Source organism: Microbacterium sp. USTB-Y, from assembly GCF_023703415.1.
In the GTDB taxonomy this organism is placed as follows: domain Bacteria; phylum Actinomycetota; class Actinomycetes; order Actinomycetales; family Microbacteriaceae; genus Microbacterium.
Window position 1 is genome coordinate 507,428 of record NZ_JAGMTU010000003.1, and the last position, 114,757, is coordinate 622,184.

Sequence of the window (114,757 nt, forward strand, 5' to 3'; positions counted from 1 at the left end):
ACGCACCGACGCACCGCGAGCGCTGCGTCTCGCCCGCGCGGCTCTCGCGACGACCTCCCGCAGCGCGATGAAAGTGCGCGTGTTCAGCGCGAGCCCCATCGCGGCCATGATCGCAGCGGATCCGCACGAGGCCGAGCGCCTCACCGAAGACGTCCTGGGCCCCGTCCTGCACCTCGCCGAGAGCGACCGCGACGTCATCCTCGAGACCCTCGAGACGTACATCGACACCGGCGGATCCGCGACGGATGCCGCGGCGCTGCTGCACTGCCATCCCAACACGGTGCGGTACCGGCTGCGACGGATCGAGGAGCTCACCGGGCGCAGCTTCACCCGCCCGAACGACATGGCGGAGCTCGCCGCCGCGGCATACGGACTCGAGCTGACCAGGATCGCGCAGCACCACGGCGCCTGATCCGGTCCGGCATGTCCGGATCCCCGTACGTGGCGCGCGATCGGGACAGCTCCGCCCCGCTGCCGACGGTGTCGGCCGTCGGCAGCGCGCCGGATCAGATCCGGTCGAGGCCCTCCTTGCGGCGCTCGTCCTGCGATCCCTCGTCGTCGACGCCGCCGGTCTCGTCGAAGGCCTCGTCGCGGTGATGCTGCCGGCGCTCCTCCTGCTCCTGCCGGTCCTCGCGCAGCTCGTCGTTCTTGTCGTGACCCATCTCGTCCTCCTCGTCCGCGCGCGTGAGCACGCTCAGGGACAGGATCCCCCACCCGAGCCGGATCCGCACGGGTTTCTGTACAGGGCGACAATCAGGACGATCCCCCGGCAGTCCGCCCGCCCCTGGTGAGCTCGCCTCCGGATGCGCCGCGCGGCTCACCGCCCGGGCGGGCCGTCGAGCACGGTCGGCACGTACTCGAGCAGCTGCAGCCGTCCGTCGAAGGTGCGCGATGCGACGAGGTCGAGACGCACGTCGGGGTACCCGTCGAAGATGCGGTCCTGCCCGGTCGCCCCCGTGATCACGGGGAAGAGCACGACCCGGTAGCGATCGACGAGACCGGCGCTCAGCAGCGACCGGCACAGGGAGACGCTGCCGAGGGTGCGCAGCGGTCGATCCGACTCCTCCTTCAGAGCGCGCACGAACTCGACCGCGTCTTCGCGGACGAGGGTGGAGTTCGCCCACTCCAGGGGCTCCGGGAGCGTGGCCGAGAACACGTACTTGGGGATCGGGTCGAGCACCCCGACGCCCTCCTCGCCGCCCGCGGCGAAGGCGGACATGAGCCGATAGGTCGTCGCCCCCATCAGGATCGGGTAGTCCCCGTCCGGCGCCGTCGCGAGCCACTCGAAGTACTCCGGCCCGCCCATGCCCCACAGGCCCGGCCAGCCCTCGGCGGCGCCGTAGCCGTCGAGGGAGCAGATGAAGTCGATCGTCAAGGTCTGCATGTCGTCTCCTCCGCACGCCGTCCCGCGCCGGGATCCCGGCGCGATCGGCGGCTTCGCGCAGGAGTCTAAGCGCGTTCTGCCGAAGCCGCTCGACAATTTACGTGTCACGACATATAGTGTCGTGACATGAACATCATTCAGAATGTCGCGGTCGTCAGCACCGGAACCGTCGCGATCCGGCCCGAGCATGTGGCACGACCCTCGACGCCCATGCTCTGGTGGCTGGCCACCTCCCGCCGCTGGACGGCGCCGCGCCCCATCAACGTCTACGTGATCGAGCACGAGAAGGGCCTGGTGCTGTTCGACACCGGCCAGGATCGGGCCTCGGTCACGGACCCCGACTACTTCCCCGGCGGACTGAACGGCTACTTCTACCGCCGTCTCGCCCGGTTCACGATCGGCCCCGAGGACACCCTGACGACGCAGCTCGCCCGCATCGGCTACGACATCGCCGACGTCACCGCGGTCGTCGTCTCCCACCTGCACCAGGATCACATCGGGGGCCTCTCGGAGCTCACGCACGCGCGGATCCTCGTGGGCCGAGCGGAGCTGGACGCGGCGCGCCGCAGGTCCGCCGAGCTCAACGGGTATCTGGAGAAGCACATCTTCCTGCCGGGGCTGCGCTGGGAGCCGCTGGCCGGCGAGCTCGATCTCTTCGGCGACGGGGCCATCACCCTGCTCCCCACCCCCGGGCACACGCCGGGCTCGCTGTCCGCCCTCATCCGGCGCGCGGGACGCAGGCCCCTCCTGCTCGTGGGCGACCTCACCTACGACGTCACCCTGCTCGAGCAGGGCATCATCCCCGGGGTCGGCGACAGGGCAGGCCTGCTCGCGTCGACCCGGCACGTCGCCGAGCTCGCCGCGCAGCACCCCGGCCTCGTCGTGCTCGCGGCCCACGACCCGGGTGCGCAGCGTCTGCTCGCCGAGGCGGACCGCCCCTAGAGTGAAGGGATGAGGCAGGCAGAGCAGATCCGCTACCTCCTGCTCGCCGCGCAGCGCGAGGGCAACCGCCGGCTCGCGGCGGCGCTCGAGCCGATCGGGCTCTCCCCCGCGCAATCCGAGGTGCTCCGGATCCTCGGGGACCACGGCGACCAGGGCGAGCTCACCGTCTCCGGAGTCGGACGGATGCTCGTCTGCGACAGCGGCACCAACCCCTCTCGGCTGATCGAGCGTCTGGTGCAGGCGGGCTACATCGAACGCGTCGAAGCCGGCGAGGACCGTCGCCGCGTGCACCTGCGCCTGACCCCGACGGGCAGGGCGAAGGAGCAGGAGACCCGCGCGATCGAGGACGCGATGTACGCCGAGCTCGACGCGCTGCCCGGTGCCACGGATCTCATCGCCCCCCTGGAGCTGCTCGTGACGGGCGCTCCTGCCGGTGAGGCGCTGAGAAGGCGCATCGACGCGTCCCGCGGGGCCTGAGCGACGCCTGACCCGCGCGCATCCTCGGCCGTGTCGCCGCCCCGGATAGTGCCCGATCCCGAGAAGCGCAAGCCCGTAGGTCTCCGCGACGCGAGCGTATAGCCTGCACGGGCCAGCGCAGGCGGATCCTCCGTCCTGCGGATCCCCGTCGAAGAAGGAGTCCCATGAACGCCCCGGCGACGACTGCCCCCAAGAACCGCCGCAAGCCCGCGAAGGGCGCGGCACGCACGGCCGAGGAGAACGCGGAGAAGGGCTTCGCCGCGTCCCAGGAGCTGAGCGACAGCATGCAACGGGTCCTGGTCGATCTGATCGAGCTCTCCCTTCAGGGCAAGCAGGTCCATTGGAACGTGGTGGGCCCGAACTTCCGCGACACCCACCTCCAGCTGGACGAGATCATCGACGCCAGCCGCCTGTTCGCCGATACCGTCGCGGAGCGGATGCGCGCCCTGCACGCGCTCCCCGACGGTCGCAGCGACGTGGTCGCCGAGACGACGACGCTGCCCGAGTGCCCGCACGGCGAGATCGCGACGCGGGACGCGATCGATCTGATGACCGAGCGGCTCGACGGCGTTGCCGCGACCTGCCGCGACGTGCACGACCAGGTGGACGAGGAGGATCCGACCAGCGCCGACATCCTGCACGCGGTCCTCGAGCGGATCGAGCAGCTGTCCTGGATGGTCAGCGCCGAGAACCGCACCCCGAAGGGATGAGGGCGGCGGCGCACGGCCATCGCGACGTCCTCGACTCCGCAATGGCCGCGCGGGGCATCGTCCGCGACGTCCACGCCGAGGTGACGGAGACGCGCGACCGGTGACCGAACAAGGGGAGCCGGACGGAGGCGAAACCGTCCGGCTCCCCGGCGTTCCACGGCTTGGCGAGCGACCGGAAGCCTGGGGGACCCCGCATGCGCCGTGGAACCTTCCCACGCTTCACGCTATTGCCCGGCGCCCGCGGCGGGCAGGGGCTTGACGACGGATACGGGAGCGGCTAGTCCGGCCTTCCTCCCACCGACCTCAGTGGAAGTCGCCGTGTAGGTTCCAGGTCGGGATGGCGGCGGACGGCAAGGGTTCCGCGGTAGTTGGCGACGGTTACGGGGCCAGAATTCCACGAGACGTGGCGTAATCCTACGATGCTCGGTCGATAGCCGCAGCCGGGCGTTTACCGACTCTGGATCCTGGTCCAGGCCTCAAGGTCCTCGCGGAGGATCTCACCGAGTGTCTCGAGCGCAGCGTTTGCTTCAGCACGCTCGGTCGCCCGCCTGTACCAAGGACGTGCTTTTCGCGCGGCGAACCCCCTCCGAAGGTCGTTGATCTGTGCAAGCACAGCAGAGCGCTGGATCCATAGCTCTCGGTGGTGGAAGTGATCGTTCCAAGCAAGCAGGACTGCAACGGTGGCGGATGTCAGCGTAGTCGCGACCGCAACTCCTCCACTCCACCAATCGGTGGCGAGCACAGCGCTGATCGAGCCAAGGACGGCAACTACCCCAGTCAGCAGCGAGGCGGTAATCGTCACGCCGGAAGCCCGGCGTTTCACGGTGCGACGCGCACGCTTGAAGTGTTGCTCGTAGCCGTCGAGGTAGTGCTCCACGATCTGAGACGGACTTAGCCCAGGTGATGGGGGTGGCACGGAGTCGATACCGCTTGGAGCCGAGTCCTTCGCCATTGCGTACCTAATTTCTTCCTCTCGCTCTGTCGCTGTTATCGACGCGACTGCGTTCGCATCGCCTCGACCGCCGCGACGAGTGCGTCTTCCTCGACTGGTGCGCTGTTCCATTCAGTCCAGAAGTTCCTAGTGGCGCTAGTGGGCTTAATCCTTGGCGCATCGAGTCGGATGCGCGTCGGAAGGATGATCGCGTCACCGAGCAAGAGCGCCTCACCAACGTCCAGAAGCGGCAACGCTGCGGTGAGCCCATCCATGCTGTCAGGCATGAGTCGTTTCACGACAGCTTGGTCCTGATCGTTGGTGAGACGGAGAGCGATGAAGTTGTTGCATTGGGAGAGCACGGTGCGGCTCACATCCGACGGACGCTGGCTAACGACGAGCAACGAAATCCCGTACTTCCGGCCTTCCTTGGCGATTCGCTCGAAGGAGTCGAGGGCTCGGAGGTCGGCGGCCCCTGCGTTTCCGGCTGGCAAGTATAGGTGAGCCTCGTCACAGACGAGGGTTACCGGCGTCCGCTTGTCTTCGGTGGTCCAGAAGTGGATTTCGTAAAGTACACGCGCCATCACCCCAACGACGATCGGTAAGACATCGCTCGGCACCTCACTGAAGTCGATCACCTTTATCCCGGGAGCCGTACCGAGAATGCGCTTGGCAAAGTCGTGAAGCCAGTCATAGCCGAGATGGTCAGCCGGTGGGTTGAACATGAAGCCGTACCGACGGTCGCTGATCCTTGCGTCCATCCGGCTCACGAGTCGAGTCAGTCGTCCAAAGAATGGCCCTTGTTTCTCGCGTCCGCCAGCGCCCGGCACCATCTCAGTGTCGTCTCCCGATAGGCGTCCAACGAGTCCAGCGAGGTCGTACGGCACCGGGCTGTCGACGGTGAATCTCTCGGCGAGCTCGCTCTTCCCATCCGCCACAAGCCGATCGTGCTTGAGCGTCCGTACATGATGGGTCAACCGAGCAGCCTGGTTGGGCGCGTTCTCCTCAGAGCGATCAAGCAGAAGGGCCTGCATTTCTTCTTGGTTGAGTAGCCACCACGGCAAGTACAGGGCGCAATCATCGTCGGAGGGTTGCCCCGGACCCGCGATGTGAAAAGCCCGCGCAATGGGGGCGTCGCCTTCGGTCAGGGGCGTGTACTCGCCGTGCATGTCGAACACGACAAGGTTGGGGTGGGCGAGCGCCTTGGCTCTCTCGAGGATAAGCGCGACCGCCCAGCTCTTGCCCGAGCCGGTACTTCCCAACAGAGCTGCGTGCCGCTGGAAGAGGCGATCACCATCGGCCACGGCCTCTGCTGTGGGATCGGCGACAAACGCGCCCAGGCGGAGCCGCTTCTCCGGTTCGAGCTGACTTGCCAGCAACCCCATGAGCCGTTGAAGATTGATGCCATCTATCACCCAGCACAGCGACTCGACGAGTGGATAACTGTCAGCACCACGCTTGAATGTGTTCTTCCTGATGCCATCGACCGCGCGATACGTGCCGAGCAGGACGACGCGCAGGAGGTCCCGCTGACGGATCTCCACGGGGACGTCGCCATCGGGACCGATCTCATCTAACAGGGCTTCTTCCTGAAGATCTCGGGTAACTCGATCGAGCATGCCGACGAGGAACTCGGACGGGTTGGATCCCTGGAAGGCAATGAGGCTACCGACACCGATACGGGTCAATCGCTCGTGGTCAAGCGCCTCTGCCCAAACGCTCGCCGTGTCCACTCTGAAAACACGTCCGAGGGCTGCTTCGCGAGGGAAGTCGAGAGAGGGGTCGGTCATATGCTTAGCACTTCCTTTACCAGGTGTTCCAGATCCCATAGAGGCAGGTCAAGTTCTAGATCATCGCCACCTTGAAGAACCCGGCATCCTGCCCCATCCTCGGTTGCTTCTATGCCCAGCGCGCTCGAGTTCGAACTGAGGTAACTGAGAGCATTCGAGGTAAGGGACCGGCTGACAACGACGGCGGGCAACTGAGCAAACCTCGAACGCAAATGGGTCTGGAGATGCGAGTCGTTGAACCCATAACCCACAGTGAGCAGGGAGGCCGCTCCATCGATAGCCAGGTTTGCGCGATTGCGCTGCTGATCGAAGGGGACCTCATAGCCGAGTCTGTATTTGTTACCACCCGGCGCAATGATCTGCCGTGAACCCGGGATGGCCAGATCGCTCCGATAGTACTGTCCGTCGTGAGCAAACCAGTCGAGGCTACCGTGCGGCTTGGCCAATCGAATATGCGGACGCGGGCGCACGGTGACGCTGCGTGCCCCCCGCCCAGCGGGAGCGGCGCGAGCCTCGTAGAGCTCTTCGCGACTGAGCGCCGCATCCATCCGGCCTATGGTGTGCCCGTAGTACATGGAGTCCACCCGCACGCCAGCGCGAGCGGCATGTACCTCAATCAGGCGATCATAGTTGGTAGTGATCACGTCGGCATGCGTCGCCGAGCGCAGGATGTGTTCAAACAGGCGTCCGAATGCAGAGACCTGGTCAGCTTGAAGGATCTCCGCGATCGCCGCTCCTTCAGAGTGCCGAACTTGATCTGTGATGGCCATCGTGAGCACGTCGGCAAGCGACTCCGGCAAGGGCTGCTCACCGAGCGCCGACTCAAGCCCTTCACCGGCAGCTAAGCTCGTTGCGATTCGTTCCCACTCCCGCAGCGCAGAGACGTCGTCTTCAGAGATGCGTTCGGGCACAGCAATGTTCAGGTGCTCAGCTAACGCGCCCATACTGGGAAGTCCGTATGCACAAGAGGCGCCAGAGCCGACGATGATCACCACGCCTCGTTGGAACAGTCCCTGTATATACGTGTAGACGCTGTCTTGCGTTATCCCCACGTTCCCCCTCGCGGTACCGAACTTCTGCCACTCATCATGGCATCATCTCCCGGTTGGCTGTCGACCGGTCAAGTATGTCCGGGGAGCGTTTCCGATCGACGTTGGGCCGCCCGGCCCCTCATCCTCGGCATATAGGACAGAAGCGCCTGTACCCCTTGGAGGGGCAGGCAAACTCTGCAGCGCCACCTCGCACCCACTGCGCGGGGAAGCCACTCTCATCTGGGCCAGTGCCACCACCGTCGACGGCGATGAATAGTGATGGCCGCCTGATCGGGAAGATCAAGCAGCTCCTCAACACGGATCCCCCCGAGATCGCCATAGATGACATGCACGAACCGAGCCCGTCGGAACTGCTGACGCCAGGTCGCGGCCGAGTCGAACTCTCTGAGGTCGGTCGTCAACCACGGAGTCTCGTCCGCATCCATCAGACACAGCTCATCGCCGATGAGCGTGACGGTCCAACCGGCCGGGATCTCCAACGCGTCGCGGGTCGGGTCATGCTCCGGGAACCCGGCCAGGCGCATAACCCTCGGTTGGGGGTCCTCCCATCCATGTCCGCGGTTCACTGTCGCGCTGATGTTGAAGAACGCCACTCCTGGCAGGCCAGTAGGAGACGCGAACAGCCACACCATGACGTCCTGGCCGCCGTCGTGCATGCGCGTCAGTCCATACCGTGGCGCTATCTTCATCACGCTGAGAAGGTGACCCGTCGGAACGAAGCGACTGAACTGGAGTGGAGCCGCTACTCCCAGCGCTTCGCGACCACACTTCGCTCCGTCCGTGAGCGCGCCGGCCTCCGCCAGGAAGAGGTCGCCTACCGCTCCGGGCTGACGCGCTACACCTACCAGAAGTACGAGAAGGGTGAGTCAAGGCCCGGCAATCCGGCGAACCCCACGCTTCGTACATTGATCGCGATGGCTCAAGTACTTGCCGTCTCCGTGGATGACTTGATCCTCGGTGAACCGCCAGACCTTCGGGCACGCTAGAAGAGCGCAGAGTGGTGAGCATCGGTGCCGCTAGTCTCACCGCGGCGAGCACAACATGGCCCCTGAAAGTGACTCCGTCCCGAATCGCAACCAGCACCAGATCCTTGAAGCGCTACCCGAACCTCTCGACACGAGGGGCGATGATGTACGGTTCGATCGTGGTACCGCTCATTGACGACGACATTGCCGGTTCTGGCAGACCCGTCCGCAAGGCACGCAGATGACGAGTACGCCGAAGACGCCGTTGAGTCGCGACTGGGGCACGCGAGAGAAGTACCGTCAACCTCGCCGGAAATCAGCCAAGCCTCGCGCGGATAGTGACATCACTGTATCCGACGACATCGAAGCGGCATACGACCTTGTCCCGTCGCTGGGAGAAGGAAGGCGTTGGTACGACCCGCCGTACAGGACGCTTATGTGGCTCTCGTCAGGGTGGCGGCGCAGGATTCAGCCGGCCAGGCTGCTGAGCGCGTGGAACAGGGGGATCAACTACCTAATCCCTTTCAATGAGCACGATCGGAACTTCACCTGGCCACTCGATAACTGGATGCACAGCGTGCGCGTTCCGAACAACGATCACGTGAACGTGGCTGGAATCTGGGCCGTCGAACTTTTCCCGCCGGCCGACCTGCCCGCCCTTCGGCGATCAATTGCGCGAAACGGCTGGGACAGGCAACGACCGCTGGGAGGTGCAGATGCGGGCAACCGAGAAACACTCGCACGCGCCCGATCGGGCACTGGCACGACTTGGTGGCGAATGGCTTCTCTAGTCCGAAAGGGATCCACATGGTTTGCTCTCGACGGCATTCGGACCGATCTCCCGTCCGCGTTTGAGACCGTACAGCTTCGGGCAATCCAGGTGGGCGATGGTCTGACGGCGGTGATCGCTGAGTTCCATCTCAGCGACACCGCTTCCAATTCAGTAGATGTGGCATGGCACACCAAGCACGAACCATTCATGCGATTTCCGCGCGGGCGCAGGCCGATATCTTACGATCGCCACTGGGGAACGTTTTGGAAGGTGCAGTCTGCGAGAGTAGCTCTGCACGAGGAAGCTCGTACATGGTTGATGGACCGCCTCCCAGGATTCTTCCGGCGCCACAGAGAACCTCACCCGCTGCTCGACCTGCTCTTGTTGGACAAGTTCGATCCGACGAGAGCGGAACCCGCGAACATCTCTCGAGACACGTCCCTTCGTCGCAGAGACGCAATGCGAGCCCTCGGACTCGATCTCTTCTATCCGGATCAGTTGTTGGCTGATGATCTCCCAAAGCTCATACTCGGCTTACCGCCACGCGCCGGTTCCTACCCGGCGATGGGCGAGGCATCGACATGGAGCCTCTGGGGCAAGCGAGACGCTGTAATGAAAGCACTCGGCGATGACGCCCTTGCCGGGTACGGTGGCGACCCAAATCGTGCGATCGCCCATCGACTCGTGGATAGGATGTACAACCTGTTTGTGATGTTGGCAGTCTCCGATCTCCTCTCGGTCAGCGCTCGTGAGCAAGCCCGTATTCGAGACGAGGCGGCGAATAAGCATGGCAAGTTCAAGCCCAAAGCGCTCCGCAGCCTTCGGCGAAGTCTGCTTACTTTGAGTCTCGACCTCACGACTTTGCGGCGTGATGTCAGGGCTTTCTGGGAGCGAGATTGGTCTTGGGACGGCGACCCCAAGTTCTTCTTCACTCCAGTCGGCGGATCTCGACGAAGGAACCGAAAGGCCGGCAGCGACGAAGAGACGCGAACAGAGTTCAATGCTTCGGTCCGTGCACGTCAGGAAAGGGACTTTGCGAGACTGGTTGACTCCGACCGGGATCTTCGAGACATCCTGTCCACCGTTGCTTCTCTGGGAGCTTCCGTTGACAGCTTCAGACTCGGTCGCAGTGCCTTGTGGGTCGCCGTCGCATCACTTGCCGTCGCCATTGGCACCATGCTCGTCGCTGAGGTTGGACCAACCAGCCTCCTCGGGTGGCTTTTGCCTTGACGTCGGAAGTTACGACGTCGCATCAGATATACGGGTCAAGTACGAAGCTCCCCCGTAACGCGACGACTGCCGGCGTACTGACGACGCGACTACGAGGAGTCCAGACGGGGCTTCATTCGTTTTCATAGTTGTCAGTACTGCCAAGTGACTGCCAACTAGCGGTGGATTTTGCCAAGTTTAGTTGGAACCTACATCGCGGCTGACCTCACGAGGGCGATGCCCGAATCACGGCCGCCTCGGCAGGTGCACTGCCCCTGCCGGGGTGGCCGTCCGGTCGATCAGAGGTGGGTCCGGCGAAGCCCGGATCTAGTGGAAGTCGCCGCCGCCCTGGAAGTCGCTGGCCATGTCGGCGAAGCGCGAGAAGTGGCCCTGGAAGGCGACCTGGATGGTCGCGGTGGGGCCGTTTCGGTGCTTGGCGACGATGAGGTCGGCCTCGCCCGGGCGCACGTCCTTGTCGTAGACGGAGTCGCGGTGCAGCAGGATCACCATGTCGGCGTCCTGCTCGATGGATCCCGACTCGCGCAGGTCGCTGATCGCGGGCTTCTTGTCCTGCCGCTGCTCGGAGCCACGGTTCAGCTGCGAGAGCGCGATCACCGGCACCTGCAGCTCCTTCGCGAGCAGCTTCAGGGCACGCGAGAACTCGGAGACCTCCTGCTGACGCGACTCGACTTTCTTGCCGCTCGTCATCAGCTGCAGGTAGTCGATGACGACCATCCGCAGGCCGACGCGCTGCTTGAGCCGGCGGCACTTCGCGCGGATCTCGACGAGCGTCATATTCGGGCTGTCGTCGATGTAGAGCGGGGCGTCGTTGATGCGTCCGCGGGTCGAGGCGACGGTCGTCCAGTCGCGCTGGTCGAGCGTGCCCTTGCGGAGGTTCTGCAGGGGCACGGCCCCCTCCGCGCTGAGCAGGCGCATGGCGATCTCCGCCTTGCCCATCTCGAGCGAGAAGAAGATGGAGGGCTGGTTGTGCCCGATCGAGGCCGCACGGGCGAAGTCGAGCGCGAGGGTCGAGTTGTGGGTCGGGATCATCGACTCACCCGCGAGGTAGAGGTGATCGTCGTTGTCGACCTGAACGCAGCGCACCGGGACGCTCTCGATTCGACGCACTGCCTTCACGTAGCGGCGACCGATGCGCAGCGTGCTCGACGGGCGCTCTTGAGCATGTGCGATCCGCTTGCGCTCGACCCGGAACACGTCGTCGACCGTGGAGAAGTTCAGGATGTACGCCGTCGACGACTCCTCTGTGCGCCCAGGCACACGCTTCGTCGTGCGCCCGCAGCGGTAACCGAGGCTGACGACGAGCTCATAGACGGAGTCGGCCAGACGCTTGCTCGTCACGGTGAACTGACAGGATCCGACGCCCTTGACGATGGTCCCGTCGGTATCCATCAGTCCCGCGAGCAATGCGCGGCGCTGGGCTTCCGAAGCACGCAGATACCGGGTCGGCACGTGCTTGTCGCCGAGCACACCGACCTTCCGCAGCAGTGCGGCAAAGCTGCCGTGGTCACGGTGACATGTATCGCAGCGCTGTGCCTCGCCCGAGTACCGCTCGCCGCAGTCCGGGCACGTCAGACGCTCCGGATGCGCACCCTTGTTCTTCGGGCCGCACGTGCGGCCGCACGTGTTCACGTTCGGATGCCGGGCGACGAACTCGGTTCCGCAGACATCGCAGTGCTTGACGAGCGCCACCCGCTCGGCGAGCTTGAGCGAATACAGCATGCCTCCGCGGGGCTCCGCGCGCACGCCCGCGTCCTCGACGAGCAGCGGGATCTCATCGGTCTCGCTGGTGATCCGCGCCGAGGCGCTGTGCCCGTCTCCGAGCCACGCTCCCAGTGCGTACGGGGGGATCGGCAGTTCGGCATCCACGGCGCGCAAGGGCGCCGCATTTGCGATGGAATGGTTCGCCCGCCGGTCGGCGCCCACGGTGAGCGTCTCGAGGATCTGCTCGGTGGTCACCGTCGCAGCAGCGCCCGCCGATGAGCGGCGCGAGGACCGCGTCTCGGTCAACCACTGGTGCTGCGCGTCGGCGATGATCGTGGACCCGTCGGAGAACTCGACCTCGTAGCAAGGGCGATCGAGCATCACGTCGGTCGCAGCGACGACGCTGGTGGGGTGCCCATCGGCGCCGTACAGGTAGTCGCCGACCTGCACTTCGCCCATTGTCGTCCACCCCGTCGGAGTGGCGAGCGGCGTATCCAGCGCGAGCGCCTTTCCCATGGCGGGGCGGGCCGCGACGACGATCATCTGACCGCCGTGCAGGCCGTTGGTGAGCTCGTCGAGCTCGCGGAATCCCGTCGGCACGCCCGTCATGGATCCGTCGCGGCCGCTCGCGGCCTCCATCTCCTCGACCGCCGCGTCGACGGCCACGGTGAGCGGCACGTAGTCCTCGGCCTGCTCCGTGCCGGTGACCGAATAGATCTCGGCCTGCGCGCTGTTGACGAGGTCGGTGGCGTCGCCCTGCCCGTCGTAGCCCATCTGCACGATGCGGGTGCCGGCGTCGACGAGCTTGCGCAGGATCGCGCGCTCCGAGACGATCCCGGCGTAGAAGCCCGCATTCGCTGCGGTCGGCACGATCGACGTCAGCGAGTGCAGATAGTCGGCGCCGCCCGCGCGGGACAGGTTGCCCGTCTTGATGAGCTCGTCGGTGACGGCGATGACGTCGGTCGGCTCGCCGTGCGAGTACAGCGAGAGGATCGCGTCGAAGATCAGCTCGTGCTTGGGGATGTAGAAGTCGGCGCCGCGCAGGGACTCGATGACGTCGGCGACCGCGTCCTTGGAGAGCAGCATGCCGCCGAGCGTGGACTGCTCGGCCATCAGGTCGTGCGGAGGGGTCCGTTCAGGCCTCCGCTCGCCACCGAGCCGCTCTTCGGCGATGTCCGCGATCGACACGCGCGCCCCCTTCTCCTACCCCACCGGCTGTGCGCAAGGCCCGGTCGGGATCCGGCCTCGCGGGGTTGATCTCCCCGTGGGCACATCGCATCACAGACCACCGACATCGGGTTGCTGGACCACGCTACCCGCCCGCGCGGAGAGCCTGTGGATAACTCTGTGGAGGAATTGCGCGTAAGTCGGGAGAGTCTGTGCAGAACACCTGGGGATAACTGTGGGGAGTCTTTCGGCTCTGAACTTTTTTATGCTAGTTGATCTGGGATTATCCGTTTCCCCACCCTGTGGATGAGAATCTGTTTAAAGTCCCTCTTTAAGGTTCGTCGAGCGCTGTGCGGATGTGTACAACCTGGGGAGGAAACTCATGCTCGGGGCGCTTTGTCAAGTCGGCCGTTCGGCGGGAGTGGCGACGCTCGAAGGAGCAGTCCGGACAGCCGAGAGCGCGCCGACGCGCACGGGTTCACCGCGTGTCCCGAGGCGATCCCGGCTCGGCGCGGGCCCGCCCGGCGGCTAGGGCTTGGAGGACACGATCTGCACGCCGTCGGGGAGCGGAGCGCCCATGAGGGCGGCGTACTGCTCGGCCTTCGTCCGGTCGAACCCGCCGGAGATCTGCACCGATGTGGAGAGCGACTGCCCGCACTCGAGCTGCACGGAGGGTGCGGTGAGCAGCTTCCCGTCCAGCAGGATGGCCATGCGCTTGAGGGCCGGATCCTCCTCGCACGCGGCCTTGCCGGAGAGGGCAGCGAAGGCATCCGCGCCGCTCTCGGTGAAGTCGACCTGCACGCCCCACTGATTCTGCACATCCACCGCCTTCACCGTGTCGAGATCCTTGTCACCGACGCCCACCGGGCCCAGCCGCAGCACCTCCTGCTCCTCGGTCATGGCAGTGCATCGCTCCGCGGCTTGCGTGCAGTCTCCCGATCCCGCGGCATCCTCGCCGACGGCCGTCACCGGGCGGATCGCGAACTCCCCCGGCGCCTGGAAGAGGTCCTCCCTGACCTCGACCTCGGCGCCGCCCGTCTTCGGCGGGGTGTAGCGCACGGCCACCCTGTCGCCATCGGTGCCGATACTGCGCTCGGTGATGCCGGCGACGTCCAGCCGATGCCCGAGCTGTCTCGCAACCGTGTCGGCTTTGCCAGCGGGCACCCTCAGCACCACCTCGTGTGTGAGCGCGGGAGCGCTGAAGGGCAGCCCCGTGCAGCCCGCCAGCACCAGGACTCCGGCGGCGAGGACGAAGGCGAGGATGCCGGAACGGATCGAGCGGCTCATGCCCCGGAGCCTAACCCTGCGGACCGCGCACCGCACCCGTGCCCCGGCACGCGAAAGGGGCCGCCTCCCGGAGGAGACGGCCCCTGACAGGGAGTCGGCACTTACTTGGCGGCGACGACCTGCAGCGTGATCACAGCGGTCACGTCGTCGTGCAGACGGACGGTGGCCTCGTGGTCGCCGACCGACTTGATCGGCGAGGTGATGTGCACCTTGCGCTTGTCGATCGCACCGATGCCCGCGGCCTCGACGGCGGCGGCGACATCGGCGGTCTTGACCGAGCCGAACAGACGGCCCTCAGCGCCCGCCTTGACGGCGAGACGGACCTTGGCGGCCTCGATGGCGTTCTTCAGCGCCACCGCGTCGTCCAGGTCGTGGATCGCACGCGCCCGACGGGCGGCCTGGATCTGCTCGACCTGCTTCTCGCCACCGCGCGTCCACGCGACGGCGAAACCCTGCGGCACGAGGTAGTTGCGGGCGTACCCGTTCTTGACCTCGACCACGTCACCGGCGCTACCGAGCCCGGCGACCTCATTCGTGAGAATCAGCTTTGCCATGTCGGTACCCCTTAGCGGCCAGCGCCGGCGTAGGGCAGGAGAGCCATCTCGCGAGCGTTCTTGATCGCCTTGGCGATCAGACGCTGCTCCTGCACCGAGACACCGGTGATACGACGGGCGCGGATCTTTCCACGCTCCGAGATGAACTTGCGGAGGGTCGCGACGTCCTTGTAGTCGATGACACCCACGCGGATGGACTTCGCGGGAGCGGTGGGCTTGCCACCCTTCCGCGGCTTGCGGCGGTCGCCGCTCGACTTTCCAGCCATGAGTCTTCCTTACGAGAAATGGTTTTCGGATCCCTCGGGATCCGCAATCTTGGTGTTGCTTCGGGTCAGAACGGGGTGTCGTCGCCGAAGCTGCCGGGAGTGCTCCACGCGTCGGCGCTCGAGGAACCGGGCGTCGACCACGGCTCGTCCGAGCCCTTGGGCTGCGGACGACCGCCGCCGCTGCCGCCCTGACCGCCCTGGAAGTTCCCGCCGCCGTTCGAGGCGGCACGGGTGACCTGTGCGGTCGCGTAGCGGAGCGAGGGGCCGATCTCGTCGACCTCCAGCTCGATCGCCGTGCGGTTCTGGCCCTCGCGGTCCTGGTAGGAGCGCTGACGCAGGCGGCCGGTCGCGATGACCCGCATGCCCTTCGTCAGGGATCCCGCCACGTGCTCGGCGAACTCGCGCCACACGGACGCACGGAGGAACAGCGCGTCGCCGTCCTTCCACTCGTTCGCCTGGCGGTCGAAGGTGCGCGGCGTCGAGGCGATGGTGAAGTTCGCCACCGGCAGCCCGTTCTGCGTGTAGCGCAGCTCGGGGTCGGCGGTGAGGTTCCCCACCACGGTGATGACGGTCTCGCCGGCCATGATCCTTAGACCTTCGCGGCCTTGGGCTTGCGGGCGGCCTTCTCCTCGGCGCGCTTGGCCTCGGCTGCGACCATCGCCTGCGCCTCTTCGGCACGCAGAACCTTGGTGCGGAACACGAGCTCCGACAGGTTCAGCTGGCGGTCCAGCTCGTTGGTGGCCTCGCTGGTCGCGGTGAAGTTCACGACGGCGTAGATGCCCTCGGTCTTCTTGTTGATCTCGTAGGCGAAACGGCGCTTGCCCCAGATGTCGACCTTGTCAATCGAGCCACCATCGTTGGTGATGACCTTCAGGAACTTGTCGAGGTTGGGGGCAACCTGGCGCTCGTCCAGCTCGGGGGTCAGAATGACCATGAGCTCGTACTGGTGCGTCACTTACCCACCTCCTTCGGACTAGAACGGCTTCCGGGACTTTCCCGGAAGCAGGAGGGTGTTGTGCACGTGTCCGGGCACAGATGTACCCAGACAACCTGAACAGCTTAGCGGATCCACCGGAATCCGCCGAATCCGGAAGGTTGCCCGGTCGCTGGCCGACTGGGCAGCGTGACCGGCAGGCCGTCAGCCGACCACCCGTGTTCCCCCGGAGGAATCCCGCGTCTCGCAATAGCGTGAGAGGGTGAGCACTCCATCGCCCGCCGCCCCGCCCGCGTTCGACGCCCGCGCACTGACCGAACCGGTCGACCGCGTGCGGCTCGCCGCCTGGTCGCGCGAGGCCAGGGCGAGCGGCGTCGGCCCCCGCACCGGGCAGATCGTGCTCGTCCTCGTGATCGCGCTGTTCATCGCCTTCGTCGGGTTCGGCGTGGTCGGGATCTTCCTGAGCGTCGCGCTGGGCTCGTCCGGCGGCGTCGTGATGCCGCTGCTGATGCTCGTCGTCATCGGGCTCGCCGTGTGGGGCGGGATCGCCTGGTGGAACCGGCAGCTCGTGCGGGGCTACCGCCTCGCCGGGTTCGCGGCGGCGAACGGCATGGGCTACCTGCCCCGACTCGCTGATCCGCAGCTCCCGGGGATGATCTTCTCGCTCGGTCACGGTCGCGAGGCCACCGACCTCGTGCGCGGAACCGTGCCGCGCTTCGCCGAGTTCGCCAACTTCCGGTACACGACCGGATCGGGCAAGAACAGCCAGGCGCACGACTGGGGCTACATCGCGATCAAGCTCGACGTGCCGCTGCCGAACATCGTGCTGGACGCGCAGGCCAACAACGGGTTCTTCGGGACGAACCTGCCCGCGGCCTACCAGGGGCACCAGAGGCTGTCGCTCGAGGGCGACTTCGACCGGTACTTCGCGCTCTACTGCCCCGAGGGCTACGAGCAGGACGCGCTGTACCTGTTCACACCGGACATCATGGCCCGGTTCATGGACAGCGCCTCCGCCTTCGACGTCGAGATCGTCGACGACTGGCTGTTCCTCTACGCGCAGAACCGGCCGGTCAGCACCCTGGATCCGGCCGTCTGGGCGCAGATGTTCGGCGCGGTCGGGGCCGTGATCACCAAGCTGCAGCAGTGGGCGCGCTGGCGCGACGAGCGCCTGCGCGCGGCGGGCGCCGCATCGGGTCCGGGGATCCCCGGCCCGGCTGCGGCGGGACAGACCGCGGCGGCTCGCTTCGCCGGCCCGGTCACACCGACGCCCGGCGAGCCCGGGCGGCCGTGGGCGCCCCCGCCCGGCGTCGCACCCGAAGGACGCCGCCTGAAGCGCGCGTTCCCCTGGGCGACGGTGGTGGTGTTCGCCGTCGCCATCGGAGGCTGGATCGTGTTCCGCCTGGTGCTCGGGCACTGACGCGTCGCCTGCTCCGGGGCGTCGAGCGAGACGAAGGCGAGACGAAACGCGGCGCCCTCGAGAGAGCACCGCGTTTCGTCTCCGTCGCGCCGGCGCGGGGTCGACGCTCGACGACCCCGACCGGCGGCGGGTCAGGCGCCTCGGCGCACCGCCTGCCAGAGCGCTCGGCGCTCGGCCTGCTCCACGGGATCCGGCACGGGAAGGGCCGCGAGCAGCTCCTTGGTGTAGGAGCTCGACGGATCGTTGAGCACCTGCGCGGTCGTGCCCTGCTCCTGGATCCGTCCCTGCCGCAGCACGATGATCCGGTCCGAGACGGCGTCGATCACGGCCAGGTCGTGACTGATGAACAGCGACGCGAAGCCGAGCTCGGCCTGCAGCTGCACGAACAGGTCCAGCACCTTCGCCTGCACCGAGACGTCCAGCGCGCTGGTGGGCTCGTCCGCGATGAGGAGCTTCGGATCCAGGGCCAGGGCGCGCGCGAGCGATGCGCGCTGACGCTGACCGCCGGACAGCTCGTGCGGGTAGCGGTCGCCGAAGCTCGTCGGCAGCCGCACCGCGTCCAGCAGCTCGTCCACACGCGCACGGGCGGCGGCGCCGCTCGTCGCCCGGCCGTGCACGACGAGGGGCTCCGCGATGCACTCCGCGATCGAGAGCAGCGGGTTGAAGCTCGTCGCCGGATCCTGGAACACGAACCCGATCTCGGGCCGGAGCGGCGCCAGCTGTCGCTGCTTGACGCCGTTCATCTCCTGGCCGAGCACGCGCAGCGATCCGCCGACCACGGTCGTGAGACCGACGACGGCGCGGCCGATCGTGGTCTTGCCCGATCCGGACTCGCCGACGAGGCCCACGACCTCGCCGGGACCGACGTGGAAGTCGATGCCCTTGACCGCGACGACCCCGCCCCGGCCGAACCGTCCGGGGTAGCCGATCTCGCAGGCCTGCGCCACGATGAGGCTGCCCTCCGGCGGCGCACCGGCGGCGCCCTCCGCGGTCGAGTCCGCCAGAGCCGACTTGCCCTGCCCGACGTGCGGCACGGCGGCGAGCAGCTCGCGGGTGTACTCCTGCCGCGGGTTCGCGAAGAGCTCGCCCACGGGCGCCTGCTCGACGATGTCGCCCCGCAGCATCACCACGACCCGGTCGGCGAGGTCGGCCACGACGCCCATGTTGTGCGTGATGAGCACGATCGTCGCGCCGAACTCGTCGCGGCAGGCGCGCAGCAGCTCGAGGATCTCGGCCTGCACCGTGACGTCGAGGGCGGTGGTCGGCTCGTCCGCGATGATGAGGCCCGCGTTCAGCACGAGGGCCATCGCGATCACGATGCGCTGCTTCTGCCCGCCCGAGAACTGGTGCGGGAAGTCGTCGACGCGCTTGTCGGGATCCGGGATGCCCACCTTGCGGAGGATCTCGACGGCCTTCGCCTTCGCCTCCTTCTTGGAGAGCCTGCCCTCGTGGTGGGCCCGCAGGCCCTCCGCGATCTGCCAGCCCACGGTGTACACGGGGTTCAGGGCCGTCGAGGGCTCCTGGAACACCATCGCGGCGTCGCGCCCGCGCATCGCGCGCAGCTTCGCCGGCGTGGCATGCACCACGTCGGTCTCGCCGCCGCGGCCGCGCACGATGACCGCACCCGACATGGTGGCGGTCTCGGGGAGCAGTCCGAGCAGGGCGTTGGCGGTGACCGTCTTGCCGGATCCGGACTCGCCGACGATCGCGAGCACCTCGCCCGCATGCGCCTGGATGTCGATGCCCTTGACCGCGTCGACGGGCTCGCCGTCGGTCGCGAAGCGCACCTTGAGCCCGCGGATCTCCGCCACATCGGGAAGGCCGGTGTTCGTCATCGTGCCGGTCATGCCGCACCTCCCGCGCGACGGCGGGTGCGCAGTCGCGGATCGCTCAGGTCGTTCAGGCTCTCGCCGACGAGGGTGATGCCGAGCACCACCAGCACGATCGCGAGGCCGGGGAAGATGGACGTCCACCAGATGCCGCTGGTGACGTCCGCGACGGCGCGGTTGAGGTCGTAGCCCCACTCCGCGGCCGAGGTCGCCTCGATCCCGAAGCCGAGGAAGCCGAGTCCGGCGAGGGTCAGCAGCGCCTCGGAGGCGTTGAGCGTGATCACCACCGGCAGCGAGCGCGTGGAGTTGCGCAGCACGTGACGGATCAGGATCCTGCGGGTCGGCACGCCGATGACCTTCGCCGACTCGACGAACGGCTCGGCGCGCACCCGCACCACCTCGGCGCGGATGACGCGGAAGTACTGCGGCACGAACACCACGGTGATCGACAGCGCCGTGGCCATGATGCCGGACCACAGGCTCGACTGGCCGTGGCTGATCACGATCGACATGACGATGGCGAGCAGCAGGGACGGGAAGGCGTAGATCGCATCCGCGATCACCACGAGCGTCCGGTCGAGCCAGCCGCCGAAGTAGCCGGACAGCAGACCCAGGGCGATCCCGACGAAGATCGAGCAGGCGATCGCGGCCAGGATCACGAGCAGTGCCGTCTGGGATCCCCAGATCACGCGCGAGAGCACATCGAAGCCGCTGACCGTGGTGCCCAGGAGGTTGGTGGCGCTCGGCGGCTGCTGCGTGCCGAACTTCACGCCGTTCACGGACTGCTGCGCCCACGAGTACGGGGCGAGGACGGGCGCCAGGATGGCGACCAGCACGAAGAGGCCGGTGATGACGAGGCCGGTGATGAGCATGCCGCGCTGCAGCCCGACGCTCTGACGCAGCTGCGAGATCACGGGGATCCGCTCGCTCCAGCGGCGCTTGCGCGGCGCCTGGGCCGCGAGCGCCTCGGTCTTCGGGGTGGGCAGATCGCGGTCGATCACGGGTTCGGGGGTGTTGTCGACGGTCATCTCAGTACCTCACCCGCGGGTCGATCATGGCGGCGACGATGTCGACGATGAAGTTGGTCACCGCGACGATGACCGCGATCATGACGACGATGCCCTGCACGGCGACGAAGTCGCGCGCCTTCAGGTACTCGCTGAGCATGAAGCCGATGCCCTTCCACTCGAAGGTCGTCTCGGTCAGCACGGCTCCTGCGAGCAGCATCGCGATCTGCAGCCCCATCACCGTGATGATCGGGATCAGCGCCGGGCGGAACGCGTGCTTGGTGACCAGGCGGTACTCGCTCACGCCGCGCGAGCGGCCCGAGGTCACGTACTGCTGGCCGAGGGTGCCGATCACGTTCGTGCGGATCAGCCGCAGGAACACGCCCGCGGTGAGCAGCCCGAGCGCGAGCGCGGGCAGGACCGCGTGCCACAGCACGTCGAGGATGGCGGGCCCGTTGCCCAGGCGGATCGCGTCGAGCAGGTAGATCCCCGTCGGGGTGCTCACGCCGCTCATCAGCAGCTCGGTCTGGGTGCTCGCGCGCCCCGAGACCGGCATCCAGCCGAGCCAGACCGAGAAGACCAGCTTCAGCAGCAGGCCGACGAAGAAGATCGGCGTCGCGTACGCGAGGATCGCCATGATCCGCAGCGACGCGTCCTGCCACTTGTCGCGGCGGTGCGCGGCGATGAGGCCGAGGGGGATCGAGACCGCGAAGGCGACGATGAGCGCATAGATCGCGAGTTCGAGGGTGGCGGATCCGTAGGTCAGCAGCACCGTGGTGACCTTCTGGCCATCCGTGATGGTGGTGCCGAAGTCTCCGCGGAGGATGTTGCCGAGGTATTCGAAGTACTGGATGAGCACGGGCCGGTCGTAGCCGGCCTCGTGCACGCGCTGCGCCAGCTGCGCTGCGGGCAGGCGTCCGCCGAGGGCGGCGGTGATGGGATCGCCGGTGATCCGCATCAGGAAGAAGACCAGGGTGACCAGGATGAGGACGGTGGGGATGATCAGCACGAGGCGGATCAGGATGTAGCGCCACAGTCCTCCTCCGGAGGACTTCGGGCGCGTCGCCGCGGGATCTGCGGCGAGGACATCAACGGCCATGGAGAACCTTTGTGAGGAGATCGGGAGCGATGGTCCCCGAGCCCGTGGAAGGGCCCGGAGACGAAGACGGGGCACCGTCGCGTGTGCGGCGGTGCCCCGTCTGAAGGTGCGCTACTTCGTCAGCGGCGCGTAGCGGAACTTGAACGAGGCGTCGAGGGTCGCACCCGAGACGCCGGAGCCCACGACCGCGATCTGCTTGCCCTGGAGGATCGGCAGGGTCGACAGGTCCTTCGCGACCATGTCCTGGATCTGAGCCAGGTCGGCCATGCGCTTGTCCTTGTCGGTCTCGGTCTGAGACTTCACGATGAGGTCGTTGACCGCCGGGTTGTCGTAGTGGTTGCCGAGGAAGTTCTCCTTGAGGAAGAACGGCGACAGGTAGTTGTCGGCGTCGGAGTAGTCCGGGAACCAGCCGAGCTGGTACTCGGGGTACACGTCCGCCGTGCGGTCCTTGGAGTACTGGGTCCACTCGGTGCTCTGCAGGTTGACGGTGAACAGGCCGCCCTCCTCCAGCTGTGCCTTGTAGGCCGCGTACTCGTCACCCGAGGACGGGCCGTAGTGGTCGCCGTTGTACTGCAGGTTCAGGGTGACCGGGGTGGTCACGCCGGCGTCCGCGAGGACCTTCTTCGCCTTGTCGAGCGACGGACCGCCGTTGCCGTCTCCGTACATCGACTTCAGCGGCGTGGTGGCGCCGGACATGCCGTCCGCGACGAACGAGTACAGCGGGCTGTAGGTGTCCTTGTAGACGTCCTTCGCCACGGCCGCGCGGTCGATGAGGTCGGCCGCGGCCTGGCGCACGGCCTGCGCCTTGGCCGGGTCGGCCTCGGGCGTGGTCGCGCCGAACGGCATGGTGTTGAAGTTGAAGACGATGTAGCGGATCTCGCCACCCGGGCCCTCGACGAGCTTGACCTTCTTGTTCTTGCTGAGGTCCTCGGTGTCGGTGGCCGACAGGCTGCGGTACGCCACGTCGATGTCGCCGTTGCCGATCGCGAGCTTCAGGTTCGAGGCGTCGGCGAAGTACTTGACGTTGACCTGGCTGTTGGCGGCCTTGCCCAGCTCGCCCTCGTAGCCGGCGTACGGCTTGTAGGAGATGAGCTGGTTCTTCTTGTAGTCGGTGATCTCGTACTGACCGGCGAAGGCCTTGCCCTTGACGATGGTGTCGTCGTCGGTGACCTTGTCGGCGGAGAAGACCTTCTCATCGACGATGGGCGCCGCCGGGCTGGAGAGGATCAGCGGCCAGATCTGGTCGTTGCCGTTCTTCAGCGTGAAGACGACCGTGGTCGGGTCCGGCGCAGCGGTGCTGTCCAGGTTGCCGAGCAGCGCCGCCGGGCCGTTGGGGTCGTTGATCTTGACCATGCGGTCGAAGGAGAACTTCACCGACGCGGAGGTCAGCGGGTCGCCGTTGGCGAACTTCAGACCCTTCTTGAGCTTCACCGTGTACTCGGTCGGGGAGGTGAACTCCGCCGACTCGGCGATGTCGGGGGTGACCTCCGCCGTGCCGTACTTGCTGTTCATCAGGAAGGGGTAGATCTGGTTCATCACGGCGAAGGAGCCGTTGTCGTACGAACCAGCCGGGTCGAGGAACGTGATCTTGTCGGTCGTGCCGACCGTGATCGTGCTGCCGGAGGATCCTCCGGTCGACCCCCCGCCGCCCGTGCTGCTCGTCGCGCAGCCCGCGAGCACGAGGGCTGTGGCGCCGAGCGCGCCGATGGCGAGACCGAGACGGCCTCGAGTGCTGTGGAATGACATATACACCTCTGTATCGGTTCCGTGGCCGCGCTTCAGTGCGACCGCAACATCCATGGCCGTCAGGGTTCACGGCGCACGGGACACCCGATTGTATGCACGCCTGCGCATTTCTCGGGAGATCCGAGTCCGAGACGTGACCTCCGCCGGAGATCTTCCTGCCGCGGATCCGCTCACGCCTCCGAGCCGTGCGGGAACTGGCGCGCGTAGTCCTCCTTGAGCACGGCGAGGTGCAGCCAGGCCTCGGTGTGGGACACCCCGGGCAGGGAGCGCAGCTGTTCGAGGCCCGCGTGCAGCGCCCCCGGCGTCGGCTCCACGAACGTGATCACAGCGTCGAAACGGCCGATCGTGCGGGCGGCGAAGTCCACGCCGGGCCAGGTGCGCACCACCGAGAGCACGGCGTCGTCGTCGCCCAGCAGGCTGAGCCCCACGCCCATCGACTGCCTCCGGTGCGCGGGACCACGCGCCTCCACGGCTCCGATCTGGATGACGTGCGCCGCGCGGAGCCGCTGGACCCGGGTCGCGACCGCGGACGGCGACAGCCGCACGACCTCGCCGAGGGCGCGGAAGCTGATCCGTCCGTCCTCCTGCAGCAGCTCGATGAGCGCGGTGTCGGTCTCGTCCAGCACGACGTCGCCGCGATAGCTCGAGACGAACGGGCCCTTCACGACCGAGGTGTAGACGAGGGTGTTCACATCGAGCACCTGCGGGATCGCCCTGATGTCCTCGATCACCGCGTGCAGCTCCGGCATCGTGCCGAGACGCACCTCCGCCACCAGGTCGTAGACGCCGCCGATCGCCGACACGAACACGGTCTCCTCCCGCGCCTGGAGCGCCGCGGCGACTCCGGCGCTCGCGCCGGCCGTGCGGATCGAGACGTGCGCGATCACGTGCTGTCCGAGGAAGAACGGATCCACCGCGCCGATGATGCGGATCGTCCGATCGTCCAGCAGCAGGCGCAGGCGCGACGCCACCGCGGTCCTCGTCTGACCCAGTGCCGCCGCGAGCGAGCGGATGCTCGCCCGCCCGTCCTCACGGAGCGCGCGGATGAGTTCTGCGTCGAAATCGGACATGATTCAGGCGATCCCCGACTTTCCCGGTTTGGATTCCGAAGCTGTCACAATCGCAGTCATGACCCGGTTCACGTCGCGGAACGGAGTCAGGATGCGCACAACTGCGAACAATACTCCAGCCCACAGGCTCGCGGACGCAACTTTTGACGTTGCACGGGCTCGAATCCGCCCCTAGCATCCTTCGCATCCCTGACACCGCAAAGGAGCGGGCATGACCTCCACCCACACCAAGGCCCGGCGCGCCGGGCTCGCGGCCTTCGTAGGCACCACGATCGAGTGGTACGACTTCTACGTCTACGCCACGGCGGCGGCGCTCGTCTTCGGCCCGCTGTTCTTCCCCAGCAAGGACCCGCTCGCCGAGACCTCTGCGGCCTTCGCCACCTTCGCGGTGGCCTTCCTCGTCCGCCCGATCGGCGGGATCCTGTTCGGCCACATCGGCGACAAGCTCGGCCGCCGGGTGTCGCTCGTCATCACCCTGCTGCTCATGGGCGCCTCGACCGTGCTCGTCGGATGCCTGCCCACCTATGAGAACGTGGGCATCCTGGCCCCGATCCTGCTGATCCTGCTGCGCGCGCTCCAGGGCCTCGCCGTCGGCGGCGAATGGGGCGGCGCCGTGCTCATGAGCGTCGAGCACGCCCCGGAGAAGTCGAAGACCTTCTACGGCGGGTTCACCCAGCTCGGAAACCCGGCCGGCGCCCTGCTCGCCTCGGGCATCTTCGCCATCATGTCGCGAGGCGGAGAGGACTTCATCCGGAACGGTGGCTGGCGCATCCCGTTCCTGCTCTCGATCGTGCTCATCGCGGTCGGCTTCTGGGTGCGGTACCGCGTCGAGGAGTCCCCGGTCTTCGAGGAGAAGATCGAGGGTCGCAAGCAGTCGATGCCGCTGGCCTTCGCGCTGCGCGCGAACTGGCGGCCGATCCTGCTGGGCATCGGGATCCTGCCGATCTCGACCGGCGGTTACTACCTCGCGACCACGTTCGCCACCGCCTACGCGACCGGCGCCCCGATCTCGATCAGCGAGCAGGTGATCCTCGACGCGATGACGATCGCCTCGTTCGTGGAGTTCGTGGTCACGCTCCCCGTCGCCTGGCTGGGCGACAAGTGGGGCCGCAAGAACGTGATGTACATCGGCCTGATCACGTCCGTGCTGACGTTCGCGCCGTTCCTGCTGCTCATGCCGGGCAGGGTCGAGCCGCTCATCTTCCTCTTCGCCTCGCTCGTGCGCATCGCCATGAGCGCGACGTACGCGCCGATCGCCGCGATCCTCGCGCAGATGTTCCGGCCGCAGGCCCGCTACACCTCGATCGCACTCTCCTACGGCGTCGGCGCCGCGGTGTGGGCCGGCTTCTCGCCCTGGTTCGCGACGCAGCTCGTCGCCTGGACCGGCAGCGTCTGGTCGGTCATCGCGATGTTCGTCGGAATGGCCGTGCTCGCCGGGATCTGCACCCGGCTGGCGCCGCAGCACTCCGACGCCGCCCCGGTCACCGACTCCTTCACCCCCCGTACCGACACCACCGCGAACAGGCTGCCATGAGAAAGCTCGTCCCCTTCGACCAGTCGCCGCAGACGACCCCCCGGCTCGTCCTCGCCCGCGCGATCCACCTGCTCGACGCGTCCGCCACCACCGCGACGGCGATGCTCGTCGATCGCGGACGGATCATCGCCACCGGTTCCCCGGCCGAGTGCCGAGCGGTGGCGGAGGCTGCCGGCCTGACGCCGGAGCAGGTCGACCTCGGCGATGCGACGATCGTGCCCGGCTTCATCGACGCCCACGCGCACCCGCTCATGTACGGCCAGATGATGACGTGGGTGGACTGCGGTCCTGAGAAGGCCGCAAGCATCCCCGAGATCGTGGCCCTGCTGCAGGAGGCGGCCGCCGCGCTCCCCGCAGGGCGCCCGGTGCGCGGCTACGGTTATGAGCACCGCAATCTCGCCGAGCAGCGCCACCCCACCCGGTTCGAGCTCGACGAGGTCGCGACCGACCGCGAGGTCTACCTCATGAACGCCTCCGGGCACGGCGGCGTCGTGAACTCCTACACGCTCGAGCGCAGCGGGATCGACCGTGAGACGCCGAACCCCGCCGGCGGCGAGTTCTTCCGCGACGCCGACGGCGAGCTCACCGGCGAGCTGTCGGACGCGGCCTGCAACATCCTCACCGGCGTGCACGGCGTGAAGGTCGGACACCACGGCCCGAACTTCCACCTCGCGGACGAGCCGGAAGAGCATCTGCGCCAGCTCGACGTCGCGACCTCGCGCTTCCTCGCGGGCGGCGTCACGGCGATCGGCGACGCCCAGGTGAGTCGCCGCGAGTTCGACATGTACCTGCGGCTCGCGCAGGCCGGCCGGCTGCCGCTGCGCATCTCGATGTACCTGCTCTCGCATCTGCTCGACGAGGCGCTGGAGATGGGACTCGTCGGCCAGTTCGGCAACGCCCGCCTCAGCTTCGCGGGCATCAAGTTCTACGCCGACGGCACCCTCGGCGGCTGGACCGCCTACTTCCCCGACGGCTACGTGGGCGACCCCTGCCGCACCGGGCAGCTGTACCACGAGCCCGCCGAGTACGCCGCCCTCATCCGGCGCGCACACGCGGCAGGCCTGCAGACCGCCACGCACGCACAGTCGCCCACGGCGATCGAGATGGTCGTCTCGGCGATCGAGGCCGCGCTCGGGGAGCACCCCGACGACGACGCCCGCCACCGCATCGAGCACTGCGGGCTGCCGACCCCCGAGCAGATCGCACGCATGGCGGCGGCCGGGATCCGCCCGGTCAACCAGCCCCAGCACTACTACAACTGGGGCGAGGGCGTCGAAGAGGCGATCGGGACACCCGGCGAGCGCTTCAATCCCCTGGGCGAGTTCGAGCGCGCCGGGGTTCCCGTCACGATCTCGTCCGATGCGCCCGTCGCCGACCCGATCCCGCTCGAGGCGATCCAGGCGGCCGTGACCAGGGTCACCCGCCGCGGCCACCGCCTCGGCCCGGACGACCTGCGCATCTCCGCCCTGTCCGCCCTGCGCGCCCACACGATCGAGGGAGCCGTCTCCCTCGGCCGCGAGGACGACCTGGGCAGCCTCGAGGTCGGCAAGCTCGCCGACTTCGTCGTGCTGGACGAGGATGTGCTCGAGGCGGATCCCGAGCGGATCGGCCGGATCAGGGTGCTCGAGACCTGGGTCGACGGCGAGCCGCGGCACCGCGCGGCCTGAGGGGACGAAGAGATGACGATCGAGACCGACCCGCACGCCGACACCGCCGGCCGCGCCGTCCTGGAGACGATCCGCAACTACGGGGTGGACGCCGTGTTCGGCATCCCTGGCACGCACAACCTGGAGTTCTACCGCCCGCTCGCCGACCTGGGCTTCCGGGTCGTGACGAACCGGCACGAGCAGGGATCCGGGTACGGCGCCGACGGCTGGGCACAGCAGACCGGACTCCCCGGCGTCGTGATCACCACCTCCGGTCCCGGGCTGCAGAACGCGATGAGCGCCGTCGGCACCGCCTTCTGCGAGTCGCGTCCGCTGATCGTGCTCTCCCCCGGGGTCGCCCTCGGCGCGGAGTTCGCCGACGTCGGCACCCTGCACGAGACGAAGGATGCCTCGGCGATGGTCGGCGCCATCGCCGAGTGGTCGCGTCGCGTCGGCTCCGCCGCGGAGGCGGTCGCCGCCGTCCACGACGCGTTCACCCTGTTCCGCACCGGACGCCCGCGGCCCGTGCACATCGAGGTTCCGCTGGACGTGCTCGAGGCCCCGGCCGGGGTTCCCGCAGCCGACCGTCTCCCCCGCCCCCTTCCCGCCGCCGAGGGCGGGGACGCGGCGGCGATCGCCGAAGCCGCCGCCCTGCTCGGCGCGGCGCAGCGACCCGTCATCGTCGCCGGCGGCGGTGCGACCCGTGCCGCCGCGGCGCTGACCGCTCTCGCCGAGCGCCTCGGCGCCCCGGTGCTCACGACGCTCAACGGCAAGGGCGCGCTCGACGAGCGCCACCCGCTCTCCCTCGGCGCCAATCTGCGCCTCGCGGCGGCCCGTGCGGTCGCCGAGGACGCCGATGTGCTCCTGGTCGTGGGATCCAAGCTCGGCGAGGCCGAGCTGTGGGCGCCGCGGCTGGAGGTGCGCGGCGCGGTGGTGCGCGTCGACATCGCCGCGGGGCAGCTCGCGAAGAACCTCGACCCCGCGATCGGGATCCGCGGCGACGCCCGCGCGGTGCTGGAGCGGGTCCTGGACGCCCTGCCTCCTGCCCCGCCGCGCACGCCCGCGCTCGACGACGTCCGCGCCGGGATCCTCCGGGAGATCCGGGAGGCCGCCCCGGCGACCGTCGCACTGGCCGAGGAGATCGCCACGGCACTGCCCGACGACGCGATCGTGGCCGGCGACTCGTCGCAGATCGTCTACCTCGCCCTCGCGAACGTGCTCCGCCGCTCCGGCCCGCACGCGCTGCTGTACACGCCCACGTACGCGACGCTCGGGTACGGACTCCCCGCCGCGATCGGCGCGCGGGTCGCTCAGCCGGACCGGCCCGTCGTGGCGGTCGTCGGCGACGGTGCGCTCATGTTCGCGGTCAACGAGATCGCCACGGCGGTCGAGCAGCGCCTCGACCTCACGATCGTGTGCGTCGACAACGGCGGCTATGCGGAGATCCGACAGAACGAGGTGGATCGCGGAATGACCCCGGTCGGCGTCGACCTCGTGCAGCCGGACTGGCCCGCCCTCGCCCGCGCCTTCGGCGCCGAAGGCGAACGCGTCGAGGCCGGCGAAGATCTCGCCTCCGCGATCCGCACGGCGATCGCCGGCGGCGGTGTCCGCCTCGTGCACGTCGTGCAGCCGAACGCCCATCCCTCCCCGGAAGAACAGAAGGACCGCGCATGACCACTCCGATCGGCCCCGTCGATGCCTCCCTCACTCCCCGCTATGCGGGCTTCGCCACCTTCGCGCGCCTGCCGCGGCTCGAGGAGGTCGACCACGCCGACATCGCCGTGGTCGGCGCGCCGTTCGACTCGGGCGTGAGCTACCGTCCCGGGACGCGGTTCGGGCCCTCGCACGTGCGCGAGTCGTCGCGCCTGCTCCGCCCGTACAACCCGGCCCAGGACTTCTCGCCCTTCGCGCGGACCCAGGTCGTCGACGCCGGCGACCTCGCGCTGAATCCGTTCGACATCACCGAGGCCGTCGAGGAGACCGACCGCGCCGTGACGGCGCTCCGCGAGCGGGTGTCCCGCGTCGTCACGATCGGCGGCGACCACACCCTGGCCCTGCCCCTGCTGCGGTCGGTGGCGCGCGAGCACGGTCCGGTCGCGGTGCTGCACTTCGACGCGCACCTCGACACCTGGGACACGTACTTCGGAGCCCCGATCACGCACGGCACCCCGTTCCGCCGGGCGAGCGAGGAGGGTCTCATCGACATGACCGCCAGCTGCCACGTCGGCACCCGCGGCCCGCTCTACGACAAGAGCGACCTCGAGGACGACGCGCGTCTCGGATTCTCGATCGTCACGAGCGAGGCGATCGAGGAGCACGGGGTCGAGGCCGCGATCGAGCGGATCCTGACCCGGATCGGCGACGCACCTCTGTACGTGTCGATCGACATCGACGTGCTCGACCCCGCGCACGCCCCCGGCACCGGCACCCCCGAGGCCGGCGGACTCACCAGCCGGGAGCTCCTGCGGATCCTGCGGAGCCTGCGCGACACGAACATCGTGGGCGCCGACGTCGTCGAGGTCTCCCCCGCCTACGACCACGCCCAGCTGACCGGCATCGCCGCGAGCCACGTCGTCTACGAGCTCATCACCCTGCTGGCGATGCAGATCGACCGCACCCGCTGACACCCGGGATCCAGGGGCCGTCCGTCGCATCGACGGCCGGCCCCTTCCGGTTCAGGCCAGCGAGAAGTGCTCGAGCTCGGCCTGATCGAGCATCCGCGATCGCGTCAGGAACCTCCTGCCGGTCGGCGCCTCGACGCTGAACCCGGATCCGCGTCCGTCGACGACGTCGATCGTGAGGTGCGTGTACTTCCAATATTCGAACTGCGATTCGGACATGTAGACCGGCACCGCGTCGTGCAGGCCGACGTCGAGGGCGCCGAGGAGCACGTCGCCGGGCCCTGTGAGGAACATCCCCACCGGATAGCACATGGGTGCGGAGCCGTCGCAGCAGCCGCCGGACTGGTGGAACATCAGCGGGCCGTGCTGCGCGGTCAGCTGCCGCAGCAGCGCCGCCGCCTCGGCCGTGACGTCGACGCGATCGAACTCGGGCATCGTCCCCTCCTCTCGTGATGCGGGGCGGGCACCCTCGAGAGGTGCCCGCCCGCTCCTGGGGATCCGGATCAGAAGAAGCCCATCGGCCCCTCTGCGTACGAGACGAGGAGGTTCTTCGTCTGCTGGTAGTGGTCGAGCATCATCTTGTGGTTCTCCCGGCCGACGCCGGACTGCTTGTAGCCGCCGAACGCCGCGTGCGCGGGGTACTGGTGGTAGGTGTTCGTCCAGACGCGGCCGGCCTCGATCGCCCGGCCGGCTCGGTAGGCCGTGTCGCCGCTGCGGCTCCACACGCCGGCGCCGAGGCCGTAGAGCGTGTCGTTCGCGATCGAGATCGCGTCGTCGAAGTCGGAGAAGCTCGTCACCGACAGCACCGGCCCGAAGATCTCCTCCTGGAAGATCCGCATGTCGTTCGTGCCCTCGAACACGGTCGGCGCGACGTAGTAGCCCTCGCTGAGGTCGCCGCCGAGGTCGACCCGCTCCCCTCCGGTGAGGAGCCGCGCGCCGCCCTGCGTGCCGATGTCGATGTAGCTGAGGATCTTCTCCAGCTGGTCGTTGGACGCCTGCGCACCGATCATCGTGGTGAGATCCAGGGGGTTGCCCTGCACGACCTTCTTCACGCGCTCCAGGCCGTCGGCGAGGAAGCCGTCGTAGATCGAGCGCTGGATGAGGGCGCGGGACGGGCAGGTGCAGACCTCGCCCTGGTTGAGCGCGAACATCGTGAAGCCCTCGAGCGCCTTCTCGTAGTACGGGTCGGATGTGGAGCTCGCCACGTCCTCGAAGAAGACGTTCGGGCTCTTGCCGCCGAGCTCGAGCGTCACCGGGATGAGGTTCTGCGACGCGTACTGCATGATCAGGCGGCCCGTGGTGGTCTCACCGGTGAAGGCGACCTTGCGGATCCGCTTGTGCTGCGCGAGCGGGGCGCCGGCCTCGATGCCGAAGCCGTTGACGATGTTCACGACGCCGGCCGGCAGCAGATCGCCGATGATGTCGAAGAGGAAGAGGATCGACGCCGGGGTCTGCTCCGCCGGCTTGATCACGACGCAGTTGCCCGCGGCGAGCGCCGGGGCGAGCTTCCAGGTGGCCATGAGCAGCGGAAAGTTCCACGGGATGATCTGCCCGACCACGCCGAGCGGCTCGTGGAAGTGGTACGCCACGGTGTTCTCGTCGAGCTGGCTGATGCCGCCCTCCTGGGCGCGCAGCACGCCGGCGAAGTAGCGGAAGTGGTCGACGGCGAGGGGGATGTCGGCGGCGAGGGTCTCCCGGATCGGCTTGCCGTTCTCCCAGGTCTCGGCGATCGCGATGATCTCGAGGTTCTGCTCGATGCGGTCCGCGATCCGGTTCAGGACGTTGGCGCGCTCGGCGGGGCTGGTCTTGCCCCAGCTCGCGAACGCCTTCCATGCGACGTCGACGGCGCGGTCGATGTCCTCGCTGGTGCCGCGGCCGACCTCCGTGAACGGCTTGCCGTTGACGGGGCTGACGTTCTCGAAGTACTGGCCCTTGACGGGCTCGACGAACTCGCCGCCGATGTAGTGCCCGTAGCGCGGGCGGAAGTTCGCGAGCGCGCCCGGCTGCCCCGGGGCCGCGTAGGCGGTCGACACGCTCTCCTCGATGATGGTCATCGCGTCTCCTTCGACGTACCGCGGCTCCGATGCCGCGCGGGTGGATGTGCCTCGAAGCTAGGCGCGGGGACGTTGCGACCCCGTGCGTCACGTTGCATCCGGTTGCGCCCCCGGGTCGTGGAGCGAGCACGCGGAGGGACAGGAGACAACGCAGCGCCGCCGGGGGCGCGCCTCAGGCCTGTTCGAGCCGTTCGATGCGGCTGACGAGGCCCGCCCGCTTCGGCGAGCGCGCGGGGAGCAGCTCCAGGCACAGCCGCAGGATCTCGGCGTCGTCGGCGCCCTCGGGGATCTCGGCGTAGCTCAGCAGCACGTCGACGCTCGCCTCGGTCCGCATCGTCTCGCGCAGGGTGGAGCGCACCGACTCGCGGTACTCCTCCACGCCGGGCGACGTCGAGTCCGGCAGCACCGGTCCGCGGTAGGCGCTCAGGGCCACGCGGTGCGCGCCGCGGTCGAGCAGCGACAGCACGACCTGTGCATCCGTCTCGAGAGGCACCGTCAGCCGGTAGGGCCGCGACTCGGGCACGAGGGCCGGCCAGATCCGCTCCAGCGCCTTGCGCAGGCGCACCATCTCGGGGCGCAGGGTGTCGGCCGAGGATCCCTCGCCGTACACCAGTTCGGCGAGCCGCTCGGCGCTGAGTCCCTGCCGGTGCACGGCGAGCAGCAGCAGGATCTCGGCGTGCCGGGCGCTGAGCTCGACCGATCGCTCGCCGTCGTCCCCCGCCACCTCCAGGCGGGCCCGGTCCCGGCCGAGGACCCGCAACGTGGCGCGGTCGGGGGTCTGCCTCCGCAGCGGTGCTGCGGCGGGGACCGCGGGCTCGGCGCGGGCACGGAGCCGCGCCACGAGCAGCTCGGCCTCGACGGCCCGCGCGGTGGCGTCGACGAGCATGCGGGCCTGCGGGCTCGCCGCCTCGCGCCCTCCGGTGACGTCGATCACCCCGAGGATGCGCCGGTCCTCCGGGTCGAACACGGGCGCGGCCGTGCACGACCACGGCTGCACGAGCCGGTTGTAGTGCTCCGCGCCGTGGATCTGCACCGAGGCGCCGAGTTCGAGCGCCGTGCCGGGAGCCGAGGTCCCGACCGCCCGCTCCGACCAGTTCGCCCCTTCGACGAAGCCCATCTCGCCGGACAGGATCCGCTGGTTCAGGTCGCCCTCGACCCACAGCAGGCGCCCGGCGTGGTCGCCGACGGCGACGATGACGCCGGAATCGTCCGCCGAGCCCGGCAGCAGCAGAGCCCGGATGGTGTCCATCGCCCCGGCGAGGGGATGCGCGAGCCGGTACGCGTCGAGGGCATCCGGGGTGAAGTCGAGCGGCGGCAGTCCTTCGGCGCCGACGCGCTGCCGCCACGACCGCTCCCACGACTCGCGCACGAGCGACCGGACGCTCTGCAGGCGCTCGTCATCGACGTTGCCGGCCACGAGCTCCTCATGCGCGCGCTCGATGAGCAGACGCGATGCGGCGGGTGCAGGATCGCGGGAGGGCTGCCAGGGCGAGGACACGGAGTCTCCGATCGTCGGCGACGGAGTGGATCCAGTGTACGGCGGCGCGGCCCGGCCGCGGCGGTCCCGTCGTGTCAGGCCGGAGCCTCGTGCTCGTCGACGGTGCGCGCATCGGTGAGGGTGAGGGCGCCGATGCCGGCGATGAGGCCCACCGCCACGGCGAGCACCGCGAACACCACCTGCTCGCCGTGGAAGAAGGACGCGACGAGCGCCGGCTCCCACGCCCCGGCGGGGAGCGTCACCGTGACGAGCGCGGCGATGAGCGTGCCCACGACCGCCGTGCCGACGCTGGTGCCCAGTTCCTGGGCGGTGTCGTTCAGGGCGGCGCCCATCGAGGTGCGGTTCTCGGGCATCGCGCCGACCAGCGCCACGGCGCAGATCGTCATGACCGTGCGCAGTCCCACCGTCATGACGATCATCGCGAGCGCGATCGCGAAGTAGTTCTGCTGGACGGCCCAGGCCATGAGGCCGAGACCCGCCGCGAGCATTCCCGCGCCGATGAGGCACGCGACCCGGTGCCCGAACCTGCGGACGAGCCACTCGGTGACGGGGGTGGCGAGGATCATCGTCGCGATGAGCGGCAGGTTCGCCAGTCCCGCCTGCAGCGGCGACCAGCCCCACGCGTACTGGAAGTGCAGGATCAGGGCGAACATCACGCCCGCCATCGCGACGGAGGTGCCGATCTGGGCGATGGCCGCTCCGCGCACGGTGCCCTGCCGGAAGAGGGACAGGTCGAGCATCGGCGCGGCCGCCCGGCGTTCGCGGAGGATGAAGAGTGCGAGCGCCACCACGGCGCCGATCCCGACCGCGAGGGTGATCGGCGAGATCCAGCCGTTCTCGATGCCGCTCGTGAGCAGATAGCAGGCGAGGCCGATGGTGAGGATGCTCAGGGCCGCGCCCGGCAGGTCGAGGCGGTCCCTGGTGAGCCCGTCCGCGGTGTCGGCCGGTACGCCGAAATGGACACCGGCGGCGGCGATCAGCGCGATGGGCGCGTTCACGAGCAGCAGCCACTGCCAGGGAAGGTGCGCGAGCATCGTGCCGCCGAGGAGCGGGCCGAGCACGAAGCCGGACATGCCGACGACCATCATGAGCGTGATGGCGCGCATCCGCAGCTTCTCGTCGTCGAACAGCCGGAAGACTAGGGAGTTGGTGATCGGCGCCATCGCGGCGGCGGCGATGCCGAGCAGGGCGCGCAGCGCGATGAGCTCGCCGGTCGTGGCGACCAGCAGCACGGCGAGACTGATCAGCCCGAAAAGGGCGAGACCGATCTGCAGCACGCGGCGGCGTCCGAACCGGTCCGCGATCGAGCCGGCCGTCAGCAGCAGACCGCCGAAGGTGAGCGAGTAGGCGCCGGTGATCCACTGCAGCGCTGTCGTGTCCCCGCCGAGCTCGCGTCCGATCGTTGGCAGCGCGATCGAGAGGAGGGTGTTGTCGACCATCTCCACGAAGAAGGCGAGGCAGAGGGCGGCGAGCGGGATCCACGCCGCCCGCAGAGACGGGTAGGTGCGAGTGGGGGTGAGAACGGGTGCGTCGGTCATGGCATTCCTCCGATCGGACGATGTATCGAACAGCGTTCGATGCTCGAACACTGTTCGATAGAATAGAACGATGTTCGATGATGTGCAAGCGCCTCCCGCGTCGAGGCGATCCGCATGGTGGGATGGACCCATGGCAACCACACCGCAGCAGAGCGGCGGCCCCTCCCGGCGGCGCGGCCCCCGCACGCGCTCCCGCGCCTCCCACTCGCTCGAGTCGGTCCTGGCGGGTGCGGTGGAGATCCTCGATGAGTCCGGGGCGCAGGGCCTGACCATCCGCGCCTTGGCCGCACGGCTGGGCGGCGGCGTCGCGAGCGTGTACTGGTACGTGTCGGGACGCGACGAACTGCTCGACCTCGCGGCCGACTCGGTCATCGGCGGCGTGCTGGACGCGACCGCCGACGTCGGCGGGGAGGATCCCATCGAGGATCTGCGGACGATCGCCGTCACGATGTTCGACGCGATCGTCGACCGCCCGTGGTTGGGCGCGTACGTGCTGCGCAACACCGCAGTGCAGATCCACTCCCTGCGGCTCTACGAGCGGATCGGGGAGCAGGTCCTGCGCCTCGACCTGACCGCGCGGCAGTCGTTCCACGCGACCTCGGCCGTGGTCGGCTACGTGATCGGCAGCGCGGCCGACCTCGGACAGGAACCGCCCGAGGCCGTCATCTCCGGCGAGATGAGCAAAGAGGAGTACATGGCGGGCGCCACTGCGCAGTGGCGTGCACTGGATGCGCGAGAGTTCCCCTACATCCACCACATCATCGACGAGTTCGACGGTCACGACGATCGCGACCAGTTCCTCGGCGGCCTGCACCTGCTCCTGGCCGGACTCCGCCTGCAGGCGAACCGCTAGAGACCGCACCGATCCGCCGGCCGGGGCGCACCCCGCGACCGTTGCGCCCCGCGAGACCGCCGCGCCCGCAGAACCCCGCGCGCGGCCGGACCCTGTGCGCGCGACCCTTGTGCGCCGCACTCGGTACTACTGTGCGTTGCGTGGTAGTGTGCGGAGCAACGCAGTGGCCAACTCTGCAGAGGAGGGTGAATGGACACCACGCAGCTGCTCAAGGGAGTGCTGGATCTGGCGGTGCTCGCGGTCGTTCGCGACGAGGACGGATACGGGTACGACATCGTGCGCCGCCTGCGCGAGGCCGGGATCGGCGACGTCGGCGACGCCTCGGTGTACGGCACGCTGCGCCGGCTCTACTCCGCAGGCGCGCTCTCGAGCTACGTCGTCCCCTCCGACGGCGGACCGCACCGCAAGTACTACGCGATCACGACGCAGGGCAAGCACATGCTCGACGAGCAGATCGGGACCTGGTCGCAGTTCGCCGTGGCGATGTCAGGTCTGCTCGCCCCCCATGTCCCGACCTCGGCTAAGGGTGCCCCCGGCGCGCCGACGCCGCATCCTCTGTTCCATCCCCCCGTCAACCCCACCGGCATCCTCACAGAAGGAGCTCAGCGATGAACGACACGACCCTCACCGCCGCCGAGCGGATCCACGGCTTCGCCGAGGCCGTGCGCGCACAGCTCGCCGACCTTCCCGCGGACGAGGTCGACGACCTGGTCGAGGGACTCGTGGGCGACCTCTCAGATCAGGCCGCGGACCACGGCGGCCAGATCGAACTGAGGGATCCCGCCGCCTATGCGCAGGAGCTGCGCGACGCCGCAGGTCTCCCCGAGCGCGGCCCGATCACGACGGCGAGGACGCCGTGGCACGAGCGGCTGGCCGCAGCTGCAGGGCGGATCGTCGGACGGATCCGCTCATCGGCCTTCGGAAGCTGGCTGCTGGATCTGCTGATCGCGCTGCGCCCGGTGTGGTGGGTGCTGCGCGGGCTTGTGCTCGCAGCTCTCGTCGTGATCCCCGCGGGTCTGGGGCCGAGGACGATGGCGGGATACGGGGGTCTGCCTGCGCAGGTGTTCACCTGGGCCCTGATCATCGCGGTCATCCTCGTGAGCGTGCAGTGGGGCCGAGGCCGTTGGCTGCCTCGGAATCCGCTGCGTCACATCCGCACGGTTGCGAGCATCATCGCTGTGCTCGCGTTCCCGATGGTCTTCTCCCCCGTGCTCTTCGGATTCGCAAGCGCGACGATGTATCCGCAGGCGAGCTACGTTCCACCGCCGCCTGGTCTTCGGCTCGACGGCGAGCAGATCGACAACCTCTTCGTCTACGACAAGGACGGGAATCTCATCAACGGCGCCCAGATCTACACGAACCGGGGTACCCCTGTCGACCTTTTCGGGACTGCGAGCGAGGACCTCGACAGCGGGTCCGGATACGTCGATTCCAGCGGTGAGAGCACCGTAGTTCCGTTCCGGGATGCGCAGGCGCGTCCGGTATGGAACGTGTACCCCCTGCAACTCGGGCGCTACACCGATCTCAATGCCGGAACGCTCACTTCCACGACCGATCCGGTTCCGCCCTTCCTGCGCGCACCTGATCGGGCGCTCACGCCTGCAGCCGCTCCCACTCCGGGATCGTCGACGCCGCCCTCTCCGACGGCCTCGCCGACCCCGACTCCGACGCCCGTCCCGTCGCCGACGAGCACCCCGGCGGGCTGAGCCGTGCCCGAACCCCGTATCGTCTCGATCGATCTCACGCACCTCGTCGAGGCGGCGCTCCGCGGCGATCATCACGGGCAGTCCGCCGACCGCCCGGTTCCGAACTCCGTCGCTACCGCGCTTCGACCGGCCGATCGGCTCCGGGGAGACCGAATCGACTGAGTTCCGCACCACCCGGGCGGGCGACGCAGATCGGTGAGCCTCAGCCCCGCGCGGCCCACCAGTCGCGCAGGCGCTGCTCGGCGGCCTCGGGGCCGATGAGGCCTTCGTCGAGACGGAGCTCGAGCAGGAAGCGGTACGCCTCGCCGACCTCGCGTCCCGGTGCGATGCCGAGGATCCGCTGCACGTCGTTGCCGTCGAGCTCGGGGCGGATCGCGTCGATCTCCTCCTGCTCGCGGAGGTCGGCGATGCGCTGCTCGATGTCGTCGTACGCCGAGGCGAGACGTGCCGCCTTGCGCCGGTTGCGGGTCGTGACGTCCGCACGGGTGAGGATGTGCAGCCGCTCGAGCTGGTCGCCCGCGTCGCGCACATAGCGGCGCACCGCCGAGTCGGTCCACGCCCCCTCCGCGTAGCCGAAGAAGCGCAGGTGCAGCTCGATGAGCTTCGCGACCGCATCGGTCGACTCCTTGTCGAACCGCAGCGCCTGCAGACGCTTGCGGGCGAGGCGGGATCCGACGACGTCGTGGTGGTGGAAGCTCACCGCGCCGCCCGGCTCGAGCCGGCGGGTGCGCGGCTTGCCGATGTCGTGCAGCAGCACTGCCAGACGCAGGATCGCGTCGGCGGGCTCGTCGGGGTGGCGTTCCCGCTCGAGCGCGATGGCCTGCTCCAGGGCGGTCAGCGAGTGCTCGTATACGTCCTTGTGGTGATGGTGCTCGTCGATCTCGAGGCGCAGCGCGCTCACCTCGGGCAGGAACTCGTCGATGAGGCCGGTGTCGACGAGCACGCGGATCCCCCGCACGGGGTCCGACGACTGCAGCAGCCGTACGAGTTCCGCCTGGATGCGCTCCGGACTCACGATCGTGAGCGTCTGCCGCAGCTCGGCGATCGCCGCGAGCGTCCCCTCCTCGATCCCGAAGCCGAGCTGGGCGCTGAACCGGGCGGCACGGAGCATGCGCAGCGGGTCGTCGCCGAAGCTCACCTCGGGTGCCGTCGGGGTGCGCAGGAGACCGGCGATGAGGTCCTCCACTCCCCCGGTCGGATCCACGAGGCGCTGCTGGGGAACCAGGAACGCCATCGCGTTCACCGTGAAGTCGCGACGCACGAGGTCGCCGTCGATGTCGTCGCCGAACTGCACGACGGGCTTGCGGGTGACGCCGTCGTAGGCATCCGCGCGGTAGGTCGTGATCTCGACCTGCTCGCCGTGCACACGCGCGCCGATCGTGCCGAACTCGCGCCCGATGTCCCAGTGCGCAGTCGCGAGGGGCTTGACGAGGCGGAGGATGTCGTCGGGACGCGCGTTCGTGGTGAAGTCGAGATCGTGGGTGACCCTGCCGAGCAGGGCGTCACGCACCGGGCCGCCCACCACCGCGAGGTCGAACCCGGCGTCGGCGAACGCACCGGCCAGGATCCGCACGACCGGATTCTCGGCGAGGGCGCCCAGGCGCGCGAGGGATTCGGCCATGTTGAGCATGGTTTCCAGGGTACCGGGGCGCACGTGGGAGGTGCGGTGCCGGCGTCTCGCCGACCGCGTCCGAGGCGGCGCGACGACCGTCGCTCAGACGTCGTGGATCAGCAGGGGATCAGAACGTCGGGCCGCTGGACGACGGAAACGGCGTACCGCCAACCTCGCGGATGGCCCGCTGCTCAGCCCTGATCTGACCGAGGATCAGAGCGCTCAGCGCCATCCCGCTGATCACCGCCACACCCACGACGAGCCACATGCCGAACTGCGGATCCACGAGCTTGAGCACGTAGACGACCACGATCGCGCCCACCAGCACCGGAGCCTCGACGCACGCGAAGGCGACGAGCATGCGGGTACGACGGCGCCGGAAGTCCTCGGCGATGCGACGCACCTGCGCGGGGGTCGAGTAGTCCGTCGCGTCCGTCATTCCTCCGACCCTATCCGGGTGCCGCCGCCGGCGCCCCGGGGCGGACTGCACCGGGGGGATCCGCGGCCGCCCGGACGCGAGCGGTTGAGGACTCAGTCCGCTGACGCCGCGGCGCGCTCCGCCAGGCGGTCGGCGAGGAAGACGGCCGCGCGGTCGAGCGCGCGATCGGCCGCGGCGAGCGCACCCACGGCCGTCTGATAGTTGTGCGGTGCCCGTGCCGCGGACTCCAGTGTCACGTCGACGTCGGCGTGGGCCGCGTTCACCGCGAGACGGAGCGCGTCGTCGTGCAGCAGCTCTCTGCTGCCCACCTGGATCAGCAACGGAGGAAGGCCGCTCAGATCCGCGAAGACGGGGCTCGCCAGCGGCGAGCGCGCCGCCTGTTCTGCGTCGTGCTCGGGAAGGTAGCGGCGTACGTATGCGGCGATGTCGTCCGGGCGGAACAGCGGATCGTCCCCGTCGCGTCCGGTGAAGGAGGCGCCGCTCAGGGTGAGGTCGGTCTGCGGGGAGAACACGGCGGCGGCGGCCGGCATGCCGAGCCCGGCTTCCCGTGCCGCGAGGAGCGTGGCCACCGCGAGTCCGCCTCCCGCCGAGTCGCCGGCGATGACGAGCCGGCCGGCTCCGTGCCGATCGGCGAGTTCGGCGTACGCAGCGAGGGCGTCGTCCACGGCCGCGGGGAACCGGTGCTCCGGCGCCAGCCGGTAGTCGAGCGAGTACGCCGTCGCGCCCGTCCGCACGGCGAGGCCCGCGGCCACGCCGACACCGGTCTCCGCAGATCCGAGCACGAAGCCTCCGCCGTGCAGGTACAGGAGGATCCCCTCTCCGGCACCGTCGGGGCGCAGCTCGATCGCGGGCCGGCCTCCCAGCCGCCGGAGTGCCGAACCGACCCCGGCCGGCGGCGGGACGGCGCCGCGCGAGAACGCGCGCCTCATGTCCTCGACGGTCGCGTCCGCAGGGAAGCGGTTCTTCGCGTAGTTCCCGGACAGCTGGTCGAACTCGGCTCGCGTCTGCATGGCTCCCGAATGTAGAGGAGGCCTCAGACCTTTCCGCGGGGGTTCAGACGGCGACGCCCTGCACGGGTCCCTCGGTGTTCGGCTTCCAGCCCAGAGCCGGGGCGACGTGTTCGGCGAACGCCTGCAGCACGTGCAGGTTGTACTCCGGCCCCAGCTGGTTCGGGATCGTCAGCATGAGGGTGTCGGCCGCCATGACGGCCTCGTCCTGCTTCAGCTGGGAGATCAGCACGTCGGGCTCGGCCGCGTACGTCTTGCCGAAGGTGGAGCGGAAGCCGTCGATCACGCCGATCTGGTCGTGGTTCTCCTCCGAGCGCAGCCCGAAATAGGCGCGGTCCTGGTCGGACACCAGCGGGAACACGCTCCGGCTCACCGAGACCCGAGGGGCGCCGGTGTGGCCGGCGTCCTTGTACGCGGTACGGAACAGCTCGATCTGCTCCCGCTGCAGCTCGTGGAACGGCTGTCCCGTGGCCTCGGTGACGAGCGTCGAGCTCATCATGTTGAGGCCCATCCGCCCGGTGCTCTCGGCCGTCGCGCGGGACCCGGATCCCCACCAGATGTGATCGCGCAGGGTAGGCGACTGCGGCTCGATCGCGAGGTAGTGCCCGGCGCCGACCATGCGCGGGTCGCCGGGGGCGATGCGCTCGCCCTCGATCGCGCGCAGGAACAGCTCGAACTTCTCGCGCGCCATCACGCTGCCGCGCTCGGAGTCCTCGCCGTCCTCGTAGCCGAACGTGCGGTAGCCCTGCAGGGCCGTCTCGGGTGAGCCGCGGCTCACACCGAGCGCGATCCGGCCGTCGGCGATGAGGTCGAGCGCCGCCGCCTCCTCGGCGAACTGGAAGGGGTTCTCGTAGCGCATGTCGATGACGCCGGTTCCCACCTCGATGCGGCGGGTGCGGGCAGCCATCGCCGTCAGCAGCGGCATCGGCGACGCGGCCTGCCGCGCCCAGTGGTGCACGCGCACGTAGGCGCCGTTCACGCCGATCTCGTCGGCGCCCTCGGCCAGTTCGATCGTCTGACGCAGCATGTCGCCGGCGGTGCGCGTGACCGATCCGGGCACGTCGCCGTAGTGCCCGAAGGAGAGGAATCCGAAAGCCTTCATGATCTATTCGAACGCATGGATCCGGGATCTATTCCGCGATGTCCGGATCCACTCGGACGAGGAAGCCGTCGGTCACGAGCGTGCGCAGCCTCGGTTCCAGATCGGCCCAGAGCGCGGCCGGCGGCACCTCGAACAGCTCGGCGAGCGCGCTCGTGATCTGTCCGACCGTCAGTTCGCCGTCGCAGACCCCGACGAAGCCGGCGAGAGCCGGATCCACCGACACGGTGCGGCCGAACCCGCCGCCCTGGCGCAGCTCGATCACGGAGGGCGCGTCCTGACCCGGGATGTGGTGGCGCGCCTCGGTGACATCGGGAGCGACGAGCAGCCGGTCGGGCACTCCGTCGGCGAGCGCGTCATGCCCGGCGAGGCCGTCCCGGAAGGCCCGCCCCGCGCTCGTGACCGCCTGGGCGATGGTCTCGAAGCGGCGCAGCGGCGGCACCGGAGTGCCGGATTCCCGCACTGCAGGGCGGCGGATCAGCACATACCCGAAGCCGATCTCGGTCACGCCTCGGGCATCGAAGTCGTCCAGCCACGCATCGAGCAGCGAATCGAACGCCGGGTCCCGCGGCGTCGTGCCGCCGTCGCGGATCCACAGCTCCGCATAGCCGAGCGGCGACAGCGTCTCGCGCTGCACGACCCAGGCATCCAGCGCCGGATCGATCCACGACTCCAGCCGGCGCACGCCCAGCGCCCCGGTCTCCGAGCCCGTCGCCCCCGCCCCGGGACCCGTCGAAGGGTCGATGGACTCCCAGTTGCCGAGCAATTGCGCCGACCCTCCTGGGACGAGGTGCTGCGGCGCGGTGCGCACGAACGCCTCGACCAGCGCGTCGCCGACGAGCCCCCCGTCGCGGTACTCGTACTCGGGCACGTCGGCGCCGCGCGGGGTGATGACGAACGGCGGGTTGGAGACGATCAGACCGAAGCTCTCCCCGGCCACCGGTTCGAAGAGACTCCCGAGCCGGAACTCGATGTTGTGCACGCCGGCGAGCATGGCGTTCAGCTCCGCATAGGCGAGCGCGCGTTCGGAGATGTCCGTCGCGACCACGGATCCGGCGTGCCGCGAGACCAGCAGCGCCTGGATTCCGCATCCGGTGCCGAGATCCAGGGCTCGTTCGACCTCGATCGGCATCACCAAGGACGCCAGAGTCCGGGAGGCGCCGCCGACGCCCAGCACGTGATCGGGAGGCAGCACGCCGTCCTCGTCGAGGTGCTGCAGGGCCAGCTCGTCGAGGTCGCTCGCGATCCACCACTCCCCCACGCCGTCCGCGTCGACGAAGGACTGCGGGCGGATGAGCGCCGCGGGCACGACCAGATCGTCGGAACGGTACGCCAGCCCCAGTCGTTCGACGCCGTCCACGCCGGTGCGGGGCAGGGCCGCCGCGACGTCGGAGAGCGGCTGCGGCATGCCGAGCACGAAGAGGCGTCCGAGCGTCGCGAGCGGATCGGTGCGTGCGGCGAGCGCCCGCAGGAGCGGCGAACGGATCCCTCGGGCGAGCGCGTCGTCGGCCTCGGCGCCCCAGGCGTCGCGCAACGGCTCGGAGCGCAGATCGGCCGCGTCAAGGTCGGCGGCGAGCGCCGCGCAGAGCAGCGAATCAGGGCGGGGCGTCAGGTGTCGGACCACGGCGTCAGCCTACGCGGCGCAGCGAGACCGGCATCTCCCCCGATGCTCGTCCTGCCCACCTCCAGGGATCCGCACACCGCGCCGCCTAGACTCTCAAGGCCAGCACTCGCCGCGCCCCGCGCGCCCGACGGATCCTCGATGACTGCGACAACGACTGTGAGATCTCCCCTGCGCCAGCGCCTCCGCCGCGCGGCCGGGGCGCTCGTCGTCGCCCTCGGCCTCGTGCTGCCGCTCGCCGCACCGACGCCGGTCGCTGCAGCGAGCACTCCGGCGCCGAGCCCCACGCAGACGCCCTCGCACGCGGGCCTGCTGCTCTCCCTGCTCCCCGACGCCAACGGCGCCTATGTCTCCGGCAGCCCGCTGACGGCGACTCTGACGCTGCGCAATGACGCCACCACCGGGCTCGGTGCGGGCACTGTCCACCTCGAGCTCGGCCGCACGGCCCTCGCCGACCGCCGTGCAGTGGGCGCCTGGCTGGACGGATCCGCCGACGCGCCCGCACTCAGCCCCATCGGCGATGTGCGGACCACGGTGCTGGATGCCGAGGGCGTCTCCCGCACGCAGGTCGTCGTACCGGGCGCCGATGTCGGGGCGCTGAACCCCGGCGTCTATCCCCTGCGCGCGCGTTTCGAGGCGGCAGCGACGGGGAGCCCGACCTCCTCGGCCGAGTCGCGCACCGCCCTCGTCGTCGCGCAGGGTGCGCCCGCGACGGTCGTCACGGTCGTCCCCATCACGGCGGCGCCCGAGGGCGTCCTGCTCAGCGCGACCGAGCTCACGGCGCTCACCGCCCCGGAGGGAGCCCTCACCGCGCAGCTCGACGGCGTCGCGGGCACACCGGCCGTGCTCGCGGTCGACCCCTCGATCGTCGCGGCGATCCGGGTGCTGGGCACCGCCGCCCCCGCGACGGCTGTGGCATGGCTCTCCCGGCTCGAGGCGCTCCCCAACGAGCGCTTCTCCCTGCAGTTCGCCGACGCCGACACCACCGCACAGGCGGCGGCCGGGCTGACTGCGCCACTCGCGGTGGATGACTTCACCCCCTTCCTCGGTCCCGCGGGCACTCCCACGACCCCGACGCCGACCCCCACCGCGACGACGGCCACGACGGCCGGTGCCGTGCCCTCCACGGCCGATGCGATCGCCGGCGCACGCACCGACATCCTGTGGCCGCGCGGCGAGGTGACCGCCGATCAGGTGGCGACGATGTCGCACTACGGCCCGGCAGGGGGCGACACGGTGTCGATCCTGCCCTCGACGAGTTTCACGGCGGGCGCGCAAGGTGCGGCGGTCGCCGCACGGGGCTCGGTCGGTGGCTCCTCCGTGCTCGTCGCCGACGCCGCCGTGTCCGCCGCGCTGAGCGCCGCAGCGGCGCAGTCCGATGCCTCGGCCCGCGGCGGGGCACTGATCACCGCCAATGCGATGCTCTGGTTCGACGCCCCCGGTTCGACCGTTCTCGCCGGGCTCGCACGCGCCGACACCCGCTCCGAAGAGGGGCTCTCCAGCGCGGTGACGGCCTTCAGCGGAGGCCTCGATGGCCGCCTCGACCGCGTGCTGTCGAACCCTCCCACCGAGCTGACGGTCTCCACCGAGTCGGCCGAGGACAGGGGCGCCGCCGTCGTCACGCTGAATCAGGATGCCGACAAGCTCACACAGTTCGCGACCATCCTGGAGCGCCCCGCCGACCTGACGGTACGCGAGCGCATCTCGATGATGCGCCTGCTCGGCGTCGGGCTGCACACCACGCCCGATGACTTCGCCTCGGCGCTGCGGACGCACCGACAGGCGACGCAGAAGACCCTGAACGCCGTCGGGATCCAGCCGTCCAATCCGATCCTGATCAGCCCCAAGGTCACCGTGCCCGTATGGGTGCGCAACGAGCTCCCCTACCCGGTGCGCGTGCGGCTGAACGTCGTCCCCAGCGATTCGCGGATCGACGTGCCGAAGGCGACCGACGTCGAGGCCCAGCCGTCCAGCACCACGCCGGTGCGCCTGCCGCTGGAGTCGCACGTCGCCACCGCCGAGATCACGCTCACGATGTCGCTCACGAGCCCGACCGGCGTCGCGATCGGGCCGCAGCAGACCGCGCGACTCACGATCCGTGCCGAGTGGGAGACCATCGGCCTCGTCGTGTTCGGCGCCCTCGGCCTGCTGCTCATCGCCGGAGGAATCTTCCGCACCATCCGCCGGCGCAGGGCCGCCGCGGAGAAGCATTCCGCAGACGGCATGGATCCATCGGAGGATGATGTCGCAACGGACGGTGATGTCGCCACGGGTGAGGAGAAGCATGAGTAGCCTCGGCCGCGCGAGCGCCCTGCTCGCGGCAGGCACCATGGTGTCGCGGATCACCGGCCTGCTGCGCACGATCGTGCTGGTGGGCGTGATCGGGGCCGTGGGCAAGGCCCCGGATGCCTTCGCGCTCGCCAATCAGCTGCCGAACGATGTGTTCTCGATCATCTCGGTGGGGCTGCTCACCGCGGTTCTCGTGCCCCAGATCGTCAAGGCGGTCGCCGGGGAGGACGGCGGCAGCGCGTTCATCTCGAAGATCTTCACTGCCGGCACCGTCCTGCTGCTCGCAGCCACCGCCGTGGCGATGCTCGCCGCGCCCTGGATCGTCACCGTCATCATGAAGGCGGGTACGACCGTCGAGCAGCAGCAGCTCGCCATCGCCTTCGCGTACTGGTGCCTGCCGCAGATCTTCTTCTACGGTCTCTACGCCCTCATCGGGGAGACGCTGAACGCGCGCAAGATCTTCGGGCCGTTCACCTGGGCGCCGGTCGTGAACAACGTGGTCTCGATCGCCGGTTTCCTCATCATCGGCTCCCTCTTCGGAACGCCGCTGACCGATGTCTCCGACTGGCCCGCCGACCGCATCGCCTGGCTCGGAGCCACGGCCACCCTGGGCATCGCCGTGCAGGCGGGCGTCCTGCTCGCGTTCTGGCCGCGCACCAGGCTCGCGCTACGCGTCGACTTCCGCTGGCGCGGGGTGGGTCTCAGCAACGTCGGCAAGCTCGCCGGCTGGACCATGCTCATGGCGCTGTCGAGCCTCATCGCCGGGTTCTACCAGCACAGCGTCGCGCTCGAGGCATCGGGCGATGACGTCTCCCTCACCGTGATGAACAACGCCTGGCTGATCTTCATGCTCCCCTACTCGGTGATCGTGCTGTCGATCGGCACCCCCTATTTCACTCAGCTCAGCGAGCACGCCCATGCCGGACGCATCGATGACCTGCGCGGCGACATCGGCCGCAGCATCCGCACCCTCGGCTTCTTCCTGACGGGCGCTCTCGCCGCCGTGGTCGCCGCGACGATCCCCGCCTCGCGCATCTTCACCGACAACCCCGACGAGGCCCAGGCCGCGGCCCTCGTGCTCGTCGGCTACCTGGTCGCCCTGCTGCCCCTTGCGGTCCTCTTCATCGTGCAGCGCACGTTCTACGCTCTCGGCGACACCCGCACGCCCTTCTTCTTCACGATCTTCCAGTGCGTGCTCATCGCCGCCACCGCTTTCGGGACGAAGCTGCTCCACGAGGCCGGCATCGTCCCGCTGTCGGCGCTGGCGGCGACGCTGGCGCTCGGTCAGTCCCTGGCCAGCATCCTGCAGACGATCGTCGCGACGGCGCTCCTGCACCGCCGTCTCAACGGCATCGGCACAGGCCGGTGGATCCTCGCGCTGGGCCGATTCGTCCTCGCGGCGATCCCCGCCACGGCGGCGGGCTGGGGAGTCTTCCTCCTCCTCGGCGGCGCGCACGGGTGGACGACAGCGGACCGGATCCCGGCGGCGATCGGCTGCCTCATCATCGCTGGGGCGGTCCTCGTGGTCTATCTCGGCCTGCTCGCTCTGCTGCGCGCTCCGGAACTCGACGCGCTGAAGGGCCTCGTGCGCCGCTTCGCGCCGTCCCGATGAACACCGGCATCCACCCGCCGTCATGACACGCACCTACCCCGACACGATCGCCGCCGCCGTCACGCGCGAGCTCATCGTGAAGAAGTCGCGCTTCATCGCGCATCTGGTCCCGGTCCGGTCCGTGGCTGAGGCTGACGAGGTGATCGCGTCCGTCCGCCGGCAGTACTGGGATGCCCGTCACAACTGCACCGCGATGGTGACCGGCGTCACCGGGGATCAGGCACGATCCTCGGACGATGGAGAGCCCTCCGGCACAGCCGGGATCCCCATGCTGGAGGTGCTGCGCCGGCGCGGCCTCACCGACGTGGTCGCGGTGGTCACCCGCTACTTCGGCGGCGTCAAGCTCGGCGCCGGCGGCCTGATCCGGGCGTACTCCACGGCGGTCTCCGATGCGCTGGACGAGGCCGTGCTGCTCCATCGTCGCGAGTTGCTCGAGGCGCGCGTCGATGTGCCGCATGCCGACGCCGGGCGCATCGACAACGGTCTGCGCGACTGGGCCGCAGCCCATGGATCCTCCTTCGGCGAGGTCGTGTACGGCGCCGTGGCGTCGTTCACCCTCTGGATCCCGCCGTCCGACAGGGCGCTCTTCGTCGACGACCTCGCCTCATTGTCGGGCGGGTCCCTCTCCCCCGTCTTCGGCAGGACCCGCATCGTCGACGTCGCCTGAGCCCCTTGCCGCCCCGGGCGTGCGATCGCCCCGCGAGGTCGCCCAGCCGCGCGGAATGCCGCGCCGGTACCATGTGTTGAAGCGTGCGAGAGCAAGGAGAAGCAATGCGACAGGTCATCATCATCGGTTCGGGACCCGCGGGGTTCACGGCGGCGATCTACGCGGCCCGCGCGAACCTCAACCCCGTGCTCGTCGCGAGCTCGGTCGAGGTCGGCGGTGAACTGATGAAGACCACCGAGGTGGAGAACTTCCCCGGCTTCCCCGAGGGGATCCAGGGCCCCGACCTCATGGCCAAGATGCAGGAGCAGGCCGAGAAGTTCGGCACCGAGGTGCTGTACGACGACGTCACCGAGCTCGAGCTCGACGGCGACATCAAGAAGGTCACGCTCGGCAGCGGGACGGTGCTCGAAGCCGCTTCCGTGATCTACGCGACCGGATCCGCCTACCGCACGCTCAGCATCCCCGGTGAGGATCGCCTGTCCGGCCACGGTGTCTCCTGGTGCGCGACCTGCGACGGCTTCTTCTTCCGGGAGCGCACGATCGCGGTCGTCGGCGGCGGCGACTCCGCAATGGAGGAGGCCACCTTCCTCACGAAGTTCGCCTCGAAGGTCTACATCATCCACCGCAAGGACACGCTGCGGGCGTCGAAGATCATGCAGGAGCGGGCCTTCGCGAACGACAAGATCGAGTTCATCTGGAACAGTGCCGTCGAAGAGGTGCTGGGTGACGACGCGACCTCCGGAGTGCGCCTGCGCAACACGGTCGACGGCACCACCACAGATCTTCCGATCGATGGACTCTTCATCGCGATCGGCAACGACCCGCGCACCCACCTGGTGCACGGCAAGCTGGACCTCACCCCCGAGGGCACGATCTGGGTCGACGGGCGCACGTCGCGGACGTCCGTTTCGGGCGTCTTCGCCGCGGGTGATGTGATCGACCCGACCTACCGTCAGGCGATCACGGCCGCGGGATCGGGCACCGTGGCGGCGCTGGACGTCGAGCACTTCCTGGCGGCGCTTTCGGACGGAACCCCTGCGGAGTCGGTCCTCGCCTGAACGGCGGGAACAGTTCCGCCCCCATTGCTGTTGACTTCACCGAGCGTGACACGCTCACACGAACAAGGAGAATCATGACTGCCAAGGCAACCAGCCAGGCGACCTGGGAGCAGGACGTGCTTCAGGCCGAAGGCCCCGTTCTGGTCGATTTCTGGGCTGCGTGGTGCGGACCGTGTCGCATGGTCGCACCGGTGCTGGACGAGATCCAGTCGGAGAACCCCGACAAGATCACCATCCTCAAGCTCAATGTCGATGAGAACCCCGATCTCGCCATGAAGTACCAGATCACGTCGATCCCGGCGATGAAGGTTTTCCAGGGCGGAGAGGTCAAGACGACGATCATCGGCGCCAAGCCGAAGTTCGCGCTCGAGCAGGATCTGGCATCCTTCCTGGGCTGACCCCCTGACGACGAAGCCCGCCCTCCTCCGAGGGCGGGCTTTTTCGTGCCTGCGCAAAGCCGGCCCGCCTGCCCGATGTGGCTTGCTCGCACAGGGCTGCTGTGCGGGTCGGCCTCCCCGCCGCCTTGGCGCTCCGCGCAGCGCGTTTCACGTGAAACAACCTCTCCGGGTGGACTCCCCTCCCGCTGCCCATGCGCGGTGCAGGTCACGTGTTCTTCACAGCCATCAGGAATGCTGGCGCAGGGGCTACGTATCCGGCCGGCCGGACTGTGATGCAGTGCCCCGGACTTGAGGTTTCACGTGAAACGCCTAGCTCGGGGAGCATGCCCGGAGCGTCCGCATCGCGACAGCGCGGACACGGACGCGGAATGTTATCGCCAGTTCATGTGCAGGACCGGTGCCACGACAAGGACCAGACTCCCGACTTGTCCTGTGACGCTCCCACGTTTCACGTGAAACACGTGGGTCGCTAGGAGCGAGCGTCGTCGGCCAGCAGGTCCCAGCGTCGATACTTGGGCCCGACCCCGAGTAGGCCCCACACGATCGAGGTCAACTCCGGATAGTCGAGCGCGATACGACGGAGGACCTCGAAGTTGCGTGCCTCGTCAGGACGGACGCCCCCACTCTCGACGATCTCGTCGGCTCGCAGCAGAAAGACCACGAGCTCATCGACGCTGGGCAGCTCTTCCATGAACGCCCACGGGTCTTCTCCCCCGAGCAGCCTCTCCTGCACGAGAACGGCCAGCTCGTCCGCCGCCTCAGCGCGCAACACCTCCAGGCTGGCACGACGCGTCGGGGACTCACTCACCCGTCAAGCCTACGCGGCGCCGCCGACACGAAGGCCCGGAACGCATCCGCTGTCAGCGAAGACGTTCCGGGCCGAGTGATTACCAGGGGTGTCTCAGAGGCTCAGGAGCCGAAACCCTCCTGGCCGATCTCCTCGAGGATCCGGTTCAGATCCTGAATGGAGGCGAACTCGATCTTGACCTGGCCTTTCCTGGCGCCCAGCGCGATCTGGACCCGGGTGTTGAGGCGGTCTCCCAGCTTGCCGGCGACGTCGTCGAGGTAGGCGCGGCGCGCGCCCGCCTGTGGCTTGACCGACTTCGTCACGGTGCCGGAGGCCGCAATGACCTTGGCCGCCTCCTCGGTCGCGCGCACCGAGAGATCCTCGTTGACGACCTTGTCTGCCAGCCGCTGCATGAGGTCGGCATCGTCGAGGGAAAGGATCGCACGCGCATGGCCCGCGGTCAGCACGCCGGCAGCTACACGCTGCTGCACGGGAACCGGTAGACGCAGGAGGCGGATCGTGTTGCTCACCTGCGGTCGGGAGCGTCCGATCCGCGTGGCGAGCGCCTCCTGAGTGATGCCGAAGTCCTCGAGCAGCTGCTGGTAGGCGGAGGCCTCCTCGAGGGGATTCAGCTGCGAGCGGTGCAGGTTCTCGAGAAGAGCGTCGCGCAGGAGATCTTCGTCGGCGGTCTCCCGAAGGATCGCCGGGATCGAGTCCAGGCCGGCCTCGCGCGCGGCGCGGGTGCGCCGCTCGCCCATGATCAGCTCATACTGGCCGTCGGAGTTCTGCCGCACCACGACCGGCTGAAGCACTCCGAACTCGCGCACGCTGTGCACAAGCTCAGCCAGATCGTCCTCGTTGAAGTGCGTGCGCGGCTGGCGCGGGTTCGGAACGATGTCGTGCGGGTCGACCCGGATCAGGCGGGCACCCGGAACCGCGACGAGATCCGCCTCGGGCTCCGCACTGACCGTCGGCGTGGTCTCCTTCGCGGTCTCCGTGGTCCGCGCCCCGGGGAAGAACACGTCGACCGGTCGCTCTGCAGCATCCGAAGTGGGGATGAGTGCGCCGATCCCCCGGCCGAGTCCCGTGCGTTTGGCCATCAGTGCCCCTTCTCGTTCTCTTTCGTCGCCCGTCGAGCGATCTCCACTGCTGCTTCACGGTAGGCGACGGCGCCCACCGACTGTCCGTCGTACGCGATGACCGTCTGACCGAAGCTCGGCGCCTCGGAAACACGGACGGAGCGCGGAATCACGGTGTTCAGAACCTCGTGCGGGAAATGTCCACGGACCTCCTCGGCGACCTGCTGCGCAAGACGGGTACGTCCGTCGAACATGGTCAGAAGAATGGTCGACATCGTGAGGTCAGGGTTCAGATGCTTCTGGATCATCCGGATGTTGCCCAGCAGCTGGCTCAGCCCCTCGAGTGCGTAGTACTCGCACTGGATCGGGATCATCACTTCCGTCGCCGCCGTGAACGCATTGATCGTCAGCAGCCCCAAGGAGGGCGGGCAGTCGATGATCACGATGTTCATGGGGTGCGCCGCCAGGTAGTCATTGAGTGCCGTGCGCAGTCGGTGCTCGCGCGCGACCTGGGAGACCAGTTCGATCTCGGCGCCCGCGAGATGGATCGTGCTCGGCGCACAGAGGAGATTCGGCGACTCCGGACTCACCTGCACGACGTCCGCGAGAGGCACGTCACTGATGAGAACGTCGTAGATGCTCTGCAGATCTGCGGTGTGGGGCACTCCCAGCGCTGTCGACGCGTTTCCCTGCGGGTCGAGGTCGATCACCAGCACTTTCGCGCCGAGCTCCGCCATCGCTGAGGCGACATTGACCGCGGTGGTGGTCTTACCGACGCCGCCCTTCTGATTCGAGATCGTGAAGATCCGCGTGGGTCCGTCGAAGTGCACGGAGACGGCTTCCAGAGCCTTGCGACGCGCAGTGAGATCTGCGAGCTCCCGCGCCAGGGGGGTGTCCACGCCGTATTCAGCAGTCGAGGTGTTCGAGGACTGTTTCACGTGAAACATCCACTCCTTTCGACGATCTCCGACGGGGAAACGACGGAATCTCCACTCTAACTTGAACCACCGACCATCCCACCGTCGAGGACGGGATCTTTGCGATGTTTCACGTGAAACCTGATTGTGTGGACCGATCCCTCAGTCGTGCAGCGCTTCCGCCATGCGATCACACCTGGGATCCCGGCACCTAGCCCCGTGACGGAGACCCAAGGGTGCAGGGGCGGACTGCAGCAGAAGGAGGTGAAAAGGAAGTGAAGAGGTACAGGGGGTACGGGAGGTACAGGGAGGCGCAGGGGTACGAGAGGCACCGAGAGTGAAGAGGTGCGGGGAAGTACAGGGACGTGAAGGGGTACTGAGACGTACAGAGAAGTGAAGGGGTCCAGGAACGTACGAGGTAATGGCGCGTGCAGGGGTAAAGGCGGTAGCGGTCCGCAGCGCACCACCCGGGGGCGCAGGGACGTACAGAGGTAACGGGACCTATAGGGGTAGCGGGACCCAAGGGGGAATGGAGACGTAGAGGGGTACAGGGAGGTATCGGCCCACAGCCAGGTACCCGGGGACACAGGAAGGTGCCGCGGCACAGAGAAGTACAGGGCCGAGGAGACGGGGTGGGGTTGCAGCAACGTACAGGAGTAGAGGGACGTACAGGAGTAACGGGACGTACAGGGGCACAGGGACGTACAGGGAGACAGAGAGGTGCAGGGAGACAGGGTCCCGAAGTCCCGCGTCCCAGGCGTCATGACATTCAGGGGCCCTTTCCATGCTGAGGAGCGGTCGTGCGTGATCCTCACGACGGGCCGCAGCCCCCACTCCCCTGCGAACCCAGGGAGCGATCGTCATCGCGGGAAAGATCACTGCCTGAGAACGAGCACTCAGCATCCAGTTGCTGGGAGCCGAAGAGTCCGAGGAATCGCCCACTCCCCGCGTCGCGGGTTCGATTCGGGGCAATTGCCTCGCGTGGCCCGTGCGGCGTCAGGCGCGGACGGTAGCGCGGAGAACGCGTGTGGTCTCCGCGAGCACGCCTTCGCCGAGGGTCTCTACTCGAACGTCGCTCAGCAGGAACTTCCGGATCTGCTTCTGAGCCGCAGTGATCTCGTTCTCCGCATTCGCGCCCTTCAGCAGGGCAAGCTCGCCGCCGTTGCGCACGAGAGGTGCCGTCCACGGAAGCAGCGTGCGCAGTGCACTGACCGCACGCGCGGTCACCATGTCAAAGCGTGCACTGAGACCCACGTCCTCCGCCCGGCCACGTACGACGGTCACGTTGGAAAGCCCCAGCGCCGACACCTGTTCGTCGAGCCACGCGACGCGGCGCTCCATCGGCTCGATCAGTGTCCACTCGACGTCGGGTCGAGCGATACCGAGCACGATGCCGGGCAGTCCTGCACCGGATCCCACGTCCGCCACTGAGCCGTGAAAGAGCGGCGCCGCGATCGCACTGTTGAGGATGTGGCGGGTCCAGAGTCGGGGAACCTCAAGGGGCCCGATCAGCCCGCGCCCCTCCCCCTGTGCCGCCAGCGCCGAGGTGAAGCTCCGGGCGAGGTCGATCCGATCGCCGAAGAGCGTAGCGGCGACAGCCGGCTCCCGCTCCAGGGATCCCGAGTCCGAGTCAGACATGTTTCACGTGAAACGTTAGTGGCGGCGGATGACCGTGTGTCGCGTCGGACCGTCGCCGTACGACTCGGAGACCAGTCCGCGCTCCGCCACGATGTCGTGCACCAGCTTGCGCTCGTAGCTCGACATCGAGGGCAGCGATGCCTGGGAGGCGCCCTCGTCGAGCTTTGCCACGGCCGAGTCGACCAGGCGCTCCAGCTGGGTGCGGCGCGCGTCGCGGGATCCTGCGACATCCAGGATCACCCGTGAGAACGATCCGGTGCTGCTCTGAACCGCCAGGCGGGTCAGCTCCTGCAATGCCTGAACGGTGTCCGGCGCGGAAAGCAGCCGCAGTCCGTCTCCCTCGGCCTCGACCGAGACGTAGGCACGACCCTGCTTGACGTCGAGCGTCAGATCACCGTCGATGTCGGCGATGTCCAGCAGTCCCTCGATGAAGTCCGCTGCGACATCACCCTCGTGCTCCAGGTCGGAGACCGTCGGCTCCGCCACATCCTGCTCGGTCACGACTTCTCCCCGCTCTGGTCCCTCTTCGCGCGCTTGGCGCTCTTCGGCTGCTGACGCTTGGGCTGCTGCGCACGAAGACGCTCGGCGTCTTCCAGCATCTTCTGCTGCTCCGCCTCGAAGACCGCGACCGGCACGACCTTGCCCTCGGAGTTGATGGCCTTGCCCTTGCGAGCGAGACGCTCCTCGCGCGCCTTGGCGGCATCGGATCCGGGTGTCGGCATCTCCCGAAGCACGAGGAACTGCTGGCCCATGGTCCACAGGTTGCTGATGAACCAGTAGATGACCACGCCGAGGGGGAAGAACAGACCCGAGAAGATGAAGCCCAGCGGAAGGATGTACAGCATGATCTTCTGCATCTGGTACGCCTGGCCGGTCTTGGCCTCGGGCGACAGGTTCTTCGAGATGATCTGGAGCTGGGTGAAGAACTGGGATCCGATCATGAGAATGACCAGGACGACGAGGATCGCGACCGTGGTCTCCCAGCCGGTCGGCTTGTGCTGGACGGCGTCGACGAGGCTCGTATGCAGCGGCGCGACGCCGAACAGAGTCGCGTCGTAGAACTGCTTGGTCAGCTGCTTCGTCAGCAGCCACACGCCGCCCTCGCCGGCCACGGCGTGCTTCTTCACATCGCTCAGCGTGTAGAACATTCCGAGCAGGAAGGGCATCTGCACCAACAGCGGAAGACAGCTCGACATCGGCGTCGTGCCGTGCTTCTTATAGAGCGCCATGGTCTCCCGACTCATGGCCTCGCGGCTCAGCTGATCACGCTTGCCCTTGTACTTCTCCTGAACTTTCTTCAGTTCAGGAGCGATTTCCATCATCTTGCGCTGGCTCTTGATCTGCCGCACGAAGAGCGGGAACACCGCCGCGCGGATGACCAGCACCAGGCCGACGATCGACAGCACCCAGGTCAGGCCGGCGGCCCCGGGCATCCCGATCGCGGTGAAGAGCCAGTGCCAGGCGACGAGGATCGCCTCGACCAGGGCCTTGAAGGGCCACATGACGGTGCCGAGCAGGTCGAAGCCGCCGCTCGAGGCAGCGGGCGTCGTAGACGCGGCAAACAGGAGGTCGGAACCCACTGGTCAGTCCTTTCGGGAGGGTACGACGAATCCTCGAGGCGTGAGGGCGTGTCGGAAGTTCTTGTGCGGCGGCACATCGTCCACGCCGCCGTGGCTCCAGGGATTGCAGCGCAGGATCCGCCACGCCGAAAGGCCTGCGCCCTTCACCGCACCGTGCTGCTGCACCGCACCTACAGCGTAGGCGGAACAGCTGGGGTAGTACGCACAGACATCGCCGTACAGCGGGGAGACCACCGCGCGGTAGGCGGTGAGGAACCCCAGCAACAGATTGCGAGGCGCCAGGGGAACCGCCCGCAAAGCGTCCGCGGCATGCAGATGCGCCGTCCCACGGGAGTACGCCGGAAGCGCGCTCATCGCGCCCCCCGGGCGACGGCGCCGTCCACGTCTGCGAGCAACTCGGCGAAGGTCGCGTGTGCGGCGGTCGGCAGTGCACGGATCACGACGTCGATCCCGTCGCGCAACGGAAGCTGACGGGCACAGGCATCCTTCAGACGACGCCGAACGGTGTTGCGGGTCACCGCGTTTCCCACCTGCTTGCTCACGATGAAACCGAAGCGCACGGGGCGCTCTTCACCGGTGTCGAGCACCGAGACGATCAGCCGGGGCCCGCCGTATCGCCGCCCGCGCCGAACCACCGTGCGGTAGTCGGACCCGCGGACGAGGCGATGCGGGCGGGCGAGCACGGATTACGCCGAGAGCTCGACACGGCCCTTCGAGCGGCGTGCCGACAGGATGGCGCGGCCGGCGCGGGTGCGCATGCGGGCGCGGAAGCCGTGCTTCTTGGCGCGGCGGCGGTTGTTGGGCTGGAAAGTGCGCTTGCTCATGATTTCTCCGGGAAGGGAAGCTGTCACCGGGATCGACGCGGCCGGAGACGGGTGGACAAAGACTGCCGAAATGGCATAAGTCAACCGATTAAGGCTACGACGTCGCCGCACACATCGCAAACCGAGCAGGCGAAAGGAACATTATCCACACCTGTGGACGGATCCGCTCACAAGGACACGCCGTCCGGGGATCCCAGTCACAGGTTGCCCTCGCGGCCCAGGCTGACTACCGTGGCACGAGCAGTTATCCACAGGAGCGAGATCGAATCCGCGGCTGTGCCGAGCCACCCCGGGGGAACCATGTCCGCATCCGCAGCGTCCGACGTCCCGATCTGGGACGAGCTGCTCGCCGAGCTCGTCGGCGATGAGCGCGTGACCGCCCCCCTGCAGGGCTTCCTCAATCTCGCCGTCCCCGCCGGGGTCATGACGGCGACGCTCTACCTCGAGGTTCCGAACGACCTCACCGCCGGCCAGATCAACAAGCGCCTCCGGCTGCCGATCATGGAGGCGCTCGCCCGCATCGGCGACGAGGTCACGTCCTTCCGCGTCACGGTGAACCACGACATGGTGGAGCAGCAGACCGCTCCGATCCCCGTGGCCGACTTCGGCGCGACCCGTCAGGAACCCGCCCGCGTCGAGTCCCCGATCGAGCAGCAGCCGACGCCGATCCGGCACGAATCGCGACTGAACCCGAAGTACGTCTTCGACAACTTCGTCATCGGCCAGTCCAACCGCTTCGCCCACGCCGCCGCCGTGGCCGTGGCCGAGGCGCCGGCGAAGGCCTACAACCCGCTGTTCATCTACGGCGGGCCCGGGCTCGGCAAGACCCACCTGCTGCACGCCATCGGCGACTACGCCCAGTCCCTGTACGCCGGGGTCAAGGTGCGCTACGTGTCGAGCGAGGAGTTCACGAACGACTTCATCAACTCGATCGCGAACAACCGCGGATCCGCGTTCCAGGCGCGGTACCGCGAGGTCGACATCCTGATGATCGACGACATCCAGTTCCTGCAGGGCCGCGCGGAGACCCAGGAGGCGTTCTTCCACACCTTCAACCAGCTGCACGACCACAACAAGCAGGTCGTCATCACGAGCGATCTCCCGCCGAAGCACCTCACCGGCTTCGAGGAGCGGATGCGCAGCCGGTTCGAGTGGGGCCTCATCACGGACGTGCAGGCGCCCGACCTCGAGACCCGCATCGCCATCCTCCGCAAGAAGGCGCAGAGCGAGCAGCTGCACGTTCCGGATGATGTGCTCGAGTACATCGCGACCAAGGTGTCGTCGAACATCCGCGAGCTCGAGGGCGCGCTCATCCGCGCCACGGCGTTCGCGAACCTGAACCGCTCCGCGCTCGACATCGCCACCGCGCAGACCGCTCTGCGCGACATCGTCGACCAGGACGAGGACAGCATCATCTCGCCGACCGACATCATCACGACGACGGCGAACTACTTCAAGCTCACCGAGGACGACCTGTACGGCTCGAGCAGATCGCAGCAGATCGCGACGGCCCGCCAGATCGCCATGTACCTGTGCCGCGAGCGCACCAACCTCTCCCTGCCGAAGATCGGCCAGCTCTTCGGCAACCGCGACCACACCACGGTGATGTACGCGTACAAGAAGATCAGCGAGCTCATGAAGGAGCGTCGGGCCATCTTCAACCAGGTGACCGAGATCACCGCACAGCTCAGCCGGCGCTGATCCGGGTCCTCGCCCCCCGCGGCTCGGTGCCCGCCCTCCGCTCCCGCGCGGACCGCTGCGGGCCTTTCGGCGACTCCTCGGCGAAATCCGGCATCCGCCCCGCCCGAGAGTCCACATGTGGATAACTTGGGGATATCTCGTCCGACAGACGGCGTGGATTCCCCACACAGCACCCTGATCTGTGGATAACTCGGACGACACGTTCTTCCAGGCAGGGCCTCGGACCCCACTGTTTCCGCAGGGTCTCCACAAGTCACAGTCGTGTAGTTCCCTACGGCCGCAAAGCATCCCCAGAGTTATCCACAGTATCCACAGGCGTTAACACCGTTAAGAACTCTCTTCGAATCTCGGTCCATCGATCACCTCCCGAGGCCGACCTGGGGATGGATCCGGATCCGAGGGTCTGCGACCTGGACGGGAAGCCTGCTGGCATTAGCATGGGATCCCCTGGTGTCTGCCGGGGTCGGAGGGAACGACGGTCATGTCCCTGCGGGTCGAATCGACGAAGGAGCACCGGTGAGGTTCCAGGTCAATCGCGATGTCTTCAGCGAAGCAGTGTCCTTCGTCGTCAAGCTCCTGCCTCAGCGCAACCCCCAGCCGATCCTCGCGGGCGTGCTGATCGAGGCCGGCGACGACGGCCTCACGCTCTCGGCGTTCGACTACGAGGCCTCCGCGCGCACGACCATCGAGGCGACGGTCGAGGAACCGGGCACGATCCTGGTGCACGGCCGCCTGCTGTCCGACATCGCCAGCCGCCTGCCCAATGCGCCCATCGAGATCTCGGTCGAGGAGGACGGAGGGATCGCGGTGCGCTGCGGATCCGCCCGGTTCACCCTCGCGGCCATGCCGGTCGAGGAATATCCCTCGATCCCCGAGGTCTCCGGCACCAGCGGTCTGGTCCCGGCCGAGGAGTTCGGCACCGCCATCGCCCAGGTCGCCTTCGCGGCGTCGCGCGACGACGTCACCCCCGTCCTCACCGGCGTCCAGCTCGAAGTGGGCGACAACACGCTGAGCCTCGTCGCCACCGACCGCTACCGGGTCTCGCTCCGCGACGTCCCCTGGGACGGCGCGGCCGGGGAGCAGACCGCGCTGGTTCCGGCGCGCACGCTGCAGGAGGTCGGGAAGACCTTCGGCCACGCGGGCACCATCCAGATCTCGTTCTCCGGAGCCGGGGACCGCGAGATCATCGCGTTCACCGCCGGCAACAAAACCGTCACGTCGCTGCTGATCAAGGGCAACTTCCCGCCGGTGCGCCGGCTCTTCCCCGAGCAGACCGATCACCACGCGGTGGTCAACACGGCCGACCTCACCGAGGCCGTCCGACGTGTGGCGCTGGTGCTCGACCGCTCCGCACCGCTGCGGTTCACGTTCGACACCTCCTCGGTCACGATGGACGCATCGGGCGGTGAGCAGGCCAGGGCCTCCGAGTCGGTCGACGCGCACCTGAACGGCGAGGAGGTCACGCTGGGACTCAACCCGCAGTACCTGCTCGAGGCGCTCGGCGCGGTCAAGAGCGAGTTCGTGCGCGTCACGTTCACCTCGTCGGACAATGCGAACAAGCTCAGCCCGGTGCTCGTCACCAGCCAGACCTCGGTCGACCAGGCCGGACTGGACTCGTTCAAGTACCTGCTGCAGCCGAACCTGCTGCTGCGCTGACGCGCGGCCCGTCGCCGGATCCGCTGCTGGGCTTACGCGCCCGTCGCGAGATCCGCGAGACCGAAACTCCTTTACGAGACCGACGTTCTCATCGTCGGTTTCGTGACGCGGGTTCGGTCTCGCGGCTGTTTCGCGCAGCACGGCGGGGCAACGGAGCCGGCCGGGTCGAGCGCTCCCGCCGGTCCGGCTGTCGGGGGCCGCGGGTAAGGTTGCTCGGGTGATTGTGGAGCACCTCAGCCTCGTGGATTTCCGCAATTACGCGACCGCCGAACTCACCCTGCACCGCGGGCCGAACGTCCTCGTGGGGCGCAACGGCCAGGGCAAGACCAATCTCGCCGAGGCGATCGTCTTCCTCGCCACCCTCGGCTCGCACCGGGTCTCGTCCGACGCGCCGATGGTGCGCGACGGATACGACGCGGCGATCGTCCGCACCCGCCTCGCCCACGGACCGAGAAAAGTCCTGATCGAGGTGCAGATCAATCGACAGGGATCGAACAAGGCGCGCATCAACGGAGCGCCAGGCCGCACGGCAGACCTCCCGCGCTACGCCCACGTCGTGCTGTTCGCCCCGGAGGACCTGCAGATCGTACGGGGCGACCCCTCGGCGCGGCGGCGGTTCGCCGATCAGCTGCTCATCCAGCGCACGCCGCGCATGTCCGCGGTGCTCGGCGACTACGACCGCGTGCTCCGGCAGCGCACCGCGCTGCTCAAGTCGGCGCGCGCCCGGGGCATGAAGGCGGAGGGCCTGACGACCCTCGACGTCTGGGACGACAAGCTCATCGCGCTCGGATCCGAGATCATCGACGCGCGATCCCGGCTGGCGGCGGATCTGCAGCCGGGCGTGGCCGCGGCCTATGCGGCGATCGCCGGGGCCGACCACGATCCGCGCCTGCACTGGGCGCAGTCGATCCGCGGCGGGGATCCGGAGGAGGCCTCCCTGAGATCGGTCGCCGAGACTGCCGAAGCGCAGGGACCGGATCCCGCGGAGTCCGTCGGGTCCACAGCCGAGCTCTTCCGCGCCGCCCTCGTCGCCAAGCGCTCGGCGGAGCTCGAGCGCGGGCTCACCCTGGTCGGACCGCACCGCGACGACTTGCTGCTGCGGGTTCGCGACCTGCCGGTGAAGGGATACGCCTCGCACGGCGAGTCCTGGTCGATCGCGCTGGCGCTGCGCCTCGCCTCCGCGGAGCTGCTGCGCGCGGAGTCCCCCGCCGGCGACCCGGTGCTCATCCTCGACGACGTGTTCGCCGAGCTCGACGCCGAGCGCCGGCGCCGGCTGGCCGACCTCACCGCCGACTACGAGCAGGTGCTGGTCACCGCCGCGGTCGAGGAGGACATCCCGGAGGTGCTGCATCGGCATGTGGTGCGGATCTCCGCCGGCACGATCACGGATGAGCGCGAGAACCCTGCGGACGGGGAGGCGGACCATGACTGAACCCGTCGAGCCCGACGTGCCGGAGACCGTCGCGACCTACCTGCGCCTGCGCGGACTCAAGCCGAGCTCGAAGAACTGGAAGCGAAAGAAGCGCCTCGTCGACGACGAGAACGCGCCGTTCACCGCGGGCCGGGATCCGGGCACGCTCGGCGACGTGCTGGCGAAGCTCACCAGGGATGCGGGCTGGGAGGCGGCGCTGAGCCGTGAGGACCTGGTGCTCCAGTGGGCCGAGCTCGCCGGGCCGGACACGGCGAAGCACTCGGAACCGGTGTCGCTCGAGGGCGGGATGCTCACGGTGAAATGCGACTCGACGGCTTGGGCGAAGAACCTGCAGTACATGCGCGCCGTGATCATCACGGAGATCGGCCGACGCTACCCCGAGGCGGGCGTGGAGAACATCCGCTTCGTCGGGCCGGACGTCCCTTCCTGGAAATGGGGCCCCAGAGTCGCTCCAGGGCGCGGTCCGCGCGATACCTACGGTTAGGACATGATCCATCCCGTCGAGGGGGGCTTCAGGCGCGCAGAAGCGCGTACAACGAGACAGGAAGGGGTCTTTCCGATAGACTGACGACCTAGATCTTCGATGTGGAGCCTCCCCTCAGATGACGCCTGAAACCCCCTCTGACGCGAACGAATCGACCCAGACGGGGGCTGAAGCACCCGGATCCGCGACGAACCAGAGCACCGCCGGCACGCCGGCCGAGCCTGCCGAGTACGGCGCCGACTCGATCCAGATCCTCGAAGGCCTCGAGGCGGTGCGCAAGCGCCCCGGCATGTACATCGGCTCGACCGGCCCGCGGGGTCTGCATCACCTGGTGTACGAGATCGTCGACAACTCGGTCGACGAGGCCCTCGCCGGTTACGCCGACACGATCCTCGTCACGCTGCGCGCCGACGGCGGCGTGCGCGTCGTCGACAACGGCCGCGGCATCCCGGTGGATCCCCACTCGTCGGATCCGACGAAGTCGACCGTCGAGGTCGTGCTCACGATCCTGCACGCCGGCGGCAAGTTCGGCGGCGGCGCCTACGCGGTCTCCGGTGGTCTGCACGGCGTCGGCTCATCGGTCGTGAACGCCCTCTCCACCCGCTTCGAGGTCGAGGTCAAGCAGAAGGGCTTCGTCTGGCGGCACAGCTTCGCCGACGGCGGGGCGCCGCAGCAGCAGCTCGAGAAGGGCGAGGCCACCACCGAGACCGGGACCGCGATCACGTTCTGGCCGGACGGCAGCATCTTCCAGGAGACCGTCGAGTTCGACTACGACACCCTCCGTACCCGGTTCCAGCAGATGGCGTTCCTGAACAAGGGCCTGCGGATCGAGCTCGTCGACGAGCGCGAGGGCGCGACGGTCGACGAGGAGGTCGACGGCACCGTCGTCACCCACCAGCGCGCGGACGTGTTCTTCTACGAGCGCGGCCTCGTCGACTACGTCGAGTACCTCAACCACGTTCGCAAGGCCGACGTGGTCAACGACGAGATCATCGCCTTCGAGTCGGAGGACACCGAGCGCAAGATCTCGCTCGAGGTCGCCATGCAGTGGACCACCGGTTACACCGAGAACGTGTTCACCTACGCGAACACGATCAACACGCATGAGGGCGGCACCCACGAGGAGGGCTTCCGCGCGGCGCTGACGACGCTCGTCAACCGCTACGCGCGCGCGAACAACATCCTCAAGGAGAAGGACGACAACCTCACCGGCGACGACGTGCGCGAGGGCCTCACCGCGGTCATCTCGATCAAGCTCGGCGAACCGCAGTTCGAGGGCCAGACGAAGACCAAGCTCGGAAACACCGAGGCGAAGGCGTTCACGCAGAAGGTGGTCGGCGATCAGCTCGGCGACTGGTTCGACCGCAACCCGAAGCAGGCGAAGAACGTGGTGACCAAGGCCGTCGAGGCCGCCACCGCCCGCATGGCCGCCCGCAAGGCGCGGGAGACCGCCCGCCGCAAGAGCGTCTTCGAGTCGGCCGCGATGCCCGACAAGCTCAAGGACTGCACGAGCAAGGATCCGTCGATCTCGGAGATCTTCCTCGTGGAGGGCGACTCGGCCGGCGGTTCGGCCGTGCAGGGTCGTGACCCGCACACCCAGGCGATCCTGGCGCTGCGCGGCAAGATCCTCAACGTCGAGCGCGCGCGACTGGACAAGGCCCTGGCCAACAAGGAGGTCCAGGCGATGATCCAGGCCTTCGGCACGGGCATCGGCGAGGACTTCGACCTCGAGAAGGCGCGCTACCACAAGATCGTGCTGATGGCCGATGCCGACGTCGACGGCCAGCACATCACGACCCTGCTGCTGACGCTCCTCTTCCGCTACATGCGCGGGCTCATCGAGGCCGGCTTCGTGTTCCTCGCGATGCCGCCGCTGTACCGCCTCAAGTGGACGAACGCCCCGCACGAGTACGTGTACTCCGACGCGGAGCGCGACGCCCTGCTGAACGAGGGGCTCGCGAACGGCAAGCGGATCCCCAAGGAGGCTGGCATCCAACGCTACAAGGGTCTCGGCGAGATGAACGCCAAGGAGCTGTGGGAGACCACGATGGATCACACCACGCGCACGCTCCGCCAGATCACGATCGACGACGCCGCCGCGGCGGACGAGATCTTCAGCGTGCTGATGGGCGAGGACGTCGAGTCCCGCCGCAGCTTCATCCAGCGCAACGCCAAGGACGTGCGGTTCCTCGACATCTGATCCCGTGACGGGATCCGCGCGCCGCAGCGCGCACAAAACTTCTGGACCACTCAGGAAGAGCAGACATGGCTGACGACGAAGAGATCATCACGAACGAGGGCGCGCAGGACATCCGGGACGGCCACAACCACGGCAAGATCGACCAGGTCGACCTGCAGTCGGAGATGCAGCGGTCGTACCTCGACTACGCGATGGCGGTCATCGTCGGCCGCGCGCTGCCCGACGTGCGCGACGGACTCAAGCCCGTGCACCGCCGTGTGATCTACGGCATGTACGACGGCGGCTTCCGCCCCGACAAGTCGTTCTCCAAGTGCGCCCGCGTGGTCGGCGAGGTCATGGGTCAGTACCACCCGCACGGCGACACCGCGATCTACGACACCCTCGTGCGCCTGGTGCAGCCGTGGTCGCTGCGCTATCCGCTCGCGCTCGGTCAGGGGAACTTCGGCTCCCCGGGCAACATGGGCGCCGCGGCCCCCCGGTACACCGAGACGAAGATGGCTCCCCTCGCGCTCGAGATGGTGCGCGACATCGAGGAGAACACGGTCGACTTCTCGCCGAACTACGACGGCCAGACCGAGGAGCCCGACGTCCTGCCGGCGCGCTTCCCGAACCTGCTCGTCAACGGCTCGATCGGCATCGCGGTCGGCATGGCGACGAACATCCCGCCGCACAACCTGCGCGAGGTCTCCGACGCCGCGCTGTGGGCGCTCGAGAACCCCTCGCTGCCCCGTGAGGAGCTGCTCGAGGGCCTGATCCAGCGGGTCCCCGGCCCCGACTTCCCGACCGGCGCGCAGATCCTCGGCACGAAGGGGATCCAGGAGGCGTACCGCACCGGACGCGGATCCATCACGATGCGCGCGGTGGTCGGCGTCGAGGAGATCCAGGGCCGCACCTGCCTCGTGATCACCGAGCTGCCCTACCAGGTGAACCCCGACAACCTCGCGGTGAAGATCGGCGACCTCGCCCGTGAGGGCAAGATCACCGGCATCGCGGACATCCGCGACGAGTCGAGCGACCGCACGGGCCAGCGCCTGGTCATCGTGCTCAAGCGCGACGCGGTCGCCAAGGTCGTGCTGAACAACCTGTACAAGCACACCCAGCTGCAGGACAACTTCGGCGCGAACATGCTCGCGATCGTGGACGGGGTGCCCCGCACCCTGGCGCTGGACGGCTTCATCACGCACTGGCTCGACCACCAGATCGACGTCATCGTGCGCCGCACGAAGTTCCGCCTGGCCAAGGCCGAGGCGCGCATGCACATCCTGCAGGGCTACCTCAAGGCGCTCGACGCGCTGGACGAGGTCATCGCCCTGATCCGCCGCTCGCCCTCCGCGCAGGAGGCGAACGAGGGTCTGCAGAAGCTCCTCGACATCGACGAGGAGCAGGCCCAGGCGATCCTCGACATGCAGCTGCGCCGCCTCGCGGCGATGGAGCGCCAGAAGATCATCGACGAGGCCGCCGAGCTCGAGGTGCGGATCGCCGACTACAAGGAGATCATCGCCGACGAGGGCCGTCAGCGTTCGATCATCCGCGACGAGCTGACCGCGATCGTCGAGCGCTTCGGCGACGAACGCCGCACGCACATCCTGCACGGCTTCGACGGCGACGTCTCGATGGAAGACCTCATCGCCGAGGAGGAGATGGTCGTCACGGTCACCCGTGAGGGCTACATCAAGCGCACCCGGAGCGACAACTACCGTTCGCAGCACCGTGGCGGCAAGGGCGTCAAGGGGGCGCAGCTGCGCGCCGACGACCTCGTCGAGCACTTCTTCGTCACGACCACGCACCACTGGCTGCTGTTCTTCACGGACAAGGGTCGCGTCTACCGCACCAAGGCGTACGAGATCCCCGAGGCCGGTCGTGACGCGAAGGGCCAGCACGTCGCCAACCTGCTCGCCCTGCAGCCGGAGGAGAAGATCGCCCAGATCCTCGACATCCGCGACTACGAGGCGGCCCAGTATCTCGTCCTCGCCACCCGTGGCGGCCTGGTCAAGAAGAGCCGGCTCGGCGACTACGACACCAACCGTCAGGGCGGCGTCATCGCGATTCGCCTGCGCGAGGAGGACGAGCTGGTCAGCGCGTTCCTCGTCGACGCGACGGACGACGTGCTGCTCATCAGCCGCCACGGGATGTCGGTGCGCTTCCACGCGACCGATGAGGCGCTGCGCCCGATGGGACGCGCGACCGAGGGCGTCAAGGGGATGCGGTTCGCCCCCGAGGACAGCCTGCTCTCGGCCTCCCTCGTCACCGATTCCGGCTTCGTGTTCGTCGTCACCGACGGCGGCTACGCCAAGCGCACCTCCGTGGACGAGTACCGTGTGCAGGGCCGTGGCGGTCAGGGCATCAAGGTCGCGAAACTGAACGATGACCGGGGGATTCTCGCCGGTGGCCTGATCGTCCAGGAAGACGATGAGGTCCTTGTGGTTCTTGCCAGCGGCAAGGTGGTACGCTCTGCCGTGGCCGAGGTGCCGGCAAAGGGTCGCAACACCATGGGCGTGGTTTTCGCCCGGACCGACGAGGACGATCGGATCCTTGCGATCGCCCGGAACACCGAGCGCGGCCTGGCCGACAGCGAGGAGTCCGAGGACTCCGGTGCGGCCCCCGAGACCGAGTCCCCCGAAGCCCCCGAAGGAACTGACGCATGAGCACGGTAGCCGACAAGCTCGCGAAGAAGTCATCCCGGAAGACCTCCAGCAAGCAGGTGCGTCTGCGCCTGGTCTACATCGACTTCTGGTCGGCGGTGAAGCTGTCCTTCCTGGGGGCGATCGCGATCGCGATCGTCACGCTGGTCTCGTTCCTGCTGATCTACCTGGTGGTGGACGCCACCGGCCTGATGGGGAAGGCCGATGAGTTCGTCAGCGGCATCGCCGACGGGTTCAAGCTCAGCAAGGTGATCGGCCTCCCCCAGGTGCTGGCCTTCGGATCGGTCTGCGCGATCCTGAACCTCATCGTGTTCACGGTGCTGGGCGCGGTCGTCGCCGGGATCTACAACTTCGCGGTCAAGGTGACCGGCGGACTGCTGGTCGGCTTCACCTCGAACTGACGCAGCGGACTCGCGAAAGGCCCGGATCCCTCGGATCCGGGCCTTTCGTCGTCGGGGTGCGGCCGAGTCGGCGTCAGACCACTCCGGTCGTGCCCAGCAGCGTGCCGATGAGCCAGGTCGCGACGAGGGCGAGCGCGCCGCCGATCACGAGACGGAGCGATGCGCGCACCGCGTTCGAGCCGCCGATCCGTGCCGAGAGGGCGCCCGTGGCCGCGAGGGCGACGAGCACGGCGACGAAGGTGACAGGGACGCGCCAGGCCGGCGGCGGCAGCAGGATCGCCAGGAGCGGCAGGATCGCCCCCGCGGTGAAGGCGATCGCCGAGGAGAGGGCGGCGTGCCACGGGTTGACGAGGTCGTCCTGATCGATGCCGAGCTCGACCTCGAGATGCGCGGCGAGGGCGTCGTGGGCGGTGAGCTCGACCGCGACCTGATGCGCGGTCTGTTCGCTCAGGCCGCGCTGCTTGTACAGCTCGGTCAGCTCGGCGAGCTCCGCTTCCGGCATGGTGCGCAGTTCCTCGCGCTCCTTGGCGATGAGGGCGCGCTCGCTGTCGCGCTGACTGCTCACCGAGACGTACTCGCCGAGCGCCATCGAGATCGCGCCGCCGATGAGGCCGGCGAGGCCGGCGATGAGGAGCGCGGCGTTGTCGGTGGTCGCCCCGGCCACGCCGACGACGAGGGAGGCGACCGAGACGATGCCGTCGTTGGCGCCGAGGACTCCGGCGCGCAGCCAGTTCAGGCGCTGACCGAGTCCGGAGCCGTGCGGTTCCTGCGGATGGAGTGCGCTCACCTGGTGCTGTCCCGTTCTCTCGCTGCGTGCATGAGATCACGTAAGCATGAGCGGGCGCGCGCGTCCATCGAGGATAGGCATGCATAAGCCGCGCCGATCCGGATCCCGAGACGGCTTATGGAAATCCCGAACGGCTTCCTCCGGCTGCCTCCGTTCCCCGTCCGCGAGCACCCCCGTAGCGTGGAGCCATGTCTACCGCTCCGTCCTACAGCCCGCCCCCCTCGGGGGCGGCCGCCGGCCCGCTTCCCGCGGCCGCCGCACGCACGCCGCTGCGCCTGTTCCTCACGATCCTCGAGCTCGCCGCCCTCGGCGTCATCGGATCCGGGCTCGTCGGCTTCCTGACGGCGTGGCTGTTCGGCGGGGTCGGCCTCCTCTTCGTCGGCGTCGGGATCGTGATGCTCGTGGGGCTGGTCTACGCGCTGTTCGGGCTCGGCTGGTTCGAGATCGCACGACTGAACGGCCTCTACGGCTTCGACCTTCCGGCTCTACGCTGGCGTCCTCGCGAGCGGCCGGGCTTCGGCGGCTGGCTGCTGTCGCTCTGGCGCCAGGCCTACAACGGGCGGATGTGGCGGGCGATCGCGAACTTCGCGATCGCGTGCGCGCTGGGCTCGCTGGTGCTGCGCCTCATGACCTGGTTCGGCTGGTCCGCCGTGACGGCGTTCGCGCCGCTGTTCACCGGCGGCGATGTCGACACCGGCTGGGGCACGAGCTATCCCCGCGCGTGGGCCCCCGTCCTCGGCGGCGCGGGCGCGGCGGCGGCCGTCGTCGGCATCATCAGCCTGGCGCTGCTGCACCGGGTGATCTCGCGCGGCATCGTGGCGACGCCCGACCGCAACCTCGATCTCAGCGAGCAGGTGCGCACCACCACCGCGCAGCGTGCGGGCGCGGTGCGGGCGGCCGATGTCGAGCGCACCCGGATCGAGCGGGATCTGCACGACGGCGTGCAGCCGCGCCTCGTGTCCGTCGGGATGACCCTCGGGATGGCGCAGCAGAAGATCGACACGGATCCCGAGGCGGCGAAGGCGCTCATCGCCGAGGCGCACACGTCCACCAAGGCGGCGATCACCGAGCTGCGCCAGCTGGCGCGCGGCATCCACGCCTCGGTGCTCGACGACCGCGGGCTCGACGCGGCGCTCTCCGCGCTGGCCGGACGCTCGCCGGTGCCCGTGGCGCTCGACGTGCGACTGGACGGCCGCTGCTCCCGTGACGCCGAGGCGGCGGTCTACTTCGCCATCGCGGAGTCGCTCACCAACGCCGCCAAGCACTCCCGGGCGAGCGAGTGCCGTGTCGTGGTGCGCAAGCGCGACGGCGGCACGCTCTGGGCCCGTGTCGAGGACAACGGCATCGGCGGTGCGACCGTCATCGCCGGCGGGGGCCTCGACGGGATCGGCAACCGGGTGCTCGCCGCCGGCGGCACCATCCGGCTGGACAGTCCGGTCGGCGGTCCCACGAGCCTGGAGGTGAGCGTCCCGTGCGCATCCTGATCTGCGAGGACTCCGTCCTCCTGCGCGAAGGCCTCGTACGTCTCCTCGAGGACGCCGGGCACACTGTGGTCGCGGCCCTCCCCGACGCCACCGAGCTCGACGAGACCGTCGACGCCCGCGATCCCGAGCTCTGCATCCTCGACGTGCGCCTGCCGCCGACGTTCGTGGACGAGGGGATCCGCGCAGCTCTGTCGCTGCGCAAGCGCCTCCCCCAGCTGCCGCTGCTCGTGCTCTCGCAGTATGTGGAGGAGCGGTACGCGTCCGACCTCATCGCGGCTCAGGGATCCGCGGGTCCGCTGGGCTACCTGCTGAAGGACCGCGTCGCGGACGTCGCCGAGTTCATCGAGTCGGTGCAGCGCATCGCCGCGGGTTCGACCGTGCTGGATCCGGAGGTCGTGGCGCAGCTGCTCACTCGGCGGAGCCAGGACGACCGGATGCGGAGTCTCACCGATCGCGAGCGCACGGTGCTCGCGATGATCGCCGAGGGCCGGTCGAACCAGGCGATCGCGGGCACGCTGTTCCTCTCCGAGGCGAGCGTCGAGAAGCACATCACCGCCATCTTCCAGAAGCTCGGGCTCGAACCCGACGAGTCCGGCAACCGCCGGGTGCTCGCCGCGATCGCCCACATCTCCAGCACCGGCCGGGGTGGATCCCCGGCCGGCCCTTCACAGACGGGAACGAACCGATGACCGATGTCACCCCTCCCGCCCCCGGCACGGACCCGTTCGGCGGGGCGCCGGCGACGCCCGCGGCCCCGGCGACCCCGGGCGCCGAGCACTCCCCGGGTTCCCCTGCGCCACGGCCGCCGCGCGGTGCGCTCACCGCGATCACGATCGCCGCGGCGATCATCGGCGGCGGCGCGCTCGTCACGGTCGGCGGCACGTCGGCGTTCGCCGCGATGCATCAGGTCGCGACCGGGAACGGATCCGCGCGGAGCAGCAGCACGGTGCACGCCGACGGGATCACCACGCTGAAGGTCGACGTCGGCCGCGGCGATGCGACGATCCGGTTCGGCGACACGACCGACGCGACGATGATCGTCGACGGCCAGGACGCGGGCGACTGGACCATGCGCCGTGAGGGCGACGTGCTGCGGATCGAACGTCCGGGCGGAGCCTTCGGATGGTGGATCGGCGCCTGGTTCGGACAGGATCCGCAGATGACGCTCACCCTTCCCCGCGAGCTGGAGGGCGAGCTGAACGCGGACCTCCAGCTGGATGCGGGATCGCTCACGGCGGAGGGGCGGTTCGACACGCTGTCCACCACCGTGAACGCCGGGCAGCTGACCGTCGACGGAGGAGCGAAAGCCTTCACCACGCGGATCAGCGCCGGATCCGCCACGGTGCGCCTGCAGGACGTGACCACCGCCGACCTGTCGATGTCGGCCGGAGACATCAGCGCCGCGATCAGCGGCTCCCAGCCCGACCTGATCCGCCTCGACGTGAGCGCCGGATCCATGGACGTCACGGTTCCGTCCGGCCGCTACGACCTGTCGAAGGACACCTCGGCGGGGAGCCTGGACGCGCAGATCCAGACCGATCCGTCGTCCTCTCATCGCATCCAGTCGACCCTGTCCGCAGGGAGCATCACCCTGACCGAAGGGCGCTGACCGCGCCGATTTCGTGTTCGCGCCGCCGTCAGGTAAAGTCTTGGAGGTTGATACGGGGCTATAGCTCAGGCGGTTAGAGCGCTTCACTGATAATGAAGAGGTCCCAGGTTCAAGTCCTGGTAGCCCCACCGACATGTGAGCGGATCCGAGAAATCGGATCCGCTCATTCGGTCGAAACCCGTCATCGACACGGGGCCTTAGCTCAGTTGGTAGAGCGCCTGCTTTGCAAGCAGGATGTCAGGAGTTCGAATCTCCTAGGCTCCACAGTTTCCTGATCATCGACTCGTCGCCTCTCTCACAGAGGGTGCACAGCGCGCGTGCGCGCCGTCGCACTTAGGCTGACGAAGATGTCGACCGCGCAGGAGACGGAGCCTGAAGAGCTGCTTCTCGACCCGATGACCCGGCGGGCGCGGCGCCGACGAGCGGCCATGATCGCCGGGGCCTTCCTCGCCGTCTCCCTGATCATCGTCGCATCCCTGTTGCTGGTCTCGACCAGCTCCGGCGGCCGGACCTCCGTGCTGATCGGGACGTGGGGTACGGATCGCCTCCTGGGCCTCGCAGGAGTCGTGAGTCTCGGTGCGCTCGCGGTCGGCCTCTGTGCGATCCCGGTCGCCCGCCTCTGGCTTCTGCTGCTCGTCCCCGTCCGGATCGTTGCGATCATCACCGCCGGCCTGGCGGGTTTCGCGTGGGTGATCACCTCGTCGGCGACGGTCGTCCCCCTCCTCAGTGACGGCTGCGAGACCGGGTACATCGTCGAGGAGCGGTCATTCCTGTTCGCCGCCTCGGGCACCGTCTTCCGCAGCGACGGGATCTTCGTGACCGCTGTCGAGTCCACCCGCGCGGACGACGGGTATCATCCCTTCGCCGACGGCGCCTATGTCGTGGAGCAGTCGGGGGACGCGCTGCGGGTGCGGTACGCCGCGTCGCGCAAGGCTGCGGCGAGTCCCGTCTCGACGGCAGGCGCGTCCGCCTTCTTCCTTCCGAAGCTCGCCGGCCACACCCGGGCCTGTGGTCTCAGCACCGGCGCTCGACCCCCCGTGGAGGAATCACCGCCGCCGCCGAGCTACACCAGGGCGGAGCTCCGCGCCGGCGTGGAGGACCTGTCTCTCGCATCGCTCGAGGCCGCCGTCGGACTCGTCCGCGACAGGACCGGAGCTCGGCTCGATCCTGAATCCGTCGCCGTGGAGCAGGAAGGATGCGACGAGGAGGGGGCGCAGTTCGTCGCGGCACTCGAGTTCGAGACGGATGACAACGCCGCCTCGGTGATGGGGATCCTCCAGCGGTGGGATGCCGCGGGCTACTCTCGAGACCGCGCGATGCACGAGGACCTCCGCTACAGCGAGACCCTTCCGGTCGCGACGATGAGCCTCCGGGACACGAGCACGATCGATGGCCTCATCCACATGCGGCTCACCTCGCAGTGCAGCATCGACCCGTGAGCACGCCGCGCGCGACGTCGATGGCAGGGCGTCCGGTGAAGTGCTGAGAGGATGGCCCCGAGGGGGATTGGCATGTCGACGAGATCGCAGGCTCCGAAGGCGAGACGCCGATTCAGCGGCTGGATCGTGCTCGGAATCGTCGTCGCCGCGATCGTCGGTCCTCCGGTGACGATCACCCTGGTGAACGACGCCTCGGCGCGAAGCGTCGAGTCGTCGTTGCGGGCGCTTCCTTTGCCGGAGAGGACTGAGCTGGTCGACTCGACGTCCCGCGCGGCGAAGATCGTGGGCAACGGGAACGGCATGCAGTACCTGGGTGCCCTCCTCATCCGCAGCGACGAGAGCGCGGTCGAGTTGCAGGCCTTCTACGACGCGCAGAGCATCCCCGGCGATCTGACCGTCGCCGTCGCCCCGTCCGGGCGGCTGAATGACTTCCACGGTGCGGGCGGTTTCCTCGATGAACCCGGTGAGGCCGGGACGTTCGTCGTCTACGCGTGGGGCGAGGGTCCGGGCGAGGTGTTCGAGGAGTTCGACCTGCGCGGGCACTGACCTGCCGTTCCGTCGCCGGTCCCGGCGGGCGAGGCACGGGGCCCGCGTGCTACACGACCGCCTCGGCGAGGGCGGCGATCGGAGACAGGCGCGGAGCGCCCGCGGTGACGCGCCCCCACGATGCCGCGAGGATCTCGACGGCCCGCTCCAGTTCGCGCGGCTCGGCCGTGAACGGGATCCGCAGTCGTCGTTCCTGGCCGCCCTCCACCGCGAAGCGGCCGCCGGCGCTCAGATGCAGACCGTGCGATGCGGCGTCGATCACCAGCGCCGAGCTGAGCGGTTGTGCGAATCCGGTCCAGAGCGCGACCCCGCCGTGCACCCGGGGCACAGACCACTCCGGCAGCGCGCGGGCGAGCGCGCCGCTCAGGGCATCCCTTCCGGCGCGCAGCAGTGCCGAGCGCTGCGGCAGGATCTCATCCAGCCGCTGCACCACCCGCGTCGCGACGGCCTGCTCGAGGTCGGGAGTGCCCAGGTCGTGGGTGGGGCGGGCGGCCCGCAGGCGCCGGATCACGTCGTCGGCCGCGCGGATCCAGCCGATCCGCAGGCCTCCCCAGACCGACTTGCCGAGGGATCCGACCCGGATGGTCGAGGTGTGCCCGACGCCGAGCGGGTGCAGGCGCGGGAGCCCGTCGATGTCGAGATCGGCGGTGGTCTCGTCGATGAGGAGGAAGGATCCGGCGTCGTGCGCCGAGCGTTCGAACACCGCCCGCTCGGCGACGCTCATCGTGCGGCCCGTCGGATTCTGGAACTCGGGCATCAGGTAGGCGAGCACCGGTCTCGTCCGGGCGAACGCCTGGGCGGCCCGATCCACGTCCCAGCCGAGGTCGCAGTCCACCGGCACGCCGACGAGCCGGGCGCCCACGCGGCGGAACGTCTCCATGGCGTGCGGATAGCTCGGCGTCTCCAGCAGTACGCGGTCGGCACGTCGCAGCAGCGTGGAGGCGATGAGGTTCAGTGCCTGCTGCGCACCCGTCGTGACCATGATCTGCGACGGCGTCGTCGGGATCCCCTGTTGCGCATAGCGATCGGCGATCGCCCCCCGCAGCTCGGCGTGACCGAGGATGTCGTATCCGGCCCGGGAGACGAGCGCGGTCGCCGAAGCCGCGGCCTCGGCGATCACTCCGGGAAGCCCGGGCCAGGCGGGGGGACTCGCCTGCTGCAGATCGATGCCCTCCCGATCGAACCAGCGTGCCGCGGCCGTGCGTCCGAGCGGGCGGGTCACGCTGCCGGATCCCTGCCGGCTCACGATGTGGCCCGTGCTGCGCAGGCTGCGGTAGGCGGCCGCGACCGTGGTGCGGCTCACCCCGAGTGCTGCGGCGAGCTCGCGTTCCGCCGGGAGGGCGGTCTCGGCGGCGATCCGGTTGTCCAAGCACAGCAGGCGGATGGCGTCGGCGAGGGCGTCGAAGGCGGGTTCGCTGGTGCGCCACAGTCCGAGCAGCTCGACCAGGGCGCGAGCGGAGAGCCGGGAGTCCATGAGGCCAGCCTAGGCCGATTGGACTGGTGTCAACAGTCCATTTCTGCTCGATCATGGAGGCATGACACGAAGGGTGCTGCAGCTGCTGATCGGTCTCGTGCTCTACGGCGTCGGAGACGGACTCATGATCACCGCCGGTCTGGGCGTGGATCCGTGGACCGTTTTCGCCCAGGGCCTGGCTCGTCACACCGGCATCGGCGTGGGCTGGATCACGAACATCGTCGGGCTGCTCGTGCTGCTGCTGTGGATCCCGCTGCGTCAGAAGCCCGGCATCGGCACCCTGCTCAACGTGCTGCTCGTGGGCACCGCGATCCAGGCGACCGTCACGGTCGTCCCGCCGGTGCACGGCCTGCTCGCGCAGGTGCTCGTGCTGGTCGCGGGTGTGCTCGTCGTCGCTCTGGCGAGCGGGCTCTACATCGGCGCACGGTTCGGCCCCGGCCCCCGCGACGGTCTCATGACCGGCATGAACGCGCGTCTCGGCTGGCCGATCTGGGTCTCCCGTCTGACGGTCGAGGTCACGGTGCTCGTGATCGGCTGGCTGCTCGGCGGCACCGTGGGCATCGGCACCGTCGTCTTCGCGCTCGGGATCGGTCCGCTCGTGCACATCGCGCTGCCCCTGCTGGATACGGCGCGCGCGAGCGGCAGCGACCGTGAGGCGCCTGCACAGGTCGAGCCTGCATGATGGAGTCATGGCGGCGAGACGTGGGGTGGCACCGTTCGCGCTTGCCGCCGTGCTGCTGGCCGTCGCATTCGTAGCGACCTACCTGTTCTTCGTCCGCACCTACGTCGGGCAGATCGTCGACGAGCGCGCCTTCGTCGGCGCGTCGGGTCAGCACGACGCCGTCTACCGGGTGGCGGGCTTGGTTCTGGGCAACGTTCCGACCGTCGCCGTCGGCGGCGGGATCCTGGTCACGCTCATCATCGGCATCGTGACCCGCCGGTTCCGGCATCTGACGGTGGCGCTGGGCGTCGGCGCCGTGGCGGTGGCCGCCGCAGAGCTCGCCAAGCACGTCTTCCTGGAGCGGGCCGCGACCGGCGCGACCGACCTCCTCGACAATTCATTCCCATCCGGGCATGCGACGGTGGCGGCGGCTGCGGCCTTCGCCGTCTTCGTGGTCAGCCCTCCGCGCTGGCGTCCGCTCGCGGCGGCGCTCGGCGGGGCGTTCGCTGTGCTGACGGGCATCGGACTCGTGATCCAGCAGTGGCACCGCCCCAGCGACGTGGTCGCGGCTTTCATGCTCGTCGCGGCATGCGGATGCCTCGGCGGCATCGCCCTCCTGCTGTGGCGGGTGCCGGAGGCCGTTCCCCCGGCGCGGTCGCTGCGAGCGCTCTGGTGGGTCTCCGGAGCGAGCGCGGTCGCCTCGGCGATCGCGTTCGTGGTCATCTTCGTCACCGTGGAGAACCACGGCAGCCATCTGCAGATCGCCTACGCCGGCGGCAGTACGGCCATCCTCGCCGTCGGCAGCGCATTCGCGGCCGCCGGGAATTCCCTCTTCCGCCGGATCTCCTGACGGGTCCGACAGGTTCTCCCGAGCTTCCGCACAGGCTCCGGAAAGGAAGGGATCCGTTTCGGTCGCGCGCCGGATCCTTTCCTGCGAGGAATCGGAAAACAGCCGGTGAACAGCCGGTATCCAGCCGAGCGATCCGGCCGGACAATGTCGTGCGGGATCATTTCCGCATTCCCCGAGTAATCCACATGTGGATGAACCTGTTAATAGATTCCGCAGGACCGGGAAGTCGTCATCAGCGAGGCCGGACCGACCACGTCTGCACGATCCGTCGAGACCCGCTCGCGCCCGATCGGGGGCGCGCCGGGATTGCGCCGATCGCCCGAGCGGGGTCCATACTCGTCGTCATGCCTTCCACGCTCTCCCTCGACGGGCTGCGCTTCGCCATGGTCTCCTCGACCGCCAGCGCCGTCGACTCCGCTGCTCCGACGACCTTCGACTATCACCAGGACGGCCGGTTGATCTGGGGCGAGTACACCGGGGACACGGTGACGGAGGGGCGCTTCGTCGGCGAGGTGGCGGGTGCCGAGGTGCGGGTCTCGTTCGCGCATGCGCTCGTGGCGGATGGCACCGTCGTGCGGGGAGACGCGGTCAGCCGCGCCGAGCAGGCCGAGGACGGCCGGATCCGCCTCGTCGAGGACTTCGCGGTCGACGGGGTCGACCACGTGAGCGTCTGCCTGCAGGTCTGAGGCGCCCGGCCCGTTCAGCGCCGCCGACCCGGGGTCCCTCCGCTAGGCCGGTGCTCGCTCCACGACCCCGGATCTGAACCCTCAGATCCGGGTGCCCCTGCTCCCGTCAGTGCGGGTGAACCGCATCAGACCGCTGTCGACCCCGATCGCCGCGCGCTGCGGGATCTCGTCCGGCAGCACGAACGGGCGGCGGAACACCTCGCCCATCACGATCGCCGTCTCGACCTTGGTGACCTCGGGACGGTCGGCGATCGTGCCGATCACGAGCGACTGCATGCGCTCCATGTCGATGCTGCGCACGATCAGCATCACGTCGTGCTCACCGGTCATCACCATCGCCGACTCGACATCGGGCATCTCGCCGATCGCCTGGAGGAACGACGTCCAGGACTGCGGCTGGATCGTGCAGAACACGAGGGCGCTCACGCCGAGGCCGAGTCGTGTGGTGTCGACCTCCGCGGTGTACCCGGTGATGATGCCCGCCCGCGTCAGCGACTCGACGCGGGAGTAGGCGCTGGCACGCGAGATCCCGACCTCCTGGGCCAGGGCGGCGATCGAGATCCGTCCGTTGCGACGCAGCGCGCGGAGGATGTCGTACGCGATTTCGTCGATCGCGGGCACGGATCGTCCAGATACGTGAGGCTGATCTTCGCTCATGCTGGACATATTGCCGTAGTGATGGAAGCGTGACAATGGATTGCTCGAAATTGAGCCGATCTGTCGGATATAGTGCCGGGAAACCCGATCTGGTCGTCTGACCTGTCCATTCTTTCAATGAGGAGGAAGCCGTGGCCCGTTCTTATCGCCACGTCGCCGCAGCGGTCATCGCCGCGGCCGCCATCGCGCTCGCCGGCTGCTCCGGCGGCAACTCCGCGAGCAACAACTCCAGCGGATCCTCCTCCTCGGGCGGCACGCTCGTGGTCGACACCGCGTTCTCGCTCGAGACGGGCGACCCCGGTCGCAACTACGTCCCGACCGGCAACATGGTGCTGCACGCGGTGTACGACACCCTGCTGACGTTCCAGGGCGCCGACTCGACCACCCCGAAGCCCGACATCGCGACCATGAAGCAGAACTCGGACGCCACCGAGTTCACCTTCACGATCCAGGACGGCCGCACGTTCTCGGACGGCACTCCGATCACCGCCGATGACGTGGTCTTCTCCCTCGACCGCGTCGCCGGCATCACCGACTCCAAGGCCAACTTCCTGATGACGGGGATCACGGTCACGAAGGTCGACGACAAGACGGTGAAGCTGTCGACCAAGACGCCCTCGCTGCAGCTGCCCGCGATCGTCACCAACCCGTCGCTCGCGATCCTGAACTCCAAGGTCGTGAAGAAGAACGGCGGCACCACGGACGACAAGGACGGCGCGAAGAGCTGGCTCGACGCGAACTCCGCCGGATCCGGCCCGTACAAGCTGCAGTCGCTCGACCTCACCACCCAGGTGGTGCTGGTGAAGAACGACAAGTACGACGGCGAGGACAAGCCCGCCTACGACAAGATCGTGGTGCGCAACATCTCGCAGTCGTCCACGCAGCTCACCAACCTCAAGGGCGGCGACTCGAACGTGGCCGTCGACCTCTCCGGCGACCAGGTCAAGAACCTCGGTGACGGCTTCACCGTCGACTCCGCTCCGTCGGCCGAGACCCTCTTCCTCCTCATCAACCAGGACAAGAACGTCGGCGGTGTGACCGCGAACCCGAAGTTCGCCGAGGCCGTGCGCTACGCGCTCGACTACGACAAGCTGCTCGAGCTCGCCGGATCCGGATCCGAGCAGGCCACCGGCGTCGTCCCGCCGATGTTCCCCGGCGCGAACAAGACCGGCGTGAAGCAGGATCTGGACAAGGCCAAGGCCGCGCTCGTCGCCTCCGGTTACACCGGCCAGGAGGTCAAGCTGCAGTTCCCGAACGACAACCCGGTCGGCGGCGTGGAGTTCACGCCGGTCGCCGAGCGCGTGCAGGAGCAGCTGAAGGCGGTCGGCATCAACGCGACCCTCGCCCCCGCCCCGTTCGCGACCGAGGTGCAGCCCTACGTCAAGGCGCAGGAGGCGTTCTCGCTCTGGTACTGGGGCCCCGACTACGCCGACACCTCGTCGTTCCTGCCGTTCGGCCCGGGCCAGAAGGTCGGCCTGCGCGCCGGCTGGACCGCCGAGGCCGACCCGGCGATCGCCGACCTCGTGACCAAGGCGCAGAACGCGACGACCGTGGACGCGCGCAACACGGCGTTCAGCGACTACGCGAAGGCGATGCAGGAGTCCGGGCCGTTCGTGCCGCTGATCGTCCCCGGCATCAACCTCGCCAGCTCCACCAAGGTCGCCGGTCTCGAGTACAACGTGACCTGGACCCTGGACCTGCGGACGCTGCACCCCGCCAAGTAAGCCCTGCGGGGGCCGGATCCACGGGGATCCGGTCCCCGCAGCACCACGCCGTCACCGCCCCGCAGACCCGGAAGCGCCGACTTTGTCCGAGACCCAAGCCATCGCCACCCGCAGGACGCGGCAGTCGCAGCACACCCTGCTGCGGTTCCTCGCCCGCAGGGCCGTGACGAGCGTCATCCTGCTGTTCGGGATCGTGCTGGTCACCTTCTCCCTCACCGTGATCGTGCCCGGCGACCCGGTGCGCGCCGCCCTCGGCGAGGGCGCATCGTCGAACCCCGCCACCGTCGCCGCGTTCCGGGAGAAGTACGGGCTCGATCAGCCCGTCTGGATCCGGTTCTTCCGCTACGTGGGCAACCTGCTGCAGGGCGACCTCGGCACGTCGATGACCACGGGCCGACCGGTCTCGGCCGACCTCGCCAAGGCCGTGCCGGCAACAGGGGAGATCGCCTTCTACGCGATCATCGTGAGCCTGGCCGTCGCCGTCGTGCTCGGCACGCTCGCCGCCTACCGCCGGGGCAAGGCCACGGATCAGGTGGTGCGGGTGGTGACCCTGATCGGGCTCAGCATCCCCACGTTCTGGATGGCCATCCTCTGCTACCAGCTGTTCTTCATGAACCTGCACTGGGTGTCGGGATCCGGGCGGATCTCCCCCACCATCACCCCGCCGCCGCGGATCACCGGCTTCTACACGATCGACTACCTCCTCAACGGGGACTCGGTCGGGTTCTTCGACGCGACCAGCCACCTGGCCCTCCCGGTGCTGGTGCTCAGCCTGTTCACGATCGCGACCCTCACCCGGTTCGTGCGCACCTCGGTGCTCGAGGTGCTGGACATGGACTACGCCCGCGCCGCCCGGGCGAAGGGCCTGAGCGGCCGCCGGGTCGTCGTCGGCTACGTGCTGCGCGGGGCGGCCCTGCCGATCCTGACCCTCGTCGGCATCGCGTTCGGCAGCCTGCTGTCGGGCACCGTGCTCGTCGAGGCGGTGTTCGCCTGGCCGGGCCTCGGAACCTACGCCTACAACGCGTCGAAGAACCTCGACCTGCTGGCCGTCACCGGCGTCGGCCTCGTGGTCGGCGTCATCTACCTCGTCATCAACCTCGTCGTCGACGTGCTCTACGGCGTCCTGGATCCGCGAGTGAGGCTTTCGTGAACCTCGTCATCCCCGAGAAGCTCGCGCCGAAGCGCCGCAAGCCCTGGCTGCCGCGCGCCTGGCGCACCCCGCTCGCCCTGGTCGGCACCGTGATCGCGCTGGTCTGGATCCTCGTCGCGATCCTGGCCCCCTGGGTCGCCCCGCACGACCCGCTCGCGCAGGACCTCCCGCGTCTCGCGGCCCCGAGCGGCGAGGCGATCATGGGCACCGACGTCAACGGTCGCGACGTGTTCTCGCGCCTGCTGCTCGGCGCGCAGACCACGATCCCCCTCGCGCTCATGCTCGTCGTCTGCGCCATGGTCGTGGGCACGATCGTCGGCGCCGTCGCGGGCTACCTCGGCGGCTGGTTCGACGAGGTGCTCATGCGCATCACCGACATGGTCATGGCGTTCCCGACCGTGATCCTCGCGATGGTCATCGCCGCCTCCCTCGGCCCGTCGATCATGAACGCGGTCATCGCCGGCATCATCGTGGCCTGGCCCCCCTACGCCCGCATCACCCGCTCGCTCGTGCTCGGTCTGCGCACGCAGAACTACGTGATCGCGGGAAGGCTCCTCGGATCCTCGCCGCTGCGCTCGCTCCTGCGCGACGTGCTGCCGAACATCGCCGGACCCGTGCTCGTGCTCGCCTCGCTCGACATCGGCACCGCGATCCTGCTGCTCTCGGGTCTCTCGTTCCTCGGTCTCGGCGCCCAGCCGCCGACGCCCGAGTGGGGCACGATGATCGCCGCGGCCATGCAGAACACCTCCGCCTGGTGGCTGGGGCTGTTCCCCGGCCTCGCGATCCTCAGCATCGTGATGGCGTTCAACTTCATCGGCGACTCGCTGCGCGACGCCCTCGACCCGCTCGCCGCCCGCGAGCGCGAGGCCGAGGCGCCCACCGCCGTGTCGGCCGCCGCTGCGACCGGGGAGGCGGTATGAGCGTGCTTGCACTGAGCGACCGGAGGGAGTCGAAGTGAGCGCCGCACTCGCGATCCGCGATCTGCACGTCGAGCTCGGGCAGAGCAGGAGCCGTCGTACCGAGGTCGTCAAGGGCATCTCGCTCGACCTGGTCCCCGGGCGCATCCAGGGGCTCGCGGGCGAGTCCGGTTCGGGCAAGAGCATGACCGCGATGGCGGTGCTCGGCCTGCTTCCCGCCGGCGGCACCGCATCGGGATCGATCCTCCTCGGCGGCGACACCGAGCTCGTCGGGATGGCCGGCCGCGCGTACCGGAAGGTGCGCGGCAAGCGCGTCGGGATGGTGTTCCAGGATCCCTCGGCGAGCCTGCACCCGCAGATCACCGTCGGCTCCCAGCTCGCCGACGGCATGCGCGCACACCTCGGCCTCTCGCGCGCAGAGGCCCGCACGCGCGCTGCCGAACTGCTCGCCCTGGTGCGCGTGCCGGAGCCGGAGGAGGCGCTGCGGAAGTACCCGCACCAGTTCTCCGGCGGCCAGCGTCAGCGCATCGCGATCGCGATCGCCCTCGCCTGCGAGCCCGAGGTGCTGCTCGCCGACGAGCCCACCACGGCCCTCGACGTGACCGTTCAGGCGGGCATCCTGCACCTGCTGCGCGATCTCGCCACCGAGCGCGATCTCGCTGTGCTCCTCGTCACCCACGATCTCGGCGTGATGAGCGCGATCGCCGACGAGGTCGCGGTGATGCGGGGCGGGCTGATCGTCGAATCCGGAACCCGGCAGCAGATCTTCCAGGATCCGCAGCACCCCTACACGCGCGAGCTGCTCGACGCGATGCCCGATGCGCAGGACTCGCTCGTGGACGGTCCCGCCGCAGGCTCCACGACCGCCGAGCCGGAGGAGAACCGATGAGCGATCAGAAGCCGGTGCTGCACGTCGACTCGCTCGTCGTCGAGTATGGCGGACGCGCGGCGTTCCGCGCGGTCGACGGCGTGAGCTTCGACATCGCGAGCGGTGAGGTGCTCGCCCTGGTCGGCGAGAGCGGCTGCGGCAAGTCCTCCACCGCGCGCGCGGTGATCGGGATGGAGAAGCCCGCCGGCGGGACGGTGCTCTACCGCGACCGTCCCGTGCAGCCTCTCGGGATGCGCACACGTCCGGCCGAGCTCACGGCGATCCAGATGGTGTTCCAGGATCCGAACTCCTCGCTCAACCCGCGGATCAGGGTCGCGCAGCAGATCGCCGAGGGATCCAGGGCGGCCCGGGCCCGGGGCCTCGACACCGAGGCGCCGTCGCACTGGCTGAACGCCGTCGGCCTCTCCCCCGCACTGGAGAACCGCTACCCGTACCAGCTCTCGGGCGGGCAGCGTCAGCGCGTCGCGATCGCCCGTGCGCTCGCCGCGAAGCCCGATCTCATCGTGGCGGACGAGCCGATCTCGGCGCTGGACGCGTCGGCTCAGGCCTCGGTGGCCGCGATGATGCGCGAGCTCTGCGTCGCCTCGGGCGCCGCGATGCTGTTCATCTCGCACGACCTCTCCGTGGTGCGGCTGATGGCCGACCGCGTCGCCGTGATGTACCGCGGGCGGATCGTCGAGTCCGGTGCCACCCCGGTCGTGTGGGCGAACCCCGTGCACCCCTACACGGAGGCGCTGCTGGACGCGATCCCGCACCCCGACGGCGAGGGCGTGCTGCCCGCCGCGCCGGCATCGGAGGCGCCGTCGTCGTGGCGCGTGGACATCCCCGAGGCGCTCGACCGCGTGCGCTGAGGCGCCCCTTGCGGGGTCGTTGAGCGAGGACGCGCGCAGCGGGGCCGGGTCGAGGTGCGGTGATCTGCGAGAGCGCCGCGTTTCGTCTCGCTCCGGCTGCGCCGGGGCTCGCTCAACGACCCCGCAGGGCGGGCGTCAGTTCGTGCGGCGTGGTGTTGAGGTTCGTGCACCCGTCGGCGGTGACGACCACGATGTCCTCGATGCGGGAGCCCCACTGCCCGGGGAAGTAGATCCCAGGCTCGATGCTGAACGCCATGCCCTCACGCAGGGGCAGGGCGTTGCCGGGGGCGATGTACGGCTCCTCGTGCGTCGTGACGCCGATGCCGTGGCCGGTGCGGTGCAGGAACGCCTCCGCCAGCCCCTCGGCGGCGAGCACGTCGCGGGCGGCGGCGTCGACCTGCTCGGCGGTGACGCCGGGGCGCACCGCGTCGACGGCGGCCTGCTGGGCCCGCACGAGCACCGCGATCCTGCGCGCGGTCTCGGGATCCGGGGTGCCGACCGTGTAGGTGCGGGTGCTGTCGGAGTTGTAGCCGCTGGGAACCGCGCCGCCGATGTCGACCACCACGATGTCGCCGTCCTGGATCACGCGATCCGACACCTCGTGGTGCGGATCGGCGCCGTTCGGGCCCGAGGCGACGATCACGAACTCGACCGTGCGGTGCCCCTCCTCGACGAGCGCTGCGGCGATGTCGGCCGCGACCTCGCGCTCGGTGCGTCCGGCGCGCAGGAGGCCGGGCACGCGGCGGTGCACGGCGTCGATGGCGTCGCCGGCGCGGCGCAGCTCGGCGATCTCGGCCGCGTCCTTGATCATGCGGCTCTCGCGCAGCACGGGCGTCGCGAGTTCGGGGCGGGCATCCAGACGCGTCGTCAGCGGAACCACGTGCAGTGCCGGGAGGGCATCGGCGACGCCGAACCGCGAGACGGATCCGCCCATCGCCGCGGTCACGAGAGCATACGGATCCTCGCCGTCCACCCAGTCCGCCACGGCGAGTCCCAGCGCGCCGACCGCGGTGTCGCGCACCTTCGCGAGCTCCATGCGCGGCACGACGATCGTCGGTTCCCCCGTCGCGGGGATCACGAGCGCCGTGAGCCGCTCGATCGTGTCGCCCTCCACGCCGGCGAGATAGGTCAGATCCGGACCCGGCCCCACGACGATGGCGTCGAGGCCGGCCTCGGCGGTCAGAGCGCGGGCGCGGTCGAGGCGGGCGGCGTACACGGAGGCGGGGAACGGGGTGCTCACCCCTCCACGCTAGGCGGCGTGCGCCCGCGTGCGCCAGGATCCCGAGGCCGGTCTTCCGAACTCAGGATGAACTGCGGAAAACAGCCGATTTCGAGGCGGAATCGTCTGTTCCTGCGCTTGTGGCCTGAGTTAGGACGGACACTTTCGCGCTCGGCGGCGCGGCTCGACACGCCGATGCCGATGGCGGGCGGTGCAGCCCACCGGACGACACGCCGCACGAGGCGCGGTCACGCGAGCGCGATGCCCGACTCCTCGAGGCGGACGCGGACGCGCTCCACGTCGTCGTCGCCGGGGAGCTCGCCCAGCACCCTCATCATGAGCACCTGCGCGTCGACGAGGGAGACATCGGGATCCGCCCCGGTCTGCGCCGCCACCGCCTCGCAGACCTCCTGCACCTCGTCGTCGGTGAGCCGACGGCGCAACAGGGCCAGGATCGGCACCCGATCCTGCGCGGGGATGCCGTCGGGGTACCCGGCTCCCAGCCAGCGCAGCGCCTGCGCGATCGGATTCGGGGCGGTTGCATCGACGGAACCGGCCGTGGCGCCGGCACCGGCACCGGGCGCGCCGGCAGCAGCGTCTGCGAGGTTCTCGCGAGCGGCGACGATCCGCTGCGCCCTCGTGCTCAGCGGCACCCCGCGGGCAGCCAGGTGCGCGGCGACGCGACGGACCTCGTCCTCGCCCGGGTTCGCCGCGGTGATCTCGGCGATCGCCGCGCGGATCTGCGAGACGCGCACCGGATCGGTCTCCTGCCGGGCGAGCGCGGCGACGACGTCGGCGAGCTCCTCCGCGGTGAGAGTGCGGTGCAGGAGGGCGAGCAGCGGGCTGTAGTCCTTGGGCGGCACGCCTTCGGGGTAGCCCGCGCGCAGCCAGTCGAGGACGCGGCTGAGGACGCTGCCGCTCATTTCCCCACCCCGAACAGGGAGATCCCGAAGTAGTGGTAGATGCTCAAACGGGTGATGAAGAGCACTCCGGCCAGGACGACCGCGATGACGATCGCGAACAGGATCCAGCCCGCAACGGTGAGCACAGGGCGCCGGGTTCCCGGAGCCTCCCCGTCGACCTCGCCGGTGCCGGCAGACTGCAGCCGCATGCCGAGTGCGAACAGGGCGGGCAGTCCCGCTCCGAACAGTAGGCCGACCAGCAGGACGCGGCCGGCGGAGAGCGCCATCTGCGCGATGTCGAAGTTCATCTCATGCGTCCTTCGGTTCAGGCCGTCGCGCCCTGCGCGGCGGCGTTCGGCGCGAGGGATCCGTCCCACTCGGCGTTGACGTTGTTGTGATCGACCTTCTGGCGGCGGCTGCGCAGGTACATCAGCGCGGCGGCCGCGAGCAGCAGCACGAACACGGTGATGGCGCCGGCGAGACCGCCGATGCCGTGGGCGAGGAAGAAGCACAGCGCCCCCACCACGCCCGCTGCCGGCATCGTGATCAGCCACGCGGTGACCATGCGGCCGGCGATGCCCCAGCGCACCTGGGCGCCGGGGCGTCCCACGCCGGATCCGAGGATCGACCCGGTCGCGACGTGCGTGGTGGACAGCGCCATCCCCATCGAGCTCGAGGTGAGGATGATCGCGGCCGACGACGCCTCGGCGGCGAGGCCCTGCGGCGACTCGATCTCGACCAGGCCCTTGCCCAGGGTGCGGATGATCCGCCAGCCGCCGAGGTAGGTGCCCAGCGCGATGGCCGCGCCGCAGCTGACGATGATCCAGATCGGCAGCCCCTCGGCGAGGATCTGGTCCCCGGTCAGGGTGCCGTGCGCGATGAGCGCGAGGGCGATCACGCCCATCGTCTTCTGCGCATCGCCGGTGCCGTGGGCGAGGGAGACCAGCGACGCGGTGCCGATCTGGCCCCAGCGGAATCCGGCCTCGCGGTGCTTCGCGTGCACGGTGCGGGTGAGCCGGTAGACGAGCCAGGTGCCGACTGCGGCGACGACGCCGGCGATGACCGGCGAGAGCACCGCGGGAACGATGATCTTGCCGACGATCCCGGCCCAGTTGACGGTGGCGGCACCCGCGATCCCCGCCCCGATGAGTCCGCCGAACAGCGCGTGCGACGAGCTCGAGGGCAGCCCGAGCAGCCAGGTGAGCAGGTTCCACAGGATGCCGCCGACGAGCCCCGCGAAGATGATGATCATCGCCGCCTCCGGGGAGAGCCCCGGGACCAGGTCGCCGTTCGGCCCCTGGATCGTGAGCACGTCCTTGGTGATGGTCGCCGCGACCTCGACCGAGAGGAAGGCGCCGACGAGATTCAGCACCGCGGAAAGCGCCACCGCGACCTTGGGCTTCAGCGCGCCGGTGGCGATGGACGTCGCCATCGCGTTGCCCGTGTCGTGGAAACCGTTGGTGAAGTCGAATCCGAGGGCGGTCACGACCACCAGGACGAGGATCAGCACTTCGGCGCTCATGGTCGTCAGCTTCGCGCGGCCCAGCCCCGCCGACGGCCGGTTTCCCGCATTCGACCGCCAGAGTTCACTCGGCGTTAAGACGGCGATCGGATCGGATCCCATCGCGCGCATAGGCGTCGGGCGTAGCGTCGTCGCGGCCCGCCGCGGGTGGTGCCGCATCCGCACCGGACGACGAGGGGAGAGCGCGTGCCTCCCATCCCCGTCTTCCTCGGCACCTGGAGCGTGGATCCCGCCGCGCTCGTCGTGCTCGTCATCGCCGCCGGGCTCTATCTCGGCGGTGTCGCGGTGCTGCGGCGGCGCGGGCACCGCTGGCCGCTGCGGCTGACGCTGATGTACCTCCTGCTGGGCCTCGGCTCCTATGCGGTCGTGTCCTTCGGCTTCCTCGGCACGTGGAGCCCCGAGCTGCGCTGGGCGTTCTCGACCCGGATCGCACTCCTGCTGTTCGTCGTGCCGGTCCTGATCACCCTGGGCCGACCGGTGTCCCTGGCCCGCGCCGTGCTCTCGGCGGGTCCTCGCGCCCGGGTGAACGGGTTCCTGCGCTCCTGGCTCGCGAGGTTCTTCGGCAACGCGATCATGGCGCCGGTGTTCACCTGCCTCGTCTTCTCGGTGTTCTTCACGCCGCTGTCCGCGGTGCTGCGATTCTCTCCGGTCGCCGAGGGCGCGATCTCGGCCCTCGTCCCGGTGCTCGGCCTGCTCATGGTGCTGCCGATGGCGGCGCACACGGTCGCGCGCACGAGCCTGTTCATCGTGGCCGAGTTCCTGTTCGCGTTCGTGGAGCTCGTGCTCGACGCCATCCCGGGCGTGCTGCTGCGGCTGGGCACGGTCGTGTTCGACCAGGCCGGATCCTGGCCCGGGACGCTGCCGCTCTGGTTCCCGAATCCGCTGCGGGATCAGCAGCTCTCCGGCGACTTCCTCTGGTTCATCGCCGAGATCGTCGACGTGCCGATCCTGGTGATCCTGATGATGCGGTGGATCCGGTCCGACCGGCGCGAGTCCCGCAGCATGGACGAGCTCAGCGACGAGGAGATGGCCGAGCTCACCGCCGCGCACCTGCGCGGGGAATGACGGCTCCCGGTCCCGGCTCAGGCGGCGGGGGCGGCGGTGCGGATGCGCTCGCCGAGGAAGGCGAGGTCCGCCGGCGTGAGCGCGGTCACCGCGTAGGAGACGGGCCACACGGTCCCGTCGTCGAGCTGCGCCGGCCACTCGAACTCGAACGTGGAGTAGCGCACCTTGAACTTCGCCTTGGGCTTGAAGAAGCAGACGACCTTGCCCGCGGCGTTCGCCCAGGCCGGCATGCCGTAGTAGGTCTTGGGCACGAGGTGCGGCGCGTTCTCGGAGACCAGCCGGTGCAGGGCGGTGGCGAGCGATCCGTCCTCCTCGTCCATCTCCGCGATCTTGGCCAGCACGTCGGCCTCCCCGGCGGCGCGCAGCTCCTCCGGCGAGGCCTTCTTGCGCGCGACGCGCGTGCGGCTCTCCTTCGCGGCCTCCTTGACGGCGGCCCGTTCGAAATCGGTCAGCACGGGTGCGGTGTTCTCGGTCATGGCATCCTCCGTTCGTCCGACCCGGGATTCGGGTCGCCCCTCAGCCTAGGAAGGCGTCGGCGGGCGTGCTTCTTCAGAACTGATCGATCCGCCGGCCCTCTCCTCGCGGACGGGAAACCTGCCACGATGGGCGCATGACGACGCTGTTCACGGGCCGGATCCGGCCGCTCTCCGCTGCCGCTCCCGCTCTCGTCGAGGCGATGCTCGTCGACGACGACGACGACGGACGCGTCGTCGCGGTCGGCGCCGCGGCGGACCTCGCCGCGCAGGATCCCGCGGCCGAGCGCGTGGCGCTGGACGGCTGGGCCATGCCGGGGCTCATCGAGCCGCACGGGCACCCCGGCACCGCCGCGGTGCTGCTCTCGGACCGCGTGCTCGATCTGCGGCCCGTCGTCGTGCCGGACGCCGACGGGGTGATGGCCGCGCTGCGGGCGGCACTCGCCGCCGCAGACGGCGCACCCGTGTATGCGAACGGGTGGGACGCCCTGCTGCAGCGCGGCCTGCCGGATCCCGGCCTGCGCCTGCTCGACGAGCTCGCCGGATCCACCCCGCTCGTCATCGTGCACAACTCGGGGCACTCGGCGTACTTCAACACCGCGGCCGCCCGCCTCGCCGGACTGGACCGCTCCACGCCCGACCCGGTCGGCGCATCGTTCGGCCGCACCGCGGACGGCGAGCTGAACGGGGTCGCCCTCGAGGCCGGCGCGGTCGAACGCGTCGCCGCCCCGTTGCTGCAGGCCGCGCAGGCCGACATCGTCGAGCTGCTCGGCGCGCACTTCGCCGACGTCTCCCGCCGGGGGATCACCACGGTGGCCGATCTCAGCTGGAACCCCGCGCTCTCCCCCGCCGTCGATGCGCTCCGCGCCGCCGGCCGCATGCCGCTGCGGCTGCGCTGGTACGAGATGTCCCGTCCCGGTGGGACGCCGGCCCCGCACCCGGGACGGCGGGGAGGGAACGAAGAGTCCCGCCTCGAGGACGCCGTGATGCGCCAGGTCGGGGTCAAGACCTGGACCGACGGATCCCCGTGGATCGGCAACATCGCCACGAGCTTCCCCTATCTCGACACCGCGGCCACCCGCGACCTCGGTCTGGCGCCGGGGCACCGCGGCGCTTCCAATTACACCGCAGAGCAGCTGCACGCGATCGCGGAGCCCTCTGCGGCGGCCGGCTGGCAGCTCGCCTGCCACGCGCACGGCGATCTGGCGGTCGACGAGACGCTCGACGTCTACGAGCGCCTGATCCGCGATCACGGCCTGGTCGACCATCGCTTCCGGCTCGAGCACGTCGGGGCGATGACGCCCGCGCAGTTCGCGCGCGCGGCCGCCCTCGGGGTCACGGTCAGCCTCTTCGTCGACCACATCACCTACTGGGGGGAGGTGCTCGTGGACGATCTGTTCGGCCCGGAGCACGGCGGCGCCTGGGCCGACGCCGGTGCGGCGTTCGCCGCGGGCCACCGGGCGACCTTCCACAACGACGGCTGGGTCACCCCGGCCGAGCCCCTGCGCAACATGGCGGTCGCCGAGACCCGGCGCACGAGGTCCGGCCGGGTCATGCCGGGCGGCACGCCCGTCACGCGCCCCCAGGCGCTCGCCGCGCACACCGGCAACGCCGCATGGCAGCTGTTCAGCGAGCACGAGATCGGATCCCTGGATCCCGGGCTGTTCGCCGACATGGTCGTGCTCGACCGGGATCCGCTGACCGTTTCGGCGGAGGAACTCGCCTCCGCCGAAGTCCGAGAGGTGCGTCTCGGGGGACGTCGCGTGACCTGACGACGCCATACCGGCTCACAGCGCCTAGGGTGTGTCTCATGGACATGCGGGTCGCGGCATACGCGGTCATCGTCGACGATGACGACCGGGTACTGCTGGCGCGCTGGACCGAAGGCCGCCGAGTGTCGTGGACCATGCCGGGCGGCGGCCTCGAAGACGGCGAGGATCCCCAGGTCGCCGCACGCCGCGAGGTGCTGGAGGAGACCGGCTACAAGGTCGTCATCGATGATCTGCTCGGGATCCACTCCCGGGTGATCCCTCCGCGCCGCCGCGTCACGCCCGGCGCGACCGCGCCGCTGCACACGCTGCGCATCGTCTATCGCGCGCGCATCACCGGCGGCCGGCTGCGGTTCGAGAAGAACGGATCCACCGACATGGCGGCCTGGTACCGGCTGGGTGAGATCGGCGGCCTGCAGCGGGTGCGGCTCGTCGACATCGCGCTGGGGATGGCCGGTCTGACGGCCTGAGTCAGCGCAGCACCTCGACGAGAGCGATCCACGAGATCACGATCGCGACCACGATCGCCAGCAGCGCGCCGGCGGCGATGAGCCCGAGTCCGAGGGGCGGCGCCAACAGCAGCTGCGCACTGCCCGCGACGTACGCGGCCAAGGGGAGGAAGCCCAGGGCCGCCCGGAGCAGAGGGCTGCCGTTCCCGCGATCACGCCGGAGCGAAAGCGCGGCGTGCACCTGAAAACCGGTCGCGCCGGCGGCGACGAGCAGCACGAGTGCACCGAAGAGATCCAGCGCGATGTGCGGGATGAGCGCGATGCCAGAGGTGAGGATGGCCAGTACGAGTGTCGCGATCGCCGCGGCGAGACGTGCGGTGAGGGTCTCCGCGGCGATGATCTTCGCGATGTTGACGCTTGCGGCGACGATGAGGAGGCCGGCGAGGGCCGCGGTGGCACCCAGCATCGCCACATGGAACTCCGACCACGCCTGGAGTGCATCCGTCATCCCCGGATGCTACTCCCGCGAGGGTTCAGCGTGCGGGAGCGGGTCCGACCCGGATCACTCGGGTTCGGAGATGTCCGCCACGGTGGCGTCGTAGGCGGCGATGAGGGCGTCGCCGTCGACGAACAGGCTGTACCCGTGCGCGCCCGCGCCCATCGCGATGCGGCGGCCCCGGATCGTCTCGTCGGCGAACACCGGCCACGCCGTGGTGCTGCCGATCGGCACGATCGTGCCGCGCTCGTAGCCGGTCGCGGCGAGGGCCACGTCAGGATCCGGGAGCTTGAGCCGGTTCACGCCGACGACGGCGCGCAGCTTGGGCCAGGAGATCTTGCGACCGCCCGGGATCAGCGCGAACAGGAACGTGTCGTCGGATCTCTTGACCACGAGGGTCTTCACGATGCCGGAAGGATCCAGCCCGAGCAGGGCCGCGGCCTCGTGCAGGCTGTTCGCGGCGGGGCGCTGCCGGATCTCGATGTCGAGACCGCGCTCGGCCGCGGCATCGCGCACGCGCGCGTGCGGATCCGACCCGTCGACCGGGTCGGAGGACGAGGGCGTGCTCACACCTCGGGGGCGTTCAGCGGGTCGTCCGCGACCCAGAGCTCGTCGTCGGCGCGCAGGGCCTGCCAGGCGGCGACGAGGACGCCGACCGCGGCCGCGGCACCGAGGATGATCGCGATGACCGCGCCGATGCCGGGGCCGCTCTTGCGCTCGGCGGGCACGGTGACGAGCGCACGCGGGGCGTGCGTCGTGCCGGTGCGCTTGGCGTTGGCGATGTCCCATGCGGTGAGCGCGGATCCGACCACGCCCCCGATCGCGGGAACGACCTTGTGGTCGACGATGTCGCGGGAGAACTTGACGCCCTTGTCGACGGCGGGCACCACGCGGTGCTCGTAGACGTCCTGCACGGTCGGCACGACCTGCTCGCGGCGGAAGTTGTCGAGCTGGCGACCCGCCTCTCGGGCGACGTTCGCGGCTTCGCCGACGACGACCTGCTGGGCGGCCCACAGCTTGGCGGCCTCGCTCTGCAGCTGGCGGAGTTCCTTCTGACGCTTGCGGCTCAGGCTCACGATGCCCTCCCAATCGAAACGGGGTTCGGACTCCCCATCTTGCCAGACATGCTCCTGTGCAACGCGTGTGCGTTCGAGAAGTTCACCGATGAATCGGAGGCTCGGCGGGATCCGATGCGAGAGAATGGATCCATGCCTCACGCCACTCACGTCGCCACGCTGCACACCAACCACGGAGACATCGTCGTCAACCTCTTCGGCGACCACGCTCCCCGCACGGTGAAGAACTTCGTCGAACTCTCCGACGGCACCGGATCCTGGACGCACCCGGCCACCGGGAAGCCCGGCGAGGGCGCGCTGTACAAGGACGTCATCTTCCACCGGATCATCCCGAACTTCATGATCCAGGGCGGCGACCCGCTCGGACAGGGCGTCGGCGGTCCCGGCTACACCTTCAACGACGAGATCCACGGCGAGCTGAACTTCAACGAGCCGTACATCCTCGCGATGGCGAACGCCGGTCTGCGTCGCAACGCCATCACCGGCCAGGCCGAGGGCACCAACGGCTCGCAGTTCTTCATCACGACCGATCCGACCCCGTGGCTGCAGGGCAAGCACACGATCTTCGGCGAGGTCGCGGACGACGCGTCCAAGGCCGTCGTCGACGAGATCGCCGCCGTGCGCACCGGCGCCGGCGACCGCCCGGTCGAGGACGTCGTGCTGCAGTCCGTCGACATCGTCGCGAACTGATCATCCTTCCGCGAGTGGACTCCGGAGCGCACGGATGACGACTTCGGAGTTCCACGCGAATCCCGACAACTTCTGCTACCGCCACCCGGGCCGGCAGAGCTTCGTGCTCTGTCAGCGCTGCATGCGCACGATCTGCCCGGAGTGCCAGACGCAGGCCCCGGTCGGCGTGATCTGCCCCGAATGCATGCAGGAGCAGCGTCGCAACCAGACGCCCGCCCAGCGCCGCGCCAACCGGCGCTGGGGCGCGCGGTCGATGACCGCGGTGGGCGGGCGTCCGATCGTGACGTACTGGATCCTCGCGGTCACCTCTGCGGTGAGTCTGCTGCAGATGATCCCGGGCCTCCAGGGACCGATCACCGGGGCGCTGCAGTTCGCGGGCGCCTATCTGTATCCGTCGCTGTCCGGACTCCCGTTCGAACCCTGGCGCCTGCTGACCGCGCTGCTCGTGCACCAGGGACTGATCCACCTGGGCCTCAACATGCTGGCGCTGTGGATGGTCGGTCAGCAGCTCGAGCCGCTGCTGGGCAGGGCGAGATTCCTCACGCTGTACCTGGTGAGCGGTCTCGGCGGTTCTGTCGCGATGGCGCTGATCGATCCGGGCCAGCCCACGATCGGAGCGTCCGGGGCGATTTTCGGCCTGTTCGTCGCCCTGATCGTGATCGGGCGTCATCTCGGCGGCAACATCGTCGGAGCGCTCGTCGTGCTCGCGATCAACTTCGCGTACGGCTTCATCGTGCCGGGGATCGCCTGGGAGGCGCATGTCGGCGGTGCCGTGGTCGGAGCACTGGTGGCGCTCGTCTACGTCCGTACGAACGGGCGCCGCAACGCGAAGTTCTGGTGGATCGGCCTCGTCGCGGCGATCGTGCTCGTGCTGCTCGTCGTGGTCGCCGTCGTTCCGCCCTTGATCATCACCGCCGGTCACTGACCGCGCACCACGAAGGCCTCCGCTGCGGCGGAGGCCTTCGTCGTCTCCGTCGCGGGTGTGAATGACACCCGTGTAATTCTCCCCACATGGGGATAGATCTGTGGATAACTCCGGGGAGGGGGTGTGCATATCCATCCCCAGATTGTGGATAACCGGCCGGATCCGTGGACAACCCTGCGGGATCCGGTCTCCGGAGCCCATCGAACGCCGGAAAGCAGAAACGCCCCCGCATGAGCAGGGGCGTTCCGAGGAGGAGGGGCGGCGTCAGCGCCAGCGGGTCGTCATCAGGAAGCCGATGAGCGCGATCCCGAGTCCGATCAGCAGGTTCCAGGACTGCAGGCCGGGGATCGGGTACTGCATGCCGGTGATGTAGAACACCAGGATCCAGGCCAGGCCCAGCAGCATGAAGCCGACCATGACCGGCTTGAACCACACGGCGTTGGGAGCGGCTTCGCCGTCGACCTTCGGGGTGGCGGCTTCTTCGGGCTTGCGGGATCGTGCCATGCGCCCAGTCTACCCAAAGGCCCGTGCCGACCAGAGGGCGGAATCGGGCGCAAAGGAGGGCTGGGTAGGATCGCGGCATGACCGACGCTCCGCGAGCCTCCGCCCGTCGCGTCGGCCGCCGTCCGCGGCGGCGCGCCACGTTCGTCAGCGTGCTGGGCGAGCTGCTGCTGACCGCGGGTGTGCTGGTGCTGCTGTTCGTCGCCTGGCAGATGTGGATCGGCGACGCGATCATGAGCGCCGAGGCCAACGACAAGGGCCGGCAGGTCTCCCAGAAGTGGGCGGACGCGAAGCCTCCGCTGCCGCCGGTCGCCGACGACGGACACGGCACCGACGGAGCGCATCCGCAGTACGTCCCGCCGGTCATGAGTCCCCCCGAGGACGGAGTCCCCTGGGGTGCTCAGATGCACGTGCCCCGCTGGGGCTCCGATTACAACGTCGAGATCGCCGGGGGAGTGACCCGGCCCGCCACCCTCGACCACGGCTGGATCGGCGTGTACCCGAACTCGGGGATGCCGGGACAGGTCGGCAACTTCTCCATGGCCGCGCACCGCACGACCTGGGGCAAGCCGTTCAATCAGCTCGACCGGCTGCGGCTGAACGACGCGATCGTGATCGAGACGGAGCAGGGCTGGTACACCTATCGGTTCCGCACGCTCGAGTACGTCACTCCCGACAGCGTCGACGTGCTGGATCCCGTGCCCCAGGCGCCGGAGGCGGCCCCCGGCGGACGGTACATCACGCTCACGGCGTGCTCGCCGCTGTACTCCCTCGCGGAGCGCATCGTGGCCTACGGGGTGTTCGAGAGCTTCCAGCCGAGGGCGCTGGGCGCCCCGGCCTCGTTGAAGGCGGTGAGCTGATGTACGGCGCCCTGTGGCGGATCCTCCCCGGCCCGTGGTGGGTGCGGCTGATCGTCGTGCTCGTGCTGCTCGCGGCCGTGCTGTACGCCCTGATGTTCTGGGTCTTCCCCTGGGTGAGTCCTCTGGTGTCGCCGGGCGATGTGAGCATCGGGTCGTCGCCGGCACCCGGTCCCTGAGCCGGCCACCTCGCGAGGGGACGGCGTTTCGTCTCGGTCGCCTGCGGCGTCCTCGCTCAACGACCCCGAAGGAAGGGCTACTTGCCGGTGCAGTAGGAGAGATCGACCGTCGACTGCACGGGCACGTCGCCCGGCGGCACCGACATCGAGGACACCGTCTTCGGATCGGTCGCCTTGCATCCGGGATTCTCCACCGGGTTCGCGGTGAGTCCCTGCTGCTCCAGCCATTGGGTCGCCGAATCGAGCGACCAGCCGGTGAGATCGTTCACCGTCACGACCCCGCTCGCCACGAGCAGGTCGACGACGGTGCCCGGCGGGACTTTGGCTCCCGCCTGCTCGCTCGCGGACAGGACGATGTCGTGCTGCGTGCGGGGATCGTTCTTCTGGGTGACCGAGCCCAGCTGCAGACCGGCCTTGGCCAGTGCGTCCTTGGCGGCGGAGGCGCTGAGCCCCTCCAGCGTCGGGACCACGATCTGCGCGGCACCGGTCGAGACGTAGACGGTGACTGACTGGCCCTTGTCCATGCCGCTGCCGGCCGTCGGATCGGTGCTGATGACCTTGCCCTTGTCGACGGTGGCATCCGCCTGGTCGATGCGGATCGCGCGCAGGTCGTTCTTGTCGAGCAGCTCGACGGCGGTCTCGTAGGTCTGACCGACCACGTTCGGCACCGTGCGACCGGCGCTCGGCACCCCGGTGGTCGGCTTGATCGCCAGCACCCAGATGAGCACCGATGCGAGCAGCACCACGAGCAGGGCGACGCCGGCCCAGACCCACGCGACGGGCGGACCCGACTGCGTGCGCGTCATCGTCGTGTCGGAGGAGAGCTGGCGGAGCGTCCGCGCGGTCTCCTGCGCGTGCCGGGGGCTGGCGCCGTACAGCTCGCTGGTGAGCGAGGAGAGCTGCTTCTTAGTGGGCGCCGCGCCCGTCACGGCCTCATCGAGCGCGGTCCGGAACGAGGCCGCGTCGGGGAACCGCTGGAACGGGTCCTTCGCCATCGCGCGCAGCACGATCGGCTCCAGGGCCCTGATGCGCTGGAGCTCCGCGGACGAGTGGTCCTCCTCGTGGACCTCGCTGGGCGGCAGCGGCGTCTCGCTGACGTGCTGGTACGCGACCGCGACCGGCGACTCCCCGCGGAACGGCTGGCGCCCCGCGAGCATCTCGTACAGCACGACCCCGGTCGAGTACAGGTCGGTGCGCGCGTCGACCTGCTCGCCCTTGGCCTGCTCGGGCGAGAAATAGGCGGCGGTGCCGATGATCTGGGTGGTCTCGGCGACCGTCGACGACGAGTCGGACACCGCTCGGGCGATGCCGAAGTCCATCACCTTCACGGTGCCGGCGGGCGTGATCTTGACGTTGCCCGGCTTGATGTCGCGGTGCACGACACCGGCGCGGTGCGAGTACTCCAGAGCCTCGAGGATCCCGTCGGCGTAGCGCACGGCGTCGGCGGTGGGCACCGGGCCGCGCGCGATGACGTCCTTGAGCAGCTCGCCGGGCACCAGCTCCATCACGATGAAGGGCACGGGCTCGGCGGGGGTGCCGCCGGCCTCGGGGGTGGAGTCCTCCCCCGCGTCGAAGACGCGCACGATCGACGGATGCGACATGCGCGATGCGGCCTGCGCCTCCATCCGGAAGCGCGTGCGGAAGCCGGCGTCGCGGGCGAGCTCGCGGTCCAGGATCTTGATCGCGACCTCGCGGCCGAGGGTCAGGTCGTACCCCCGGTGCACATGGGCCATGCCGCCCCGGCCGATGAGGTCATCGACGCGGTAGCGACCGGCCATGACGCGCGTGGTCGTCGTCACGGAGGACCCCCCTCGTTCTCGTGATTCTGCTGCGGTGCCGCGGTTCAGGGCGTGGGCGGTACCGTCACCGGAGGCGTCGGCCCGGACTGGATCTGCGCGGTGCGCGCGTCGGAGTCGGGACTCTGCTGGTCGCCGCACTTGACGGAGAACTTCGCGGTGAAGTCGCCGCTCTGCGCCAGCCGGACCTCGGTGCTCGTCGTCTCCGCCGGGAAACCGGGGCCGCCGGACATGAAGGAGCCGCCGTCGATCGTGACGATGTAGCCGGTGATCGACGTGCCGTTGGGGCAGACGTAACCGGATCCCCAGGAGACGGTGATCGTGCCTCCGGCGACCATGTCGCCGGAGAAGGTCGGCGCGGACGCCGGCTTCGGGGGCTGCGTGCGGTCGGCATACCGGGTGAGGGCGATCGAGGATCCGCTCGGCACCTTGCCGGTCGGATTCACGTTGTAGACCTTGCCGACCTGGTCGGCCGCCGGAGCCGGGTCGCCGTCCGCACAGGTGGCCTGCAGGCCGGCGTCGCGCGCCTTCGCCGTGGCGTCGTCGCACGTGAGGCCGACGAGCCCGAGGGCGTCGACGTCGACCCTGGTCTGCGTGGGCGTGGGTGTCGGCGTCTTGGACGGCGGGGTCTGCGACGCCGACGAGCTGGGCGGCGGCGTGGGCGCCTTCTGGTTCGACAGCAGGGCCCACACGGTGCCGCCGAGCACGATGATCAGCAGCGCGATGAGAGCGATCAGCGGCCAGGTCCAGGGGCTGCGCTTCTTCTTCTCCGGAGCCTGGTCGGCCTCGGTCGGGATCTGCGCCGTGGTCGGCATGATCGTGGTCGCGCCCTGGGTGGCCCCGAGCAGCTGGGTCATGGCGTCGTCGCCCCCGGGCGCGGCGGCGCCGACGCCCACCACTCCGGCGATGACCGCGGGAACGGCGATCGCGGCGGAGTTCAGGTCGCCGCGGCGCAGCGCCTGCGCGGCCCGTGCGACGGTCGCCGCGGAGCTCGGCCGGTCGGCCGGCTTCTTCGCGATCATCGCCATGACGAGGTTCTGCACCGGCTGCGGCACCGTGGGGGGCAGCGGCGGCGGGGTGTCGTTGATCTGCGCCATGGCGATCGCGACCTGCGACTCGCCCGTGAACGGGCGCTTGCCCGCCAGGCACTCGTACGCGACGATGCCGAGCGAGTAGATGTCGGTCGCGGGCGACGCGGCGTGTCCCGAGGCCTGCTCGGGCGAGAGGTACTGCACGGTGCCCATGACCTGGCCGGTCGCGGTGAGCGGCACCTGGTCGGCGATGCGGGCGATGCCGAAGTCGGTGATCTTGACGCGGCCGTCGGGCGTGATCAGCAGGTTGCCCGGCTTGATGTCGCGGTGCACGAGGCCGGCGGCGTGCGCGGCCTGCAGCGCCGAGGCGGTCTGCGCGACGATGTCGAGCGTCTTGTCGGCGCTGAGGGATCCCTCGCGCTCGATGATCGTCGACAGCGCCTCGCCCGGCACGAGCTCCATGACGAGGTACGCGGAGCCGTTCTCCTCGCCGTAGTCGAACACGCTGGCGATGCCCTCGTGGTTCACGAGGGCCGCGTGGCGGGCCTCGGCGCGGAAGCGCTCGAGGAAGCCCGGATCCCCCATGTACTCGTCCTTGAGGATCTTGATGGCGACGGTCCGTCCGATGACGTGGTCGGTCGCCTCCCACACCTCGCCCATGCCGCCGATGGCGATCCGAGACTGCAGCTCGTAGCGACCGCCGAAATGCACACCCTGCGTCGGCCTCATCTGTTCAGCACCGCCTCCATGACCTTCTTCGCAATCGGTGACGCGATCGTGTCACCGGATCCGGACTGTCCCTGCCCACCGCCGTCTTCGACGACGACCGCAACGGCGATCTCCGGGTTCGAAGCGGGCGCGAAGCCGGTGAACCACAGCGTGTAAGGGTCTGTGTCGCCGTTCTCCGCCGTGCCCGTCTTCCCGGCCACGTCGACTCCGTCTATTCTTGCACCCTGCGCCGCGCCGCTTGAGACCGACGCCTGCATGGCGGCCGTGATCGCCGCGGCCTCGTCGCCGGTCATCGCCTGCCGGAACTGGCTGTTCTCGTACTGCTTCTGCACCGAGAGGTCGTCTCCGACGACCTGGTCGACCATGCGCGGGTTCATCACCAGGCCGCCGTTCGCGATGCCGGCGGAGACCATGGCCATCTGCAGCGGGGTCGCGCGCACGTCGCCCTGGCCGAAGCCGGTGAGACCCGTCTTGTCCGGGGAGAGGTTCTTCGGGTAGGTCGACGCGGACGACTGCAGCGGCAGCGAGAACTCCTGGCCGAAGCCGAACTTCTCGGCGGCGGCGCGGATCGCGTCATCGCCGAGCTGGACGGCGAGCTCGGCCATCGGGATGTTGCAGCTGTAGCGGATCGCATCGGCGAGGGACACGTTCTGCCCGTCGCCGCCGGGGCAGGTGCCGCCCCAGGCGTTGTGCACGGCGGTGCTGGTGCCGGGGAGGGTGAAGGCGGCCGGGTTCGGGAACGTCGACTGCATCGTGAACTTGCCCGAGTCGAGCGCGGCCGCGGCCACGACCAGCTTGAACGTGGACCCGGGCGGGTTCATGTTGCCGCCGATGGCGCGGTTCGACAGCGGCTTGTTCGGGTCGGCGACCAGGGCGTCGTAGGTGGTGTTCACGGCCTGGGAGTCGTGCGCCGCGAGGCTGTTCGTGTCGAAGCCGGGGGTGGAGACCAGCGCGAGGATCCGGCCCGTCTTCGGCTCGATCGCGACCACGGCGCCCTGGTAGCCCTGCAGCGCGTCGTAGGCGGCCTTCTGCGCGACCGGGTCGAGCGTGAGCACCACGTTCGCGCCCTTCTGCGGCTGGCCGGAGATGATCCGCTCGATCGAGGACAGGAACTGGGAGCCGCCCGTGCCGCTGAGCTCGCTGTTCATGGCCTTCTCGATGCCGGTCGCGCTTCCGAGGGCCGGGTTGTAGTAGCCGGTCACGGCGGACCACATCTGCGGATCCGTGTAGACGCGCTGGAACGAGTACATGTCGTTCGACGGCACGGAGGTCGCGATCGGGGCGCCGCCCGCGATGATCGATCCGCGCTGGATCTCGTAGCTGTCCAAGCGGGTGCGCCGGTTCGCGTCGTTCTGCGCGAGGGCGTCGGCCTGCACGACCTGGATCCAGCTGATCGAGCCGAACAGGGCGAGGAACATGACCAGCACGAGGATGCTGATGCGACGGAGCTCTTTGGTCATCCGATCACCACCCGGGGTTGGCGGCGCACGCCGTCGGAGATCCGCAGCAGCAGTCCGACGATGAGCCAGTTGGCGATGAGGGACGATCCGCCGGCGGCGAGGAACGGAGTGGTGAGACCCGTCAGCGGGATCACGCGGGTGACGCCGCCCACCATGATGAAGACCTGCAGGCCGATCGTGAACGAGACGCCGACGGCGAGCAGCTTGCCGAAGTCGTCCTGTCCGGCGACGCCGATGCGCAGGCCGCGGCTCACGAACACCATGTACAGGCAGAGCAGGGCGAACAGGCCGATCAGGCCGAGCTCCTCGCCGAGGCTGGTGATGATGAAGTCGCTCTCGGCGACCGGGGTGATCTGCGGGCGGCCCTGGCCGAGACCCGTTCCGATCAGGCCGCCGTGCGCGAGCCCGAAGATGCCCTGGGTGAGCTGATAGCTCTGGTCCTGCATGAGGTCGGGGTCGAACGCGTTGATCCACGTGTTGAAGCGGTTCTGCACGTAGGTGAGGAACTGCGAGACGACCGCGACGCCGACGACCACGCCCGCGACGCCGATGAGCACCCAGCTCGTCTTGCCGGTCGCGACGTAGAGCATCACGATGAACATGCCGAAGATGAGCACGCCGGTACCGAGGTCGTGCTGGGCGACGATGATGCCGAGCGAGATGAGCCAGACCACGATCACGGGGCCGAGCTCGCGCATGCGCGGCCAGGTGATCCCCGCGAACCGCTTGCCCACGGACGACAGGCTCTCCCTGGTGCGCACCAGATAGCCCGCGAAGAAGATCGCGAGGAAGATCTTCGACAGCTCTCCCGGCTGGAAGCCGAGCCCGCCGATCGAGATCCACACATCGGCGTTCGCGTCGGCCTTCAGACCCGGGATGAAGGGGAGCACCAGGAGCACGAGACCCGTCAGCCCCGAGACGTAGGTGTACTTGTAGAGCACCCGGTAGTTGCGCAGGAAGATCACGATCGCGATCGCGCCGACCACGGAGATCGCCATCCACATGAGCTGCTTGTTGGACGACGCGTTCCAGCCCGTGTCGTGGTTCGCGATGTCGATGCGGTAGATCTCCGCGATGCCGACGCCGGTGAGGAGCGTCGCGATCGGCAGCACGAACGGATCCGCGTCGCTCGCGACGAAGCGCAGCACGATGTGCAGCGCGAACACCAGCACCGCCAGTCCGCCGCCGATGAGCAGGATCATCGGGTCGATGCGCCCGAGCGCGCCGAGCTGCACGAGGGTGAGCGCCGCGCCGGCGACGACCACCGCGAACAGCAGCAGCCAGAACTCGCGGTTGCGCTGCGTCTGCGGACCGCGGATGCGGCGCAGCGCGCGCAGCACGGCGGTGTCGGCCGTGACGTCGGGGGCGGTGGCGGTCATGGCGTCTTCCCCGTCCCTGCGGCGGCGCGGAGGCTGTCGACCGTCGTCTGCGCCGCCGCGAGCGTGCTGGCGCTCGTGGTCTCCTTGACGGCCGACTGGTAGAACGCCGGCAGGTCGGAGACCTTGATGCCGGTGTCCTCGTAGACGTGCGAGAGCGAGATCGGCCCGAGATCCTGCTGGATCCCCTGGAAGATCACGACAGTGCCCGTCTCCTCGCCGACCCCCACGAAGTAGCGGGTCTGCGTCCACGCGTAGGCGCCGAAGAGCGCGGCCGCCATCAGCGCGATCACGACGATGAACCCGGTGATCCAGCCGATGCGCCGTCGCACGGCGCGCCGGTGGTCCTCCTCGATGAGCTCCTCGAGGTAGCCGGCGGCGGGCTCGAAGTGCGTGGGCTCGTTCGCCGCCTGGCGCACCGGATGCAGCCAGCTCGGCCGGGCCGGGCGCGCGGCGGGGACGATGACGCCCTGGGGGTTCGCGGCCGCGCCGACGATCGTGGCGGATCCGGAGAGCACCGGATGCTGGCCGCCCACGTCGACGATCACGATCGTGACGTTGTCGGGCGCGCCGCCGTCGAGCGCGAACTTGAGCAGGCCGTCGGCGGTGCGGCCCGGCGCCATCCCCAGGCGCAGCGCCTTGAGCATGTGCGTCTCGTCGACCACGCCGCTGAGGCCGTCCGAGCAGAGCAGCCAGCGGTCGCCCGGCTGGGTCGGCATGACGAACATGTCGAGCTCGGGATCCGCGTCCATGTCGCTGAGCACGCGCATCAGCACCGAGCGGCGCGGGTGGTAGCGCGCCTCCTCCGGGGTGATGCGCCCGGAGTCGACCAGCCGCTGCACGAACGTGTGATCCGTGGTGATCTGGGTCAGCGCCTCGTCGCGGTAGAGGTAGATCCGTGAATCGCCGATGTGGCCGATGACGGCGTAGTCGTCGACCATGATGATCGCGTCGAGGGTGGTGCCGAGGCCGGCGAGCTCGGGACGGTCCTTCACGGCGCGGATCATGTCGCCCGCCGCGGTGGTGGCCGCGGCCTGCAGCGACGCCTGCGCGTCCATCGTCGAGGGGTAGGCGTGGTCGAGGTTCTGCAGCCGGTGGATCGCGATGCTGCTGGCGACGTCGCCGCCCGCGTGGCCGCCCATGCCGTCGGCGACGACGAACAGGTTCGCCCCGGCATAGCCGGAGTCCTGGTTGTTGGAGCGGACCTTCCCGGTGTGGGAGATCGCGGCGCTCGAGCCCTCGAAGACCATGGCCGCCGGTTACGCCCGCAGCTCGAAGGTCGTGGCGCCCACCTTGATGGGGGCGCCGACCGCCACCGAGACGGGGGCGCCGACGCGCTCGCCGTTCAGGAAGGTGCCGTTCGTGGAGTCGAGATCCTGCAGCATCCACTGCTCGCCCCACAGCAGCAGCCGCGCGTGGTGGCTGGACGTGTAGTCGTCGCGGATCACGAGCCCGGACTCGCTGGAGCGGCCGATCGACATCGGCTCGGAGCCGAGCGGCACCTCGAGGCCCGCCTTCGGGCCGGAGGTGATCACGAGCTTCGTGACGCTGGACGTCGTGGCGGGGCCGCCCGGCTTGCTGCGCGGGGCCGCCTTCGGCTTCGCGGGCGCCGCGGCCGGCTTCGCGGGCGCGCTCGCCGCGGCCGCCTCGCCCTGCGGCATCTTGCGCACGCGCACGCCGAAGAGATCGGCGCGCAGCGAGTAGACCACGGCGAACACGAAGAACCACATCAGCACGAGGAAGCCGATGCGCAGCAGGAGCAGGGTCAGTTCACTCATGCCGAAGGCTCCTGGTCGCGTCGTCGCCGCGGCCGCCGCGCGCGGGAGCGGACACGGGAACCACCTGGAACGTGAGGTCGGTGCGGCCGATCGTGATCACCATGCCGCTCTCGAGCTGGGCCTCGCGCACGCGCTGGCCGTTGAGCTTGGTGCCGTTGGTGGATCCGAGGTCGCGGAGCATGGCGTGATCGCCGTCCCACAGCACCTCGGCGTGCTTGCGGCTGGACCCCGCGTCGCCGATCGTGATGTCGGCGTCGCTGCCGCGGCCGATGACCGTGCGCGCCCGGGTGAGCGGGTATCGGGAGCCTCCGGTCGCGATCTCCGCCTGCCAGGTGACGCGGGCGCCGGCGGAGGACGTCGAGGTGGACTCGACCCGCACGGTGCCGGTCGTGAGCCGGTCGTCGGCTTCGATGGCGATGTTCACGGGGCCGGAGAAGCTGTAGCCCTGGGCCTTGGCGTGGTCATTGACGAGCACGTGCAGCTCGTCGAGGAGGGCGGATCCGAGTCCGTGCATCGCGGTGGCGTCGTCGCCGCTGAGGTGCACGAGGAAGGTGCTGGGAACGATGATCCGGTCGCGGCTGACGACCGCGGCCTTGGTGTCCATCTCGCGCCGCAGAGCCGAGGCGATCTCCACGGGCTGGATGCCGCTGCGGAAGGTCTTCGCGAAGGCGCTGTTCACAGCGCGTTCGAGACCCTTCTCAAAGCTGTCTAGTAGTCCCACTGGGCTCCCATGGCTCACCGATCGGTAGGGCCATGTTAGCGACACGGCCTGAATGATCCCCCGGGCCGGGCGGGAGACACGGGAAACCCCGAAGGAGCCCGCGGTTCGGCGGAGGTCCGTGCGCTGCTGCGGCTCTGGTTCGAGCACGGTGCCGGAGCGTGATATTCTCGGGAGGTTGGTTCGCGAGGGCCGACATGCGCGAGTGGCGGAATAGGTAGACGCGCTGGCTTCAGGTGCCAGTGCCTGCAAGGGCGTGGGGGTTCAAGTCCCCCCTCGCGCACAGTATGAGAGGCTCGGATCCATCGGATCCGGGCCTCTTCTGGTTCCTGGCGGTCGATGGGGGCGGCGATGACTTCGGTGAACGGGCGGTTGTCGGCGGGTCTCCTGATGCCGGTGCTCCCCTCGATCGCGCCGGCCGACGCTCCGGAGGCCGTCCTGGGCGAGGCCGTGCTCGCGGCGGCCTCGCTGTTCGCCGTGACCGGCCCCTCGGGTGCGGGCAAGACCGTGTGGGTGCAGCAGCTCGCGGCGGTGGCCGCACGCCCGGGAGCCGTGCGCTGGCGCGTGGTGTCGGTCGTCGCCGACCGTGGCCGGCGCAGCACCCTCTATGCGGTCGCCGAGCAGCTCATCCACGCCGCGAGCCCGGCGGGCCGGGTGGACGCCGCCCGCGTCCGCCCGGCGTCCGCCCGGTCGAGATCCGGCGCGGAAGCGGATCCCGGATCCGCGTCCGCGCCCGGTGCCGCGCCGACGCTCCTGGCGCTGGCCGAGCGGCTATCATCGGCCCTGCAGCGAGGGCTCTCCTCCCGACGGCGCCTGCTGCTCGTGGTCGACGATGCGCAGTGGGCCGATGAGGGGTCCGTGCGCGTGCTGCGCCTCGTGCTGCGCCAGCTCGCCGGCTGGGGCGTCTGCGCGGTGCTCGCGGGACGGGATCCGGACACCGGCGCCCTGCGGGAGACGGTGCTCGCCGCGGATCCGGATCGCTGGCCGGTGAGCCGGCGCATCCGCATCGACGCGCTCGATGCGGCGGGCGTGCGCCGGTACGTCTCGGCGATCCACGGCATCGAGGTCTCGCTCGAGCTCGCCGAGCGGATCCGCCGGGTCTCCGGCGGCGGACCGCTGCTCGTGGACCAGGTGGTGAGCGGGATGGCGCCCGTGTGGGCGGAGCGGGCGCGGGTCACCTCGGAGCGGCGGGCGAGGTTCGACGAGGACGTCACGGATGCGGACATCGCCCGGGGCTTCGTGCCGGGCAACCCGTTCGGGGAGCTCGGCGCCGGCCTGCCGGGGGCGGCACGGACCGCCGTCGAGATGGCCGCGGTCCTGGCCACGCCGCTGCGCGCCGACGAGCTCGCCGGTGTCGCGGCGCTCTGCGGCGAGCCGATCGACCTCGTCGCGGCCTCCGCGCACGGACTGCTGATCTCCCGCGCAGCAGAGCACGGCGGTGCCGAGGGGGAACGGGAGTGGACGGTGTTCCACGATCTGTACGGCACCGACGTCGCGGCGCACCTCGACGACGAGCGGCGCGCCCGCATCCTCGTCGCCGGTGCGGAGGCCATCCCCGGGGAGGCGGAGGGCACCCGCCACCGAGCGCTGATCTGGCTCCTGGACGCGGCGCTGCTGCGGGGGTCGACACTGAGCCCCGCGCTGCGCGACCTCCTCGTCGCGGGCGTGGCAGAGAGCGTGCGCGCGCGGCGCACCGAGCACGTGTTCGCCGTCGCCCGACGGGCCATGGAGCTCGCGGACCGCACCGGGGACGACCTCGCCGACGAGCTCGTCGTGGGGCTGTACCGCGCGGCGAGTGCGCTGTCGGCGCTCCCGCGGATGATCGAGTACATCCCACGGCTGGAGCGCGCCGCGCCCGGTCCGCTCCGCGACCTCGCCCTGCTGCACGTGCGCGAGTTCCGCGGCGATTACGACTGGGTGCGCAGCTTCGCCGAGGATCTCCTGGCACGGCTGCCGCGCTTCCCGGATCCGCTTCCGCAGACGCCGGAGGACGTCGCGGCGGTCGGCGGCCTGCTCGCGCCGGATCCGCTCGGCGGCCTGATCGTGCGCCTCCAGGTGCTGATCGTGCTGGGCATCATGGCGCCCCAGGCGGATCCCCGCGACTTCGGCATGGAGCGGTTCTCCGAGGCGCGTGCCGGGGCGGAGTGGCTGATCGCGGTGCAGGAGGCGGATCCCGAGACGTGGCGCGCCGCGTGGGCCGCGCTGGGCGGAGCGTACGAGGGGCTGCCGAGCCCGCACGACGTCCGGATGCGCGCGACAGGGATGCAGGTGTTCGGCATCAGCGTGCTCGGCCCGGCAGAGCGGCTGCCCGTGGAGTTCGCGGCGCTGGGCCGGGCGATCGCCGCGGCACCGGCCGAGTCCGCGACCCTGTTCGACGCACGGGTGATCCATGCCGGGATGCTGTCGGGGGCGGGGTTCGTGCGCGAAGCGGCGGCCGACCTCGACGCCTGCATGCGGATGCTGCGCGCCGGCACCGCGGGATGGGGCACGGGCACCGCGCGCGGCCTGCACATCTACGGCCGCTACCTGCTCGGCGACACGGCCGAGGTCGAGGATGCCCTCGCCGAGGCCGCGGTGACGATCTTCGACGACATGGATGCGGTGGGCCGGCCGGTGTTCTACGCGCTGCGCGCCGTGCGGGCCGCCGACGCCGGCGACGAGGAGGCGTGGCGCGCGGACATGGACGCCGCGGCGCGCCTGGCGCAGCGGGGGTACGACACCGTCGGGGTCGAGTACGAGATGCTGGCGCACATCGCGCGGGCGAGGGCGCGCCACGATCCGGCGGCGCAGCTCGCGGTCTTCGACCCGGAAGGCCCCCTCGCGGGACGCCTGCTGCGCAGCCAGAACCTCTATGCCTACAAGGTCGACGCGCTGGCGTCCCTCGGCCGTGCCGAGGAGGCGGATCGCGAGCTCGCGCGTCTCGCCGCGCTCCCGGCGCCGGGGTTCCAGCCGGTCTACGCCTCGATGGCCTGGCTGGAGGGACGGGTGCACGAGGCGTACGGCCTCGTCGAACGGGCGCTGCGGGCCTACCGGGCCGCCGCCCAGGAGGACGCGCCGGGAGCGCCGCTGCCTGCGGCGCTCGCCCAGGCCGCCCTCGACGCCGGCCGGCTGACTCTGGCCACCGGGGGCTCCCCGCGCACGGCCCGCCGCTGCCTGAACGCTGCGGAGCGGGGCTTCCTGCGCCTGGGCAGGCCGGTGGCGGCGGCGGAGGCGGCCGCACTGCTCGACGGTGCGCGACGCTCCGGGTCCGCGGTCGGGATCCGCTCGGCTCCCGCGGCTTCGGCCGCGACGGGACCCGACGCGGCGGGCGGCGTCCGGGCCGCGTGGACGCACGCGGCGCTGACCCCGCGAGAGCACGAGGTGGCGGCGCTCGCCGCCGAGGGGCGGACCAACGCGGAGATCGCCCACGCCCTCGGCATCGGCGTCAAGGCGGTGGCCTTCCACATGGGCAACGTGCTGCGGAAGCTCGGGCTGGGCTCGCGCAGGCAGCTGCGTCCCGGGGAGCCACCGACGTCGGAGACCGCGCCGTCCGCGGTGCGCGACGACGCGCGCTGGGCGGCCCTGAGCCGCCGCGAACGGGAGATCGGCGAGCTCGCGAGCAGAGACCTCACCGACGCGGAGATCGCGGACGAACTCGGCCTGAGCGTCCGCACGGTGAGCGGCCACATGAGACGGGTGCTGGCCAAACTCGGCGCGCGTTCGCGACGGGAGCTCGGCCGCTGACGGGACCGCCGAGCGCGTAGTTGATACCAGGGTTCCGCCGCCGGCGGGGATGAGGCGGATGGCCGCTCTATCGTGGATCGTCGCCTCCCGTTGCCTGAGCGGGGGCGCAGCGACGCGCAGGCACGTCGCGCTGGGGACGCACGGTTGCGCCCGTCGGTTGGGGCCGGCGGGCGCACCGCTTCTCCTGGCGATCCCCGCGCACCGATATGTCGGCGTCCCGCCGGCGCAGCGCCTGCTCGGAATCAGGCCCTCGCGCCCGGCCCGGACGCCGCTAGTCTGACCTCAGCCGCAGACCCGCGGCGCGAGCCGAGGGAGACGTCGTGGATCCGGAAGACAGCGCCGCCGCCGGATCCGGCGATCCCCGCCCTGCCGGCCGAGGCGCTCCGGCCGTGACCCGGCTGAGCACGCCGCTGCGGATCGTGCTGGGCCTCGCTCTCGTCGGGGTCGGCGCGGTGTTCCTCCTCGTGTCGATGACCGTGCAGACCATCGCGCTCGTCGCCGGCATCGGGATCCTGCTCGCGGGTGTCGCGGTGCTGGTCATCCCCGGTGACGGAGCCGACGCGCCCGCGCCGGGATCCGGATCCCGATCGCTGCCCCTGATCCTCAGCCGGGGCCTCGGCGCGCTGCTCGTGCTGCTCGGTGCCGGGATGGCGCTGTGGCCGGCGGCGGGTGCGCCGATCCTCTCCCTCCTTCTGACGATCGCGCTCGTCGCCTTCGCCGTCGCGACCGCGATGCGGGCCTTCCGGCCGGGTGCGGATCAGCGTGCGACCGCGCTCATCGCCGCTCTGGCCACGCTCGCCGTCGCCGCGATCACCGTGTTCTGGCCGGTGCTGACCCTGGTGGTGTTCCGGCTCGGCGTCGGCGCGTGGTTCGTCTTCCTCGGCGTGCAGCTCATCGTGCGCGCCGTGTGGCGGCGCTCCCCCGCACGCCCGGCCCCCGCTCGACGCCGCGGTGCGCGGTGGCTGCGCACGATCGGCGCGAGCGCGGCACTCGTGCTGGCGGTCGCGCTCGCCGCGGGCAGCGGCGCCCTGCTCGGCGGCACCCCGCTGCCGACGCCGGACGCCTTCTACGCGCCGCCCGCCGAGGTGCCCTCGAAGCCGGGCACGCTGATCCGCTCCGAGCCGCTGACCGTGGGCGTCCCCGCGGGGGCCAGGGCATGGCGGATCCTGTACACGACGACGAACCCCGACGGATCGCCGGCGGTGAGCAGCGGCACCGTGCTCGCCCCCGCCGACCCGGGGCCGGATCCGCTGCCCCTGCTCACCGTCGCCCACGGCACGGTCGGGGTCGTTCCGGGCTGCGCGCCGTCGCTGAGCGCCGCGCCGTTCGCCGACGGGGCGGGCACCGCCATGGCCGACATGGTCACCGAGCACGGCTGGGTCGCCGTGACCAGCGACTACATCGGCCTGGGCACGAAGGGGCCGCACCCCTATCTCGTGGGCGACGCGGAGGCGCGCAACGTCTGGGACGCCTCGAAGGCGGTGCTCGGCTTCAGCGAGCTGAAGGTCTCCACCGACACCGTGATCTGGGGCCACTCGCAGGGTGGACAGGGCTCTCTGTGGACCGGGCAGATCGCGTCCTCATACGCCCCGGAGTTCACGGTCAAGGGCGTCGCGGCGTTCGCCCCGGCCTCGAACCTGTACGCGCTCGCCGAGGCGATCAAGTCGGAGACGGCGGGCAAGACGGTCTCGGCCTACATCGCGGCGACCTGGGACAAGGTCTTCCCCGAGCTGAACGTCGAGAAGAGCCTCACCCCCGGTTCTGCAGGGCCGGTCGAGCGCATCGGCGGGCTCTGCTTCAACGGGCACGACGGCCTCGCCGCGATCCTGCGCGGCAGTCAGGTGCCGAACCAGATCTTCCCCGACGCCCTCCTCGACGGGCCGTTCGGCGACAAGCTCAAGGCGCAGGAGCCCGTCGGGCCGTTCCCCGCCCCGGTGCTCGTCGCGCAGGGACTCGCGGATCCGCTCGTGAAGCCCGCGATCCAGGACGCGTGGGTCACGGCCCGCTGTGCCGCCGGGATCCCGATCGACTACCGCACCTATCCCGGTCTCGGGCACGTCGAGCTCGTCGGCCCCGACTCCCCGCTCACTCCGCAGCTCGAGCAGTGGACCCTCGACCGCTGGGACGGGAAGGCGCCGACCCCCGACTGCGACCACCTGCCGGCGGGCTGAGCGCGCTCGCGGGCTGAGCGCGCCCGCGAACTGAGCGCGCTCGCGGGTCGCGCGGCCCGCGCGGCGCGGACGAGGGTCGCGCAGCTGGCGCGGCGCGGACGCGTGCGGCAGAAGGCGCCCGCGGACCGCGGGCCTCACCGTCGGAGATGTGCACCACCCTCGGAGGGATTCGGCGATTCCCTCCGAACGTGGCGCACATCTCCGACGGTGGTGCACGCTCCGAACGACCGAGAGGCACCCTCTCGGCGGAGGCGTCGGGGTCGAGGCCCGGAACCGGATCCAGATCCGTGCGTGCAGGAAAGCTTGCAAGGGTGTAACATTGCATGGTTGCAAGTTTTGCGCCGGCGTCGGCGCCCGCGTCGATCGATGAAGTCCGCGGGCGGGATCCGCACCGCACCATCCCCCGCTCTCCTGGAAGGACCTCCATGGCAACCGCCACCGACACCGTCACGACGGTCGAGGCGCCCGCTCCGCTCGCCGCGAAGCCGATCATGACGCACAAGCAGATCATGCTGGTGATCTACGGACTGATGAGCGGCATGTTCCTGTCGTCGCTCGCGCAGACCGTCTTCGGCACCGCGATCCGCACCATCGGCGACGACCTGCACGGCCTCGACCAGCAGGCCTGGGTCACCACCGCGTTCCTCATCACCTCGACCATCGCCGTGCCGATCTACGGCAAGCTCAGCGACATCTTCGGCCGCCGCCCGCTGTTCATCCTCGGCATCGTGATCTTCATCCTGGGATCCACGCTCTCCGCGTTCTCGACGTCGATGATGATGCTCGCCGCGTTCCGCGCCTTCCAGGGCATCGGGGCCGGTGCGCTCATGGCGCTTCCGCTCGCGATCATGGGCGACATCCTCGCCCCGCGCGAGCGCGCCAAGTACCAGGGCTACTTCTTCGCGGTGTTCGGCATCGCGACCGTGATCGGCCCGCTCGTGGGCGGCCTGTTCGCCGGAGCGAAGGAGATCCTCTGGATCGACGGCTGGCGCTGGACATTCCTCATCAACATCCCGCTCGGGCTCTTCGCCCTGTTCATGGTGATCACCTTCCTGCACCTGCCCAAGGTCGGAAAGCACAAGGGTCCCCGGATCGACTGGTGGGGTGCCGCGGCCGTGATCGTGGCCCTCGTGCCGCTGCTGATCGTCGTGGAACAGGGCCGCGCCTGGGGCTGGGACTCCCCCGCCTCCATCGCCTGCTACGTGATCGGCGGCATCGGCCTCGTCGCATTCATCGTGATCGAGGCGCTCATGAAGGACGACGCGATCATCCCGCTGAAGCTGTTCCGCTCGGGCACCTTCTCCATGGCCACGGTGCTCGGCTTCCTCGTGGGCTTCGCGATGTTCGGCGCGATGATGACGATCCCGCTGTACATGCAGATCGTCGTCGGCATGAACCCGACCCAGTCCGGCCTGTCGATGCTGCCGCTGATCGTCGGCCTCATGATCGCCTCGCTCACCTCGGGTCAGCTCACCGCGCGCACGGGCAAGTACCGCATCTTCCCCGTCCTCGGAACGCTCTTCACCGCCGTCGGCTTCTTCTCGCTCACCCTCATCCGGTACGAGACGCCGCTCTGGCAGATCTTCGCCGGGATGTTCGTGCTGGGCCTGGGCCTCGGCCAGCTCATGCAGCCGCTGACGCTCGCGAGCCAGAACTCCGTCGCCCCGCACGAGATGGGCGTCGCCTCGAGCGCCGCCACCTTCTTCCGCCAGATCGGCGGAACCCTGGGCACCGCCGTCATGCTCTCCGTGCTGTTCTCGATGCTGCCCGCCAACATCCTGCACGCCACCGAGGACAAGGCGAACCTGACCGCCGCGCTCGACACGGCGCTGGATCCGGTCGCGTCGTCCAAGACCGAGAACGCCGCGATCATGAAGCAGCAGTGGAGTGCGATCGTCGGCCCGCTGACCGAGAACATCCAGGCGCAGCTCGACAAGGGCGTCGCCGAGGGCGACGCGAAGGCGAAGGCCGCGGCGGACGAGGCGGTGACCTCCGCGGTGACCGCGGGCGTGGACCAGGCGGTCGCCGCCGGACAGCTGCCGGCCGAGGCCGCCCCCGCGGTGATCGCGCAGAAGGTCGCCGAGGCGACGCCCGCCGCCGAGGTGGCGGCGCACGAGAAGGTGCTGAGCGCGGTCGCCGAGAAGGCGCACGCCTCGGTGCAGGGCGACAAGGTCGCGGTCGACTGGGCCGACCACGACCAGCGCACCTACTGGGTCGACCAGCTGGTCCCGACGCTGCAGGACCAGATCAAGAAGAAGGAGAGCGATGCCTCCGGATCCGCGTCGTCCGGCACGACGGTGAACGACACCTCGTTCCTCACCGGTGCCGACGCCGCGCTCAGCAAGCCGTTCATGATCGGCTTCATCCAGGGCCTCGTGACGCTGTACTGGGTCGGCTTCGGCGTGATCCTGCTCGCGTTCGTGCTCACCTGGTTCTTCAAGGTGCCGCCGCTGCGTGCCCGGTCCGCGCTCCAGGAGCAGGCGGACAAGGCGGGCATGACCGAGACCGGGAGCATCAGGACCCACAAGGCCTGAGCCGAGCCTGACGAGCGCCGGGGCGCACCCCGCCCCGGCGCTCGAGGAGAGCGAGATGACGAACATCGACGAGGCCGCCGCGGCGGATCCGCACGCGGACACCTGCGGGCGCCGAGAGCGCAAGAAGCAGCAGACCCGCGAGGCCCTGCACGAGGCCGCCCTGCGGCTGGTGGACGAGAAGGGCCTCGACGGCACCACGGTCGAGCAGATCTGCGAGGCGGTGGACGTGTCGCCGCGCACCTTCTTCAACTACTTCCCGTCCAAGGCCGCGGCCGCCCTCGACCTTCCCGACTCGGCCGTCTCCCCCGACGGCGCCGCGGCCTTCCGCGCGGCGGAGGGCGAGCTGGTGCCGGCGCTGTGCGCGCTGATCGGCACGTCGATGGACGACGCCCAGCAGCGCCGGCGCATGAAGGCGCTGGTGGTGCGCCGCCCCGAGCTCATGCCCGCCTTCGCGCAGTGGATGGGCTCGGTGCGCCAGCAGTACGTCGATCTCGTGCGCGAGCGTGCGGACGAGGACGATGCCATGGCCGCCGTGGCCCTCACGATGGCCGCGCTCAGCGTGATCGTGCACGACGGCACCGCCGGTGGCGAACGTCCCGGTGCGGATCGGCTTCTGGAGGGCGTCGAGCAGCTGGTCGCCGCGCGGGGCGCACGGCTGCGCGACGCGGCCTGAGGCGGGGCGCCCGCGACCGGGCAGGATCCAGGAACCTCATAGCGAAAGTGCGTTTGCGCAACCTTTCCTTTCGTGTAATCTTGCAGGGCTGCAACATTCTTGCCGCCAACGTCGGCGCTCGAGGCGACCGGTGTCGACGACGAGCTCCGGCGTCCTCGATCCACCCGAAGGGACTCCATGTCCACCGCGACAGCAACCACGGGGGCGACGCGCACCGAGCGCAAGCAGAACGCCCCGATCATGACGCACAGGCAGATCCTGCTCGTCATCTACGGCCTCATGGCCGGCATGTTCCTCTCCTCGCTCGACCAGACGATCGTCGGCACCGCGATCCGCACCATCGGCGACGACCTGCACGGCCTCGACCAGCAGGCCTGGGTCACCACCGCGTACCTGATCACCTCGACGATCTCGGTGCCGATCTACGGCAAGCTCAGCGACATCTTCGGCCGCCGCCCGCTGTTCATCTTCGGCATCTCGGTGTTCATCATCGGATCCGTGATGTCGACGTTCTCGACGTCGATGATCATGCTGGCCGGGTTCCGCGCCTTCCAGGGCATCGGCGCCGGCGCGCTGATGTCGCTGCCGCTCGCGATCATGGCCGACATCCTGGCTCCGCGCGAGCGCGCCAAGTACCAGGGCTACTTCTTCGCCGTCTTCGGCATCTCCTCGCTCATCGGCCCGCTCGTCGGCGGCCTGTTCGCGGGCGCGAACGAGATCCTCTGGATCTCCGGCTGGCGCTGGGTGTTCCTCATCAACCTCCCGATCGGCCTCATCGCCCTCGGCATGGTGATCGCGTTCCTGCACCTGCCCAAGGTCGCCAAGCACGACAACCCCCGGATCGACTGGTGGGGCGCCACCGCGGTGATCGTGGCCCTCGTGCCGCTGCTGCTCGTCGCGGAGCAGGGTCGTGAGTGGGGCTGGGCCTCGTTCGCCGCGATCGCCTGCTACGTCATCGGCGGCCTGGGCGCGATCGCGTTCGTGCTGATCGAGATCGCCATGAAGGACGACGCGATCATCCCGATCCGCCTCTTCCACTCCAACACCTTCTCGATGGCGACCGTCATCGGCGTGCTGGTGGGCTTCGGCATGTTCGGCGCGATGATGACCATCCCGCTGTACATGCAGATCGTCGCCGGCCTCACCCCGACCGAGTCGGGCTTCGCGATGCTGCCGATGGTCGTCGGCCTCATGACCTCGTCGATGGCCGCGGGCCAGATCACCTCGCGCACCGGGAAGTACGGGATCTTCCCGCGCACCGGCACGCTGTGCACCGCGCTCGGCTTCCTGCTGCTCACCTTCGTCTCGTCCAGCACCCCGGTGTGGTTCATGATGATCGGCATGTTCGTGGTGGGCCTGGGCCTCGGCCAGCTCATGCAGTCGCTGACCATGGCGAGCCAGAACGCGGTCGCCGCGCCCGACATGGGCGTCGCCACGAGCGCCGCCACCTTCTTCCGCCAGATCGGCGGAACGCTGGGCACCGCGATCATGCTGTCGATCCTGTTCACGCTGCTGCCGCTGAACATCGTGCACAGCATGGCTCCCCAGGCGACGCTGAGCGCGGGCCTGAACGCCGCGCTCGATCCCGCCATCGCGGGCAAGACCGAGAACAAGGCCGTGGTGAAGCAGCTCTGGGAGCCGGTGATCGGCCCGGCGCAGAAGCAGATCCAGGCGCAGCTCGACAAGGGCGTGACCGAGGCGAAGGCAGCCGCGGGCAAGGCGGTGACCGACGCCGTCACGACCGGGGTGAACCAGGCCGTGGCCGCCGGCCAGCTCCCCGCGGCGGCAGCGCAGACGGTGATCGATCAGAAGACCGCCGAGGCCCTGCCCGGCGCCGAAGCCGCGGCGCTTCAGGCCGTCGCCGACAAGGCGAACGGTACGGTGCAGGACGGCAAGGTCGTCGTGGACTGGTCCGACAAGGCGCAGCGCGAGCACTGGGTGGACACGCTCACGCCCGGGATCAGCAAGCAGCTCGCAAAGGTGTCGACTTCGGGC

At 69.3% G+C, this 114,757-nt stretch carries 104 protein-coding genes, 3 tRNA genes and 1 pseudogene (2 of these 108 cut by a window edge); 54 read left to right on the forward strand and 54 right to left on the reverse strand.

Annotated features, from left to right (window positions below):
* On the forward strand, positions 1-412 hold the end of the coding sequence (locus J8G10_RS09610; protein ID WP_251443708.1) for a CdaR family transcriptional regulator. The gene continues 791 nt to the left of window position 1, outside the view; the window shows 412 of its 1,203 coding nt (coding positions 792-1,203); its start codon lies beyond the left edge, outside the window; its stop codon occupies positions 410-412.
* Positions 413-506: 94 nt separating this feature from the next.
* Here the strand turns inward: J8G10_RS09610 and J8G10_RS09615 are convergent, their stop codons facing one another.
* A complete protein-coding gene (locus J8G10_RS09615) occupies positions 507-731 on the reverse strand; it encodes a hypothetical protein (protein ID WP_251443711.1) in 225 nt (74 codons plus the stop codon).
* An 86-nt stretch (positions 732-817) separates the two neighbouring features.
* Positions 818-1,384: a dihydrofolate reductase family protein gene (locus tag J8G10_RS09620; RefSeq protein ID WP_251443713.1), complete on the reverse strand. Its 567-nt coding sequence runs from the start codon at positions 1,382-1,384 to the stop codon at positions 818-820.
* 126 nt (positions 1,385-1,510) lie between these two features.
* Between J8G10_RS09620 and J8G10_RS09625 the strand changes: the two genes are divergently transcribed.
* The 3 genes from J8G10_RS09625 to J8G10_RS09635 all read left to right on the forward strand — a co-directional run bounded on the left by J8G10_RS09625 (position 1,511) and on the right by J8G10_RS09635 (position 3,513).
* Positions 1,511-2,326, forward strand: a complete 816-nt coding sequence (locus J8G10_RS09625; RefSeq protein ID WP_251443715.1) for an N-acyl homoserine lactonase family protein — start codon at positions 1,511-1,513, stop codon at positions 2,324-2,326.
* A 9-nt stretch (positions 2,327-2,335) separates the two neighbouring features.
* Positions 2,336-2,803 carry a MarR family winged helix-turn-helix transcriptional regulator gene (locus J8G10_RS09630; RefSeq protein WP_251443717.1) on the forward strand — a complete coding sequence of 156 codons (468 nt, stop codon included), beginning with the start codon at positions 2,336-2,338 and terminating at the stop codon, positions 2,801-2,803.
* A 164-nt stretch (positions 2,804-2,967) separates the two neighbouring features.
* Positions 2,968-3,513 (forward strand): Dps family protein, encoded by a 546-nt coding sequence (locus tag J8G10_RS09635; protein ID WP_251443719.1) that lies wholly within the window; start codon positions 2,968-2,970, stop codon positions 3,511-3,513.
* 448 nt (positions 3,514-3,961) lie between these two features.
* Here J8G10_RS09635 and J8G10_RS09640 read toward each other — a convergent pair whose 3' ends face one another.
* From J8G10_RS09640 to J8G10_RS09655, 4 genes are all read right to left on the reverse strand, one after another.
* Positions 3,962-4,390 carry an SLATT domain-containing protein gene (locus J8G10_RS09640; RefSeq protein WP_251443721.1) on the reverse strand — a complete coding sequence of 143 codons (429 nt, stop codon included), beginning with the start codon at positions 4,388-4,390 and terminating at the stop codon, positions 3,962-3,964.
* Between the two features lie 110 nt (positions 4,391-4,500).
* Positions 4,501-6,234: an ATP-binding protein gene (locus J8G10_RS09645; RefSeq protein ID WP_251443723.1), complete on the reverse strand. Its 1,734-nt coding sequence runs from the start codon at positions 6,232-6,234 to the stop codon at positions 4,501-4,503.
* Complete coding sequence (locus J8G10_RS09650) at positions 6,231-7,229, reverse strand: SIR2 family protein (RefSeq protein ID WP_251443725.1); 999 nt, start codon at positions 7,227-7,229, stop codon at positions 6,231-6,233. The genes J8G10_RS09645 and J8G10_RS09650 overlap by 4 nt, the downstream gene beginning before the upstream one ends.
* Before the next feature lie 272 nt (positions 7,230-7,501).
* Positions 7,502-7,942 (reverse strand): hypothetical protein, encoded by a 441-nt coding sequence (locus tag J8G10_RS09655; RefSeq protein ID WP_251443727.1) that lies wholly within the window; start codon positions 7,940-7,942, stop codon positions 7,502-7,504.
* A gap of 45 nt (positions 7,943-7,987) precedes the next feature.
* Between J8G10_RS09655 and J8G10_RS09660 the strand changes: the two genes are divergently transcribed.
* The gene (locus J8G10_RS09660; protein WP_251443730.1) at positions 7,988-8,272 is read left to right on the forward strand and encodes a helix-turn-helix transcriptional regulator; all 285 of its coding nucleotides are present in this window, start codon (positions 7,988-7,990) and stop codon (positions 8,270-8,272) included.
* A gap of 1,066 nt (positions 8,273-9,338) precedes the next feature.
* Positions 9,339-10,253, forward strand: coding sequence for a hypothetical protein (locus J8G10_RS09665; protein ID WP_251443733.1), 915 nt, complete (start codon positions 9,339-9,341; stop codon positions 10,251-10,253).
* A 306-nt stretch (positions 10,254-10,559) separates the two neighbouring features.
* Here J8G10_RS09665 and dnaB read toward each other — a convergent pair whose 3' ends face one another.
* The 6 genes from dnaB to rpsF all read right to left on the reverse strand — a co-directional run bounded on the left by dnaB (position 10,560) and on the right by rpsF (position 16,183).
* The gene (dnaB, locus tag J8G10_RS09670) at positions 10,560-13,067 is read right to left on the reverse strand and encodes a replicative DNA helicase (RefSeq protein WP_251444360.1); all 2,508 of its coding nucleotides are present in this window, start codon (positions 13,065-13,067) and stop codon (positions 10,560-10,562) included.
* A 582-nt stretch (positions 13,068-13,649) separates the two neighbouring features.
* Positions 13,650-14,408, reverse strand: coding sequence for a hypothetical protein (locus J8G10_RS09675; RefSeq protein ID WP_251443736.1), 759 nt, complete (start codon positions 14,406-14,408; stop codon positions 13,650-13,652).
* A gap of 101 nt (positions 14,409-14,509) precedes the next feature.
* Positions 14,510-14,962 (reverse strand): 50S ribosomal protein L9, encoded by a 453-nt coding sequence (rplI, locus tag J8G10_RS09680; RefSeq protein ID WP_251443739.1) that lies wholly within the window; start codon positions 14,960-14,962, stop codon positions 14,510-14,512.
* An 11-nt stretch (positions 14,963-14,973) separates the two neighbouring features.
* The gene (gene rpsR / locus J8G10_RS09685) at positions 14,974-15,228 is read right to left on the reverse strand and encodes a 30S ribosomal protein S18 (protein ID WP_071641238.1); all 255 of its coding nucleotides are present in this window, start codon (positions 15,226-15,228) and stop codon (positions 14,974-14,976) included.
* 65 nt (positions 15,229-15,293) lie between these two features.
* Complete coding sequence (locus J8G10_RS09690; RefSeq protein ID WP_251443742.1) at positions 15,294-15,812, reverse strand: single-stranded DNA-binding protein; 519 nt, start codon at positions 15,810-15,812, stop codon at positions 15,294-15,296.
* 5 nt (positions 15,813-15,817) lie between these two features.
* On the reverse strand, positions 15,818-16,183 hold the full coding sequence (gene rpsF / locus J8G10_RS09695; RefSeq protein ID WP_233310867.1) for a 30S ribosomal protein S6: 366 nt from the start codon (positions 16,181-16,183) through the stop codon (positions 15,818-15,820).
* Between the two features lie 241 nt (positions 16,184-16,424).
* Here rpsF and J8G10_RS09700 point away from each other — a divergent pair, with 241 nt between their 5' ends.
* Complete coding sequence (locus J8G10_RS09700) at positions 16,425-17,582, forward strand: DUF3137 domain-containing protein (RefSeq protein WP_251443745.1); 1,158 nt, start codon at positions 16,425-16,427, stop codon at positions 17,580-17,582.
* 131 nt (positions 17,583-17,713) lie between these two features.
* Here J8G10_RS09700 and J8G10_RS09705 read toward each other — a convergent pair whose 3' ends face one another.
* The 5 genes from J8G10_RS09705 to J8G10_RS09725 form a co-directional block, all read right to left on the reverse strand.
* Positions 17,714-19,429: an ABC transporter ATP-binding protein gene (locus J8G10_RS09705; protein WP_251443748.1), complete on the reverse strand. Its 1,716-nt coding sequence runs from the start codon at positions 19,427-19,429 to the stop codon at positions 17,714-17,716.
* Positions 19,426-20,439, reverse strand: coding sequence for an ABC transporter permease (locus tag J8G10_RS09710; protein WP_251443751.1), 1,014 nt, complete (start codon positions 20,437-20,439; stop codon positions 19,426-19,428). Before J8G10_RS09710 ends, J8G10_RS09705 begins: the two co-directional genes overlap by 4 nt.
* A gap of 1 nt (position 20,440) precedes the next feature.
* Positions 20,441-21,517, reverse strand: a complete 1,077-nt coding sequence (locus tag J8G10_RS09715) for an ABC transporter permease (protein WP_251443753.1) — start codon at positions 21,515-21,517, stop codon at positions 20,441-20,443.
* A 111-nt stretch (positions 21,518-21,628) separates the two neighbouring features.
* Positions 21,629-23,263 (reverse strand): ABC transporter substrate-binding protein, encoded by a 1,635-nt coding sequence (locus J8G10_RS09720; RefSeq protein WP_251443755.1) that lies wholly within the window; start codon positions 23,261-23,263, stop codon positions 21,629-21,631.
* A 170-nt stretch (positions 23,264-23,433) separates the two neighbouring features.
* A complete protein-coding gene (locus tag J8G10_RS09725) occupies positions 23,434-24,333 on the reverse strand; it encodes an Lrp/AsnC family transcriptional regulator (RefSeq protein WP_251443758.1) in 900 nt (299 codons plus the stop codon).
* Positions 24,334-24,544: 211 nt separating this feature from the next.
* Between J8G10_RS09725 and J8G10_RS09730 the strand changes: the two genes are divergently transcribed.
* Genes J8G10_RS09730 through speB form a run of 4 tightly spaced genes read left to right on the forward strand, consistent with a single transcriptional unit; the run spans position 24,545 to position 30,137 of the window.
* On the forward strand, positions 24,545-25,867 hold the full coding sequence (locus tag J8G10_RS09730; RefSeq protein ID WP_251443761.1) for an MFS transporter: 1,323 nt from the start codon (positions 24,545-24,547) through the stop codon (positions 25,865-25,867).
* The gene (locus tag J8G10_RS09735; protein ID WP_251443763.1) at positions 25,864-27,534 is read left to right on the forward strand and encodes an amidohydrolase; all 1,671 of its coding nucleotides are present in this window, start codon (positions 25,864-25,866) and stop codon (positions 27,532-27,534) included. Before J8G10_RS09730 ends, J8G10_RS09735 begins: the two co-directional genes overlap by 4 nt.
* A gap of 12 nt (positions 27,535-27,546) precedes the next feature.
* A complete protein-coding gene (locus J8G10_RS09740) occupies positions 27,547-29,187 on the forward strand; it encodes a thiamine pyrophosphate-binding protein (RefSeq protein WP_251443766.1) in 1,641 nt (546 codons plus the stop codon).
* Positions 29,184-30,137 (forward strand): agmatinase, encoded by a 954-nt coding sequence (speB, locus tag J8G10_RS09745; RefSeq protein ID WP_251443769.1) that lies wholly within the window; start codon positions 29,184-29,186, stop codon positions 30,135-30,137. Before J8G10_RS09740 ends, speB begins: the two co-directional genes overlap by 4 nt.
* Positions 30,138-30,188: 51 nt before the next feature.
* Here the strand turns inward: speB and J8G10_RS09750 are convergent, their stop codons facing one another.
* The 4 genes from J8G10_RS09750 to J8G10_RS09765 all read right to left on the reverse strand — a co-directional run bounded on the left by J8G10_RS09750 (position 30,189) and on the right by J8G10_RS09765 (position 35,224).
* Positions 30,189-30,569, reverse strand: coding sequence for a DUF779 domain-containing protein (locus tag J8G10_RS09750; protein ID WP_251443771.1), 381 nt, complete (start codon positions 30,567-30,569; stop codon positions 30,189-30,191).
* Positions 30,570-30,637: 68 nt separating this feature from the next.
* Positions 30,638-32,188 carry an aldehyde dehydrogenase family protein gene (locus J8G10_RS09755; RefSeq protein WP_251443774.1) on the reverse strand — a complete coding sequence of 517 codons (1,551 nt, stop codon included), beginning with the start codon at positions 32,186-32,188 and terminating at the stop codon, positions 30,638-30,640.
* A 172-nt stretch (positions 32,189-32,360) separates the two neighbouring features.
* Positions 32,361-33,686, reverse strand: coding sequence for a GAF domain-containing protein (locus J8G10_RS09760; RefSeq protein WP_251443777.1), 1,326 nt, complete (start codon positions 33,684-33,686; stop codon positions 32,361-32,363).
* Between the two features lie 74 nt (positions 33,687-33,760).
* Complete coding sequence (locus tag J8G10_RS09765) at positions 33,761-35,224, reverse strand: MFS transporter (RefSeq protein ID WP_251443779.1); 1,464 nt, start codon at positions 35,222-35,224, stop codon at positions 33,761-33,763.
* 130 nt (positions 35,225-35,354) lie between these two features.
* On the opposite strand from J8G10_RS09765, the gene J8G10_RS09770 reads away from it, so the two are divergent.
* From J8G10_RS09770 to J8G10_RS09780, 3 genes and pseudogenes are all read left to right on the forward strand, one after another.
* Positions 35,355-36,077 carry a TetR/AcrR family transcriptional regulator gene (locus J8G10_RS09770; protein ID WP_251443781.1) on the forward strand — a complete coding sequence of 241 codons (723 nt, stop codon included), beginning with the start codon at positions 35,355-35,357 and terminating at the stop codon, positions 36,075-36,077.
* A 189-nt stretch (positions 36,078-36,266) separates the two neighbouring features.
* Positions 36,267-36,575 (forward strand): annotated as a pseudogene (locus J8G10_RS09775) (PadR family transcriptional regulator); the annotation flags it as partial.
* A 110-nt stretch (positions 36,576-36,685) separates the two neighbouring features.
* Positions 36,686-37,783, forward strand: a complete 1,098-nt coding sequence (locus tag J8G10_RS09780) for a hypothetical protein (RefSeq protein WP_251443783.1) — start codon at positions 36,686-36,688, stop codon at positions 37,781-37,783.
* Between the two features lie 202 nt (positions 37,784-37,985).
* Here the strand turns inward: J8G10_RS09780 and J8G10_RS09785 are convergent, their stop codons facing one another.
* From J8G10_RS09785 to J8G10_RS09805, 5 genes are all read right to left on the reverse strand, one after another.
* The gene (locus tag J8G10_RS09785) at positions 37,986-39,413 is read right to left on the reverse strand and encodes a CCA tRNA nucleotidyltransferase (RefSeq protein ID WP_251443785.1); all 1,428 of its coding nucleotides are present in this window, start codon (positions 39,411-39,413) and stop codon (positions 37,986-37,988) included.
* Between the two features lie 109 nt (positions 39,414-39,522).
* The gene (locus J8G10_RS09790) at positions 39,523-39,834 is read right to left on the reverse strand and encodes a hypothetical protein (protein WP_251443787.1); all 312 of its coding nucleotides are present in this window, start codon (positions 39,832-39,834) and stop codon (positions 39,523-39,525) included.
* Positions 39,835-39,926: 92 nt separating this feature from the next.
* Positions 39,927-40,844: an alpha/beta hydrolase gene (locus tag J8G10_RS09795; protein ID WP_251443789.1), complete on the reverse strand. Its 918-nt coding sequence runs from the start codon at positions 40,842-40,844 to the stop codon at positions 39,927-39,929.
* 43 nt (positions 40,845-40,887) lie between these two features.
* Positions 40,888-41,943 (reverse strand): LLM class flavin-dependent oxidoreductase, encoded by a 1,056-nt coding sequence (locus tag J8G10_RS09800; protein WP_251443791.1) that lies wholly within the window; start codon positions 41,941-41,943, stop codon positions 40,888-40,890.
* 28 nt (positions 41,944-41,971) lie between these two features.
* The gene (locus J8G10_RS09805) at positions 41,972-43,564 is read right to left on the reverse strand and encodes a methyltransferase (protein ID WP_251443793.1); all 1,593 of its coding nucleotides are present in this window, start codon (positions 43,562-43,564) and stop codon (positions 41,972-41,974) included.
* A gap of 138 nt (positions 43,565-43,702) precedes the next feature.
* Here J8G10_RS09805 and J8G10_RS09810 point away from each other — a divergent pair, with 138 nt between their 5' ends.
* The 5 genes from J8G10_RS09810 (at position 43,703) to trxA (ending at position 49,585) form a co-directional block, all read left to right on the forward strand.
* Complete coding sequence (locus tag J8G10_RS09810; RefSeq protein WP_251443796.1) at positions 43,703-45,853, forward strand: DUF6049 family protein; 2,151 nt, start codon at positions 43,703-43,705, stop codon at positions 45,851-45,853.
* Positions 45,846-47,462, forward strand: coding sequence for a murein biosynthesis integral membrane protein MurJ (gene murJ, locus J8G10_RS09815; RefSeq protein WP_251443798.1), 1,617 nt, complete (start codon positions 45,846-45,848; stop codon positions 47,460-47,462). Before J8G10_RS09810 ends, murJ begins: the two co-directional genes overlap by 8 nt.
* A 22-nt stretch (positions 47,463-47,484) precedes the next feature.
* The gene (locus tag J8G10_RS09820; protein WP_251443801.1) at positions 47,485-48,129 is read left to right on the forward strand and encodes a YigZ family protein; all 645 of its coding nucleotides are present in this window, start codon (positions 47,485-47,487) and stop codon (positions 48,127-48,129) included.
* A gap of 104 nt (positions 48,130-48,233) precedes the next feature.
* Positions 48,234-49,187, forward strand: coding sequence for a thioredoxin-disulfide reductase (gene trxB, locus J8G10_RS09825; protein WP_251443804.1), 954 nt, complete (start codon positions 48,234-48,236; stop codon positions 49,185-49,187).
* A gap of 23 nt (positions 49,188-49,210) precedes the next feature.
* Positions 49,211-49,585: a thioredoxin gene (gene trxA, locus J8G10_RS09830; protein WP_292883549.1), complete on the forward strand. Its 375-nt coding sequence runs from the start codon at positions 49,211-49,213 to the stop codon at positions 49,583-49,585.
* 469 nt (positions 49,586-50,054) lie between these two features.
* On the opposite strand, the gene J8G10_RS09835 is transcribed toward trxA, so the two are convergent.
* The 9 genes from J8G10_RS09835 to rpmH all read right to left on the reverse strand — a co-directional run bounded on the left by J8G10_RS09835 (position 50,055) and on the right by rpmH (position 56,410).
* Positions 50,055-50,393 (reverse strand): tryptophan synthase subunit alpha, encoded by a 339-nt coding sequence (locus J8G10_RS09835; RefSeq protein ID WP_251443808.1) that lies wholly within the window; start codon positions 50,391-50,393, stop codon positions 50,055-50,057.
* Positions 50,394-50,494: 101 nt separating this feature from the next.
* Positions 50,495-51,472 carry a ParB/RepB/Spo0J family partition protein gene (locus J8G10_RS09840; RefSeq protein WP_251443810.1) on the reverse strand — a complete coding sequence of 326 codons (978 nt, stop codon included), beginning with the start codon at positions 51,470-51,472 and terminating at the stop codon, positions 50,495-50,497.
* Positions 51,472-52,398, reverse strand: coding sequence for a ParA family protein (locus J8G10_RS09845; protein WP_251443813.1), 927 nt, complete (start codon positions 52,396-52,398; stop codon positions 51,472-51,474). The genes J8G10_RS09840 and J8G10_RS09845 overlap by 1 nt, the downstream gene beginning before the upstream one ends.
* 966 nt (positions 52,399-53,364) lie before the next feature.
* Positions 53,365-54,006, reverse strand: coding sequence for a 16S rRNA (guanine(527)-N(7))-methyltransferase RsmG (gene rsmG / locus J8G10_RS09850; RefSeq protein WP_251443815.1), 642 nt, complete (start codon positions 54,004-54,006; stop codon positions 53,365-53,367).
* Between the two features lie 15 nt (positions 54,007-54,021).
* A complete protein-coding gene (locus tag J8G10_RS09855) occupies positions 54,022-54,507 on the reverse strand; it encodes a R3H domain-containing nucleic acid-binding protein (protein WP_251443817.1) in 486 nt (161 codons plus the stop codon).
* On the reverse strand, positions 54,504-55,586 hold the full coding sequence (gene yidC / locus J8G10_RS09860) for a membrane protein insertase YidC (protein ID WP_251443819.1): 1,083 nt from the start codon (positions 55,584-55,586) through the stop codon (positions 54,504-54,506). Before yidC ends, J8G10_RS09855 begins: the two co-directional genes overlap by 4 nt.
* A 3-nt stretch (positions 55,587-55,589) precedes the next feature.
* Positions 55,590-55,940, reverse strand: a complete 351-nt coding sequence (gene yidD / locus J8G10_RS09865; RefSeq protein WP_251443821.1) for a membrane protein insertion efficiency factor YidD — start codon at positions 55,938-55,940, stop codon at positions 55,590-55,592.
* On the reverse strand, positions 55,937-56,269 hold the full coding sequence (gene rnpA / locus J8G10_RS09870) for a ribonuclease P protein component (RefSeq protein WP_251443823.1): 333 nt from the start codon (positions 56,267-56,269) through the stop codon (positions 55,937-55,939). The genes yidD and rnpA overlap by 4 nt, the downstream gene beginning before the upstream one ends.
* A 3-nt stretch (positions 56,270-56,272) precedes the next feature.
* Positions 56,273-56,410 (reverse strand): 50S ribosomal protein L34, encoded by a 138-nt coding sequence (rpmH, locus tag J8G10_RS09875; protein ID WP_116241601.1) that lies wholly within the window; start codon positions 56,408-56,410, stop codon positions 56,273-56,275.
* A 300-nt stretch (positions 56,411-56,710) separates the two neighbouring features.
* Between rpmH and dnaA the strand changes: the two genes are divergently transcribed.
* The 7 genes from dnaA (at position 56,711) to J8G10_RS09910 (ending at position 66,926) form a co-directional block, all read left to right on the forward strand.
* A complete protein-coding gene (dnaA, locus tag J8G10_RS09880; RefSeq protein ID WP_251443825.1) occupies positions 56,711-58,111 on the forward strand; it encodes a chromosomal replication initiator protein DnaA in 1,401 nt (466 codons plus the stop codon).
* Between the two features lie 516 nt (positions 58,112-58,627).
* On the forward strand, positions 58,628-59,767 hold the full coding sequence (gene dnaN, locus J8G10_RS09885; protein WP_251443827.1) for a DNA polymerase III subunit beta: 1,140 nt from the start codon (positions 58,628-58,630) through the stop codon (positions 59,765-59,767).
* Between the two features lie 217 nt (positions 59,768-59,984).
* Positions 59,985-61,199, forward strand: coding sequence for a DNA replication/repair protein RecF (gene recF, locus J8G10_RS09890; RefSeq protein ID WP_251443829.1), 1,215 nt, complete (start codon positions 59,985-59,987; stop codon positions 61,197-61,199).
* Positions 61,192-61,683 carry a DUF721 domain-containing protein gene (locus tag J8G10_RS09895; protein WP_251443832.1) on the forward strand — a complete coding sequence of 164 codons (492 nt, stop codon included), beginning with the start codon at positions 61,192-61,194 and terminating at the stop codon, positions 61,681-61,683. Before recF ends, J8G10_RS09895 begins: the two co-directional genes overlap by 8 nt.
* A gap of 118 nt (positions 61,684-61,801) precedes the next feature.
* Entirely contained in the window at positions 61,802-63,883 is a 2,082-nt protein-coding gene (gene gyrB, locus J8G10_RS09900) for a DNA topoisomerase (ATP-hydrolyzing) subunit B (protein ID WP_251443835.1), read from the forward strand.
* Positions 63,884-63,948: 65 nt separating this feature from the next.
* Positions 63,949-66,528 carry a DNA gyrase subunit A gene (gene gyrA / locus J8G10_RS09905; RefSeq protein ID WP_251443838.1) on the forward strand — a complete coding sequence of 860 codons (2,580 nt, stop codon included), beginning with the start codon at positions 63,949-63,951 and terminating at the stop codon, positions 66,526-66,528.
* Positions 66,525-66,926, forward strand: a complete 402-nt coding sequence (locus tag J8G10_RS09910; RefSeq protein ID WP_251443841.1) for a DUF3566 domain-containing protein — start codon at positions 66,525-66,527, stop codon at positions 66,924-66,926. Before gyrA ends, J8G10_RS09910 begins: the two co-directional genes overlap by 4 nt.
* Before the next feature lie 73 nt (positions 66,927-66,999).
* On the opposite strand, the gene J8G10_RS09915 is transcribed toward J8G10_RS09910, so the two are convergent.
* Positions 67,000-67,713 (reverse strand): VIT family protein, encoded by a 714-nt coding sequence (locus tag J8G10_RS09915; RefSeq protein ID WP_251443843.1) that lies wholly within the window; start codon positions 67,711-67,713, stop codon positions 67,000-67,002.
* Between the two features lie 188 nt (positions 67,714-67,901).
* Here J8G10_RS09915 and J8G10_RS09920 point away from each other — a divergent pair, with 188 nt between their 5' ends.
* The 7 genes from J8G10_RS09920 (at position 67,902) to J8G10_RS09950 (ending at position 72,791) form a co-directional block, all read left to right on the forward strand.
* On the forward strand, positions 67,902-69,197 hold the full coding sequence (locus J8G10_RS09920; protein WP_251443846.1) for a histidine kinase: 1,296 nt from the start codon (positions 67,902-67,904) through the stop codon (positions 69,195-69,197).
* Positions 69,185-69,886 carry a response regulator transcription factor gene (locus J8G10_RS09925; RefSeq protein ID WP_251443848.1) on the forward strand — a complete coding sequence of 234 codons (702 nt, stop codon included), beginning with the start codon at positions 69,185-69,187 and terminating at the stop codon, positions 69,884-69,886. Before J8G10_RS09920 ends, J8G10_RS09925 begins: the two co-directional genes overlap by 13 nt.
* Positions 69,883-70,806, forward strand: a complete 924-nt coding sequence (locus tag J8G10_RS09930) for a DUF4097 family beta strand repeat-containing protein (protein ID WP_251443850.1) — start codon at positions 69,883-69,885, stop codon at positions 70,804-70,806. The genes J8G10_RS09925 and J8G10_RS09930 overlap by 4 nt, the downstream gene beginning before the upstream one ends.
* Before the next feature lie 54 nt (positions 70,807-70,860).
* Positions 70,861-70,934: transfer RNA gene (locus J8G10_RS09935), tRNA-Ile, on the forward strand.
* Positions 70,935-70,997: 63 nt separating this feature from the next.
* Positions 70,998-71,070 (forward strand) — tRNA-Ala (locus J8G10_RS09940).
* An 83-nt stretch (positions 71,071-71,153) separates the two neighbouring features.
* Positions 71,154-72,245 carry a hypothetical protein gene (locus tag J8G10_RS09945; RefSeq protein WP_251443852.1) on the forward strand — a complete coding sequence of 364 codons (1,092 nt, stop codon included), beginning with the start codon at positions 71,154-71,156 and terminating at the stop codon, positions 72,243-72,245.
* A 72-nt stretch (positions 72,246-72,317) separates the two neighbouring features.
* On the forward strand, positions 72,318-72,791 hold the full coding sequence (locus tag J8G10_RS09950; RefSeq protein WP_251443854.1) for a hypothetical protein: 474 nt from the start codon (positions 72,318-72,320) through the stop codon (positions 72,789-72,791).
* A 49-nt stretch (positions 72,792-72,840) separates the two neighbouring features.
* Here the strand turns inward: J8G10_RS09950 and J8G10_RS09955 are convergent, their stop codons facing one another.
* Positions 72,841-74,265: a PLP-dependent aminotransferase family protein gene (locus tag J8G10_RS09955; RefSeq protein WP_251443856.1), complete on the reverse strand. Its 1,425-nt coding sequence runs from the start codon at positions 74,263-74,265 to the stop codon at positions 72,841-72,843.
* 61 nt (positions 74,266-74,326) lie between these two features.
* On the opposite strand from J8G10_RS09955, the gene J8G10_RS09960 reads away from it, so the two are divergent.
* The 3 genes from J8G10_RS09960 (at position 74,327) to J8G10_RS09970 (ending at position 76,462) form a co-directional block, all read left to right on the forward strand.
* Positions 74,327-74,947, forward strand: a complete 621-nt coding sequence (locus J8G10_RS09960; RefSeq protein WP_251443858.1) for a YitT family protein — start codon at positions 74,327-74,329, stop codon at positions 74,945-74,947.
* A gap of 7 nt (positions 74,948-74,954) precedes the next feature.
* Positions 74,955-75,776 (forward strand): phosphatase PAP2 family protein, encoded by an 822-nt coding sequence (locus J8G10_RS09965; protein WP_251443860.1) that lies wholly within the window; start codon positions 74,955-74,957, stop codon positions 75,774-75,776.
* Positions 75,777-76,120: 344 nt separating this feature from the next.
* The gene (locus tag J8G10_RS09970) at positions 76,121-76,462 is read left to right on the forward strand and encodes a hypothetical protein (RefSeq protein WP_251443863.1); all 342 of its coding nucleotides are present in this window, start codon (positions 76,121-76,123) and stop codon (positions 76,460-76,462) included.
* 81 nt (positions 76,463-76,543) lie between these two features.
* On the opposite strand, the gene J8G10_RS09975 is transcribed toward J8G10_RS09970, so the two are convergent.
* A complete protein-coding gene (locus J8G10_RS09975) occupies positions 76,544-77,083 on the reverse strand; it encodes an Lrp/AsnC family transcriptional regulator (protein ID WP_251443865.1) in 540 nt (179 codons plus the stop codon).
* A gap of 167 nt (positions 77,084-77,250) precedes the next feature.
* Between J8G10_RS09975 and J8G10_RS09980 the strand changes: the two genes are divergently transcribed.
* From J8G10_RS09980 to J8G10_RS10000, 5 genes are all read left to right on the forward strand, one after another.
* Entirely contained in the window at positions 77,251-78,843 is a 1,593-nt protein-coding gene (locus tag J8G10_RS09980) for an ABC transporter substrate-binding protein (protein ID WP_251443868.1), read from the forward strand.
* 82 nt (positions 78,844-78,925) lie between these two features.
* The gene (locus J8G10_RS09985; protein ID WP_251443871.1) at positions 78,926-79,993 is read left to right on the forward strand and encodes an ABC transporter permease; all 1,068 of its coding nucleotides are present in this window, start codon (positions 78,926-78,928) and stop codon (positions 79,991-79,993) included.
* On the forward strand, positions 79,990-80,913 hold the full coding sequence (locus J8G10_RS09990) for an ABC transporter permease (RefSeq protein ID WP_251443874.1): 924 nt from the start codon (positions 79,990-79,992) through the stop codon (positions 80,911-80,913). Before J8G10_RS09985 ends, J8G10_RS09990 begins: the two co-directional genes overlap by 4 nt.
* A gap of 34 nt (positions 80,914-80,947) precedes the next feature.
* Positions 80,948-81,799: an ABC transporter ATP-binding protein gene (locus J8G10_RS09995; protein ID WP_251443877.1), complete on the forward strand. Its 852-nt coding sequence runs from the start codon at positions 80,948-80,950 to the stop codon at positions 81,797-81,799.
* Positions 81,796-82,650 (forward strand): ABC transporter ATP-binding protein, encoded by an 855-nt coding sequence (locus tag J8G10_RS10000; RefSeq protein WP_251443880.1) that lies wholly within the window; start codon positions 81,796-81,798, stop codon positions 82,648-82,650. The genes J8G10_RS09995 and J8G10_RS10000 overlap by 4 nt, the downstream gene beginning before the upstream one ends.
* 112 nt (positions 82,651-82,762) lie before the next feature.
* On the opposite strand, the gene J8G10_RS19555 is transcribed toward J8G10_RS10000, so the two are convergent.
* The 4 genes from J8G10_RS19555 to J8G10_RS10020 all read right to left on the reverse strand — a co-directional run bounded on the left by J8G10_RS19555 (position 82,763) and on the right by J8G10_RS10020 (position 86,293).
* Positions 82,763-83,890 carry a Xaa-Pro peptidase family protein gene (locus J8G10_RS19555; RefSeq protein WP_251443883.1) on the reverse strand — a complete coding sequence of 376 codons (1,128 nt, stop codon included), beginning with the start codon at positions 83,888-83,890 and terminating at the stop codon, positions 82,763-82,765.
* Between the two features lie 227 nt (positions 83,891-84,117).
* Complete coding sequence (locus J8G10_RS10010; protein WP_251443886.1) at positions 84,118-84,792, reverse strand: DUF3349 domain-containing protein; 675 nt, start codon at positions 84,790-84,792, stop codon at positions 84,118-84,120.
* Positions 84,789-85,079: a hypothetical protein gene (locus tag J8G10_RS10015; RefSeq protein WP_251443888.1), complete on the reverse strand. Its 291-nt coding sequence runs from the start codon at positions 85,077-85,079 to the stop codon at positions 84,789-84,791. Before J8G10_RS10015 ends, J8G10_RS10010 begins: the two co-directional genes overlap by 4 nt.
* Positions 85,080-85,096: 17 nt before the next feature.
* Complete coding sequence (locus tag J8G10_RS10020; RefSeq protein ID WP_251443891.1) at positions 85,097-86,293, reverse strand: inorganic phosphate transporter; 1,197 nt, start codon at positions 86,291-86,293, stop codon at positions 85,097-85,099.
* A 186-nt stretch (positions 86,294-86,479) separates the two neighbouring features.
* On the opposite strand from J8G10_RS10020, the gene J8G10_RS10025 reads away from it, so the two are divergent.
* On the forward strand, positions 86,480-87,358 hold the full coding sequence (locus J8G10_RS10025) for a cytochrome c oxidase assembly protein (protein WP_251443894.1): 879 nt from the start codon (positions 86,480-86,482) through the stop codon (positions 87,356-87,358).
* 17 nt (positions 87,359-87,375) lie between these two features.
* On the opposite strand, the gene J8G10_RS10030 is transcribed toward J8G10_RS10025, so the two are convergent.
* On the reverse strand, positions 87,376-87,834 hold the full coding sequence (locus J8G10_RS10030) for a hypothetical protein (RefSeq protein ID WP_251443897.1): 459 nt from the start codon (positions 87,832-87,834) through the stop codon (positions 87,376-87,378).
* Positions 87,835-87,968: 134 nt separating this feature from the next.
* Between J8G10_RS10030 and J8G10_RS10035 the strand changes: the two genes are divergently transcribed.
* Positions 87,969-89,603 carry an amidohydrolase gene (locus tag J8G10_RS10035; protein WP_251443899.1) on the forward strand — a complete coding sequence of 545 codons (1,635 nt, stop codon included), beginning with the start codon at positions 87,969-87,971 and terminating at the stop codon, positions 89,601-89,603.
* A 38-nt stretch (positions 89,604-89,641) separates the two neighbouring features.
* Positions 89,642-90,070, forward strand: coding sequence for an NUDIX hydrolase (locus J8G10_RS10040; protein ID WP_251443902.1), 429 nt, complete (start codon positions 89,642-89,644; stop codon positions 90,068-90,070).
* A gap of 1 nt (position 90,071) precedes the next feature.
* On the opposite strand, the gene J8G10_RS10045 is transcribed toward J8G10_RS10040, so the two are convergent.
* From J8G10_RS10045 to J8G10_RS10055, 3 genes are read right to left on the reverse strand one after another with little or no spacing between them, the layout of a single operon-like run.
* Positions 90,072-90,557 carry a hypothetical protein gene (locus J8G10_RS10045; RefSeq protein WP_251443905.1) on the reverse strand — a complete coding sequence of 162 codons (486 nt, stop codon included), beginning with the start codon at positions 90,555-90,557 and terminating at the stop codon, positions 90,072-90,074.
* A gap of 54 nt (positions 90,558-90,611) precedes the next feature.
* A complete protein-coding gene (locus tag J8G10_RS10050) occupies positions 90,612-91,061 on the reverse strand; it encodes a YbaK/EbsC family protein (RefSeq protein ID WP_251444361.1) in 450 nt (149 codons plus the stop codon).
* Between the two features lie 50 nt (positions 91,062-91,111).
* Complete coding sequence (locus J8G10_RS10055; RefSeq protein WP_251443908.1) at positions 91,112-91,621, reverse strand: DNA helicase; 510 nt, start codon at positions 91,619-91,621, stop codon at positions 91,112-91,114.
* Between the two features lie 132 nt (positions 91,622-91,753).
* Here J8G10_RS10055 and J8G10_RS10060 point away from each other — a divergent pair, with 132 nt between their 5' ends.
* Together J8G10_RS10060 and J8G10_RS10065 are read left to right on the forward strand one after the other, a co-directional pair.
* A complete protein-coding gene (locus J8G10_RS10060) occupies positions 91,754-92,311 on the forward strand; it encodes a peptidylprolyl isomerase (RefSeq protein ID WP_285814177.1) in 558 nt (185 codons plus the stop codon).
* Positions 92,312-92,345: 34 nt separating this feature from the next.
* Entirely contained in the window at positions 92,346-93,236 is an 891-nt protein-coding gene (locus J8G10_RS10065; RefSeq protein ID WP_251443914.1) for a rhomboid family intramembrane serine protease, read from the forward strand.
* A 264-nt stretch (positions 93,237-93,500) separates the two neighbouring features.
* Here J8G10_RS10065 and J8G10_RS10070 read toward each other — a convergent pair whose 3' ends face one another.
* Positions 93,501-93,740 carry a cell division protein CrgA gene (locus tag J8G10_RS10070; RefSeq protein WP_233310795.1) on the reverse strand — a complete coding sequence of 80 codons (240 nt, stop codon included), beginning with the start codon at positions 93,738-93,740 and terminating at the stop codon, positions 93,501-93,503.
* A 77-nt stretch (positions 93,741-93,817) separates the two neighbouring features.
* On the opposite strand from J8G10_RS10070, the gene J8G10_RS10075 reads away from it, so the two are divergent.
* Positions 93,818-94,597, forward strand: coding sequence for a class E sortase (locus tag J8G10_RS10075; protein WP_251443917.1), 780 nt, complete (start codon positions 93,818-93,820; stop codon positions 94,595-94,597).
* Positions 94,597-94,773 (forward strand): hypothetical protein, encoded by a 177-nt coding sequence (locus J8G10_RS10080; protein ID WP_251443920.1) that lies wholly within the window; start codon positions 94,597-94,599, stop codon positions 94,771-94,773. Before J8G10_RS10075 ends, J8G10_RS10080 begins: the two co-directional genes overlap by 1 nt.
* A gap of 77 nt (positions 94,774-94,850) precedes the next feature.
* Here J8G10_RS10080 and pknB read toward each other — a convergent pair whose 3' ends face one another.
* From pknB to J8G10_RS10115, 7 genes are all read right to left on the reverse strand, one after another.
* The gene (pknB, locus tag J8G10_RS10085; RefSeq protein ID WP_285814243.1) at positions 94,851-96,551 is read right to left on the reverse strand and encodes a Stk1 family PASTA domain-containing Ser/Thr kinase; all 1,701 of its coding nucleotides are present in this window, start codon (positions 96,549-96,551) and stop codon (positions 94,851-94,853) included.
* A gap of 65 nt (positions 96,552-96,616) precedes the next feature.
* Entirely contained in the window at positions 96,617-98,329 is a 1,713-nt protein-coding gene (locus J8G10_RS10090; protein ID WP_251443937.1) for a serine/threonine-protein kinase, read from the reverse strand.
* A complete protein-coding gene (locus J8G10_RS10095) occupies positions 98,326-99,789 on the reverse strand; it encodes a penicillin-binding protein 2 (RefSeq protein WP_251443941.1) in 1,464 nt (487 codons plus the stop codon). Before J8G10_RS10095 ends, J8G10_RS10090 begins: the two co-directional genes overlap by 4 nt.
* On the reverse strand, positions 99,786-101,168 hold the full coding sequence (locus J8G10_RS10100; protein ID WP_251443943.1) for an FtsW/RodA/SpoVE family cell cycle protein: 1,383 nt from the start codon (positions 101,166-101,168) through the stop codon (positions 99,786-99,788). The genes J8G10_RS10095 and J8G10_RS10100 overlap by 4 nt, the downstream gene beginning before the upstream one ends.
* Positions 101,165-102,415: a PP2C family serine/threonine-protein phosphatase gene (locus J8G10_RS10105; RefSeq protein WP_251443945.1), complete on the reverse strand. Its 1,251-nt coding sequence runs from the start codon at positions 102,413-102,415 to the stop codon at positions 101,165-101,167. Before J8G10_RS10105 ends, J8G10_RS10100 begins: the two co-directional genes overlap by 4 nt.
* 9 nt (positions 102,416-102,424) lie before the next feature.
* Positions 102,425-102,943, reverse strand: a complete 519-nt coding sequence (locus J8G10_RS10110; protein ID WP_251443947.1) for an FHA domain-containing protein — start codon at positions 102,941-102,943, stop codon at positions 102,425-102,427.
* Positions 102,936-103,664 (reverse strand): DUF3662 and FHA domain-containing protein, encoded by a 729-nt coding sequence (locus tag J8G10_RS10115; protein ID WP_251443949.1) that lies wholly within the window; start codon positions 103,662-103,664, stop codon positions 102,936-102,938. The genes J8G10_RS10110 and J8G10_RS10115 overlap by 8 nt, the downstream gene beginning before the upstream one ends.
* 196 nt (positions 103,665-103,860) lie before the next feature.
* Here J8G10_RS10115 and J8G10_RS10120 point away from each other — a divergent pair.
* The 6 genes from J8G10_RS10120 to J8G10_RS10145 all read left to right on the forward strand — a co-directional run.
* Positions 103,861-103,944, forward strand: a tRNA-Leu gene (locus tag J8G10_RS10120).
* 68 nt (positions 103,945-104,012) lie between these two features.
* Positions 104,013-107,384, forward strand: a complete 3,372-nt coding sequence (locus tag J8G10_RS10125) for a LuxR family transcriptional regulator (protein WP_251443951.1) — start codon at positions 104,013-104,015, stop codon at positions 107,382-107,384.
* Positions 107,385-107,704: 320 nt separating this feature from the next.
* Positions 107,705-109,555, forward strand: coding sequence for a lipase family protein (locus tag J8G10_RS10130; protein ID WP_251443953.1), 1,851 nt, complete (start codon positions 107,705-107,707; stop codon positions 109,553-109,555).
* Between the two features lie 425 nt (positions 109,556-109,980).
* On the forward strand, positions 109,981-112,089 hold the full coding sequence (locus tag J8G10_RS10135; protein WP_251443955.1) for an MDR family MFS transporter: 2,109 nt from the start codon (positions 109,981-109,983) through the stop codon (positions 112,087-112,089).
* Positions 112,090-112,144: 55 nt separating this feature from the next.
* A complete protein-coding gene (locus J8G10_RS10140; RefSeq protein ID WP_251443959.1) occupies positions 112,145-112,762 on the forward strand; it encodes a TetR/AcrR family transcriptional regulator in 618 nt (205 codons plus the stop codon).
* A 177-nt stretch (positions 112,763-112,939) separates the two neighbouring features.
* Positions 112,940-114,757 carry the 5' portion of an MDR family MFS transporter gene (locus tag J8G10_RS10145; protein WP_251443962.1) on the forward strand. It continues 261 nt past the right edge of the window, so the window shows 1,818 of its 2,079 coding nt (coding positions 1-1,818); the start codon lies at positions 112,940-112,942; its stop codon lies beyond the right edge, outside the window.

Bases quoted from the DNA above. Each gene is read 5' to 3' on its own strand.
- J8G10_RS09620 (WP_251443713.1), bottom strand. From the start codon at position 1,384: ATGCAGACCTTGACGATCGACTTCATCTGCTCCCTCGACGGCTACGGC.
- J8G10_RS09625 (WP_251443715.1), top strand. From the start codon at position 1,511: ATGAACATCATTCAGAATGTCGCGGTCGTCAGCACCGGAACCGTCGCG.
- J8G10_RS09630 (WP_251443717.1), top strand. From the start codon at position 2,336: ATGAGGCAGGCAGAGCAGATCCGCTACCTCCTGCTCGCCGCGCAGCGC.
- J8G10_RS09635 (WP_251443719.1), top strand. From the start codon at position 2,968: ATGAACGCCCCGGCGACGACTGCCCCCAAGAACCGCCGCAAGCCCGCG.
- J8G10_RS09645 (WP_251443723.1), bottom strand. From the start codon at position 6,234: ATGACCGACCCCTCTCTCGACTTCCCTCGCGAAGCAGCCCTCGGACGT.
- J8G10_RS09655 (WP_251443727.1), bottom strand. From the start codon at position 7,942: ATGCACGACGGCGGCCAGGACGTCATGGTGTGGCTGTTCGCGTCTCCT.
- dnaB (WP_251444360.1), bottom strand. From the start codon at position 13,067: ATGGCCGAGCAGTCCACGCTCGGCGGCATGCTGCTCTCCAAGGACGCG.
- J8G10_RS09675 (WP_251443736.1), bottom strand. From the start codon at position 14,408: ATGAGCCGCTCGATCCGTTCCGGCATCCTCGCCTTCGTCCTCGCCGCC.
- rplI (WP_251443739.1), bottom strand. From the start codon at position 14,962: ATGGCAAAGCTGATTCTCACGAATGAGGTCGCCGGGCTCGGTAGCGCC.
- rpsR (WP_071641238.1), bottom strand. From the start codon at position 15,228: ATGGCTGGAAAGTCGAGCGGCGACCGCCGCAAGCCGCGGAAGGGTGGC.
- J8G10_RS09690 (WP_251443742.1), bottom strand. From the start codon at position 15,812: ATGGCCGGCGAGACCGTCATCACCGTGGTGGGGAACCTCACCGCCGAC.
- J8G10_RS09705 (WP_251443748.1), bottom strand. From the start codon at position 19,429: ATGACCGGCACGATGACGAACACCGGCCTTCCCGATGTGGCGGAGATC.
- J8G10_RS09710 (WP_251443751.1), bottom strand. From the start codon at position 20,439: ATGACCGTCGACAACACCCCCGAACCCGTGATCGACCGCGATCTGCCC.
- J8G10_RS09715 (WP_251443753.1), bottom strand. From the start codon at position 21,517: ATGGCCGTTGATGTCCTCGCCGCAGATCCCGCGGCGACGCGCCCGAAG.
- J8G10_RS09720 (WP_251443755.1), bottom strand. From the start codon at position 23,263: ATGTCATTCCACAGCACTCGAGGCCGTCTCGGTCTCGCCATCGGCGCG.
- J8G10_RS09725 (WP_251443758.1), bottom strand. From the start codon at position 24,333: ATGTCCGATTTCGACGCAGAACTCATCCGCGCGCTCCGTGAGGACGGG.
- J8G10_RS09730 (WP_251443761.1), top strand. From the start codon at position 24,545: ATGACCTCCACCCACACCAAGGCCCGGCGCGCCGGGCTCGCGGCCTTC.
- J8G10_RS09735 (WP_251443763.1), top strand. From the start codon at position 25,864: ATGAGAAAGCTCGTCCCCTTCGACCAGTCGCCGCAGACGACCCCCCGG.
- J8G10_RS09740 (WP_251443766.1), top strand. From the start codon at position 27,547: ATGACGATCGAGACCGACCCGCACGCCGACACCGCCGGCCGCGCCGTC.
- speB (WP_251443769.1), top strand. From the start codon at position 29,184: ATGACCACTCCGATCGGCCCCGTCGATGCCTCCCTCACTCCCCGCTAT.
- J8G10_RS09750 (WP_251443771.1), bottom strand. From the start codon at position 30,569: ATGCCCGAGTTCGATCGCGTCGACGTCACGGCCGAGGCGGCGGCGCTG.
- J8G10_RS09755 (WP_251443774.1), bottom strand. From the start codon at position 32,188: ATGACCATCATCGAGGAGAGCGTGTCGACCGCCTACGCGGCCCCGGGG.
- J8G10_RS09765 (WP_251443779.1), bottom strand. From the start codon at position 35,224: ATGACCGACGCACCCGTTCTCACCCCCACTCGCACCTACCCGTCTCTG.
- J8G10_RS09770 (WP_251443781.1), top strand. From the start codon at position 35,355: ATGGCAACCACACCGCAGCAGAGCGGCGGCCCCTCCCGGCGGCGCGGC.
- J8G10_RS09780 (WP_251443783.1), top strand. From the start codon at position 36,686: ATGAACGACACGACCCTCACCGCCGCCGAGCGGATCCACGGCTTCGCC.
- J8G10_RS09785 (WP_251443785.1), bottom strand. From the start codon at position 39,413: ATGCTCAACATGGCCGAATCCCTCGCGCGCCTGGGCGCCCTCGCCGAG.
- J8G10_RS09790 (WP_251443787.1), bottom strand. From the start codon at position 39,834: ATGACGGACGCGACGGACTACTCGACCCCCGCGCAGGTGCGTCGCATC.
- J8G10_RS09795 (WP_251443789.1), bottom strand. From the start codon at position 40,844: ATGCAGACGCGAGCCGAGTTCGACCAGCTGTCCGGGAACTACGCGAAG.
- J8G10_RS09800 (WP_251443791.1), bottom strand. From the start codon at position 41,943: ATGAAGGCTTTCGGATTCCTCTCCTTCGGGCACTACGGCGACGTGCCC.
- J8G10_RS09810 (WP_251443796.1), top strand. From the start codon at position 43,703: ATGACTGCGACAACGACTGTGAGATCTCCCCTGCGCCAGCGCCTCCGC.
- murJ (WP_251443798.1), top strand. From the start codon at position 45,846: ATGAGTAGCCTCGGCCGCGCGAGCGCCCTGCTCGCGGCAGGCACCATG.
- J8G10_RS09820 (WP_251443801.1), top strand. From the start codon at position 47,485: ATGACACGCACCTACCCCGACACGATCGCCGCCGCCGTCACGCGCGAG.
- trxB (WP_251443804.1), top strand. From the start codon at position 48,234: ATGCGACAGGTCATCATCATCGGTTCGGGACCCGCGGGGTTCACGGCG.
- J8G10_RS09840 (WP_251443810.1), bottom strand. From the start codon at position 51,472: ATGGCCAAACGCACGGGACTCGGCCGGGGGATCGGCGCACTCATCCCC.
- J8G10_RS09845 (WP_251443813.1), bottom strand. From the start codon at position 52,398: ATGTTTCACGTGAAACAGTCCTCGAACACCTCGACTGCTGAATACGGC.
- rsmG (WP_251443815.1), bottom strand. From the start codon at position 54,006: ATGTCTGACTCGGACTCGGGATCCCTGGAGCGGGAGCCGGCTGTCGCC.
- yidD (WP_251443821.1), bottom strand. From the start codon at position 55,940: ATGAGCGCGCTTCCGGCGTACTCCCGTGGGACGGCGCATCTGCATGCC.
- rpmH (WP_116241601.1), bottom strand. From the start codon at position 56,410: ATGAGCAAGCGCACTTTCCAGCCCAACAACCGCCGCCGCGCCAAGAAG.
- dnaA (WP_251443825.1), top strand. From the start codon at position 56,711: ATGTCCGCATCCGCAGCGTCCGACGTCCCGATCTGGGACGAGCTGCTC.
- J8G10_RS09895 (WP_251443832.1), top strand. From the start codon at position 61,192: ATGACTGAACCCGTCGAGCCCGACGTGCCGGAGACCGTCGCGACCTAC.
- gyrB (WP_251443835.1), top strand. From the start codon at position 61,802: ATGACGCCTGAAACCCCCTCTGACGCGAACGAATCGACCCAGACGGGG.
- gyrA (WP_251443838.1), top strand. From the start codon at position 63,949: ATGGCTGACGACGAAGAGATCATCACGAACGAGGGCGCGCAGGACATC.
- J8G10_RS09910 (WP_251443841.1), top strand. From the start codon at position 66,525: ATGAGCACGGTAGCCGACAAGCTCGCGAAGAAGTCATCCCGGAAGACC.
- J8G10_RS09920 (WP_251443846.1), top strand. From the start codon at position 67,902: ATGTCTACCGCTCCGTCCTACAGCCCGCCCCCCTCGGGGGCGGCCGCC.
- J8G10_RS09930 (WP_251443850.1), top strand. From the start codon at position 69,883: ATGACCGATGTCACCCCTCCCGCCCCCGGCACGGACCCGTTCGGCGGG.
- J8G10_RS09945 (WP_251443852.1), top strand. From the start codon at position 71,154: ATGTCGACCGCGCAGGAGACGGAGCCTGAAGAGCTGCTTCTCGACCCG.
- J8G10_RS09950 (WP_251443854.1), top strand. From the start codon at position 72,318: ATGTCGACGAGATCGCAGGCTCCGAAGGCGAGACGCCGATTCAGCGGC.
- J8G10_RS09955 (WP_251443856.1), bottom strand. From the start codon at position 74,265: ATGGACTCCCGGCTCTCCGCTCGCGCCCTGGTCGAGCTGCTCGGACTG.
- J8G10_RS09960 (WP_251443858.1), top strand. From the start codon at position 74,327: ATGACACGAAGGGTGCTGCAGCTGCTGATCGGTCTCGTGCTCTACGGC.
- J8G10_RS09965 (WP_251443860.1), top strand. From the start codon at position 74,955: ATGGCGGCGAGACGTGGGGTGGCACCGTTCGCGCTTGCCGCCGTGCTG.
- J8G10_RS09970 (WP_251443863.1), top strand. From the start codon at position 76,121: ATGCCTTCCACGCTCTCCCTCGACGGGCTGCGCTTCGCCATGGTCTCC.
- J8G10_RS10000 (WP_251443880.1), top strand. From the start codon at position 81,796: ATGAGCGATCAGAAGCCGGTGCTGCACGTCGACTCGCTCGTCGTCGAG.
- J8G10_RS10010 (WP_251443886.1), bottom strand. From the start codon at position 84,792: ATGAGCGGCAGCGTCCTCAGCCGCGTCCTCGACTGGCTGCGCGCGGGC.
- J8G10_RS10015 (WP_251443888.1), bottom strand. From the start codon at position 85,079: ATGAACTTCGACATCGCGCAGATGGCGCTCTCCGCCGGCCGCGTCCTG.
- J8G10_RS10020 (WP_251443891.1), bottom strand. From the start codon at position 86,293: ATGAGCGCCGAAGTGCTGATCCTCGTCCTGGTGGTCGTGACCGCCCTC.
- J8G10_RS10030 (WP_251443897.1), bottom strand. From the start codon at position 87,834: ATGACCGAGAACACCGCACCCGTGCTGACCGATTTCGAACGGGCCGCC.
- J8G10_RS10035 (WP_251443899.1), top strand. From the start codon at position 87,969: ATGACGACGCTGTTCACGGGCCGGATCCGGCCGCTCTCCGCTGCCGCT.
- J8G10_RS10040 (WP_251443902.1), top strand. From the start codon at position 89,642: ATGGACATGCGGGTCGCGGCATACGCGGTCATCGTCGACGATGACGAC.
- J8G10_RS10045 (WP_251443905.1), bottom strand. From the start codon at position 90,557: ATGACGGATGCACTCCAGGCGTGGTCGGAGTTCCATGTGGCGATGCTG.
- J8G10_RS10060 (WP_285814177.1), top strand. From the start codon at position 91,754: ATGCCTCACGCCACTCACGTCGCCACGCTGCACACCAACCACGGAGAC.
- J8G10_RS10065 (WP_251443914.1), top strand. From the start codon at position 92,346: ATGACGACTTCGGAGTTCCACGCGAATCCCGACAACTTCTGCTACCGC.
- J8G10_RS10070 (WP_233310795.1), bottom strand. From the start codon at position 93,740: ATGGCACGATCCCGCAAGCCCGAAGAAGCCGCCACCCCGAAGGTCGAC.
- J8G10_RS10075 (WP_251443917.1), top strand. From the start codon at position 93,818: ATGACCGACGCTCCGCGAGCCTCCGCCCGTCGCGTCGGCCGCCGTCCG.
- J8G10_RS10080 (WP_251443920.1), top strand. From the start codon at position 94,597: ATGTACGGCGCCCTGTGGCGGATCCTCCCCGGCCCGTGGTGGGTGCGG.
- pknB (WP_285814243.1), bottom strand. From the start codon at position 96,551: ATGGCCGGTCGCTACCGCGTCGATGACCTCATCGGCCGGGGCGGCATG.
- J8G10_RS10090 (WP_251443937.1), bottom strand. From the start codon at position 98,329: ATGAGGCCGACGCAGGGTGTGCATTTCGGCGGTCGCTACGAGCTGCAG.
- J8G10_RS10095 (WP_251443941.1), bottom strand. From the start codon at position 99,789: ATGACCAAAGAGCTCCGTCGCATCAGCATCCTCGTGCTGGTCATGTTC.
- J8G10_RS10100 (WP_251443943.1), bottom strand. From the start codon at position 101,168: ATGACCGCCACCGCCCCCGACGTCACGGCCGACACCGCCGTGCTGCGC.
- J8G10_RS10105 (WP_251443945.1), bottom strand. From the start codon at position 102,415: ATGGTCTTCGAGGGCTCGAGCGCCGCGATCTCCCACACCGGGAAGGTC.
- J8G10_RS10110 (WP_251443947.1), bottom strand. From the start codon at position 102,943: ATGAGTGAACTGACCCTGCTCCTGCTGCGCATCGGCTTCCTCGTGCTG.
- J8G10_RS10125 (WP_251443951.1), top strand. From the start codon at position 104,013: ATGACTTCGGTGAACGGGCGGTTGTCGGCGGGTCTCCTGATGCCGGTG.
- J8G10_RS10135 (WP_251443955.1), top strand. From the start codon at position 109,981: ATGGCAACCGCCACCGACACCGTCACGACGGTCGAGGCGCCCGCTCCG.
- J8G10_RS10140 (WP_251443959.1), top strand. From the start codon at position 112,145: ATGACGAACATCGACGAGGCCGCCGCGGCGGATCCGCACGCGGACACC.